The sequence below is a fragment of the Sphingomonas oleivorans genome (assembly GCF_003050615.1).
Taxonomy (GTDB): Bacteria; Pseudomonadota; Alphaproteobacteria; order Sphingomonadales; family Sphingomonadaceae; genus Sphingomonas_H; species Sphingomonas_H oleivorans.
The window spans coordinates 113699-224163 of sequence record NZ_NWBU01000009.1 but is presented as its reverse complement, the minus strand read 5'-3'; the positions used below and the strand labels follow the sequence as shown (position 1 = coordinate 224163).

The following is a 110465-nucleotide window of genomic DNA, read 5'->3' as shown; positions in this document are numbered from 1 at the left end:
ACTTCAAGCCGACAACGGGCCTGCCGCTGACCATCTATGGCCAGATGCTGTATTTCAGCGATCGCTTCGCTTCGGCAAGCGACATCGATGTGACGGTCTTTCCCAGCTATACCGAGTTCGACATCGGCGCGCTCGTCAACTTCACCGAAGGGCTGACAGGGCAGGTCCATGTCAACAATCTCACCAACGCGGTTTCGCTGACCGAGGGCGGGACGATCGGCATCGACAACCGCACGACCGACGGCACGCGCAATTTCGGCGTTGGCCGGCCGCTCTTCGGTCGAATAATACGGGCAAGCCTCACCTATCGGTTCTGACATGGCCAGGCCGGGGGCGCTTCACCGCTCCCGGCCGCACAAAGGCACAGGTTTCGCCTATATCAATCCATCGACCGGGAACCGGCATTTCGGCAGGCGGAAGGGCCGAGATGCCGCATCTCCTCGCGGTGCGCGACACCCGCTTGACAAAATCCTCCGCTCGATTATTTAGCAAGCATACTAACTAATAAATACGCGGACATGTATCGCACCCGCAATCTGGTTGCCCGGCTGTTTCGCCTGCCGCGCCTCTACCGCCGTCATATGGATCGATCGCTGACGCCGCTCGGCCTGTCGCAGGCGACGGCCTTGCCGGTGATGCTGCTCGGGCGGCTGGGCGACGGTACGCGACCGGGCGTGCTGGCGGACGAGCTCGGAGTGGAGGGCCCGTCGCTGGCCCGCATTCTCGATCAACTCGTCCGCAGCGGCCTGATCGAACGCCATCCCGATCCGACCGACGGCCGCGCCAAGACGCTTCATCTCACCGCCGCCGGCCGCGCGCTGGCGGAACAGGCCGAAATGATCATGGCCGTCATTCGCGAGAAGCTGTTCGCCGGCATAGCCGACGAGGATATCGACACGACCATCCGCGTCCTGACGCGGATGGAGGAGGCGCTGAACGCCGCCGACATGACGCCGCTCGGCCAATAAGCCATGCCCGCCGCGCTGCGCCATGGCATCTTCTCGCTCAATTGCTTCGCGGCGGCGATGCTGGCGCTGTACGTGTCGCTCGGCCTTGGCCTCGATCGGCCCTATTGGGCGATGATCACCGTCTATATCACCAGCCAGCCGCTCGCCGGCGCGCTGCGTTCCAAGGCGCTGTACCGGCTGCTCGGCACGCTGCTCGGCGCGGCCGCATCGCTGACGCTGGTGCCTGCGCTGATCAATGTACCCGCGCTGCTCAGCCTCGCGCTTGCCGCCTGGCTTGGCCTGTGCCTGTTCGTGGCGCTGCTCGATCGCACGCCGCGATCCTATCTGTTCATGCTCGCGGGCTATTCGGCGATGCTGATCGCCTTCCCCCAGGTGGAGCAGCCGCAGGGGCTGTTCGACACCGCCATATTACGCGTGCAGGAAATCGCGATCGGCGTGGTGTCGGCTGCGCTCGTCCACACCATCGTCTTTCCGCAAAGCGTGATGGTGGTGCTTGCCGATCGGGTGCGCGGGGTGCTCGCCGATGCCAATTGCTGGATCGCCGACTCGCTGTCCGGGCGGCAGCATCCGCGCATCGCCGCCGAACGGCGGAAATTCGCTGCGGACGCGACCGAAATCCACCTGATGGCGACGCATCTGCCGTTCGACACCGCCAATCTGCGCCCGCGCCGCCGCCTGCTGGTAGCACTTCAGGATCAGCTCGTCCGGCTGCTGCCGCTGACGACGGCGGTGGAGGATCGGCTCCAGGCGCTGGGCGGGCCCGATGCGCTGCCCGAGCCGGCAGCGCTGCTGCTCGCCGATGCCGCCGCCTGGGCGGGCGATGCCGACCGGCCCAATGAAGAGGCGGTGTCGCTCGCTGCGCGCGCGGCGCGCCTCGTCGAGGCGCTGGAGGCCGATGCCGCCGCCCGGCCCGAAGGCGCATCCTGGTCCGATCTGCTGCTGATGAGCCTGTTCACCCGGCTCGGCGAAATGATCGGGACGCATGCCCGCGCCCGCGCGCTGGCGGCGCATGTCGACGATCCCGGCCGGCCGGCGGACGAGACGCTTGCCAGCCTGCCGGAAAGCGCGGACCGGCAATTGCATCGCGATCCCGGAATGGCCTTGCTGTCGGCGATGAGCGCTGCCGCCGGTGTGCTCGTCTGCTGCGCCTTCTGGATCGCCACCGCCTGGCCGGAAGGCGCCATCGCCGCAATGTTCGCGGGCGTGCTGGGTTCGCTCTTCGCCGGGCTCGACGATCCGACGCCCCATCAGAACAAATTCTTCCTGATGACGCTCCTCTCCATCCCGCTCGCGGCATTCTATCTGTTCGCGGTCATGCCGCACATCGACGGCTTCGCAATGCTCGCGTTGGTGCTGGCGCCGGTGCTGCTGCCGTTCGGCATGCTGCTCGCGCTCCCGGCACAGATGATGACCGCGCTGCCGATGTTCATCGGCTTCCTCGGCGCGCTCGCCATCGGCCCGGCCTATGCCGGCCAATTTGAAAGCTTCCTGAACATCAATTTCGCCCAGGCGATCGGCGTGCTGGTGGCGCTCGTCATGACGCGGCTCGTCCGCGTCGTCGGCGCGGCGGGCGCGGCGCGGCGGCTGGTGCGCGCCACCGATCGGGCGCTGATCGCCATCGCCCAGCGGCGCGACCGTACCGACCTGGCCGGCTGGACGAGCCGCATGATCGACACGACCGGCCTGCTCGCGCCGCGCCTCGCGGCGGCAGGCGGAGCGCCCGATCTGGCGACGGTCGATCCGCTGCGCGACCTGCGGCTGGGCGTCACGCTGCTCCAGCTTCGCATGCTGATCCCCATCGCCGGCGCCACGCTGGCGCATCTGCTGGACGGCATTGCGCGCCATCTCGCCGGACGGCTGGCGCCCGGCCGGCCGCAGCAAATCTCCGATCCCGCGCTGCTTGCCATGCTCGACGAAGCAATCGGCCATGTCGCCGGACTCGCGTCGCGCGCGCGCCGCGACGGCCTCGTCGCGCTCACCGGCCTCAGGCGCAATCTCTTCCCCGATGCCCCCGCCTATCGGGCGATGCCGAAAGGTGCAGGCTGATGGCCGAGATCGACTTTTTCGGCGTCTATGTGAACACGCTGTTCGTGGCGGCGATACTCGCCTTCCTGCTCGGCCGCGTGGGCCAATGGCTGCTCGCGCGATGCGGCGTCTACCGCTTCGTCTGGCATCGCGGCCTGTTCGATATCGCACTGTTCGTGATCCTCTGGGGGCAGATCGCCGTGCTCCTCATCTTCCACATATCGGGCTGATCCATGTCGCCGACCTTGCTCCGGATTCTTCGTGTCCTGATGACGCTCACCGCCGTCCTCGCCGCCATCGTCGTGGGGCGCGCCGTGTGGATCGCCTATGAGGTCGAGCCCTGGACGCGCGACGGCCGCGTCAGCGCGGAAGTGGCGCAGATCGCCGCCGACGTGACCGGGCCCGTGGTGCGCGTCGCGGTCCGGGACGACCAGTTCGTCCATAAGGGCGACCTGCTGTTCGAGGTCGATCCCGAACGCTTCCGCCTCGCCGTCATCCGCGCCCAGGCGGACATCGCCCGTGCCCGCGCCGAGCTGGCGCAGGTCCGCCGCGAGATCCGCCGCAGCATCGGCCTGGGCGATCTGGTAGCCGCCGAGGATACCGAGCGGCTGCGCGCCAAGGCCGAGCAGATCGAGGCCGATCTCGCCATCGCGCGCAATGCGCTGGACGTCGCCCGGCTCAATCTGGCGCGCTGCCGGGTTCGCGCGACCGTCACCGGCCGGGTCGCGAATCTCGTGCTCCGGCCGGGCGACTATGCCACCGCCGGGCATCCCGTGCTCGCGCTGATCGATGCGCAGACGATTCATATCGTCGGCTATTTCGAGGAGCCGAAGATCGCGCGCATCCATATGGGCGATCCCGTGCGCGTGAAGCTGATGGGCGAGAAGCGGCCGATCATCGGCCATGTTCAGAGCATCGCCGGCGGCATCGAGGATCGCGAGCGCGCCGAGGGCGAGTCGCTCCTCGCCAACGTCAATCCCACCTTCAGCTGGGTCCGGCTGGCACAGCGCATCCCCGTGCGCATCGCCATCGACCGGACCCCGCCCGGCATGCGGCTGATCGCCGGGCGGACCGCAACCGTGGAAGTGCTGCCCGGAAAGACGCAGTCATGATCCGCAACGGGATCGTGGCGGGCGCTGCGGCGCTGCTGCTCGCCGGATGCGGCACGGTCGGCCCCGACTATCACGGCCCCGCGAGCGCACTCCCAAAGAGCTCCAAGGCGACCGGCGCGTTCGTCAGCGCCGAACATGTGCCCGTCACCGATGCGCCCCTGCCGCCCGACTGGTGGCGCCTCTATCAGGACGCCACGCTCGACCGGCTGATCAGCGAGGCGCTCGCCGCCAATAGCGATCTGCGCGTCGCCGCCGCCAATATCCGCCGTGCCGAAGCCGCCCATTTAGGCATTGAGGACGAACGCCGCGTTCAGACCAGCGTTCAGGGCGGCCCCGCTTACATCAAGCCCTCCGCGATCGAGGAGGTGATGCCGGGCGAGCCGATCCCCAACGTCTCCATCTATTCCGCGACTGCCGGCATCTCCTATCAGGTCGATCTGTTCGGCCAGATCGAGCGCGCCATCGCTGCCTCCAGCGCCGAGACCGAGGCGGCGCGCGCCGCCTATGACGCGACGCGCGTGACGATCGTGGCGGACGTCACCCGCGCCTATCTGGACGCCTGCTCCGCCGGCCGCGAAATCGCGATTGCCGAACGCTCGATCGAGCTGCAGCGCCGCAGCACCGAGCTGACCGAACGGCTCGTCCGGGGCGGACGCGGCTCCTCGCTCGACGCCACCCGCTCGCGCGCGCAGGAGAAGCAGATATTGGCGACCCTGCCTGCGCTTGCCGGGCGGCGGCGGATCGCGGCCTTCCGCCTCGCGGTGCTGACAGGCAAGCCGCCCGCCGACTTCGCGCCCGAGGTCGATCGCTGCGCGGCCGAGCCGCGCCTGTCCCGCCCGATCCCGGTGGGGGACGGTGCTGCGCTCCTCAAGCGCCGGCCGGATATTCGCGCCGCCGAGCGCCGGCTGGCCGCCGCCGTCATGCGCATCGGCGTCGCCACCGCCGATCTCTATCCCCATATCTCCTTCGGCGCCTCGGCCGGATCGGTCGGCTTCCTCGAAAATCCGCTCAGCGCCGATTCCTTCAAATTCTCGATCGGCCCGCTCATCAGCTGGGAATTTCCCAATCGCGACCGTGCCCGCGCGCGGATCGCCGGGGCGGAAGCCGAAAGCGACGCAGCACTTGCCCGCTTCGACGGCGCGGTGCTGACCGCGCTGGACGAGACCGAGCGCGCGCTCAGCATCTATGGCCATGATCTGGAGGAACGCGCCGCGACGCTCGCCGCGCGGGACGAGGCGGCGCGCGCGGCGGCGGATGCCGATCGGCTGTTCCGCGCCGGGCGGACCGGCTTTCTCACCGCGCTCGACGCGCAGCGCACCGCGATCGCCGCCGATCAGCAACTCGCCGCGATCGATACGCGCATCGCGCGCGATCAGGTCGCGATCTTCCTCGCGCTCGGCGGCGGATGGGAGGCGACGAACGCGCCCTGAGCTGTGCGCTGCGCGGCGGGCCCGCATGACGATATTCCACAAGGGAGGGGACGATGATCGATCATCAACGGATCAGGAATGCCGCGCTGCGCGCGAAGGTGATGAGCGCCGAGGAGGCGGCGCTGCTCATCCCCTGCGGCAGCACGGTCGGCATGAGCGGCTTTACCGGATCGGGCTATCCCAAGGCGGTGCCGCTCGCGCTCGCCGCGCGGATCGAGGCGGAGCGCGCCGCCGGCAATCCCTTCCGGCTGAAAGTCTGGACGGGCGCCTCCACCGGGCCGGAGCTGGATGGCGCGCTCGCCCGGGCGGACGGCATCGAATTCCGCCTGCCCTATAATAGCGACCCGATCGCGCGCGAGCGGATCAACAAGGGCGAGATGGAATATCTCGACATGCATCTGAGCCAGGTCGCGCCCCTCGCATGGCAAGGTTTTCTGGGCCCGCTCGACACCGCCGTGATCGAGATTTCCGGCATCCGGCCCGATGGCGCGCTCATCCCCTCCTCCTCGGTCGGCAACAACAAGACATGGCTCGATCGCGCGGGTCAGCTGATCCTCGAGGTCAATAGCTGGCAGAATCCGGCGCTCGAGGGGATGCACGACATTTATTACGGCACCGCGCTTCCCCCCGATCGCCGGCCGATCCCGCTCGTCCGCCCCGATGATCGTATCGGCGAGGCCGCCTTCCGCTGCGATCCCGACAAGATCGTCGCGATCGTCGAGACGCACGCCCCCGATCGCAACGCACCCTTCGCCGCGCCGGACGCCGCCGCGCGCGCGATTGCGGGCCATCTGCTCGAATTTTTCCGGCATGAGGTGGCGAAGGGTCGGCTGCCCGCCTCGCTTCTCCCCTTGCAATCGGGCGTCGGCAATGTCGCCAATGCCGTCCTGTCCGGTCTGCTCGACGGCCCCTTCGAGAATATGACCGCCTATACCGAGGTGATCCAGGACGGGATGCTCGATCTCCTCGCCAGCGGCAAGCTCCGCATGGCGTCCGCGACCGCCTTCTCGCTGAGCCCGGAGGCCGCCGCCGCGCTCAACGCGCGCATGGCCGATTTCCGGAACAAGATGATCCTCCGTCCGCAGGAGATCAGCAACCATCCCGAGCTGATCCGCCGCCTCGGCTGCATCGCGATGAACGGGCTGATCGAGGCCGACATATATGGCAATGTCAATTCGACGCAGGTGATGGGATCGCGCATCCAGAATGGCATAGGCGGATCGGGCGATTTCGCGCGCAACGCCTATCTTTCCATCTTCATGACGCCGTCCACCGCGAAGAATGGCGCCATCTCCGCGATCGTGCCTTTCGCCTCGCATGTCGATCATATCACGCAGGACGTGCAGGTGATCGTCACCGAACAGGGGCTGGCCGATCTGCGCGGCCTCTCGCCCAAGCAGCGCGCGACGCTCATCATCGAAAATTGCGCGCATCCGGACTATCGCCCCGCGCTCGCCGATTATTTCCGCCGCGCGCGCCAAGGCTCCTATGGCCAGCAATCGCCCCTGCTGCTGGACGACGCGCTTTCCTGGCACCGGCGCTTCATCGAGACCGGATCGATGCGCGTTTCCTAGCGCACATAGACGCGCCGGCCGTCGCGATCGATATAATAGCGGTTGCCGTCGCGATCCCGATAATATTTGCGCTTGTCGGCGGTGATCGCGCCGACCGCGGCGCCGCCCAGCGCGCCGACCGCGGCACCTTCACCGATGCCAATGTCCGGCGCGACCACGCCGACCGCGGCGCCGCCCGCGCCGCCGATCGCCGCACCGCGCGCGGCGCCGCGAAGCGTGGGATCCTCGATCGACGAACAGGCGCCGAGCGCCAGTCCGGCCGTCACCAGGGAGGATAGAAGATATTTTCCGTGCATGGCTCGTCTCTGAAGCTGGGCAACGGCCGCAAGGCCGCGCCACGAAAATGACCCATGCTAAGGAAAACGATCCGGCGCGCCTTTCGTTCTGCCGTCCCCTCGGGACCGCTCAGACGATCGGATGAAGCGAGGAAAGGCACCCCGTAAAAACCACCCGAGTTATTTTTTGCCGCCTTCGCTGCGATATTGCGCAGCAATATTACGTTTCCACGTCCGGCCTGCTGGACAGAAGCTTGGCCGAGGGGCTAGTCCGCGCATATGATCGCTCTTCCCCAATTGCGCGTTGCCCGGCCGACGGACGATCTCGAAGCCGTCATCCGATTCTATCGCGACGGGCCGGGGCTGGAGGAGCTGTCCCGCTTCGAAAATCCGGACGGATATCGGATCCTGCTCCAAAATGCCGCCTGGCCCACCTGATCGAAACCCAAAACCAGCACCGAATGATCCCGCCCCTTGCCGATGCCCGCCAGCCGGGCGAAAGGGCGAGTAACGGAGGCACATAAATGACGACTAGAACTTCCAGTGCCGCACTTCTTCTCTATGGCGCGACGGGCGATCTTGCGCAGCGCATGCTGCTGCCCTCGCTGTTCGGGCTGGACGCGGACGGGCTGCTGCCCGCCGATTTCCGCATCATCGGCACGGCGCGCAGCGATATGGACGATGCCGGCTTCCGCGAACATGCCGCCGATGCGCTCAAGCGTTTCATCGATTCCGATCGGCTGACCAAGGATGCCGTCGCGCGCTTCCTGGCGCGGCTGAGCTATGTCACCGCCGACGTCTCCGATCCGGCGGGCTTCACGCGCCTCGCCGAGGCGGTGCCCGACAAGGGCGAGCTTTCGATCTTCCTGTCGACCGCACCCTCGCTGTTCGCGGCGACGATCGCGGGGATGGACGCGGCCGGCCTTGCGGGGCCGGACGTGCGCCTCGCGCTCGAAAAGCCGCTCGGCCATGATCTCGCCTCCTCGCGCCAGATCAACGATGCGGTGAAGTCGGTCTTCCCCGAGGAGCGGACCTTCCGCATCGACCATTATCTCGGCAAGGAGACGGTGCAGAATCTGCTCGCGCTGCGCTTCGGCAATGCGCTGTTCGAGCCGATGTGGAACGCGCAGGGGATCGAGCATGTCCAGATCACCGTCGCCGAGACGGTCGGGCTGGAAGGGCGCATCGCCTATTTCGACGGCTCGGGCAGCCTGCGCGACATGGTGCAGAACCATATGCTCCAGCTGCTCGCGCTGGTCGCGATGGAGCCGCCGTCGCAGTTCGACGCCGCCGCCGTGCGTGACGAGAAGGTCAAGGTGCTGCGCTCGCTGCGCAAGATCGGCCCGGCCGATGCCGCGCGGCACAGCGTGATCGGCCAATATGGCCCGGGTGCCGTGGGCGGCGCCCCGGTGCGCGGCTATGCCGACGAGCTCGGCCATGCCTCCGATACGGAGACGTTCGTGGCGCTCAAGGCGCATGTCGACAATTGGCGCTGGAAGGACGTGCCCTTCTATCTGCGCACCGGCAAAAGGCTTCCCGCCCGTCAGTCGGAAATCGTGATCCAGTTCAAGCCGGTGCCGCATTCGATCTTCGCCACCGGCGGCGCCGTGCTGCGCCCCAACAAGCTGGTGATCCGCCTCCAGCCGGAGGAGAATATCCGCCTTCTGATGATGGCCAAGCAGCCCGGGCTCGATCGCGAGGGCATCCGCCTGCGCGAAATCCCGCTCGATCTCAGCATGGCCAATGCCTTTGCCGATGTGCGCCGGCGCATCGCCTATGAACGGCTGCTGCTCGATCTCATCGAGGGCGATCCCACCTTGTTCGTCCGGCGCGACGAGGTGGAGGCGCAATGGGAATGGATCGACGCGATCCGCCAGGGCTGGGAAGCCAATTGCATGACGCCCAAGCCCTATGCAGCGGGCACATGGGGGCCCTCCGCCGCGATCGCTCTCACCGAACGGGATGGGGTGAGCTGGCATGACTGATATCGTCTGGGCGGCGCATGCCGATGCCGAGGCCGTTGCCGATCGCATCGCCTCGGTCCTGTCCCGCCCCGGGCCGCGATCGATCGCGGTGCCCGGCGGACGCACGCCGATTCCGATCTTCGATCTGCTGCGCCGCCAGCCGCTCCCCTGGGGCAAGGCGACGGTGACGCTCACCGACGACCGGATCGTGCCGCACGATCATCCGGCAAGCAATTTCGGCCTTCTGTCCCAGGCGCTCGATGCGACGCCCGCCCATCTCGTTCCGCTGAGCGAGGGCATGGCTCTCTCCCGCTTCGATCTGGTCTGGCTCGGCATGGGGGCGGATGGGCATATCGCCTCGATCTTCCCAGGCTCGAACCTGCCGGAAAGCCCCGCCACCGTGCTGCGCACCCTGCCCGATCCGCTGCCCCCCGAAGCGCCGTTCGAGCGTCTGACGCTCAGCCAGTCGGCGCTGCTCGATACCGACGAGCTGATCCTCGTCCTGCGCGGCGCGGACAAGCGCGCAGTGCTCGAAGCCGCCATCGCCGGCGAGAATGATCTGCCGATCGCCCGGCTGATCCGCGCCGCTACCTCCCCGATCACAATCTTCTGGAGCCGGACATGAGCTTGCACCCTGCCGTAGAAGAGATCACCGCGCGGATCGTCGAACGGTCCCGCCCGACGCGCGCCGCCTATCTCGATCTCATCGCCCGCGAACGCGATTCGGGCGTCGATCGGCCGCTTCTGAGCTGCGGCAATCTCGCCCATGGCTTCGCCGCGGCGGGCGAGGACAAGGCCGCCATCCGCGGCGGCAAGGCGATGAACATCGGCATCGTCACCGCCTATAATGACATGCTCTCCGCGCATCAGCCCTATGGTCGCTATCCCGACCAGATGAAGCTCTATGCGCGCGAGGTGGGCGCCACCGCGCAGGTGGCGGGCGGCGTGCCGGCGATGTGCGACGGCGTGACGCAGGGCCAGCGCGGCATGGAGCTGTCGCTGTTCAGCCGCGACACCATCGCGCTCTCGACTGTCGTCGCGCTCAGCCATGGCATGTTCGAGGGCGCGGCACTGCTCGGCATCTGCGACAAGATCGTGCCCGGCCTGCTGATCGGCGCGCTGCGCTTCGGCCATCTGCCGACGATCCTGGTGCCTGCCGGTCCCATGCCCTCAGGCCTCGCCAACAAGGAGAAGCAGCGCGTCCGCCAGCTTTATGCCGAGGGCAAGGTCGGCCGCGCCGAGCTGCTCGAAGCGGAAGCCGCCTCCTATCATGGCGCGGGCACCTGCACCTTCTATGGCACGGCCAATAGCAACCAGATGATGATGGAGGTGATGGGCCTCCACATTCCGGGCGCCGCCTTCGTCAATCCGGGCACCAAGCTGCGCCAGGAGCTGACCCGCGCCGCGGTCCACCGCATCTCCGAAATCGGCTGGGACGGGAATGACTATCGTCCGCTGGGGCTCTGCGTCGATGAAAAGGCGATCGTCAACGCCGCCGTCGGCCTGCTCGCCACGGGCGGTTCGACCAACCATGCCATCCACCTGCCCGCGATCGCGCGCGCGGCCGGCATCGTCATCGACTGGGAGGATCTGGACAAGCTTTCGGCCGCCGTGCCGCTGATCGCGCGCGTCTATCCCAACGGATCGGGCGACGTGAACCATTTCCAGGCAGCCGGCGGCATGGCCTATGCCATCGCCACGCTGCTCGATGCGGGCCTGCTCCATCGCGACATCATGACGGTCGGCGGGCAGGATCTCGCCGATTATGCGCGCGAGCCCCGGCTCCAGGACGATATTCTGGTCTGGGAGGACGCGCCCGCCGCCTCGCTCGACGAGACGATGCTGCGCCCCGCGAGCAACCCCTTCCAACCGGACGGCGGCATGCGTCTCGTCCAGGGCAATCTCGGCCGCGCCGTGTTCAAGACGAGCGCGGTCGATCCGTCCCGCTGGACGATCGAGGCGCCCGCGCGCGTCTTCTCCGATCAGGATGACGTGCTGAAGGCCTATAAGGCCGGCGAGCTGGAGCGCGACGTGGTGGTGGTCGTCCGCTTCCAGGGGCCGCGCGCTAATGGCATGCCCGAGCTGCACAAGCTCACCCCGCCCTTGGGCGTGCTGCAGGACAAGGGCTTCCGCGTCGCGCTGGTGACCGACGGACGCATGTCGGGCGCGTCGGGCAAGGTGCCGGCCGCGATCCATCTCAGCCCCGAAGCGCTTGGCGGCGGCCCCGTCGCCAAGCTGCGCGACGGCGATATCGTCCGGCTTTCGGCCGAACATGGCACGCTCGACGCGCTGGTCGACGCCGCCGAATGGGCCGCGCGCGAGGACGCCTCCGCGCCGCCGCCCGCTTCGGGCACCGGCCGCGAGCTTTTCGCCTTCATGCGCCATGGCGCGGACGAGGCGGAAAAGGGCGCGTCCGCCATGCTCGCGGCAGCAGGGCTCTGACGATGGCGGAGATCGTCACGGTCGATATCGGCGGCACCCATGCCCGCTTCGCCATCGCCGAGGTGGAGGATGGGCGCGTCCTGTCGCTCGGGCCCGAAACCACGCTCAAGACGGCCGAACATGGCAGCTTCCGCCTAGCCTGGGAGACCTTCGCCATGCAGGTCGCCCGCGAACAGGGCCGGCCGCTGCCGCGCGCGGCGGGCATCGCCATCGCCTGCCCGGTGGGCGGCGAGGTGCTCAAGCTCACCAACAATCCCTGGATCATCCGCCCCGCGCTGATCCCCGAGCGGCTGGGCGTGGACAGCTACACGCTGGTCAATGATTTCGGCGCGGTCGGCCATGCCGTGGCGCAGGTCGGGCCCGAACATCTGCGCCATCTGTGCGGGCCGGATATCCCTCTGCCGCCCGAAGGCGTCACCACCATCGTCGGCCCCGGCACGGGCCTCGGCGTGGGGCAATTGCTGCGTCGGCGGGAGCAGAGCTTCGTCATCGAGACGGAGGGCGGCCATATCGATTTCGCGCCGCTCGACGCGATCGACGACGCGATCCTCGTCCGCCTGCGCGCGCGCTATCGCCGCGTCTCGGTCGAACGCATCGTCTCCGGCCCGGGGCTCATCAGCATCTATGAGGCCTTGGCCTCGATCGAAGGCCGGCCGATCCAGCCGCTCGACGACAAGAGCCTGTGGACGGCGGCGCTCGAGGGCAGCGACAGTCTCGCGGCAGCGGCGCTCGACCGCTTCTGCCAGAGCCTCGGCGCAGTGGCGGGCGATCTCGCTCTGGCGCAGGGCGGCACCAGCGTCGTCATTGCCGGCGGGCTCGGCCTGCGCCTTGCCGGGCAACTGCCCAATTCGGGCTTCCGCCAGCGCTTCGTCGCGAAGGGGCGGTTCGAATCGCGCATGGCCAAGCTGCCCGTCAAACTCATCACCCATCCCCAGCCCGGCCTGTTCGGCGCGGCTGCCGCCTATGCCCAGGAGCATACTCAATGACCGATATCGATGCCGTGATGACGCTCGCCCCCGTGATCCCCGTGCTGGTGATCGACGATGTGGCGCATGCCCGGCCGATCGCCGAGGCGCTGGTCGCGGGCGGCCTGCCCGTGCTCGAAGTCACGCTGCGCACCGCCGCGGCGCTCGACGTGATCCGTGAGATGAGCCAGGTCGAAGGCGCGGTGGTGGGTGCCGGCACGGTGCTCAACGCCGCCGATCTCGATGCGGCCATCGGCGCGGGTGCGCGCTTCATCGTCTCGCCCGGCCTCACCGAGCCGCTCGGCCGCGCCGCTATCGATCGCGGCATTCCCTTCCTGCCCGGCATCGCCAATGCGGGCGATATCATGCGCGGTCTCGATCTCGGCCTCACCCGCTTCAAATTCTTCCCAGCGGAAGCAGCCGGCGGAATCAAGGCATTGAAATCGCTGGCGGCGCCTTTCCATCAGGTCCGCTTCTGCCCCACCGGCGGCATCACCCAGGCGACCGCGCCCGATTGGCTCGCCATCGGTGCCGTGCGCTGCGTCGGCGGCAGCTGGCTCGTCCCCGCCGGCGCGCCCGACACCGACGCGATAACCGCCGCCGCCAAGGCCGCCTCCGCGCTCGCCAAGGCCTGAACCAAGGCTCGTTACCCCCTCACAGGGGGGTAACGAGCCAACTCATCCGCGATAGGCCGGCAGCGCCAGTCCCCGCCCGATCGCCAGCGCCCTCAGGCCGAACCCGGCCAGCGCGCCCACCGCCGCCGCGATCTGCGGCGCCACGCCCAGCTCGCCGAGCCCGACATAGGCCACCGCCGCCAGCGCCGCCGCCGTCACATAGATTTCCGGTCTCAGCAGGATCGACGGCTCGCCCGCCAGAACGTCGCGGATGATCCCGCCCATACAGGCCGTCACCACGCCCATCCCGGCCGCCGGCAGCGGCGATATGCCGAAGGCCAGCGCCTTGGCCGCCCCATAGACGGCATAGACGGCAAGGCCTACCGCATCGAACCAATCGAGCGCCTTGGGTCGCCACCAGCGCCGCGGCGTCATCCATACGGCGAGCCCCGCGATCAGGCAGGCCGCCAGCGCCCGGCTGTCCTGCATCCAGAAGACCGGCGCCCCGATCAGCAGATCGCGCACCGTGCCGCCGCCCGTGGCCGTCACCACCGCGAAGAAGAGGAAGGTCACGATCGTCTGCCGCGCCCGCGCCGCCGCCAACGCGCCCGATGCCGCGAACATCGCGATCCCAGCCAGGTCGAGCCAGGCCAGCAGCGCCGGCACGATCCTCATCTGCTCCACCCCTATCATCCGGCCCCCATTCCACCACGCGGCTGATCAGCGGCAGCACAGATAGCCGCCTGCCCGACAGTGGAAAATGGATGATATGCGCCGGATGGCAGGCGTCACATGTGGATAGGCTTGCCCTGCACCGCCATCGCGGCTTCCTTGAGCGCTTCCGAATGGGTCGGATGCGCATGGCAGGTATAGGCGATGTCCTCGGACGTGGCGCCGAATTCCATCGCCTGCGCCGCCTGCGCGATCATCGTGCCGGCGACGGAGGAGATGATATGGACGCCCAGAACGCGGTCCGTCTTCGCGTCGGCGATCACCTTCACGAAACCGTCCGTGTCATGGTTCGCCTTGGCGCGGCTGTTGGCAAGGAAGGGGAATTTGCCGACCTTGACCTCGCCCTTCGCCTTCGCCTGCTCCTCGGTCAGGCCGACGCCGGCAATCTCCGGACGGGTGTAGACGACGCTCGGGATCACCTCATGATTCACGATGCCGGTCAGGCCCGCAATATTCTCGGCGACCGCGACGCCCTCATCCTCCGCCTTGTGCGCGAGCATGGGGCCCGGGACCACGTCTCCGATCGCCCAGATGCCGGGGACCTTAGTGGCGAAATCATGATCGATCTCGATCTGGCCGCGATTATTGGTGTCGAGCCCCGCCTTCTCCAGGCCCAACCTGTCCGTATTGGGGCGACGGCCGATCGAGACGAGCACCACGTCCGCCTCGATCGTCTGCGCCGCGCCACCTGCCGCGGGCTCGATCGTGATGATCGCGCCCTTGCCGTTGCGCTCCACCTTCGTCACCTTGGTCGAGGTCTTGATGTCGAAGCCCTGCTTCTTGAAGAGCTTGGCTGCTTCCTTGCGGACGTCGCCATCCATACCCGGCAGTATCTGGTCGACATATTCGACGACCGTGACCTTGGCACCCAGCCGCCGCCAGACCGAGCCCAGCTCGAGCCCGATCACGCCGCCGCCGATCACGACCAGATGCCCCGGCACCTGCGGTAGTTCGAGCGCGCTGGTGGAATCGACCACCACTTCATGGTCGATCTCGACGCCCGGCAGCGGCGTCACCGAGGAGCCCGTGGCGATCACGATATTCTTCGCCCGCACAAGGCGTCCAGCGACATCGACCGTATCGGCCGAGACGAAGGTCGCATGCCCCTTCAGCCATTCGACCTTATTCTTCTTGAAGAGGAATTCGACGCCGCCGGTAAGCCCCTTCACCGCATCGATGCGCGAGCCATGCATCACATCGAGATCGAGCGCCGCGCCATCGATCTTCACGCCGAACTTCGCGAGCGCACCCGTATGCGCCTCCTCGAACAATTCGGAGGCATGGAGCAGCGCCTTGGACGGGATGCAGCCGACATTGAGGCAGGTGCCGCCGAGCGTCGCGCGACTTTCGGCGCAGGCGGTCTTGAGCCCGAGCTGCGCGGCGCGGATCGCCGCGACATAACCGCCGGGACCGGCACCGATGACGAGGACGTCGAAGTCGTAATCAGCCATTTCAGCCTTCCTCTTGCGTCATCCCGGCGGACATCGCGCTCCCATCCCTTCGGAGCGAATTCTACGCCGCAGGAAACCCCGGCTTCGGGTTCCCGTCAAAGCAGATTTTGACGGGAGGCCCGCGCCGGGGCGACATGTCACAAAAAATCAGAGATCGATCAGCAGGCGGGTCGGATCCTCGATCGCATTCTTGAGCGCGACGAGGAAGGTGACGGCCTCGCGGCCATCGATCAGGCGATGGTCGTAGCTGAGCGCGAGATACATCATCGGCCGCGCGACGATCTGCCCCTTCACCACCACCGGGCGCTCCTCGATGCGATGGAGACCGAGCACGGCGGACTGCGGCGGATTGATGATCGGCGTGGACAGCAGCGATCCGAATACACCACCGTTGGAGATGGTGATCGTACCGCCCTTCATCTCCTCCATCTTGAGCGTGCCTTCGCGCGCGCGCTTGCCGAAATCGCCGATCGTCTTCTCGATCTCGGCGACCGACTTGTCCTGCGCATCACGGATCACCGGCACGACCAGGCCGTTGGGCGCGGAGACGGCGACCGAAACGTCGACATAGTCGTGATAGACGATGTCCTCGCCCTCGATCTTGGCATTGACCGCCGGCACGTCGCGCGCGGCAAGCACGGCAGCCTTCACGAAGAAGCCCATGAAGCCCAGGCGGACACCATGCTTCTTCTCGAACAGATCCTTATATTTGGTGCGCGCCTCGATCACCGCCGTCATGTCGACGTCGTTGAAGGTGGTTAGCATCGCGGCGGTGTTCTGCGCTTCCTTGAGCCGGGTCGCGACCGTCTTGCGCAGGCGCGTCATCTTGACGCGTTCCTCCTTGCGGGCGGGCGCGGCCGCCGGAGCAGCCGGAACCGGCGCCGGCGCCGGCGCGACCTTCGCCTCGGCCTGTCCACTCTTGGCGGCGAGCAGCACATCATCCTTGGTCAGGCGGCCATCCTTACCCGTGCCCCGGATCTTGGACGGATCGACGCCATATTCGAGCACCGCGCGGCGCACCGAGGGCGAAAGCGTCTGCGCCTCGCCCGCCACGACCGCCTCCTCGACGGGGGCGGCGGCGCGCTCCGGCGCGGCAGCGGCCTCGGCCTTGCCCACCGCGGTGCGATCCTCGACCGCGGGCGTCGCACTGGTGGCAGCGGCCTTGCCCGCCTCGATCCGCGCGATCACCGCGCCGACATTCACCGTATCGCCCTCGGCCGCGACCAGCTCGCCGATCACGCCATCGACCGGCGAAGGCACATCGACCGCAACCTTGTCCGTCTCCAGGCTGGCGATCGGCTCGTCCGCCTTCACCGCCTCACCCGGCTGCTTCAGCCATTGGCCGAGCGTCGCTTCCGTGATCGATTCGCCGAGCGTCGGCACCACCACATCGGTCGCCATTGTCACTTGTCCTCTACTTCGTGGCCGAGCGCCTGGGCGACGAGCGCCGCCTGCTGCACGGCATGATTTCTGGCGAGACCGGTGGCCGTCGCCGCCGAGGCCTTGCGGCCGGCATAGATTGCGCGGGCGGGCTTTGCCCCCACGCTCTTCAAGACTTCCTCGATCAGCGGCTCGACGAAGAACCAGGCGCCATTATTGCGCGGCTCTTCCTGCGCCCAGACCACCGTTTCGAGATTGGGCCAGCGCTGGACCAGCTCCGCGATCGCATCCGCCGGGAAGGGATAGATCTGCTCCAGCCGGACGATCGCCGTATTGGCATCGCCCGCCGCGTCGCGCGCCTCGGCGAGGTCGTAATAGACCTTGCCCGAGCAGAGCACGAGCCGCTTCACATCCGCATCGGCCGGCGCCTTGGGATCCCACAGCACGCGATGGAAGCTGCTGTCACCGATGAAATCGTCGATCGACGACACCGCCAGCTTGTGCCGCAGCAGCGACTTGGGCGTCATGATCACCAGCGGCTTGCGGAACTTGCGGACCATCTGGCGACGCAGGATGTGGAAATAATTGGCCGGCGTCGTGCAGTTGGCGACCTGCATATTATCTTCGGCGCAGAGCTGAAGATAACGTTCGAGCCGCGCCGAGCTATGCTCGGGCCCCTGCCCTTCATAGCCATGGGGGAGCAGCATCACGAGGCCGTTGACGCGCAGCCACTTCGCCTCGCCGGCGGCGATGAACTGATCGATCATCACCTGCGCGCCATTGGCGAAATCGCCGAACTGCGCCTCCCACAGTACCAGCGTGTTGGGCGCCTGGCTGGCATAGCCATATTCAAAGCCGAGCACGCCGAATTCGGAGAGCGGGCTGTCCAGCACCTGGAATTTGCGGTCGAGCGCCGAAAGCGGGATATATTTATGCCCGTCCTTCTGATCGACCCAGACGGCGTGACGCTGGCTGAACGTGCCGCGGCCCGAATCCTGGCCGGACAGACGGACGCCATAACCTTCCTGAAGCAGCGAGCCGAAGGCGAGCGCCTCGGCGGTCGCCCAGTCGAAACCCTGGCCCGAAGCGAACATCTGCTTCTTGGCCTCGAGGATGCGGGCGAGCGTCTTGTGGATCGTCAGCCCCTCGGGAACCGTGGTGAGCTGCTTCGCCAGCAGGTCGACCTGCTCCGCCTTGATGCCCGTGACGGCCGAACGCCGCTCGGTGATCGCCTCGCGCGGCGCCGCGAAGCCGGTCCAGTCGCCCTCGAACCAGTCGGCCTTGTTGACCTTGTAGCTCTTGGCGCTCTCGAACTCCGCCTCCAGCTTGGCGATGAATTCGCTTTGCGTGCGGTCGACCCACTCCTGATCGATCACGCCCTCGGCGATCAGCCGGTCGCCATAGATTTTCGATACCGGCGGATGCGCCTTGATCGCGTCATACATCAGCGGCTGGGTGAAGCCCGGCTCGTCGCTCTCATTATGGCCGAAGCGACGATAGCACCACATGTCGATGACGACGTCGCGCTTGAACGTCTGACGGAAATCGGTCGCCAGCTTGCAGGCGAAGGTCACCGCTTCCGGATCGTCGCCATTCACATGCAGGATCGGCGCCTGCACCATCTTCGCGATATCCGACGGATAGGGCGAGGAGCGCGCGAATTGCGGCGAGGTGGTGAAGCCCACCTGATTGTTGATCACGAAATGGACCGTGCCGCCGGTGGAATAGCCGGCGAGGCCGGAGAAGCCGAAACATTCCATGATGATGCCCTGGCCGGCAAAGGCCGCGTCGCCATGGAGCAAGATGGGCAGCACCTTCTCGCGCTTCAGATCGTCGAGCTTGGTCTGCTTCGCGCGGGCCTTGCCGAGCACGACCGGATCGACCGCTTCGAGATGGCTGGGATTGGGTGCCAGCGACATATGCACCTTCACGCCATCGAACTCGCGATCGGTGGAGGTGCCGAGATGATATTTGACGTCGCCCGAACCGCCGACATCCTCGGGATTGGCGGAGCCGCCGGCGAACTCGCTGAAGAGCGCGCGATAGGGCTTGGCCATGACATTGGTGAGCACGTTCAGCCGGCCGCGATGGGCCATGCCGATCACCATCTCGCTGATCCCGGAAAGGCCGCCATATTTTATGACGGCTTCGAGCGCGGGGATCATCGACTCGCCGCCATCGAGGCCGAAGCGCTTCGTGCCGACATATTTGCGGCCGAGGAACTTCTCCCACTGCTCGGCTTCGATCACCTTGTTGAGAATCGCCTTCTTGCCCTCGGGCGTGAAGTGGATCTCCTTGTCGCGACCCTCCATCCGGGCCTGCAGGAAACGGCGCTCCTCGACATCGCCGATATGCATATATTCGAGGCCGACATGGCCGCAATAATTGGCGCGAAGCACCTTCAGCAGCTCGCGCACCGTCGCCGTCTCGAAGCCGAGCGTGCCGCCGAGATAGATGGGCCGATCCATATCGGCTTCGGTGAAGCCGTGAAATTCGGGCGTCAGGTCGCCCGGCGTCTCGCGGCGGGCCAGGCCCAGCGGATCGAGATTGGCGAGGAGATGACCGCGCACGCGATAGGTGCGGATCAGCATCTGCGCCCGGATCGAATCCCCCGCGGCGCGGGCGATCGCATCAGCCGAAGGCGCTGCGGGCGCCACGGCGGCGGCAGGAGCAGGAGCGACGGCGGGCTTGGCGCCCTTGGCCGGCTTGGGCTCGACCGCCATCTGCGTGGGATCAAGCCCCGCGGTCAGCGCATCCGTGTCCGACAGCGGCCAATTGGGGCGGGCCCAGCTCGGCCCCGAAACCGTCGTTTCCAATCCGGCGAAATAGCCTCGCCAATCACCATCGACGCTCTGTGGATCGGCGCGGTATCGCTGGTACAACGCCTCTACAAATGAAGGACTTACACCCTCGAGCCCATCGAAGCCGATACCCTCGATACCCATTTTTCCATCCTTGCCATTCCGCCGCACTCAGCGTCCAGGCCACCCACCGACCCGGACGTGATGCGGCGGTGCTTCCCAATCAACCCTTGAGCACCTCCGCGAGGGTCGTGCCGAGTTCCGAGGGGCTCGCCGCCACCCGGATTCCCGCCTCTTCCATCGCCGCAATCTTGTCCTCGGCGCCGCCCTGGCCACCGGAAACGATCGCACCGGCATGACCCATGCGCCGCCCCGGGGGCGCCGTGCGGCCCGCGATGAAGCCGGCCATCGGCTTCTTGCGGCCACGCTTCGCCTCATCCTTCAGGAACTGCGCCGCTTCCTCCTCGGCCGAGCCGCCGATCTCGCCGATCATGATGATCGACTTGGTATCATCGTCCGCAAGGAAGAGCTCGAGCACGTCGATGAAGTTGGTGCCGTTGACCGGATCGCCACCGATGCCGACCGCCGTGGTCTGGCCGAGGCCGATCGCGGTGGTCTGGAACACCGCCTCATAGGTAAGCGTACCTGAACGGGAGACAACACCGACCGATCCCTTGGAGAAGATCGAGCCCGGCATGATGCCGATCTTGCATTCACCCGGCGTGAGGACGCCCGGGCAGTTCGGACCGATCAGGCGCGACTTGGAACCGGACAAAGCCCGCTTGACGCGCACCATGTCGAGCACCGGAATGCCCTCGGTGATCGCCACGATCAGCGGCACCTCGGCGTCGATCGCCTCAAGGATCGAGTCGGCCGCGAAGGGCGGCGGAACATAGATTACGGAAGCGTCGGCGCCCGTGACCTTCACCGCTTCCTTGACGGTGTCGAAGACGGGAACGCCGATATGCGTCGTACCGCCCTTGCCCGGGGTGACGCCGCCGACGACCTTGGTGCCATAGGCCAGCGCCTGTTCGGAGTGGAAGGTACCCTGGCTGCCGGTGATGCCCTGGGTGATGACCTTGGTGTTCGCGTTGACGAGGATCGACATGGATTTCAGATGCCTTCTTGATCTGGTGAGGCGAGCGGAAGGAGCGGATCAGCCCAGCGAGCTGTCGATCCCCTTGCACGCGACCAGCAGTTCCTTGACCGCGTCGACCGAGACCTGGAAATTCACCTTGGCCTGATCGTTGAGCGCGATCTCGACGATCCGCTCGACACCGCCGGCACCGATCACGACGGGCACGCCGACATAAAGGCCGTCGACGCCATATTTGCCATCGAGATAGGCGGCGCAGGGCAGAACCCGCTTCTTGTCCTTCAGATAGGCTTCGGCCATCTCGATCGCGCTGGTGGCCGGTGCATAATAAGCCGAGCCCGTCTTGAGCAGCGCCACGATCTCGCCGCCGCCCGAGCGGGTGCGCTGCACGATCGCGTCGATCTTCTCCTGGGTCGACCAGCCCATCTTGACCAGATCGGGGATCGGAATGCCCGCGACGGTCGAATATTCCACGACCGGCACCATCGTGTCGCCATGACCGCCCAGCACGAAGGCGGTGACGTCCTGCACCGACACATCGAATTCCTCGGCGAGGAAATGGCGGAAGCGCGCCGAGTCGAGCACGCCTGCCATGCCCACCACCTTATTGTGCGGCAGGCCCGAAAATTCGCGCAGCGCCCAGACCATGGCGTCGAGCGGATTGGTGATGCAGATCACGAAGGCGTCGGGGGCGTTGGCGGCGATGCCCTCGCCGACGGCCTTCATCACCTTGAGATTGATGCCGAGCAGATCGTCGCGGCTCATGCCCGGCTTGCGGGGCACGCCGGCGGTGACGATAATCACGTCCGCACCCGCAATATCGGCATAGTCGTTGGTGCCCTTCAGCCGGGCATCGAAGCCTTCGACAGGGCCGGACTGGGCGAGATCGAGCGCCTTGCCCTGGGGAACGCCTTCGACGACGTCGAACAGGACAATGTCGCCCAATTCCTTGATTGCTGCCAGATGGGCGAGCGTGCCGCCGATATTGCCTGCGCCGATGAGCGCGATCTTCTTACGAGCCATCTAGTGCCCCCGTTTAGCCATCCTCTTGAGTGACGCGGCAGCACGGCAGCGCACCGCCACGAACGACGCGTCCGCTTAGACCCATGAACCCCCCGGGGCAACCGCTCGCATGCGCCCCAGCGACAAGTTTTTCGCAGTCGCGAGGAAAGCGGCAAAAATGGCTGTCACGCCCTGCCATGGCCGGCGGCGAGATAGTCTTCCGACTGCATCTCCATGAGGCGCGAAACGGTGCGCTCGAACTCGAACGCGCCATCGCCCGACGGGTAGAGCGCCTCGGGCTCGGCATCCGCCGTGGCGAGAAGCTTCACCTTATGCTCGTATAAGGCGTCGATCAGCACCTTGAATCGCGCCGCCTCATTGCGCCTGTCCGGCCCCATGATCGGAATAGCGACAATGATTACAGTATGATAATGGCGCGCGATGGCGAGATAATCGGCCGCGCCGCGCGGCTCCCCGCACAGCCGCTTGAAGGAGAAGACGGCAACGCCCTTGAGCGCCTTGGGAACGTGCAGCATCCGCCCGCCCGGCACCTTGATATCCTCCGAGGGCACATTGGCCCGATCCTCCGGCGGATAGTCGGTCAGGCGGAAAAAGGCATGCCGCACCGCAGCGGTCGCCACCGGGCCGATCGGCACATGCCAGGTCGGATGCCCCCCGAGTCTCGCGAGGCGATAGTCGGTCGGGCCGTTCAGCGGCAGGACATCGAGTCGCCGCTCGATCAACGCGATGAAGGGCAGGAAATGCTCGCGATTGAGCCCGTCCTTATAGAGGTCCGCGGGCGGCCGGTTGGATGTGGTGACGACCGTGACGCCCGCATTCATCAGGCCGGTGAACAGCCGGCTGAGGATCATCGCATCGGCGCTGTTGTTGACGACCATCTCGTCGAAGCAGAGCAATTCCGCCTCGCCGGCGATCACGGCGACGACCGCGGCGATCGGATCGCCCTTCTCCTTCGCCCGCTCGGCACGAAGCCGGTCATGCACCTCGATCATGAATTCGTGGAAATGGACGCGGCGCTTGGGCGAAATGGAGACGCAGCCGAAGAACAGGTCCATCAGCATCGATTTGCCGCGCCCGACCCCGCCCCACATATAGAGGCCGCGCGGGCGCGGCGGCGCCTTGCCCGCCAGACGGGCGAGGAAGCTTTGCTTCACCGGCGCGGCCAGTTCCGCGGCGAGGCGGTCGAGTCGTTCGACCGTGGCGCGCTGATCGGGGTCCGGCCGGAGCTCGCCTGCCTCGATCAACCGGTCGTAGCGCGCAATGACGTCCGTCATCCGCGCGCCTTGCGCAGCGTGCCGGAGAAAGCGGCGACCGCTTCCCCCTCTTGCTCGACCAGCCCGCGCAGGAAGATCATCCGGCCCGTCTCCCGCAGCAACTCGACCACAAGCTCGATCGGCGGCCCGATCGAGACGGTGCGCAGAAACTGGGTCGCGCTGTCGACGGTGACGCCGCCCAGCCCGCCCGAGATGCCGAGCGCTATCGTCGCGATGAAATAGGATTGATCGATCGCGGCGAGCAGAAAGCCGCCATGCACCGTGCCGTTGAGATTGCGCTGGCCATCATGCGTGTCGAGCCGCATGCGCACGCTGCGGTCGCCTTCGATGCGAAGCCGGATATCCCCGAAAATATCGGCGAATCCCGTGCCGTCGCTTGCGGGCCGGACAAGCCAGCCCGCATTCTCGGCATCCGGGACGAACCCGTATCGACTGTCCGTCACGCTGCCCGGGCGCCCGTCAGAGCTGGCGCTCCACCACCATCTTCTTCACTTCCGCGATCGCGCGCGCCGGGGACAGCCCCTTGGGACAGACGTTCGAGCAGTTCATGATCGTGTGGCAGCGATAGAGGCGGAACGGATCCTCGAGCTCGTCGAGCCGCTCGCCCGTAAATTCGTCGCGGCTGTCGGCGAGCCAGCGATAGGCCTGGAGCAGGATCGCCGGCCCCAGAAACTTGTCGCTGTTCCACCAATAGCTCGGGCAGGAGGTCGAGCAGCAGGCACAGAGGATGCACTCGTAAAGCCCGTCGAGCTTGGCGCGATCCTCCGGCGACTGGAGCCGCTCCTTGCCCGAAGGCGTGGGCGTCACCGTCTTCAGCCAGGGCTGGATCGAGGCATATTGCGCATAGAAATGCGTAAAATCGGGCACGAGATCCTTGATCACGTCCATGTGCGGCAGCGGCGTGATCCGCACCTCGCCTTTGCAATCCTCGATCGCGGTGGTGCAGGCGAGGCCATTCCTGCCATCGATGTTCATCGAGCAGGAGCCGCAAATCCCCTCGCGACAGGAGCGGCGGAAGGTGAGCGACGGATCCTGCTCGCTCTTTATCTTGATGAGGGCATCCAGCACCATCGGGCCGGTCTCGTCGAGATCGAGCTCGAACGTGTCGTAGCGCGGATTCTCGCCCGAGTCGGGATCGTAACGATAGACCTTGAACGTCTTGACGCTCTTCGCGTCCGGCGCAGCCTTGTGAACCTTGCCCTGCTTCCGGATCTTCGAGTTCTTCGGGAGTGCGAATTCGGCCATCGCTGTGCTTTTCCTCGTGGTTGCGATCCCGATAGCGCCAAATTCCACAGGGTGAAAGGCCGTGGATCGCCCGAGAGGCCGTCCGTCCTCAATCTGTCGCCGAAGCCATCTACGCTCGGCCTGCCGCACGGCCGTTCCGGCGGCGAGTTCAGAGTTCCAAAGGCGAGCAGATGCGCGGCCGAGTCCTGATTTACGTTCATGATCTGCGATCCAGCGGCGTGGTGCGCAACGCACTTTCGATCGCGGCCCGGCTGGCACTGTCGCACGATGTGCTCCTCCTGTCGGGCCATGGCGCAGGCCTCTTCTCGGGCGAGCTCGCACAGGCACGCTTCCGGCATGAAACGCTCTGCACGGCGGAACGGCCCGCGCCCGGCCTATGGGAAACCGCCTGGCGCCTCCGCCGGACAATCCTTGCCGAACGGCCGGACGCGATCCTTTCCGCCGGCAATCGCGGGCATTTCGCGCCCTGGCTTGCGAGCCTCGGCATTCCCGGCCTCCGCCGGGCCTATCGAATCAGCAACGCGATCGATCGCGACGGCGATGGAACATCCTTCATCCGGCGCATGAAGGCCGGGCTGATCGCGAATCAGGCGGACAGGCTACTGCTGGTGGGCACAGCGACGGGAAGATCACCGGTCTTCGCGCCCACGCTTGCCGACGGCCGGGCGATCATCGTTCCAAACGGCGTCGATCCTGTTCGGGCCCGTGCGCTCGGAACCGCTCCTTCGCCGCATCCCTGGCTCGACGCGGACATTCCGGTGATCCTGTCGATCGGGCGGCTGCACGCGCAAAAGGATTTCCCGACGCTGATCCGGGCGGCGGCGGCGGTCAACCGGCAGAGGCCGATCCGGCTGGTCATCCTCGGGGGCGGCAGCGCATCGCTTGCCGCGGGGCTCCGGGAAATTGCCGCCGAGGAGGGGCTGGCCGAGTCGCTCCTGCTCGCGGGCGAGACGAACAATGTGTTCGCCTGGCTCGCCCGCGCCTCGGCATTCGCGCTCAGCTCGCGCTGGGAAGGCTCGTCGATGGCCCTGCTCGAGGCGATGGCGCTGAACCTGCCCCTGGTCGTCAGCCGCTCGGCGGGCGACGCGGCGACCGTGCTGCGCAACGGGCGGGACGGCATGCTCGCGCCGGCTGGCGATGTGGACGCCTTCGCCGCGGCCATCCTCCGCCAGATCTCCGCCGATGCGATCCGCCCCGGCGACCGGATCGAAGCCTATGGCCTCGAACGCTCGCTCGCGCTGTCGGCGGCAGCCATCGCCGAACTGGCCGAGGCCAAGTCCGCCGAACGCCGCCGCCGGCCGATCAGTACACCCGCGCCTTCGGCTTGATATAGTCGATATCGTCGGTGAGCGTGTAATCGTGCACCGGCCGATAATCGATCGAGACCGAGCCTTTATCGAACCAGCTGATGGTATGCTTCATCCAGTTCGCATCGTCGCGGTTCGGGAAATCCTCATGCATGTGCGCGCCGCGGCTTTCCTTGCGGTTCGCGGCCGAATGCATGGTGACGACCGCCTGCGGCAGCATGTTGTCGAGCTCGAGCGTCTCGATCAGGTCGGTGTTCCAGATCAGCGACCGATCGGTGACGCCCACATCCTCGAGACGCGTATAGACGCGGTCGATCTTCTCGATGCCCTCGCCCAGCGTCTTGGCCGTGCGGAAGACGGCGCAGTCGGCCTGCATCGTCCGCTGCATCTCCAGGCGGATCTCCGCCGTGGGCGAGCCGCCCTTGGCATGACGATAACGATCGAGGCGGGTGAGCGCGGCCTCGTCCGCCGCAGCCACGACGGGCCGGTGCTTGGTGCCGGGCTGGATAATCTCGGCGATGCGATGGCCGGCGGCGCGGCCGAACACGACGAGGTCGATCAGCGAATTGGAGCCGAGGCGGTTCGCGCCATGGACCGAGACGCAGGCCGCCTCGCCCACCGCGAACAGGCCGGGGACGACCGTGTCCGGATTGCCGTCCTTCAGCGTCACCACCTCGCCATGATAGTTGGTCGGGATGCCGCCCATATTATAGTGGACGGTCGGCGTGACGGGCAGCGGCTGGCGCGTGAGATCGACGCCCGCGAAGATCTTGCCCGTCTCGGTGATGCCCGGCAGCCGCTCGGCCAGCACCTTCGCATCGATATGATCGAGGTGCAGGTAGATATGGTCCTTGTTCTTGCCGACGCCGCGCCCTTCGCGAATCTCCATCGCCATCGAACGCGAGACGACGTCGCGCGAGGCGAGATCCTTGGCGGACGGGGCATAGCGCTCCATGAAGCGCTCGCCTTCGCTATTGGTGAGATAGCCGCCCTCGCCACGCGCGCCCTCGGTGATGAGCACGCCCGCGCCATAGATGCCGGTCGGGTGGAACTGGACGAATTCCATGTCTTGCAGCGGCAGCCCTGCGCGCAGCACCATGCCGCCGCCGTCGCCGGTGCAGGTATGCGCCGAGGTGGCGGAGAAATAGCAGCGACCATAGCCGCCCGTGGCGAGCACGGTCGCATGGCTGCGGAAGCGGTGGATCGTGCCGTCTTCCATGCACATGGCGATCACGCCACGGCATTCGCCGCCTTCCATGATCAGATCGAGCGCGAAATATTCGACGAAGAAGTCGGCGTCATATTTCAGGCTCTGCTGATAGAGCGCATGAAGCATGGCATGGCCGGTGCGGTCGGCGGCGGCGCAGGTGCGCTGCGCGGCCGGGCCCTGGCCCATATTCTGCATCATGCCGCCGAAGGGACGCTGATAGATCTTGCCTTCATTCGTGCGGCTGAACGGCACGCCGGCATGTTCCAGCTCATAGACGGCGGCGGGCGCCTCGCGGCACAGATATTCGATCGCGTCCTGATCGCCCAGCCAGTCCGACCCCTTGACGGTGTCGTACATATGCCAGGTCCAATGATCCGGCCCCATATTGCCGAGCGAGGCGGCAATGCCGCCCTGCGCCGCCACCGTGTGCGAACGCGTGGGGAACACCTTGGTGATGCAGGCGGTCTTGAGGCCGCTTTCGGCGATGCCCATCGTGGCGCGCAGGCCCGATCCGCCCGCGCCGACGACGACGGCATCATAGATATGATCGATGATCTTATAAGCCTCGGCCATCAGGCGGGCACTCCCCCGAACGCGATCTTGAGGATCGAGAAGATCGCCAGCGCGCCGCCGCCGATCGCATAGAAATTGAGCAGGATCAGGCCGAGTATCTTCGTCTGGTCATGCTGATAATCCTCCAGCACGACCTGCAGCCCCAGCCGGAAATGCCAGAATGTGTTGATCACCATCAGGATCAGCAGCACCGCGTTGAGCGGCGAGGCGAGCCACAGATAGACGACCTTATGATCCATCAGCGGCAGCCGAAGGAGCGATACGACGAACCACAGGACGAGCAGGAGATTGCCCGCCGCGGTGACGCGCTGAAGCCACCAGTGATGCGCGCCCGACTTGGCCGAACCAAGCCCGCGGACGCGGCCGATGCCCGTTCCCGTACCCATCAGTGCCTCGCGATGATCGGCGCCCAGACGAGCGCGGTGACGACGGTCGATCCGACCATGGTGGCGATCGCCCAGGCCCGGTTGGTCTTGAGCTCATAGCCCGCGCCCGTATCGAGCAGCAGGTGGCGGATGCCCGAGAACATATGCTGGAAGAAGGACCAGCTCAGCCCGATCGCGACGATCCAGCCGATCGGCGAGGTCGCGACCTTGAGGAAGGTGGCATAGGCTTCAGGGCCGCTCGCAAGTGCGACCAGCCACCAGACGAAGCCGATGCCGCCAATGATCGCCAGCGCGGAACCCGTGGCACGATGCAAGATGGAAACCGCCATATGCGGCCCCCATTTCCAGATCGTCAGATGCGGTGACAGCGGCCGCCCCGGATTGCGCGACATGGATCCTCCCGTTCGTCTAACGCCCGTCCTTTAGCCGAACATGCTCATGTTGCAACTGCTGGCGGCACGGAATGCGGCAGCTAACGACATGTTTACCACCCCGCTTTATCCCACGTCAGAATGGCGGACAAAGGGTTAGTCGCGATGATGATGATGGGCTCGCAGTTGCAACCGGGAGAAGTCTCGCTCGACGAGAGCGAAATCGCCCTGCGCCTGTCCGCCTATAATGGCGACGGACGGCTGCGGCAGGATCTCGCGCGCCTGTGGGATCGGGCCGGGTCCGTGGTGATGGAGGCGACGCGCGCCTTTCTGCGGCCGTCGCCCGACGACCATCATCCCTCGCCGATCGGCGCGACCTCGCGGCGTTTCGGCGAGACGGTCGAGCGGCTCGTACGGACGATGTTCGAACAGCCGATCGACGCCGCCTGGATCCAGGCGATCGCGCATCACGGCACGATCATCGCGGAAGAGGGCGTAGCACTTCCGCTCGTCACCGATCTGATCGCGCGTCACTGGTCTGCCGTCCATCGGCGGATCGCGGCGCGTTTTGGGGATGACGCCGCATTCGTGACCTTTGCCGGCGAGCTGCTGTTCCGCCTCCTCGCGGTGGAGCTCGAGATCATCAATGCCCAGCTCGGCGCGATCGGCCGGCTGGAGACGACGCTCGCCCGCGTCGTCGAAAGCAATGCCTTCCGCAGCGATATTTCGGAGATCCTCACCGAAACGCTGCAGGATTCGAAGAAATTGCGCAGCCATACGGGTGACGTTTCCTCCTCCGCGCGCGGCATGCTGGGCAAGGCGTCCGAAGTGGCCGCCGCCGCCGAACAGTCCGCCGTGGCGATGCGCGAGGCGGCGCGGACCGCCGCCGGGCTGATCCGGGCGATCGAGGAGGCACGCGGCGAGGTCGAAGTCGCCGCCGGCATCGCGACTCGCGCTACGGACCAGTCGGCCAAGGCGGTCGCCATATCGCAGGCGCTGTCCGGCCATGCCCAGGCGATCGAGTCGATCCTCGGCCTGATCCGCGACATTGCCGGCCAGACCAACCTGCTCGCGCTCAACGCCACGATCGAGGCGGCGCGCGCAGGCGATGCCGGGCGCGGCTTCGCCGTGGTGGCGCAGGAAGTGAAGAGCCTCGCCAACCAGACGGCGCGCGCAACCGACGATATTGCCGCCAAGATCCTCGCCATCCAGGCCGCGACCCGCCAGACGGTGGACGCCAATGGCTCGATTCGCGACACGGTGGGCGAGGTGCAGACCTCCGCCCAGCGCATCCGCGAGGCGATGGAAATACAGGCGCAGACGGTGACGATGATCACCGCCGCGGTCGACGAGACGGCGCTGGCGGCGGATTCCATGTCCTCCACCATCGCCGCCATTCGCAGCGAGACGGAGAATGTCGCCGGCGACATCGATCAGTTGAGCGCACGCTTCCGCGCCGTCGACACGCAATTGTCGCGGCTGGAGACGACCACCAGCGAATTCGTCTCGCGCATCGCCGCCTGAGAGGCCCTTCCCTGATGCGCCCCGGCCGCCTATCGGCGGGCGCATGACCACCCATATTCTCGTTACCGGCTCCAGCCGGGGCATCGGCCGCGCCGTGATGCAGGCCTTCCGGGATCGCGACGTCCACCTCGTCGGCCATGCCAGCCGCGCGTCGGACAAGACCGCAATCGCCGCCGACCTGTCGCGCGAAGGGGCTGCGGCGGAGCTGTGGGAACAGGCGCTCGATCGGCTCGACGGCCGCATCGACGCGATCGTCAATAATGCCGGCATCTTCGAGGCCGCACCGCTCGACATGGCCGATGCCGAATGGTCGGCCGCCTGGGAGCGGACGATGCGGATCAATCTCACCGCCTCGGCCGAGCTTTGCCGGCTGGCGGTGCGCCATTTCCGGGAGCAAGCACGCGGCGGCCGGATCATCAACATCGCCAGCCGCGCCGCCTATCGCGGCGACAGCCCCGCCCATTGGCATTATGCCGCGTCCAAGGCGGGCATGGTGGCGATGACCAAGACGATCGCGCGCGGCCACGCGGCGGAGAATATCCTCGCCTTCGCGGTCTGCCCCGGCTTCACCATGACCGGCATGGCCGAGGATTATCTCGCCAGCCGGGGCGGCGACAGGCTGCTTGCGGACATCCCGCTCGGCCGCGTCGCCATGCCTGAGGAGGTGGCCGAAACCGTCCGCTTCCTCGCCCTGGAAGCGCCGCCGTCCATGACGGGCGCGGTGATCGACGTGAATGGAGCAAGCTATGTCCGATAGCGGCAATCTGCCGGACTGGACGCCGCAGGCGAGCCAGAGCTGGAAACTTACCCTGCCCTGCAACAAGGAGGAGGCCGAGGCACTTTCCGGCCATGTCGCCGCGTTCGACGATATGGACGCGCCGCCCGTGCTGATGACCAGCGAGCCCGATCCGGCCAGGCCCGACGATTGGCAACTCGACGCCTATTTCGAGGGCGAGCCCGATCCGGCGACGATCGCGCTGATCCGCGAGCTGGTGCCCAGCGCGCGTGGGATCGAGGCGCTGATCGAGCCCGTCGAGGATGCCGACTGGGTGACGATCAGCCAGAACTGGCTGGAGCCGATCCGCGCCGGACGCTTCTTCGTCCATACCGCCGCCCATGCCGATGCCGTTCCCGCCGAGACGGTCGCCTTCCATATCGAGGCGGGCCGCGCCTTCGGCACGGGGCATCATGAGACGACCACGGGCTGCCTGCTGATGCTCGACCGGCTGGCCGAGGACGGCGCGATCTTCGCCAATATCGCCGATATCGGCACGGGCACGGGTCTGCTCGCCTTCGCCGCCCGCGCGCTCTGGCCACAGGCACGGATCATCGCGTCCGACATCGACCCCGTCTCGATCGATGTGAGCGAGGAAAATGCCGTGGCGAACGGCATTCCGACCGGCGAAGGCCCCGATCACCTCGAACTGATCGTGGCGCCCGGCGTGGAGCATGAGCGGCTGCAAGCACGCGCGCCCTACGACCTGCTGATCGCGAACATCCTTGCCGGTCCGCTGATCGATCTGGCCCCGTCCTTTTGCGCCGCTGTCGCGCCGGGCGGATCGGTGATCCTGGCGGGGCTGCTGGATCATCAGGCCGATGCGGTGATCGCCGCCTATGCGGACGAAGGCCTCCTGCCCGCCGACCGCATCGACCGCGGCGATTGGCCCACGCTCCGCTTGAAGAAACAGAGCTGAGAGCCCGAACGGCCGAGGCGACAAACGCCTCGGCCGCGAAGCGCCGCTTTGCCTTAAAAGGCCGCGGAGATCGAGAAGACCACCGTCGCGTCGGCGATCGACTCGGTGCCGCCCTTGCTGAAGTTCGGCAGCAGATAGGCCGACTCGCTGCGCGAGATGTCGGTATCGACATAAGAGACGCCGACCGTCAGATTCTTATAGACGGCCCAGTCCGCGCCCGCCGACCAATCGAAATATTCGCCCGTCGGCGCGACGCTGGTGCCGTTCGGGCCCAGGCCGGGATTGCCGTCCGAATAGCCCGCATGCGCCTTCAGCGTGATGGGCAGGTTCGGGATGGCCGCCGCCGCATCGCCGGAGATATAGAGATTATCCTCTTTCTGGCCCCGGCTGTTGGGCGCGTTGGACACGTTGGCGAGGGCGAATTGCTTCGGCGCATAGGCCACGCCCGCGGTAAGCGTCGCCGGGCCCACCGTGTGGCTCAGCTTGGCATAAAGCTCGGCGAAATCGGTTTCGTTGGCGCCGCCCGGATACATGTACCAGAGCAGGCCGACATCGATCGCGCTGCCATCGTTGATCGGCATCTTGAAGCCGCCGAATAGGTCGAGCTCCATGTTCGATCCGCCGAACGTGCCCCAGCCGGAGAGATTGGACCCCCATGTGCCCACATAAAAGCCGCTCTCGTGCGAAATGGTGAGGCCGCCCTGAACCGCCATTTCCTCGTCGCTCTGGGAAACGCCGCGGAAGCGATAATCAGACACGAGAGCAACACTACCGCTGATCGTGATCGGGCTGGACGCCTCTTCCTGCGCAAAGGCAGGCGCCGCCATCGCCGCAGCTATGACCGACAGGAAAAGAGCACAGGAATTCTTGCGCATAGAGAAATCCCCCCTCGTGGTTACTGGCCCAGTTCCGCCCTGCGCAAAAAGGACCGGATCTCTTTTCCCCGACAAGCGGACGGACCCGATGACCTTCCTGCAGCTATTTTTATTGCAGAATTACAATGCACCGCACAACTTACCCAAATCAGAAAAAATGCTTTCACGCATCGACTGTTGCTTGACAGCAACAAGATAAGATCAGTTCAGTTACTTTTCACGCAATATAGTCGGCATGATTGGGAATTTATACGTAAGTAAAACGTCTTAGCCCGCGCGCCAGATCATCGATCAGATCTGCCGGATCTTCCAGGCCGATATGCAGCCGCACAAGCAGCCCTTCCCCCTGCCAGCGCCGGGCGGTGCGGATACGCGCCGGATCGACAGGAAGCGCCAGGCTCTCGAAACCGCCCCATGAAAAGCCGATGCCGAAAAGCTCCAGTCCATCGATCAGCCGCGCGCGCGCCGCATCGTCGCCGCCCTTGAGCATGAAGGCGAACAGGCCCGAGGCGCCCGCAAAGTCCCGCGCCCAATATTCATGGCCGGGGCATCCGGGCAGCGCGGGATGAAGCACGCGCGCGACCTCGGGCTGCTCGGCGAGCCATTGGGCCACCGCGATCGAGCCCTCGCCATGCGCCTTCAGCCGCACGCCCAGCGTACGCAATCCGCGGCTGCCGAGAAAGGCATCGTCGGGGCTGATGCATTGACCGAGCAGATGGGTATAGCGGCGCAGCGCCTCGAAATGGCCGGGCGCCGCTGTCACCGATCCGAGCATCGCGTCGGAATGGCCGACGACATATTTGGTGCAGGCGAGAATCGAGAGATCGACGCCATGACCGATCGCGGGGAAGAGGAGCGGCGTCGCCCATGTATTGTCGAGCAGGGTGACGATGCCGCGCGCCTTTGCCGCCGCGCAGATGGCAGGCACATCCTGCACCTCGAAGGTCAGGCTGCCCGGGCTTTCGAGGAACACCGCCTTGGTCGCATCGGTGAACAGATCGGCGATGCCGGCGCCGATCAGCGGATCATAATAGCGCGTCTTGATGCCGAGCGGCGCGAGCATTGCGTCGCAAAAGGCGCGCGTCGGCTCATAGGCGCTGTCGACCATCAATAATTCGTCGCCGGGCGAGAGGACGGAGAGCAGCGCGGTCGTGACCGCCGCCACGCCCGAGGGATAGAGCATCGTGCCCGCAGCGCCCGGCTCGAGCTCGGTCAGCGCATCGGCGAGCGCCCACTGGGTCGGCCCGCCGCGTCGGCCATAATAGAGCCGGTCATTGGGCGAGCGGACGGCCGCGCGCAGATCGGCGACGCTGTCGAACAATATGGTGGAGGCGCGCCAGACGGGCGGGCTGACGATGCCGGCGGTCCATTCCTTGCGGCGGCCGGCGGTGACGAGACGGGTGGCGGGGCGGTCGGCGGGCGAATGTGTCATACACATTCCTTGCACCGAACATCCCCGCCGGGAAAGACGGGAGCGAAAAGCCTCAGGCCAGCGCCTTCTCGGTCCCCGCATCCGCGCCCCATTCGCTCCAAGAGCCGTCGTAGAGCGCGACATCCTTCTTGCCGAGCAGCGCCGCACCGAACAGCAGCACGGCCGCCGTGATCCCCGATCCGCAAGTCGTGACCAGCGGCCGGGACAGATCGACGCCCGCTTCCTCGAACACGCCGCGCAGTTCCTCGCCGCGCTTCCATGTCCCGTCCGTGTGGAACAGCCGGTCATAGGGCAGGTTGACGCTACCCGGGATATGGCCGGGGGCAACGCCGGGGCGCGGATCGGATTCCTGCCCCGAGAAGCGCGCCGCCGAGCGGGCATCGACAACCTGCTCGGCCCCGCTGCGCAGATTGGCCTTCATCTGATCGAGCGTGCGGATGGTGGCGCTGTCCTTCCAGACGGTGAAGTGGCGGTGGCGCAACGTCTCCTTGCCGCTGGCGAGCGGCCGTCCCTCGGCCTTCCACTTGTACAGCCCGCCATCGAGGATCGCCACATCATGCGCGCCGAACAGCTTGAACATCCACCAGGCGCGCGCCGAGGTGTGATGCGGGCTATTGTCGTAAAGGACGATGCGGCTGCCATCGCCGAGCCCCAGCGCCTGCATGCGGCTGGCGAACTTCTCGGCGGGCGGCAAGGTCGAGGGGAGCGCCGAGTCGCTGTCCACCAGCCCGCCCAGATCCATGAACACCGCGCCCGGAATATGCTCCGCCTCATATTCCGCCCGCGCGTCACGCTCGGGCGACAAGGCGAAATAGCTGGCATCGACCACCCGAAGATCGGGCGTGCCCATTTCGCCGGAAAGCCATTCGGTGGTGACCAGTAATTCCATGACTTGCATCCTTCCACAACGATCACAGGCGCGCCGAACAAGCGGAACCGAAAAGCGTTCCGAAAACGGCCGCGCTTGCCTTTGCCTGGGGAGGAGGAAGCAGCGAAACTGATATGCCTTATCTTAATCATTTGCGGAGCTTGCGTCGAGCCCCCTATTGGCGATCGCTCGCCCTTGGTTGCGCGGTGCCGCGGCGCACCCTAGATCGTGGAGCCATGAGCCCCATCCATCTCGGCCAGACATCGGCCCTGCCCCAGACGCCCGAAGCGGCGATCCTCGATTATGTCCCCAATCCGCGCCCCGGCCGCCCTTATCTGGTGCGCTTCACCGCACCCGAATTCACCTCGCTCTGCCCGGTGACGGGCCAGCCCGATTTCGCCCATCTGGTGATCGACTATGCGCCGGGCGAAACGATCGTCGAATCGAAGTCGCTCAAGCTGTTCCTCGGTTCCTTCCGCAATCATGCCGCCTTCCACGAGGATTGCACGGTCGGCATAGGCGAGCGGCTGACAAGCGAGATGAAGCCGCTCTGGCTGCGCATCGGCGGCTATTGGTATCCGCGCGGCGGGATACCGATCGACGTATTCTGGCAATCGGGCCCCGTGCCGGAGGGGCTGTGGCTGCCCGATCAGGGCGTGCCGAGCTATAGGGGGAGAGGATGATGCGCCTGCTGGCCGCCCTGTTGACCACGGCCCTGATCGCGACGCCCGTGGCGGCGCAGCAGCCGAAGCCGAAACCCAATCCGTTCAGCGACCGGCTGGAGAAGCTGGACGATATTCCCCGCCGCGCGACGCTGCGCCGGGCGATCCTCGACTCGGGTCAATATTGCAACCGGGTCGATGCCGCCGGCCGGCAGCAGGACTACAAGAATCTGGTGATGTGGACCGCGCGCTGCGGTCGCGGCGGCGATTATGCGCTGTTCATCGGGCCGGACGCGTCGGTGCAGGTGCGGCGCTGCCCCGAGCTCAAGACGCTGGGCCTGCCCGAATGCAGGCCCCGCAAATAGCGTTCAGACCAGCTTGATCTCGCGCAGCCGCTGCCAGAGATACTGATCCGCCGTGATCGGCTCCGGATAGAGGTTCGGCCGCTCTGCATCGATGCAGGAAGGCAGCGTCTCGATCAGGAAATCGGGGCGGAAATGCAGGAAGAAGGGCATCGAATAGCGCGAGAAGCCGCGCCGTTCGGGCGGCGGGTTCATCACCCGGTGCGTAGTGGAGCGCAGCACATTGTTGGTGAGCCGCTGCAGCATGTCGCCGACATTGACGACCAGCTCGCCCTCGCGCGGCGCGACCGCCAGCCACTCGCCATTGCGGTCGAGAAGCTGGAGCCCCGCTTCCTCGGCGCCGAGCAGCAGCGTGATGGTGTTGATATCCTCATGCGCACCGGCGCGGATGCCGGGAGCGTCGGGCGAGACCGGAGGATAATGGAGCAGGCGCAGCACGCTGTTGCCATCCGCCACCGTATCGTCGAACCAGTCGGGCGCGAGGCCGAGATGGCGCGCGATCGCGGAAAGCAGCCGCTCGCCCGTATCCTCGAACGCCGCGAACAGAGCGAGCTGCGTCTCGCGGAAATCGGCACTCTCGTCTGGCCAGAGATTGGGCTGCATATATTGGGCGAAGCGATGCCCTTCGGGCAGCTCGCGGCCGACATGCCAAAATTCCTTCAGATCGACATGGGTCGCATCCTTGGCGGTCTCGATCCCGAAAGGCGTGTAGCCGCGCGCACCGCCGGTGCCGGGCACATGATAGCGCCGCTTCACCTCGTCCGGCAGCGCGAAGAAGGCCCGCGCGGCGGCATCGGCGCGGGCGATCAGCGCGGAATCGATGCCATGGTCGGAAACAACGGCGAAGCCGAACCGCTCGAAAGAGGTGCCGAGCGCATGAGCGAAACCTTCCGGGTCACGCGCCTCCCCGGCGAGCGAGACGGAGGCGATCGTGGCGGGTTCTGCGGTGATGGTCATGCGCGCCTTCTAGCGCGCCGCCGTAACGGCGCAAAGCGGGAGGATCGCGCTCAGCGCGCCTTGAAAAGCCCGCCGAGCAGCCCGCGCAGCAGCTCGCTGCCGACCCGGCCGGCAATCTGGCGCCCGATCGAGGAGGCAGCCGAGCGCGCGGCGGAGTGGATCATCTTCTCCGTCATGCTGGGCTTGGCCGCCTCGCGCGCGGCGGCGGCGCGGGCACGCTCCTCGGCGCGAGCCTGGGCGGCAGCGGCACGCGCGGCCTCGCGCTCGGCAGCCGCACGCTGGCGCGCATCGAGCTGGGCCTGGCGCGCGGCGGCCTTGGCCTCCTCCGCCTGTGCCTTGGCCGCTTCCGCCTCGAGACGCGCCTGCTCGGCGGCGGCCTTCGCATCGCCCGCCTTGGCCGCGAGCATTTCCTGCGCCGACTCGCGATTGACGAGCGCATCATATTTGCCCTCGAGCGGCGAGAGCGAACGCAGCATCGCACGCTCCTTCTCCGTCAACGGCCCGACGCGCGAGGAAGGCGCGCGGATCAGCGTGCGCTCGACCGGCGAGGGCGCGCCATCGGGCTGGAGCAGCGAAACGAGCGCCTCGCCCACCCTGAGCTCGGTGATCGCGGTGGCGACGTCGAGGCCGGGGCTCGCGCGGAACGTCTCCGCCGCGGCGCGGATCGCCTTCTGGTCGCGCGGCGTGAAGGCGCGCAGCGCATGCTGGATGCGGTTGCCGAGCTGTCCCGCCACATCCTCCGGCACGTCGATCGGATTCTGGGTGATGAAATAGACGCCGACGCCCTTGGAACGGATCAGGCGCACCACTTGCTCGATCTTGTCGTTGAGCGCCTTGGGCGCGTCGTCGAACAGCAGATGCGCCTCGTCGAAGAAGAAGACGAGCTTGGGCTTGTCCGGATCTCCGACCTCGGGAAGCGTCTCGAACAGTTCGGACAGCAGCCAGAGGAGGAAGGTGGCGTAAAGCTTCGGCGCGGCCATCAGCCGGTCGGCGGCGAGGATGTTGATGCGTCCCCGCCCCTGTTCGTCGAGGCCCAGAAAATCATGGATGTCGAGCGCGGGCTCGCCGAAGAAGCGGTCCCCGCCCTGTCCTTCGAGCTGGAGCAGCTGGCGCTGGATCGCGCCGACGCTGGCGCGGGTGACATTGCCGTAGCGGGCGGAAAGATCGGCGGCATTTTCGGCCGTCCAGGCAAGCATCGCCTGAAGATCGGCCAGATCGAGGAGCAGCATTCCCTGCTCATCTGCCGCGCGGAAGGCGATCGAGAGCACGCCTTCCTGCACCTCGTTCAACCCCATCAGCCGGCCGAGCAGCAGCGGCCCCATCTCGCTGATGGTGGTGCGGATCGGATGGCCTTGCTCGCCGAACAGATCCCAGAAGACGACCGGATTGTCGGCATAGGACCAGCCCGTATCGCCAATCTCGGCAGCGCGCGCGGCAAGCGTGGCATGGATCGAGGCGGTGGGCGATCCGGCCATGGCGAGGCCGGCGAGATCGCCTTTCACATCCGCGACGAAGACGGGCACGCCCGCGCGCGAAAAGCCTTCGGCAATGCCCTGGAGCGTGACCGTCTTGCCCGTGCCGGTCGCACCCGCGATCAACCCATGGCGATTGGCACGGCGCATGTTGAGGATCTGGCGGCTGCCCGTCGATCCGGCGCCGATGAAGATGCCCGGCGCGTCGGTCATGCCCATCCCCTTTATTCTACAGACGCCCTGTCCCGGAAATCGATCGTCCGTCCCGTAGATGGCGGACCGGCGTCGCCCACGTCGCTCGCGACCCTCCCGTCACCGGCGGGAGGGTCGCAAGGTCGCCATCAATTCTGGCGCAGGTCAACCCCGACATAGAGCGCCGGCGAATTGCCCCGCTGGACGAGCAGGAGCACCGTCTTCTGCCCGGCACGGCGCGCGGCGTCGATCGCGGCGGCGGCTTCCTGCGTGGTCGCGACGGGACGCTGGGCAATGGCGATGATCACGTCGCGCGGCTGGAGGCCCTTGGCGGCTGCATCGCTCGACGGATCGACCGCCGCGATGGCGACACCGCGGGTATTGGGCGGCAGGCGAAGCTGGCGCGCAATCTCCGGCGTGACCGTCTGGAGCGACAGGCCGATCGCGGCCCGGGCCGATTGCGGCGCGGCTTCGCTGCCCTGGCCGGACGACGGCCCTTCGCCAAACTCCTCCTCGGCCGTCGCCGCGAGCTGCTCCTCGGGCGGACGTTCGGCGACGATGACCGTCACCGTCTGGCGCTTGCCATCGCGGATCAGCTCGACCGGCACGCGCGAGCCGATCGGCGCATTGGCGACGATGTAGGAGAGCGTATTGTCCGGCGAGACATCGCGATCATTGACCTTCACGATCACATCGCCCTGGCGGATGCCGGCACGCGCGGCGGGCTGACCCGGCTCGACGCGGCTGACGATCTCGCCCCGATCCTTGGGCAGGCCCAGCGAAGCGGCGATGTCCTCCGTCATCGGCTGGATGCCGACGCCCAGATAGCCGCGGCGCACGCGGCCGCCCTTCATCAGCGCGTCGATGACGGGCTTGGCCTCTTCCGCCGGAATGGCGAAGCCGATGCCGACATTGCCGCCGGTGGGCGAGAAGATGGCGGTGTTGATGCCGACGACATTGCCGTTCAGATCGAACATCGGGCCGCCCGAATTGCCCTGGTTGATCGCTGCATCCGTCTGGATGTAGCGATCATAGGCGCCGCCCTGGTTGATCGAGCGGTGGATCGCCGAGACGATGCCCGCCGTGACCGTGCCGCCGAGCGCGAAGGGGTTTCCGATCGCCACCACCCAGTCGCCGACGCGGGTGCGCGTGGAATCGCCGAACTGGACGAAGGGCAGGTCGCGCGCCTCGATCTTCAGCACCGCCAGATCCGACTGCGCATCCTTGCCGATCACGCGCGCCGTATATTCCTTGCGATCCGGCAGCGTCACCTTGATCGAGGAGACGGTGGCATTGCCCGCCGAGGTGGGACCGCCCGAGATCACATGATTGTTGGTGACGATATAGCCATCGGGCGAAATGATGAAGCCCGAGCCAAGCGACTGGGCCTCACGCGTGATCGGCCGGCCGTCCGGCGAGGAGCCGCCACCGCCGCCGAAACGGCGGAAGAAATCATCGAGGGGCGTGCCCGCGAAGGGATTTTGCTGCTGCACCTCGACACGCTGCGTGGTCGAGATGTTGACGACGGCAGGCTGGAGACGGGCGGCGAGGTCCGCGAAGCTCATCGGCGCGCCGACGCGCGGCGGGGCGGCATTGATCGCCCCCGGCGCATTCTGCGCGATCTGCGCCGCGACGGGCTGCTGGAGCGTCATTGTGGCAGTCGCACCACCAGCGAGCAGAGCCGCGGTGATGGCATAGGCGTAACGCACGATAGCAAACCTCCTCGACATTCAATCCGCCCGGCCGGGCCGTGCAGGGGCGGAAAATTCCGGATACGAGTCTGAACGTTTATTGAACGGCATCGGGCCCGGTGCGGCCGATCAGGGCCGCCGCCCCTTGAATTCCCTCATATATTCATTGTCCGGCGAGAGGATCACCGAGGCCGAACCGCGCGGCTGATCGTCATCCGTGCCGAAGGTGGTGCGATAGGACTGCATCGCCCGGTAGAAATTGTAGAAATCCGCATCCTTGCCAAAGCTTTCGGCATAGACGCGCGCGGCTTCCGCATCGGCATCCGCACGGATCACCTGCGCCTCGCGCATGCCCTGCGCGCGGATCGTCAGCGCTTCCTGCTGGCGCGCGGTGCGCATCCGCTGATAGGCGCTGTCGAGCGGCGTACCGTCGGGCAGGTCGGCGCGCTTGATCCGCACGTCGACGATCTCCGCGCCATATTGGCGAGCGACGCGATTAAGCCCGGCCTGGATATTGTCCATCACCTGCCCCCGCTCGGGGCTCAGCAGCGCGACGAAGGGCCGCTTGCCAAGCTCGTTGCGCAGCGCCGAGCCAAGGATCGGGCGCAGCGCCTCCGCCACGCGCCGCTCGCTGCCCGCCGCAATATACATGCGCAGCGGGTTGACGATGCGGTAGCGCGCATAGGCGTCCACCTCGAGCCGGAGCTGATCGGTCGACAGCACCGACTGGCGCTCCATGTCGAAATCGAGCACGCGCTTGTCGATCCAGACGATATTGTCGACGAAAGGGATGCGCGCGACCAGGCCGGCGCCGGTGCGGCCGAAGTCCTGATTGGGCTGGTAGGGGTTGTAGACGCGCCTCGGCTCGCCCAGCCGCACGATCAGCGCCTGCTTGGTTTCGGGCACGACCACGAACACGCTGGACATGATGATGATGGCAATCACCGCCAGCACGGCCCAGGCGATCGGATGGCGGCTGATCTGGCTCGCGGCGCTCATCGCGGCTGGCTCCCGCGCTGAAGCTGCCCCAGCGGCAGATAGGGGGTCACGCCCGGCGCCTCCACCACGGTCTTGTCGGTCTTGGCCAGGACTTTCTCCATCGTCTCATAATACATGCGCTTGCGGGTCACGTCGGGCGCGAGGCGATATTCGGCATAGACGCGGTCGAACGCCGCCGCCTCGCCGGCCGCCTTCTCGCGCAGCTGCTGCGCATAGGCGCGCGCGCCGTTCAGATAGGATTGCGCCTCCTGCTGCGCGGCGGACACTTCCTTGAAGGCATCGTTCACCGCCTGGGGCGGATCGGCCTGCTTGATGGCGATGCCCTGGATGGTGACGCCGGCGCGATAGCCGTCAAGTATCTCCTGCATGCGGCTGGCGACGCGGGCCTCGATCTGGCTGCGCTGCGGGCCGATCGCATCGTCCAGCGTGACGCGCGCGATTTCGGCGCGCATCGCGCTTTCCGCCACCTCGCCGACCGTATCGTCCGGATCGGCCAGTTCGTAGAGATAGAGTTCGGGATCGCGGATGTTCCAGCGCACCGAATAAGCGAGATCGATGATGTTCTGATCGCCCGTCAGCATCAGATTCTGCGAATTGGGCGCGGTCGATCCGATATCCTTGGTGCGGATATCCTCGACCGCGACGGTCGCCACCCGGTCGATCGGCGCGGGGAAGGACAGGCTGATGCCCGGATTCAGCACGCCGGCGAACCGGCCGAGCCGGGTGATCACGCCGCGCTCGCCCGGCTCGATCCGGTGGACGCTGGTGAATAGCAGCCAGAGCAGCGCGAAGGCCGCGACGAACCAGAACCAGATCGGCTTGCCATTGCCCTGCGGGAAGCCACCGCCAAACCTGTCGCGCCCGCGCCGCAGCAGCTCGTCGAGCGCACTGGGGCCGAGATTGGGCTTGCCGCCCGACGGCCGCCGGCGCGGCGGCTGGTTCCACGGATTACGGGGCCCAAGCCCGCCGCCTTCGCCGCCCGACCCGCCATTCTGACCACCGCGGCCGCCCCAGGGGCCGCCCTCGTTCAACATGGCCTGGCCATCGGCATCCTGTCCGGAAATACTATTCATGCGGGTCATTATAGGAAGGGCCGTCGGGAAAAACAGTGCCCTTTGCCCGGCGAACCGCCTATGGCACCGCGCATGAGCAGCAAGGACCCTCTTTCGGCCGCCCTCGATCGCATCGCCGACCCTTCCGGTGGAGCGGGCCTGATCGCCTCGGGCCGCGCCGCCCCGCCCCGCCTGGCGGACGGCACGGCCGACGTGATCCTGGATGTGACGGGCCTCGACGATGCCGAGCGGGCCGCGCTCGAAACGCAGGTGAAGGCGGAACTCGGCCGCGTGCCGGGCGTGTCGCGCGTGCGCGTTGCGCTCACCGCTGCCAAGCGTGAACGCAGGCTGATCGCGGTCGGCAGCGGCAAGGGCGGGGTCGGCAAATCGACGCTCGCCGCGAATCTTGCGGTGGCGCTTGCCCGGAGCGGTTTCAAGGTAGGGCTGGTCGATGCCGATATTTACGGTCCCTCCCAGCCCCGGCTGATGCATGCCGAAGAGGCAAAGCCGGTCGCGGTGGACAAGCAGCTCGTGCCGGTCGAGACCGATTATGGCGTGCCGATGCTCTCCATGGGCCAGCTCGTGCCCAGCGGACAGGCGATCGCCTGGCGCGGGCCGATGGCGGCGAGCGCTTTGGGCCAGCTCGTCGATGCGCGCTGGGACGATGCGGAGATATTGATCCTCGATCTTCCGCCCGGCACCGGCGACGTGCAGCTCAGCATGATCCAGAAGCACCGCCCGGCCGGCGCCCTGATCGTCTCCACGCCGCAGGATCTGGCGCTGATGGACGCGACGCGCGCGATCGACCTGTTCAACAAGGCGAACGTGCCCGTGATCGGGCTGGTCGAGAATATGGCCGGCTATATCTGCCCGCATTGCGGGGAGGCGTCCGATCCGTTCGGCACAGGCGGCGCGGAGGCGGCGGCGCAGGGGCTGGGCCTCCCCTTTCTCGGCCGGGTGCCGCTGGCGATCGGCATCCGCACCGCATCCGACGCCGGCACCCCGCCCGCCGCCGGAGAGGGGCCCGAGGCCGAGCCCTTCCGCGCGATCGCGACGCGGATCGCAGCCTGGTTGAACCCGTCGCCGCCCGGCGGGTTCTGATCCGCGACTGCCCCGGACAGGGAGTAGATCATGCCGCTCACCACCGATGCCGAGATCGCCACGCTGCTGAACGAGACGCGGACCATCGCACTGGTCGGCCTGTCGGACCGGCCCGACCGGCCGAGCTACAGGGTGATGAAGTTCCTGCAGGATCATGGCTATCGCGTGCTGCCGGTGAATCCGCAGATAACGGGAGAGCATGTCCATGGCGAATATGTCTGGCGCGAGCTTTCGCAGATCGGGGAGCCGATCGACCTGGTCGACATCTTCCGTCGGCCCGAAGCCGCCGGCGAGGCGGTGGATCAGGCGATCGAAGCGGGCACCAGGGCGGTGTGGATGCAACTCGGCGTCGTCAACGAGGCGGCCGCCGCGCGCGCCGAGGCGGCGGGCCTCAAGGTGGTGATGGATCGCTGCCCGGCGATCGACATACCCCGTCTGGGACTGGCGAAGATCGGCTGAGGCGGCGCGCGCCGCCGCGCCTGCATGCCGGGCGGCCGCTTTCCCGTTCGTTGGCGGGGCGCACCGATTGCGCATCGCCCGCCCGACCCCATATGCGTCGCCGAAATCAGATCGGGGATAGAATGAGCGAGGATAAGATAGGCTGGCACGGCACGACAATCCTGTCGGTGCGGCGCGGCGGCAAGGTGGTGGTGGCCGGCGACGGGCAGGTTTCGCTCGGCAATACGGTGATCAAGCCCAATGCGCGCAAGGTGCGCCGCCTGGGCGACGGGCAGGTGGTGGGCGGCTTTGCGGGCGCCACGGCGGATGCCTTCACCCTGTTCGAGCGGCTGGAGGCGAAGCTGGAACGGCATAGCGGCCATCTGATGCGCGCCGCGGTCGAGCTCGCGAAGGATTGGCGGACGGACAAATATCTCCGCAACCTGGAGGCGATGATGATCGTGGCCGACAAGGAGACGACGCTGATCCTGACCGGCAATGGCGATGTGCTGGAGCCCGAAGCCGGCATCGCCGCGATCGGATCGGGCGGCAATTTCGCGCTCTCCGCCGCCCGCGCGCTGGTGGACTATGAAGAGGATGCCGAGACGATCTGCCGCAAGGCGATGGGCATCGCCGCCGATGTCTGCGTCTTCACCAATGGCAATCTAACGGTCGAGACGCTGGACAGCCTTTCTTGATATTCATCGGCCCCGCAAGGGATCGATGCCTTCCTTGTCGCGTCCGGCGGAGACAGTCCCCCTGCCTCACCGGACCGATCACCAAAGAGTTTCGAGAATGAACGACGCCCTTACTCCCAAAGCCATCGTCGCGGCGCTCGACGCGCATATCGTCGGCCAGGATGACGCCAAGCGCGCGGTCGCCGTGGCGCTGCGCAATCGCTGGCGGCGCCAGCATCTGCCCGACGGGCTGCGCGACGAGGTGTCGCCCAAGAATATCCTGATGATCGGGCCCACCGGCTGCGGCAAGACGGAGATCAGCCGGCGGCTGGCGAGGCTCGCCGACGCGCCCTTCGTCAAGGTGGAGGCGACCAAGTTCACCGAGGTCGGCTATGTCGGCCGCGACGTGGAGCAGATCGCGCGCGATCTGGTCGAGGAAGCCGTGCGGCTCGAAAAGGAACGCCGCCGCAATGCAGTGAAGGACAAGGCGGAGGAAGCAGCCCTCGCCCGGCTGCTCGACGCACTCGTCGGCAAGGATGCGAGCGAGGCGACCCGCGCCTCCTTCGTCCAGCGCTTCCGCGACGGCCATCTTGACGACAAGGAGATCGAGCTGGAGCTGGAGGATGCGGGCGGCATGCCGCTGGAAATCCCCGGCATGGGCGGCCAGGTCGGCATGATCAATCTCAGCGACATGATGGGCAAGGCGTTCGGCCATGCCCGCACCAAGCGCCGCCGCCTGCCGGTACGCGCCGCCTGGGCCAAGCTGGTCGACGAGGAGGCGGACAAGCGGCTCGACCAGGATGAGGTGAACCGCGCGGCCTTGGCCGATGCCGAGGCGAACGGCATCGTCTTCCTCGACGAGATCGACAAGATCGCCGTTTCCGACGTGCGTGGCGGATCGGTCAGCCGCGAGGGCGTGCAGCGCGATCTGCTGCCGCTGATCGAGGGCACGACCGTCGCCACCAAATATGGTCCGATGAAGACGGACCATATCCTCTTCATCGCCTCCGGTGCCTTCCATGTCGCCAAGCCGTCCGATCTGTTGCCCGAGCTTCAGGGCCGCCTGCCCATCCGCGTCGAGCTGAAGGCGCTGACCGAGGCGGATTTCGTGCGCATTCTCTCCTCCACCCGCGCCTCGCTCACCGAGCAATATCGCGCGTTGATCGGCACGGAAGGTGTGGAAATCGGCTTCACCGACGACGGCATCGCCGCCATCGCCCGCATCGCGGCGGAGGTGAACGGCCAGATCGAGAATATCGGCGCGCGGCGGCTCTCGACGGTGATGGAAAAGCTGCTCGAAGAAGTGAGCTTCGACGCGGAGGATCGGAAGGGCAGCGCGCTGACGATCAACGCGGCCTATGTGGAGCAGCAGCTCGCGGCGATCGCGCGCAACACCGATCTCAGCAAATATGTGCTCTGAATCTCTTCGTCATGCCGGCGCAAGCCGGCATGACGAAGGATAAGGGCATTAGCGGCTACCGAACTTCTTCACCGCATTCTTGTGCGCGCCGGGCGCGCCCTTGGGGCGGCTGAAGCGGCGCTTGGGGGCGCCATCCGGGCGAGCGGCACCACGCTCGCCATCGTGCCGGCGCGGACCACGATCGCCGCGCGGCGCCTCGGGGGCCTGGACAGCGGGCTTTGGCAGCTTCGCTTTTTCCGCGAGGAAATTCTCCGGCAGCGGCTGGATTGCCAGCTTCACCCGGGTGAGCTTCTCGATCTGGCGGAGATAGGCCCGCTCGTCGTCCGCCACGAAGGCGATGGCGATGCCCGTGGCACCCGCGCGCGCGGTGCGGCCGATGCGGTGGACATATTGTTCGGCGACGTTGGGCAGCTCGAAATTGAACACATGGCTGACCCCGCCCACATCGATGCCACGCGCGGCGATATCGGTGGCGACGAGAATCTTGATCTCGCCCTTGCGGAACAGGCCCAGCGCGCGCTCACGCTGCGGCTGGCTCTTATTGCCATGGATCGCCTCGGCGCCGATGCCGGCAGCCTTGAGATGCTTCACCACGCGATCCGCGCCATGCTTGGTGCGGGTGAAGACGAGCGCGCGATCGATCGGCTCGGATCGGATGCGCAGGGTGAGCAGCGCCTGCTTCTCCGTCTGGTTGACGAAGGTCGCGAACTGCTCGACCCGCTCGGCCGTAGTGGACTGGGGTGCCACCGAAACCTTGACCGGATCGGTCAGGAAGCGATCGCCCAGATCCGCGATCGCCTTGGGCATCGTGGCCGAGAAGAACAGGCTCTGGCGCTTCTTGGGCAGGAGCTGGTCGATCCGCTTCAGCGCATGGATGAAGCCGAGGTCGAGCATCTGGTCCGCCTCGTCGAGCACGAAGATCTCGACATATTTCAGGCTGAGCGCGCGCTGGTCGATCAGGTCGAGCAGGCGGCCGGGGGTGGCGACGAGGATGTCGACACCCGCCTGGAGCTGGCGGACCTGCCGGTTGATCGGCACGCCGCCGAACACGGTCGCGACCGACAAGCGCAGGAACTTGCCATAAGCGACGAAGCTCTCAGCGATCTGGCTGGCGAGCTCGCGCGTCGGCGAGAGCACGAGCATGCGGCAGCCCTGCGGCGGACGATGCTTGAGATTATCCGCAAGGCGATGGAGCGAGGGCAGCGCGAAGGCCGCCGTCTTGCCCGTGCCCGTCTGCGCGATGCCGCACAGATCGCGGCCGTCGAGCAGCGGCGGGATCGACTGGATCTGGATCGGCGTGGGCTGATCATAGCCCTTGGCGGCAAGCGCCTTCTGGATCGGTTCGAGAAGGCCGAGCTGCGAGAATTTGGTCAAGTGATTATGCTTTCGATCAGGCGCATGCGCCCCCAACCCGAAAAGGGGGCGGCGCAGCGGGTTCATCTGACGACCCGCGTGAAAAGGGAAGCCTGGGGCTTGGGCGTCGCGAGGGGGGAGCACGACCGGCATTTTGGAAGGGCCGGGAGATCACGCTGCTCCTCACCAATGCCCGGCGGACCAGGCATCGACACTGTCTCCCTATGCTGCATCGCGGCCGAAATGGCAAGATGGCTTGGCCGAGCCCATTCGGCCCGCTAGCCTGCCGGCGGAATGATGGGGGGACATATGATCCGGACGATCCTTGCGGCGGCCCTGATGGCATCGGCAGCACTTCCGGCGCAGGCGGCGCTGAGCGGGGCGGAAGCGAAGATGGCGGCGACGGTGGATGCCGAGACCGGCAGGTCGATCGGGCTGCTTGAGAAGCTCGTTACCACCAATAGCGGCACGCTGAATCTGGAAGGCGTTGAAAAAGTTGGAGAAATGATGCGCGCCGAATTGGCGCCGCTCGGCTTCGACGTGCAATGGCTGCCGATGAAAGAGGCCGGCCGCGCGGGGCATATCGTCGCCACGCACAAGGGCGACGGCAAGGGCAAGCGGATGCTGGTGATCGGCCATCTCGATACGGTGTTCGAGCCGGAGTCACCCTTCCAGAGCTTCACCCGCAATGGCGACATCGTCACCGGGCCCGGCGTCAACGACATGAAGGGCGGGCTGGTCGTGATCGTCTCCGCGCTGCGCGCGATGCAGGCGGCAGGCACGCTCAAGAAGGCCGATATCGTCGTGATGCTGACCGGCGACGAGGAACGGCCGGGATCGCCGCTCGACAAGGTGCGCGCAGACCTGATCGCGGCGGGCAAATGGGCCGATGCCGCGCTCGATTTCGAGACGCTGGCGCGCGAAAATGGCCGCGACATGGGATCGATCGCGCGGCGCTCCGCTTCCTCCTGGATGCTCAGGACCACCGGCAAACCGGGCCATTCGAGCGGCATATTCAGCAAGAATGCGGGCGACGGCGCAATCTACGAGATGGCGCGCATCCTCGCCGCCTTCCGCACCGAACTGCCCGAGCCCAATCTGACCTTCAATGTCGGCCTGCTGGCGGGCGGCACGACTGCGGGCACCGATGCGAAAGGCGTCACCGCGACCGCGAGCGGCAAGACCAATGTGATCCCCGGCCTCGCCGAGGCGCGCGGCGACCTGCGCACGCTTTCCGACGAGCAGACCGAGCGGGTGCGCGCCAAGATGCTGGCGATCGTCGCGCGCCATCTGCCGGGCACGGGCGCGGAGCTGACCTTCGCGGGCGACGGCTATCCGCCGATGGCGCCGACCGAAGGCAGCCGCGCGCTGCTGGGGCAGCTCAACGGCGTCAATCGCGATCTGGGCCTGCCGGAGATGGCGGCACTCGATCCGCTCAAGCGCGGCGCGGGCGACATCGGCTTCGTCGCGCGCGACGTCGACGGGCTGGTGGGCCTAGGCATGGCGGGCGAAGGTTCGCATGCGCCGGGCGAGACGGCGGACCTCAAGAGCCTGACCGTGCAGGCCAAGCGCGCGGCGATATTGATGACGCGGCTGAGCCGGGAGACGCGGGGACGCTGAGGCAGGCGCCCCCTTCACATCGTCGCGCTCAGGGCGAGCGCGGTCGGGTGAAAGCCGCGCGGGGGAAAGGGTTACGCCTCTTCCGCTGCGCCCTGCGGACGGATCGCGGCTTCGAGCCAGTCGGGCAGAAGCACGCCTTCCTCGGCCTTCAGCGCCTCGATCCGGCGATGCTCCACCGCGAGGCCGAGATCGGGATAATAGATGCGCGCGGCATCGCCCGGATCGGCCTCGACCCGCCGCACGACGAGGCGGCGATTGACCTTGCTGCGATAGTTCATCCGCGCGGTATTTTCCTGGCCGACATAGCAGCCCTTGGTGAAGCTGACGCCGCCCAGCTCGCGCGCATTGCATTCGAGCCACAGCGTCTTGTCCGACCCCAGCTCGGCCACGCCTTCGGGAACGCCCAGCGACAGCCGGTGCACGCGCCAGCCCTCGGCCGGCGCGCCGGGGGCCGCCAGCCAGCGGCGGCCGAGCGCGGCAAGGCGCGGATCCTCCGCCCCTTCCCCGCCCGATGGCGCCCAATGGACGGCCAGCTTCTCCTCGCGCGCGATCGTGATCGGGCGGCGCAGCCGGTACATGGTCAGGCGCCGCGCGAGCGCATCGGCCTGATCCGCCTCGCAATCGATCAATATATCGTCGCCATCCGCCCAGAGGAGGAAATCGAACAGCGCCTTGCCCTGCGCCGTCAGCAACCCCGCCCATTTGGGCGCGCCTTCGCGGACGGTGGACAGGTCCTGCGTGACGAGGCCTTGCAGGAAGCCGCGCACATCCTCGCCCGAAACACGCAGCAGGGCACGATCGATCAGGGTGGTTCCGCTCATGCCGAACAGGTAGGGAGCGGCATCGAGAAAGGAAAGCGCGATGGCGAACTACGATCTGATCCTGAAGAATGGCACCGTCTGGACACCGGGCGGCCCGGTGGAGGCCGATATCGGCGTGCGCGACGGCAGGATCGCTGCCATTGGCGCATCGGGCGATGCGGGCGAGACGATCGACTGCGCAGGGCTGACCATCCTTCCGGGCGTGATCGACAGCCAGGTGCATTTCCGCGAGCCGGGGCTGGAGGCCAAGGAGGATCTGGAAAGCGGCAGCCGCGCCGCCGTGCTGGGCGGCGTGACGGCCGTGTTCGAAATGCCCAACACCAAGCCCAATACCGACAGCGAGGAGGCCGTGCGCGACAAGCTCGCCCGCGCCAAGGGGCGGATGTGGTGCGATCATGCCTTCTATGTCGGCGCGACCTCCGCCAATGCCGAGCGGCTGGCGGAGCTGGAGCGGCTGCCCGGCACGGCGGGCGTCAAGATCTTCATGGGCGCATCGACGGGCGACCTGCTCGTCTCCGAGGATACGGAGCTGGCGCGCGTGCTGGCGTCCGGCCACCGCCGCGTCGCCATCCATGCCGAGGATGAGGCGCGGATGCAGGCGCGGCTCAATGAACGGATCGAGGGCGATCCCGCATCGCATCCGGTGTGGCGCGACGATGAGAGCGCGCTGCTCGCCACACGCCGCATCCTGAGGCTTGCGCGCGAGGCCAAGCGCCGCATCCATATATTGCACGTGACGACGCCGGCCGAGCTGGAGCTGATCGCCGAACATAAGGACATCGCCACCTGCGAGGTGACGCCGCAGCATCTGACCCTGGCGGGCGAGGAGGCCTATCCCCGGCTCGGCAGCTATGCGCAGATGAACCCGCCGATCCGCTCCGCCGCGCATCGCGAGGGCTTATGGCACTGGCTGAACCAGGGCGTGCCCGACGTGCTGGGATCGGACCATGCGCCGCATCTGAAGGAGGAGAAAGCGAAACCCTATCCCGCCTCGCCGAGCGGCATGCCGGGCGTGCAGACGCTGCTGCCGCTGATGCTCGATCATGTCGCCAAGGGGCGGCTGACGCTCCAGCGGCTGGTGGAGCTTACCTCGGCCGGGCCGCAGCGCGTGTTCGGCCTGACCGCCAAGGGGCGGATCGCGGCGGGCTATGATGCGGATTTCTCGATCGTCGACCTGAAGGCGCAATGGACGGTGGAGGAAAGCTGGCTCGCATCCAAATGCGGCTGGTCCCCCTTCACGGGCATGGCGCTGACCGGAAAGCCCGTCGGCACGATCATCCGCGGCCGGCGCGTGATGTGGGAAGCCACGCTCGCCAACCAGGCGGAAGGCCAGCCGCTGCGGTTCGACCCGCTGCTGTGGGGATAGGGCCGATCCGGGTGGACGGGCCGGGGAACGGCCAATATAGGGCGGCGCCATGGATTTCCCTTCCACGCCGCCCGCGACGCGATCGGAGCGTCCCGGTCCGCTCCCCCTCCTGATCTTCGGATCGCGCTGGCTGCAGCTGCCGCTCTATCTGGGCCTGATCGTCGCCCAGGGCGTCTATATGTTCCTGTTCCTCAAGGAATTATGGCACCTGGTGCTGCATGCGCGCGACTTTGGCGAGCAGCAGATCATGCTGGTGGTGCTCGGCCTGATCGACGTGGTGATGATCTCCAACCTGCTCGTGATGGTGATCGTCGGCGGCTATGAGACATTCGTCTCGCGGCTGCGGCTGGAGAACCATCCCGATCAGCCGGAATGGCTGAGCCACGTCAATGCGGGCGTGCTCAAGGTGAAGCTCGCAATGGCGATCATCGGCATTTCGTCGATCCATCTGCTGCGCACCTTCATCGAGGCGGGCAATATCGGCACCGCCACGGCGCGCGTCGTCACCACCGGCGTGATGTGGCAGACGGCGATCCATCTCGTCTTCATCATTTCGGCGATCGGCATCGCCTATGTCGACCGCCTGTCGCAGCAGCGGCATTAATCCCTCTGGAAAGCTATAACGATGACCGACACGCCTCCCGACCGCCTCTCGATCGATCCCAAGAGCCCCTATTTCGACGCGGAAGCGCTGCGCCGCGGCGTCGGCATCCGCTTCAAGGGCGTCGAGAAGACCAATATCGAGGAATATTGCGTGAGCGAGAGCTGGGTGCGGATGGCCGTCGGCAATTCGCGCGATCGCCATGGCAATCCGATGACGATGAAGCTTTCCGGTCCCGTCGAGCCCTATTTCCGCGGTCCGACGCCCGACGACGCGGGCGCCGAATCCGCCGACTGAGCTTTTCGAGCGATCATATCGGAGGCGGATCGTCTCCCGATGCGTTAGGCTGTCCTACCCGCCCGAAAGGGCGAAGAGGACAGGACGAACGCTATCATGGAATCCGAAACGCCCGAGACCGAAGCCGAACTGACCGGGGCCAGCCCACGCCGGCGGCCCCGCCAGCAGCCGCTGGAAATAAGCGGGCGGCGCTTGAGCCCCGCCACGCTGATGATGGGCCATGGCTATGATCCGATGCTGTCCGAAGGATCGCTGAAGCCGCCCATCTTCCTCACCTCCACCTTCGTCTTCGAAAGTGCTGCAGCCGGCAAGCGCCATTTCGAAGGCGTCACCGGCAAACGGCCGGGCGGCGCGGAAGGGCTGATCTATTCGCGCTTCAACGGCCCCAATCAGGAAATATTGGAGGATCGGCTCGGCATATGGGAGGATGCGGAGGACGCGCTCAGCTTCTCCTCCGGCATGGCGGCGATCGCGACCGTGATGCTGGCGCTCGTCAGGCCGGGCGACACGATCGTCCATTCCGCGCCGCTTTATGCCGCGACCGAGACGCTGATCGGCAAGATACTCGGCCGCTTCGGGATCAACTGGCTCGATTTCCCGGCGGGCGCGACGCGCGCACAGATAGACGAGGTGCTGGAACGTGCGCGCAAGGCGGGGCGGGTGGCAATGGTCTATCTCGAAAGCCCGGCCAATCCCACCAATGCGCTGGTCGATATCGAGGCGGTGACGGCGGCGCGCGACGCGCTGTTCGCCGAGGAGACCGAAAAGCCGCCGATCGTGATCGACAACACCTTCCTGGGGCCGCTCTGGCAGCAGCCATTGAAGCATGGCGCGGACATGGTGCTCTATTCGCTCACCAAATATGCGGGCGGGCATAGCGATCTGGTGGCGGGCGGCGCGGTCGGGTCGAAAGCGGTGATCGATCCGGTGCGCGCGATGCGCAACACGATCGGCACGATCACCGATCCGCATTCGGCCTGGATGCTGCTCCGCAGCCTCGAGACGCTGGAGCTGCGCATGACGCGAGCGGGCGAGAATGCGGCGAAGGTCTGCGCCTTTCTGCGCGATCATCCCAAGGTGGAACGGATCGGCTATCTCGGCTTCCTGGAGGAAGGCAGCCGGCAGGCGGATATTTATCGCCGCCACTGCACGGGCGCGGGATCGACCTTCTCGCTCTACCTCAAGGGCGGCGAGGCGGAGGCGTTCGATTTCCTCGACCGGCTGCGCATCGCCAAGCTGGCGGTGAGCCTAGGCGGCACCGAGACGCTCGCCAGCCATCCGGCGGGGATGACGCATCTTTCCGTGCCCGACGAACGCAAGAAGGCGCTCGATATCGGCGACAATCTGGTGCGCATCTCGATCGGCGTGGAAAATGCCGACGACCTGATCGCGGATTTCGATCAGGCATTGCGATAGGCCCCTCTCCCAACCCTCTCCCCGGTGGGGAGAGGGCTTTTGCTCAGAGGCCCCAGTTGACCAGCGGCCAGCCACGTTCGCCGGCGAGGCGGCGAAGCCGGGCGCTGGCATTGACCGCGAAGGGCTCGTCCGCCCATTCGAGCACGGGTGCGTCCGAGACATGATCGGAATAGAAGCGGATGCGCGCGGCGCCGCGCTCTATCCCCTGTGCTGCGAGCCAGGCCTCGATCATGCGCAGCTTGGCGGGGCCGTAGCAATTTTCGCCATCGACCTTCGCCCGGATGCGATCGTCGAGCCCGTAGAGGCTGTTCGTGGCGATGACATCGTCGAAGCCGAGCTTCGCGGCGATCGCCTCGACATAGAGGCGGTAGGAGGCGGTGGCGAGCACCAGCCGGCGGCCGGCGGCGCGATCCTCTTCGATCTGCGTCAGCGCGCCGGGATGGATGTTCGTCTTCCAGATCAGCTCGGCGAAGGCGGCGGTGACGGGCCGGAGCGCGGCGGCGGGGAGATGATCGCCGAGCAGCAGCGAATGGTTGATCTCCTTCAGCCGCTTGCGATCGATCAGCTTCGCCGCATAGGCGACCATCGCGCCGAAGGCGGCGGGTGCCAGCAGCAGCCGCCAGGGCGCGAGCCGGCGCGCGGCATGGAGCAGGAAGGGCGTATAGGTTCCGGTCCGCGTGATCGTGCGGTCCATGTCGTAGATGGCGAGGTCCGTCATGGGCCCCGTCCCTAAAGCGCGCGGCGCCGATTCCGAAATGCTTTCGAACGGCTCCGCGCAGGGATGCTTGCCGCACCGATTTTTCTGGGCCACTGTCCGCCCGCATGAGCGAACGGGCCGACTTCATCCTCGACGACGGGCAGGATCGGCGCACGCTGCGCTTCACCGGCGCGCTGACGCTCGCCCGGATCGGCGACCTGCCGGCGCGGCTCGACGCGCTCGATCCCCTGCCCGACCGGATCGACCTGAGCGGGGTCGAGCGGATGGACACGATCGGCGCCTGGCTGGTCCACCGGCTCGCCCAGCATGAGGCGGAGGTGACGGGCGCGGATCCGGACCAGGCGCATCTGCTCGAACAGGTTTCCGCGGCGGACAAGCCGCTCAAGATCAGGCCGGATACGCGTCCGCCCTTCCTGCGCGTGATGGACGAAATCGGCGCGGCGACCCTCCAGGCGGGGCGCACGCTGATCGGCCTGATCGGTTTCTTCGGCCTGACCGTCATCACCGGATGGCGGCTGATCCGCGAGCCGCGGCGATTCCGCTTCAACGCGATCGTGCGGCAGTTCGAGGTGGTGGGCGTCGAGGCGCTGGCGATCATCGGGCTGATGAGCTTCCTGATCGGCATCGTCATCGCCCAGCAGGGCGCGGTGCAGCTCCGCCAGTTCGGCGCGGAGGTGTTCGCGATCAACCTGATCGGGCGGATCACGCTGCGCGAGCTGGGCGTGCTGATGACCGCGATCATGGTAGCGGGCCGATCGGGATCGGCCTTCGCGGCACAGATCGGATCGATGCGGCTGGCCGAGGAGGTGGATGCGATGCGCACCATCGGCGTCTCGCCGATGGAAGCGCTGGTGCTGCCGCGCGTGATCGCGGGGACGGTGCTGATGCCGCTGCTCGGCTTCTATGCCTCGATCGTGGCGATGATCGGCGGCGGCATATTCTGCTGGCTCTCGCTCGACATCCCGCCCGTCACCTTCGTCCAGCGCATCCGCGAGGTGGTGCCGATGACGGACCTGTGGGTGGGGCTGATCAAAGCGCCCGTATTCGGCGTGATCATCGCCATGTCCGGCTGCTTTCAGGGCATGCAGGTGAAGGGCAATGCCGAGGAGGTGGGCCTGCGCACGACGGCGGCGGTGGTGCAGGCGATCTTCCTCGTGATCGTGCTCGACGCGGTCTTCGCGGTCTTCTTCAGCTCGATCGGATGGATATGAGCGAGAAAGGCGCCATCATCCGCATCCGTGGCCTGAAGAACAGCTTCGGCGACCAGATCGTCCATGACGGGCTCGACCTCGATGTCAGGCGCGGCGAGATATTGGGCGTGGTAGGTGGATCGGGCACGGGCAAGTCGGTGCTGATGCGATCGATCGTCGGCCTCCAGCAGCCGGTCGCGGGCACGATAGAGGTGTTCGGCGAGCCGATCGCGGGCCGCAGCGAGGAGGAAGCGCAGGATATGCGCCGGCGCTGGGGCGTGCTGTTCCAGGGCGGCGCGCTCTTCTCGACGCTGACGGTCGCCGAAAATGTGCAGGTGCCGCTGCGCGAATTTTATGGCGATCTCGACGATCGGCTGCTCGACGAGATCGCGGCCTATAAGGTGGCGATGAGCGGGCTGCCGGCGGAAGCCGGGCCCAAATATCCATCCGAGCTTTCGGGCGGCATGCGCAAGCGCGCCGGCCTCGCCCGCGCGCTCGCACTTGATCCTGAACTGCTGTTCCTCGACGAACCAACGGCTGGTCTCGACCCGATCGGGGCCGCCAATTTCGACGAGCTGACCGAAAGTCTGAAGAAGACGCTGGGGCTCACCGTGTTCCTCATCACGCATGATCTGGACACGCTCTACGCCATTTGCGACCGCGTCGCCGTGCTGGCCGACAAGCGGGTGATCGCGGTCGGAACGATCCCGGAATTGCTGGCGTTGGACCATCCGTGGATCCAGGAATATTTCAACGGGCCGCGCGGGCGGGTTGCCGCCGACGCGACGAAGCGCCATTCGGGCAACGGGCGCGACGCGGATCGGCCCATGACGGAATTGGGGGCATAGGGGACTGATGGAAAACCGATCCAACCATGTCCTGGTGGGCGGGGTGGTGCTGGCGCTCCTGGTGATCGCGCTGGCCTTCATCGTCTGGCTCGCGGGCTTCCACGGCACCGACGACAAGCAATATGACATCTTCTTCAAGACATCGGTCGAGGGATTGTCCAAGGGATCGAGCGTGACCTTCGCCGGCGTGCCGGTGGGCAAGGTCGACGAGATTGCGCTGATGCCCGAAAAGCCGGAATTCGTGCGCGTGCGCATCAGCGTGAAGAAGGATACGCCGATCCTGCAGGGCACCACCGCGACGATCGCGGGCGTGGGTTTCACGGGCGTGTCGCAGATCAATCTGGAAGGCGCGGTGCGCGGTGCGCCGCCGATCACCCAGCCGGGCGAACATGGCGTGCCGACGATCCCGACCAAGCCGGGCGCATTGGGCGAACTGCTCAACAGCGCGCCGGAACTGCTCGAACGGCTTTCCACCCTGACCGAGCGGCTGGCCGACACGGTTTCGCCCCAGAACCAGCGTTCGATCACCGGCATCCTCACCAATCTTGACCGGCTGAGCGGATCGCTCGCGGATCGCGGGCCGGAAATCGCCGCGACGCTCGCCGAGACGCGCATCGCCGTGCGGCAGGCGGGCATCGCCGCCGAACAGATCGGCAAGCTCGCGGCGACAACCAATGGCGTGCTCGATGCCGATGTGCGGCCGGTGCTGACCAATCTCAACCGGACGGTGATATCCGCGCAGCGCAGCATGGAGACGCTGGACGCCGCGATCAACGACGCGCGCCCCGGATTGCAGGCATTTTCCGCCCGCACCGCGCCGGAACTGGGCCAGCTCGTCCGCGACCTGAGCGAAATGTCCGAGGCGCTGACCGCCGTCGCCGGCCGCTTCGATCGCGGCGGCGCGGGCGCCGTGCTCGGCGGCAGCAAACTTCCGGATTACGAGCCGAAGAAATGACCATGCACCAGCGCCGTCCGCTCCTCTCCCTCCTCCCCATTCTCCTGGGCCTGCCGCTCGCGGCCTGCATCAGCCTCGGCGAGAAGCCGCCCAGGACGCTGCTGACGTTGAACGCGGCCTCGCCGGTCGCGGTGGGCACGAGCCATAGCGTACAGAATGGCAGCGTGGTGGCCGTACTGGTGCCGACCGTACCGCAGGCGCTCATGACGCAGCGCGTGCCCGTGCGGACCGGAAACAATTCGGTGGCCTATCTCAAGGACGCGCTCTGGGTGGAACAGCCCTCCCGCCTGTTCCGTGCGCTGCTTGCCGAGACGATCGCCGCGCGGACGGGCCGGATCGTGCCGGATCTGCGCCTCGCCTCCTTCGCGCCCGATACGCGGCTGACGGGACGGCTGCTCAATTTCGGCCTCGACGCGCCATCGTCCAATGTGATCGTGACCTATGACGCGATGCTCCTGCGCAGCGGCTCCAGCGAGACGCGCCGTTTCGAGGCGCGCGTGCCGGTGGCCGACCATGATCCGGAAACGGTCGCGACGGCGCTCAACCAGGCGGCCAATCAGGTGGCGGCTGAAGTTTCGGACTGGCTGGGGCGATAGGACAGCCCGCCTGGATTGAATCGCCGCGCTCGGGCTGAGCTGTCGAAACCTGCATTGAGCGCGTCGGGAGGACGCGCTTTATCGGACAGGTTTCTTCGCCCTACGCCAGGCTCTTCGACACCTGCTCGAAGACGTCGCGCGACAGATCGGGCGCGGCCAGCACCCGTTCCAGCTCGGCGCGCATCCGGGCGGCGCGGGTGGCGTCGAAGCGGCGCCAGCGGCCGAGCGGAGGCACGAGCTTCGCCGCCGTTTGCGGATTGAGACGATCGACGCGCAGCACCATGTCCGCCAGGAAGCGATAGCCGCGCCCGGCCAGGTCGTGGAACGCGCGCTGATTGGCCGCGAAGGCGCCGACCAGCGAGCGCAGCCGGTTCGGATTGGCGATGGTGAAATCGGGATGCGCCGCCAGCCGCTCGACCTGCTCCACCGTATCGTCGCGGGTGGAGAGCGCCTGGGTGGTGAACCATTTGTCGAGCACCAGCGCATCGCCGCGATAACGTTCGTAGAAGGCGGCGAGCGCCTTCTCCCGCTCGGGCGACATGCTGTTGGCAAGCACGCCGAGCGCGCCCTGCCGATCCGTCATATTGTCCGCCTGCCCGAACTGATCGAAGGCGAGTGCCGGTGCGTCCGCAGCGCCGCTCGCCGCGATATAGCCGAGCGACACGGTACGCAGGCGGCGCGCGCCCTTCGCGGTCGGCGAATATTCGTAGCGATTGGCGGCGTTCGCGGCATAGGCTTCCCGCCAGTCGGTGAGCAGGCTGCGGCCGAGATCCGTCCGAAGCGCCTCGCGCGCGCGATGGATCGCATCGGGATCGACCAGCGGCATCTGATCCCCGATGAAGCTTTCGGACGGCAGCAGCACCGCTTCCGCCACGAAGGCGGCATCGAGCGCGGGATCGGCGAGCGTATCGCGCACCGCCTGGATCACCGGCGCATGATCGGCCGAGCCATGCGCGATGCGCGCCACCAGCGTATCGAGCATGAGCTGCTGCATCGCCTCATAACGGGCGAAGGGATCGTCGTCATGCGCCGACAGGAAGGCGAGATCGTCGGCCGTGCGGTTGGTCTCCACGATCACCGGCGCCGAAAAGCCGCGATTGATCGACAGGATGGGCCGCTCGCTTATGCCCTCGAACAATATCTCATGCTTCTCGTCGTCGAGCAGGACGAGTTGCTCGCCGCCGAATATCTCGCCCGAACGCTCGCCGAACAGCGCGATGCGCAGCGGGATCGGCATCGCCAGCTTCTCCGGTTGCCCCGGCGTCGCGGGCACGGTCTGCTCCAGCTCCAGCCGGGCGCGCCCGCCGGGCGCGTCGTGGGAGAGCGACGCCTTCACCCGCGGCGTGCCCGCCTGCGAATACCAGCGACGGAAATCGGTGAGATCCTCGCCGCTCGCATCCTCCATCGCGCGGACGAAATCCTCGCAGGTGGCAGCGGTGCCGTCATGCCGCTCGAAATAAAGGTCGCTGCCCTGACGGAACCGCTCCGCACCCAGCATGGTGCGGAGCATGCGGATCACCTCCGCGCCCTTATTGTAGACGGTGGCGGTGTAGAAGTTCGAAATCTCGATATAGCTTTCGGGCCGGATCGGATGGGCGAGCGGACCGGCATCCTCCGGAAACTGGGCGGCGCGCAGGCAGCGCACATCCTCGATCCGCTTGACCGCGGCCGATCCCTGATCGGCGGAGAAGCACTGATCACGAAAGACGGTGAACCCCTCCTTCAGCGATAACTGGAACCAATCCCGGCAGGTGACGCGGTTGCCCGACCAATTGTGGAAATATTCATGCGCGACGACGCCGGCGACCGCATCGAAATCGGCATCCGTCGCCGTTTCGGGATCGGCGAGGATGTAGCGCGAATTGAAGATGTTGAGGCCCTTATTCTCCATCGCACCGAAATTGAAATCGGAAACGGCGACGATGTTGAACATGGCCAGATCATATTCGCGGCCATAGACATGTTCGTCCCACGCCATCGACGCCTTGAGCGCGGCCATGGCATGATCCGTCTTGGGAAGATCGGCCTCGCGCACCCAGATCGCCAGATCCACCTCGCGGCCCGAGCGGGTGGTGAAATTGGCCCGATTGGCGACGAGATCGCCCGCCACCAGCGCGAAGAGATAGCAGGGCTTGAGGAAGGGATCGCGCCATTCGGCCCAGTGGCGGCCATCGCCAAGCTCGCCCGCGCCCACCGGATCGCCATTGGCGAGCAGGATCGGATAGCGCGTGCGATCCGCCTCCATCCGCACCGTATAGCGGCTGAGCACGTCCGGCCGGTCGGGGAAGAAGGTGATACGACGGAATCCTTCCGCCTCGCATTGGGTACAGAGCAGCCCGCCCGAAGCATAAAGGCCCATGAGCTGGCTGTTCGCCTCGGGCGCGATCTCCACCTCGGTTTCGACGATATGCGTATCGCCCGGCAGGTCGATCAGCAGCGCGCCGCCGTCGAGCCGCCAGGAATCGGCGAGCGGCGCACCATCGACCAGCACCGAGAGCGGCACCAGCCCGTCGCCGTCGAGCCGCAGCGGATGCGCATGCTCGCCGTTGCGCTGCACCTCCAGCCGGGCACGTACCCGCGTCGCCGCCGGATCGAGCGCGAAATCGAGCGCGATATCGGGCACCAGCCATTCGGGCGGCCGATAATCCTCCCGATGGATAACGGGCGGCGGAGCGACGGTGGACGAGATATCGGGCATTTGCAGTATCTACGTGCGCGGCGATGCCGTTACAATGGATGGATGCCCCATATGCTCATCCTCGGCCTCGGTTATGCGGCCGGTCGCATCGCATCCCGGCTCGAGGCAGAGGGCTGGTGGGTGAGCGCGACGCGGCGGAGCGCGGAAGGGGGAGCTATCGCTTTCGACGACCGCAACGCCGTCCATGCCGCGATCGCATCGGCGACGCATATATTGTCCTCCGTGCCGCCCGAGGGGGAGAGCGATCCGGTGCTCGCCGCTTATGGCCCGGCGCTGGCGGCGGCGCCGGCACGCTGGATCGGCTATCTTTCCTCCACCGGCGTCTATGGCGATGTGGCAGGCGCCTGGGTGGACGAGGCGAGCCCGACCGGGGGCGGACGGCGCGGGGCGCGTGCCGCGGCCGATCGCGCCTGGGCGGCGCTCCACCCGCAAGCGCGCATCTTCCGCCTGCCGGGCATTTATGGCCCCGGCCGATCGGCGCTGGAGCGGGTGGCACAGGGCCGGGCGCACCGCATCGACCTGCCCGGCCAAATATTCAGCCGCATCCATGTCGACGACATTGCAGGTGGCGTGCTGGCGAGCATCGCGCGCGGACCGGCGGGCATCTACAATCTGGCGGACGATCTGCCGGCGCATCAGAATCGCGTGATCGAATATGGCTGCGACCTTCTCGGCAAACCCTGGCCGCCACTCCTCCCGCTCGACAAGGCAGGGCTGTCGCCCGCGGCGCGCGCCTTCTATGCGGAGAACCGACGGGTGGCGAACGGCAAGGCGAAGCGGCTGCTCGGCTGGCGGCCGCTCTATCCCGATTATCGCGCCGGGCTGCGTGCGCTGATCGGCTGAGCCGGCGCGTTCACAGTGCGGCGATCGCGTCCGCCAGCAGGGCCACATCCGCTTCGCTCTGGTGCCAGCTCGTCACCAGCCGCGCCTCGCCCGGCCCCCAATCGTAGAAATCGAAGCCCTTGCCACGCAGCGCCGCCGCCGCCTCCGGCGTCACGCGCAGGAAGATCTCGTTTGCCTGGACGGGATGGATCAGCCGCGCGCCCGCCGCCGCCGCGAGCCGCGACGCGGCCGCATTGGCTGCGCGGCCATTGGCGATCCACAGATCCTCCTCCAGCATCGCCAATAGCTGGGCTGCGAGATAGCGGCCCTTGGAAAGAAGATGGCCGGCGCGCTTGCGGCGATAGCGCGCCGCGCGCGCCAGCTCGGGATCGAAGAAGATCAGCGCCTCGGCGGACATGCCGCCATTTTTGACGAAGCCGAAACTCAGCACGTCCACGCCCGCGCGCCATGTCAGTTCCGCCGGGTCGCAGCCGAGATGCGCGACGGCATTGGCGAAACGCGCGCCGTCCATATGGAAGCCCAAGCCCCGTGCCTTGGCGAAGTCGCCAAGTGCCGCCACCTCGTCGGGCGCATAGACCAGCCCATATTCGGTGGCGTTGGTGATCGACAGCGCGTGCGGCTGCACCCGATGGACATCGTCGGCAATAGCATCGGCAACCGCGCGGACGCCCTCGGGGCTGAGCTTCGCCCCCTCCCCCTCGGCGAGCAGCAGCTTGGCGCCATGGGTGAAGAATTCGGGCGCGCCGCATTCGTCATTCTGGATATGCGCATCGCGATGCGTGATGACGCCGCCATAAGGCGGGCAGAGCGCGGCGAGCGCGAGCGCGTTGGCCGCCGTTCCGGTCGCGACCCACAAGGCCGCCACATCGCGCCCGAACAGATCGGAAAAGGCCGAATCGAGCGCCGCGCTCAGCGCATCGCCATCATAAGCGGCATCGACGCCATTGGCGGCGAGGATCGCGTCGATCACGCGCGGATGGACGGGGGCGGCATTGTCGGAGAAGAAGCGCATGGCGCCGTTCTTGGGCGGCAGCCGGCCATGCGTCAATCATCGCCCGCGCCCCTTCCCACACTCATTCCATGACCATCAACTGCGACGGATAGGGTGCCGCGAGCGGCAGCACATCGGCCATGTCGGCCGTCATCCAACGCTCATGATCCTCTTCATGAAGGATGACCGGCATGGCCTTGGGGTGGACCGCCCCGACCAGCGGATTGGGCTCGCAGGTCAGAAAGGCATAGGCCCCGCCGCCTTCGAACGGCCGCCAGAGCCCGGCAAAGGCGAAGATCGGGCGATCGACCAGGCGGAACCAGCGCGCGACCTTATGGCCCTTCTCCCCCTCCCATTCGCAAAATTCGCCGACCGGCACGAGGCAGCGCCGATCCGGCCGGGAAAGCGCCGTCCGCCAGAAGGGGCTGGCGAGATTGCGGACATTGGTGACGGGCCGGTTGCCGGACGGCGGCGGGAAGCCCCAGGACATGATGTCGAGCAGCCGCTCGCCGCCCTCGCGCCGGACGACATAGGCGAGCCGCTTGGGGAACAACTCCGGATCGGGCAGGCGATCATATTCGGGAACGACCGTGACGTCGAAGGCGTCGGCAAGCTCCACCCGATCGGTCGTCACGCGATAACGGTTGCACATGGCCCGCAGCCTAGCGGCTCGGCGCGGGCGATCCTTATCCTCGGTTGGGGTGGCGCCCGCTTTCCCGATTCGCCCATTTGGCGAGTGCTGAAGGGGAAAGCGCCCTATCGACGAGATGGCGCTTTCGCTTGCGCCTGGCCGGATTTGCAGATGCTGGTGCTGCCGGTGAGGATTGAACTCACGACCTCAGCCTTACCAAGGATGCGCTCTACCACTGAGCTACGGCAGCATCGCCAGCATGATCCGCGAAGCGGACCCCGCTCTTTTCGAGCGGTGGTGCGGCGCTATGGAGAAAGTGCCGCGGCACGTCAAGGCGGCTTGCGCGCTCCTGGCCGATCGTTTTACGCGCTCCCCATGACCGACCAAGCCGAGGAACGCGCCCGCCGCCTGGCCGAGGCGCTCCGCGAAAATCTGAAGCGTCGCAAGGCTCAGGCGCGCGAGGCGGCGGCTAAGCCCGCCGCGCCGGAGCCTTCAGCGCCGCCTCGATCGCAGCCTTGACCGCGGGATCGTCCGGCGTCGTCTTGGTGCCGAAGGCCGCGATCAGCCGGCCGTCACGGCCGATCAGATATTTGTGGAAATTCCATTTGGGCGTGTTGTCCGGTCCCAGCTTCGCCGCTGCCCAGCGATAGATTGGCAGCGCATTCGGCCCAACCACGTCCGATTTCTCCGCCATGGGGAAGCGGATGCCGAAGGTTGCCTTGCAGAAGCCGGCAATTTCCTTGTTGGTCGCCAGTTCCTGCCCGGCGAAATCACCGGACGGCACGCCGAGCACGGTGAAGCCCTTGGGCGCATAGTCGCTATGGACCTTCTGCAGCGCCTCATATTGAGGCGTGAAGCCGCATTTGCTGGCGGTGTTGACGAGCAGCACCACCTTGCCGCGGAATTTGTTCATCGGCAGCGGCGCGCCGTCGATCGCGACCAGCCGGAAATCGAAGGCATTGAGCTTCGCGGCCTCGGCCGCCGCCATGGGCGGGGTCGGCGGCACATCGAACTTGGCATAGGCCACCGCACCGGCGCCTGCCACGGCAAGCGCGGCCGCTGCGATCAATAACCCCTTCTTCCCCATTTTCATGCTCCCTCAAGCGGCCGGCAGGCCCCCTCCAGCCAATCGCGCACATCCAGCGGCACGAGCGGGCCGATCAGATCGGCCACCTTCGCATGATAGGCGTCGACCCAGGCCCGCTCGCCCGAGTCGAGCAGCGTGACGTCGATCAGATTCCGATCGATCGGCGCGAAGGTCAATGTCTCGAAGCCGAACACCCGCTTCTCGGCGCCGGCCACGTCGCGCGGTTCGACCAGCACGAGATTCTCGATGCGGATGCCATAGTCGCCCGACTTGTAATAGCCGGGCTCGTTGGAGAGGATCATGCCGGCGCGCAACGGCTCGTCCCCGCCGGCATAGCCGCTGCCGACCGGCGCGATGCGCTGCGGCCCTTCATGCACCGACAGGAAGGCGCCGACGCCATGGCCGGTGCCATGGGCATAATCGAGCCCGGCGGCCCAGAGATATTGGCGCGCGAGCGTATCGAGCTGGCTGCCGCGCGTCCCTTCCGGGAAAAGCGCGCGGGCGAGCGCGATATGGCCCTTGAGCACGCGGGTGAAGCGATCCTTCATCTCCGCCGTCGGCGTGCCGACGATGATGGTACGCGTCACGTCGGTCGTGCCGTCCTGATATTGGCCGCCCGAATCGACCAGATAGATGGAATCGATCTCGATCCGCCGGTCGCTCTGCGCGCTCACCCGATAATGGGGAATGGCCGCATTGGGCCCGGCCGCCGAGATGGTGTCGAAGGACAGATCGCGCAGCAGGCCATTCTCCTCGCGGAACGCGAGCAGCTTCGCGGCGGCGGAAAGCTCGGTGAGGCCACCCTTCGGCGCCTCGATCGAAAGCCAGTGGAGGAAGCGGGTGAGCGCGGCACCATCGCGTGCCTGGGCGGCGCGATGGCCGGCGATTTCGGTCTCGTTCTTCACCGCCTTGGACAGCACGGCGGGATCGCGTGCCTCGAAGATGGTGGCACCGGCAGCATCCAGCGCCTCGAAGATCGCGGCAACCGCCCGTTCCGGATCGGCAACGACGCACTTGCCCGATAGCTGGCCAAGCGCCGGCTGGAAGGCCGCGCGATCATGGATGCGCACCGCATTGCCGAGATGCTGGCGCACCTCGTCGTCCAGCTTGTCGGGTGCGACGAACAGGTCCGCCGTGGCATCGGCATGGACCAGCGCATAAGCGAGCGCGACGGGCGTGCGATCGACGTCCGCGCCCCGGATATTGAGCGCCCAGGCGATCGAATCGAGCGCGGAAAGGACGGCGACATCCGCGCCATGCGCATCGAGCCAGTCGGCTATCTCCTGCCGCTTGATGGAGGAAGGCTTGCCGGCGAGCGCATCCGGCTGGACGAGCAGCCGCGCGTCGGACGGGCGGGGCTGATCCGGCCAGATGGCGTCCACCGGATTGGTCTCCACCGCCACCAGCTCGGCCCCCTTGGCGGCGAGCGCGGCGCGCGCGGCGGCGACCCAGCCGCGCGTATGCAGCCAGGGATCATAGCCGATCCGCGCATCCGCGCCGGCATGTTCCCGGAGCCATTGGGCAATGCTCGTCTGCGGCACCGACTGATAGCTCCAATGCGCGCCATCGACCTGCTCGCGCACCTGCAGCGTATAGCGGCCGTCGACGAAGATGGCGGCTTCGGCCGGCAGCACCACCGCCGATCCGGCCGAGCCCTGAAAACCGGTGAGCCAGGCGAGGCGCTGGGCATAGGCGCCGACATATTCGCTCATATGCTCGTCGGTGAGCGGCACGACGAATCCGTCGAGCCGGCGGCGCGCCAGTTCCTCGCGAAGCGCCTTCAAACGGTCTTCATAGGTGGACATCGTGTCCCGTCCTTCTATCTCTGAACGGCGAAGATAGGCGCGGGCGCTGCGCCACGCCAGCAGGAGCTTTGTTCCTCCCTACCCCCACGCCCCTTCGCGCTTTCCTGTCTCTTGCCGTCCGAGGTCGCCTTGTCCGAGCCAGCCATTTCCCAGCCCGCACCGTCCCAGCCGGCCGAAACCCTGCCGCCTCCGCCCGTCGCCGCGCGCAAGCCGCACAGCTATACGCGCCACGGCATCACCGTGGAGGATCCCTGGTTCTGGCTGAAGGATCCGGGCTATCCCAAGGTCGAGGACAAGGAGGTGCTCGACTATCTCAACGCCGAAAACGCCTATTTCGAAGCGGCGATGAAGCCGCGCGAGGCGCTGGTCGACACGCTGTTCGAGGAATTGAAGGGCCGGCTGAAGCAGGACGACGCCAGCGTGCCGCAGAAGGATGGCGCCTGGGTCTACTGGTGGGCTTTCAAGCCGGGCGACCAATATCGCCGCTGGTATCGCAGACCCGTCACGGGCGGCGCGGAACAGATCATCATCGACGAGCCGACGCTGGCCGAGGGCAAGGAATATTTCCGGCTGGGCACGGCGGAAGTGAGCCCCGACGGTCGGCTGCTCGCTTATTCGACCGACGATAATGGCTCCGAACGCTTCACCATCCATGTCCGCGACCTGATGACGGGCGAGCTGCTGCCGGATGCCATCCCCGGCACGCTGGGCGGCATCGCCTGGAGCGCGGATTCGAAGAGCTTCGCTTATGGGCTGGTGAACGCCAACTGGCGGATCGACACGGCCAAGCTGCATGTCGTGGGCAGCGATCCGACGGAGGACCCCATACTCTATCATGAGCTGGACGAGGGATTCCGCATCGATGTGGGGCTCACCCATTCGCGCCGCTTCATCATGCTGGCGACGGGCGACCATGTGACGAGCGAGGTGCGGCTGATCCCCGCATCCGACCCTACCGCCGATCCGATCCTCGTCTCGCCGCGCAAGGCCGGGCGGCAATATGAGGTGGAGGAGCATGAGGGCATGCTCCTCATCCGCACCAACGACACGCATGTGAACTTCCGCATCGCGGCGGCACCGCTCGAGCGGCCCGACGCCTGGACCGAGCTGGTCGCGCCGTCCGACCGCTTCTACATTCGCGGGCTCACCACCTTCCACGACTTCTATGTCGTGCAGGGGCGCGATGCGGGGCTCGATCAGGTGGAGCTCAGGCCCTATGGCGAGGGCATCGCGACGCGCATCGCCTTCCCCGAGGCGAGCTATGCCGCGAGCCTCGGCAACAATCCCGAATATGCCGTCGCGAAGCTGCGCCTCGCCTATCAGTCGATGGTGACGCCACCGACCGTCTATGATTATGATCTGGCGACGGGCACGCTGACGACCCTGAAGGTGCAGGAGATACCGAGCGGCTATGATCCGTCGCGCTACGCCACCGAGCGGCTGACGATCAGCGCGCGGGACGGGACGCAGATCCCTGTCTCGATCGTCTATGCCAAGGATTTCCCGAAGGACGGATCGGGCCCGCTCCACCTTTATGGCTATGGCGCCTATGGCATCGCCATGTCGCCTTCCTTCTCGACGAGCCGGCTGTCGCTCGTCGATCGCGGCTTCGCTTATGCCATCGCCCATATCAGGGGCGGCGACGATCTGGGCTATCAATGGTATCTGGATGGCAAGCTGGAGAAGCGCGCCAACACGTTCGACGATTTCGTCGACGTGGCGAAGGGGCTGATCGCGGCGGGCTATACCAGGCCGGGCCGGATCACCGCATCGGGCGGATCGGCGGGCGGCGAACTGATGGGCGCGATCATGAACCAGGCGCCCGAGCTGTGGGGCGCGATCGTGGCACATGTGCCCTTTGTGGACGTGCTCAACACGATGCAGGACGAAAGCCTGCCGCTGACCCCGGGCGAATGGCCCGAATGGGGCAATCCGATCAGCGACAAGGCGGCGTTCGAGCTGATCCGAAGCTACAGCCCCTATGATAATGTGGCGGCCAAGGCCTATCCGCCGCTGCTGATCACGGCCGGGCTCAACGATCCGCGCGTGACCTATTGGGAGCCCGCAAAATGGGCTGCGAAACTCCGCGCGACCAAGACCGACCGCAACATCCTGCTGCTCAAGACCAATATGGGCGCGGGCCATGGCGGCAAGTCCGGCCGGTTCGAGCATCTGCGCGAGACCGCCGAGGAACAGGCCTTCATCCTGTGGCAGCTCGGCATGGCATAACGACCTTCCCGGCGCGCGGGGGGATTCGCCTTCCGCGCCCCGATAGGCTATGAATGGCTACCGTCGCCGGGGCCCGCCTTTTCCGCAAGCAGCGACGGCCGAGAGACGATCATGCTCCCGCTTGCTGAGCAGGAGAGGCCCGATGACCGGCCATGAGGACCATATCTATTTCGCCGCGCGCGAACGGGCGGAGAAAAGGCTCGCCGAAGTGGCGACCGATCCCGCCGTGCGCCACATCCATCTCACCTTGGCATCGAGCTATCGTGAGAGGATCACCGTGCTGACCGGAAAGGCGATCGAGGCGGAACAGGAACGCTGATCGCCCGCCGGGCGACGGCCGCCGTGCGCCCCTTTTCGTTGCATTGCGGCAACGGCTGGCGCGACAGGGCGGAGTTTACGGATTTTGATCTTGTGATGATGTAACATTCCTTTTAGGCCCCGGATGAACAGGTTCGGGAGGCCTAGTCGATGAAATCAACCTGCTTTTTCGCCGCCGGCGTCGCACTCGCTGCGCTTGCCAGCCCCACCTTCGCCCAGCAGCAGCAGCAGCAGGCAGCCGGCACGGGCGACTATCATGCCGCGCCGCCGCAGGACATCGTCGTCACCGCAGCCCCCTTCGCGCGCAATGTGGCGGACATATTGTCGGGCACGTCGGTGCTGACGGGCGAGGCGCTGACGCGTACCATCCGGCCCACGATCGGCGAGACGCTGGCGAAGCTGCCCGGCGTTTCCGCCACCTCCTTCGGCCCCAACGCCTCGCGCCCGATATTGCGCGGCTTCCAGGGCGAGCGCGTGCGCATCCTCACCGACGGCATCGGCAGCTTCGACGCGTCCAACACCTCAGTCGATCATGCGGTCGTCATCAATCCGCTGACGTCCGACCGGATCGAGGTTCTGCGCGGACCGGCCTCGCTGCTCTATGGCTCCTCCGCGATCGGCGGCGTCGTCAATGTGATCGACAGCCGCATCCCGACGCATGTGCCCGACGAGCCGATCCATATCGACGCGATCGGAAGCTATGGCTCGGCGGCGAACGAACGATCGGGCAGCGGCGCGATACAGGTGCCGGTCGGCGACAAGATCGTGCTCCATGCCGATGGCAGCTATTCCAAGACGGGCGATCTCGAGACGGGCGGCCATATCCTTTCGCCCGCGCTCCGCGCGGAGGCGGCGGCGAGCGACGATCCGGAGATTGCGGCGCTCGCCGACCTCAAGGGCAAGCTGCCCAACAGCAGCGCGCGCACCTGGGAAGTGGCCGGTGGCGCGGCGCTCATCACCGAAGGCGGCAATCTGGGTTTCTCGGTCAGCCGCTATGACAGCCTTTACGCCGTGCCCATCCGCTACTCGCTCGAGCCGGGCGCGGAGGCCGAGGCGGTGCGCATCGACGTGAAGCAGACGCGCGCCGACCTGCGCGGCGAGGTGGAGACGGGCGGCGGCCTTCTCGACCGCATCCGCCTGCGCGCGGGCTTCGCCGATTACCAGCATAGCGAGCTGGAGGAGGACGGCGCGGTCGGCACCACCTTCTTCAACAAGTCGATCGAGAGCCGGCTGGAATTCGTCCAGGCCGAGCGCGGCGGCTGGCGCGGCGCGTTCGGCGGGCAGCTCTTCATCCGTGATTTCGACGTGATCGGCGAGGAAGCCTTCGTGCCGCGCAACGAGACGCTTCAGGCTGGCCTGTTCACGCTGCAGAGCTTCGACATCGGCGCGCTGAGGGCGGAGCTTGGCGGGCGTTACGAGCATAGCAAGGTTTCCGCCGACGCCAGCGAGCAGATCGGCAATCCGGATATCAGCCGCAGCTTCGACGCCTTTTCGGGATCGGCGGGCGCAAGCCTGGCGGTGGCGCCGGGCCTGCGCCTCGGCCTCAACGTCTCGCGCACCGAACGCGCGCCGTCCGCGGAGGAGCTGTTCGCCAATGGCCCGCATGCCGGCACCCAGTCGTTCGAACTCGGCAATCCCGGCTTTTCCAAGGAAAAGAGCTGGGGCGTGGAAGGCACGCTGCGGTTCGCCGGCGACGGCTATAATCTCGCCCTTTCCGGCTATCATAGCTGGTTCAGCGACTATATTTACGATGCCCAGATGCCGCAGGCAGTGTGCGAGGCGGCGGTGGCGCCCGGCCGCGAGATCGACCTGCCCTGCTTCCAATATAATCAGGCCGATGCGCGCTATTATGGCTTCGAGGCGGAGGCTTCGGCGCGCGTGGCGCAGATCGGCGGCTATGCGATCAATCTCGACGGCGTGGCCGATTATGTCCATGCGAAGATCAACTCGGTCGGCCCCGCGCCGCGCATCCCGCCGCTGCGCCTGCTGGGCGGGATCGAGGCGCAGGGCGACATGGCGCAGGGCCGGATCGAGCTCGAGCATGTCTTCGAGCAGGATCGCGTCACCAGCTTCGAAACGCCGACGGGCGGCTATACGATGGTGAACGCCTCCGTCTCGCTCAAGCCCTTCGGCCCGAACAATGGCAGCAGCCTGATCCTCTCGGCGAACAATATCTTCGACGTGGTGGCCCGCCGCCATGCGAGCTTTCTGAAGGACCATGCCCCGCTCGCCGGTCGCGACCTGCGCGTGACGGCGCGTTTCGCCTTCTAGGAGGACTGACGGGAAGCGTCAGCGCGCAAGCCAGCGCGCTGCCGCCTCCGGCGTCGCCTTGTCCCGATCGCGATCGACCATGTAATTGGCTTCGCGCATCCGATCGACCGGGATCGACCCGACCAGGGGCTTGAGCGCCCCCACGAAACGCGCGTCGCGTGCGCGGCGCGGGGAGACGAGCAGCAGCGCGTCATAGGCGGGCACCGCTCCTTTCGGATCGGCCAGCACGGTGAGCCTGTCGGCGGCGATCCGCCCGTCCGAGGAGAAAGCCGAGATCACGTCCGCCTGCCCCGACCGCAGCGCGCGATACATGAAGGTGGGGCTGTAGGCGCGGGTCTCCCGAAAATTCAGCTCATAGGCGCGGCGGATGCCCGCCCATTCGGGACGATCGAGAAATTCGAGATCCGCGCCCAGCAGCAGCCGGGGCGCGGCACGCGCCAGATCGCCGATCGATGCGATGCCGAGCCGCGCCGCCGCATCGCGCCGCATCGCCAGCACATAGGCATTTTCGAAGCCGAGCGAACCCACCAGCCCCGTCCCCGGCCCGGCGGCCATCCAGCGCGCAATTTCGGCATTCATGAGCCCATGCGGGACGACATCGCTGCGGCCCATCGGCCCCGTCCAAAGCGTGCCCGAATAATCGACATAGACGTCGATATCCCCGCCCGCGAGCGCGCGGAAGGCAACCGCCGATCCCAGCCCCTCGCGATAGCGGACCGCATAGCCGGCGCGTTCCAGCCGATCGGCGATCAGCCGGGCCAATATATATTGTTCGGAGAAATTCTTGGCGCCGACAGTGACGCTCTCCCGCGCGGGCGCGAGCGTAAAGGCAAGCGCGCCGCCGAGCGCGAGGAGCAGCGGCGCCAGCCCTGCCACGATCCGACCGCGCCTGCCCCTGGCGATACCCGATTCGACCAGCGCGAGCAGGGCATCGACCGCAAGCGCCAGCCCCGCCGCCGCGATGCAGCCGGCGAGCACCAGCACCCAATTTTCCGTCTGGAGCCCGGCGAATATGGGATTGCCGAGGCTCGGCTGGCCGACCGTGGTCGAAAGCGTCGCAGCGCCGATCGTCCAGACGGCAGCAGTGCGGATGCCCGCCATCATCACGGGTGCGGCGAGCGGCGCCTCGACCAGCCACAGACGCTGGCGAAGCGTCATGCCCACGCCATCGGCCGCCTCCAGCACTGCCGGATCAATGCTGCGCAGCCCCGCGACCATGTTGCGCAATATCGGCAGCAGCGCATAGAGGGCGAGCGCCAGCAGCGAGGGCAGGAAGCCCAGCGCGGGGATGGCGCCGCCCACCAGCGACGAGAGCGCGAGCAGCAGCGGGTAGAAGAGCGCCAGCAGCGCGAGGCCGGGTATCGTCTGGATCAGGCTCGCCGCACCAAGCGCGACACGGCCCAGGTGCGGCCGCCGCGACGCCGCGACGCCGAGCGGCAATCCGACGAGCAATGCGAGGCCCAGCGCCGCGCCGGACAGCAGGAGATGGCTCGCCACCAACGGCGGGAGCGCAACCAGCGCCGCGATCATGCCCCCAGCGCCCGCAGCCGATCCGTCTGCCGCCGGGGCACGGCGACGAGTTCGGCAGCCTCCGCCCCCGCCTCGCCCGACAGCATCGCGCGCGGACTGGCATCGGCCACAATCTGCCCCCGCGCCATCACCAGCACGCGATCCGCGAGCAGCAGCGCTTCGGCCATGTCATGCGTCACCAGGATCGTGGTGAGGCCCAGCCGCTCGTGCAGCGCGCGCATGGAAGCACCGATCCGGTCGCGCGTCAGCGGATCGAGCGCGCCGAACGGCTCGTCCATCAGCATCAGCCCCGGCTGCCCGGCAAGCGCGCGCGCCACGCCGACGCGCTGCTGCTCGCCTCCCGAAAGCGCATGCGGACGGCGCATGGCATAGTCTACCGGCAGGCCGACCAGATCGAGCAGCGCCGCCACATCCGCGTCGTCCTTCCCGCCGATGCGCGGGATGATCGCGACATTCTCGGCCACGCTCATATGCGGGAAGAGGCCGATATTCTGGAAGACATAGCCGATGCCCCGGCGCAGCATGGCGGGATCGGCAGCGGAAATATCCCGTCCCGCGATGCGGACGGTGCCGCTGTCGGGCTCGACCAGCCGGTTGATCATGCGCAGCAGCGTCGACTTGCCCGATCCCGACGCACCGACCAACGCAACGAAACTGCCGGCGGCGATCTCCAGCGACACGCCGTCCACCGCAGCCTGACCGCCGAAGCGCCGGGTGACGGCATCCAGGCTGACCGCCGGGCCACTCATTCGATCAGCGCGTCGATCGCCTGCGCCATGCTGATGTCGCGCGACGAAAGGCCGCCCGCCTCATGCGTCGTCAGCATGATATCCACCCGGTTCCAGACATTTGTCCATTCGGGATGATGATCCGCCTTCTCCGCCAGCAGCGCCACGCGCGTCATGAAGGCGAAGGCTTCCGAAAAATCGGCGAAGGTGAAGCGGCGCGTGATCGCGTCGCGCGCCTCGTCAAAATCCCAGTCGGGCAGGCCATCCAGCGCGTCGGCCCGTTCGGCCTCGTCCAGCGGCTCGATCGTCATTCCATCCTCTCCCTCATGCTGGCGCGACGCGGCATCCCCGCTTATGTCGCTTGGCCATGACGACAGGTCAAACCTTCGCGCCCGACGCGGACCGGATCGAGGCGCTGGCACGCGACGCGATCGCGCGGCTGCCCCAGCAGTTCCGCCGCTATCTCGACACTGTGGTCCTGCGCGTCGAGGATTTCGCGGATGAGGAGACGCTGGCCGAGCTCGGCATCGACAATCCGTTCGAGCTTTCCGGCCTCTATACGGGCCGGCCGATCGGCGAGAAATCCATCACCGAATCGGGTGCCTTGCCGGACATGATCCATCTCTATCGCCGCGCGCTGCTCGACGAATGGGTGGAGACGGGCGTCAGCCTGGAGGCGCTGGTCGCCCATGTGCTGATCCATGAAGTGGGCCATCATTTCGGCCTTTCGGACGCGGACATGCACGCGCTGGAGCAGGCCGCCGGATGAGGAGCCCGGCGGGGCTGAGCTTCGAGGCCATATCCTGCCTGCGCGGGAACCGGCTGCTGTTCGAGGATCTGAGCTTCGCGCTCGGGCCCGGCGCCGCGCTGATGATCCGGGGGCCGAACGGCGCGGGCAAATCGAGCCTGCTCAGGATCGCAGGCGGCCTGCTTGCGCCCGCCGCCGGCCGGGTGGTGCGATCGGGCGACATGGCCTTCACAAGCGAGGCGGCGGCGCTGGACGAACGGCTGCCGCTGGCGGACGCGCTCCATTTTTGGGCGCGGATCGATGGGCGCGGCCGGAACGATGTCGACCGGGGGCTGGAGGCAATGGGGCTTGGGCCGCTCGATCAGGTGCCCGTCAGGATGCTTTCCACCGGGCAGCGCAGGCGCGCGGCCCTGGCACGGGTGATCGCGGGCAAGGCAGCGATCTGGCTGCTCGACGAGCCCGCCAACGGGCTCGATACGGCCTCGCTCGACCGGCTCGCCGCTGCGATGACGGCGCACCGGGCGGAGGGTGGCATCGTGCTTGCCGCGAGCCATCAGCCGCTCGGGCTGGATGATCCGCAGGAGCTGGCGCTGTGAGGGCGCTCGCACTGATCGTGCGGCGCGATCTGGCGCTGAGCTTCGCCGGCGGCGGGGCGATGATGCCGCTGATCTTCTTCCTGCTGGTGGCGACGCTCTTCCCCTTCGCGGTGGGGCCGGACGCGGCGCTGCTCGGCCGGGTGGGCGGCGGCGCCTTGTGGATGGCGGCGCTGCTGGCAGCACTTCTGCCCGTCGACCGGCTGATCGAGCCGGACGCGCGCGCGGGGATTCTCGATCAATATGTGGTGCGCGGGATCAGCGACGAGGCGGTGGCGGGCGCCAAGATCCTCGCCCATTGGCTGGGCTTCGGCCCGCCGCTGATGCTGGCGGCGCTGCCGGCGGCAGCATTGCTCAAGCTCGACGGAGCGACGGTCATGCGACTCGAAGCGGGGCTCGCGCTCGGCACGCCGGGGCTGGCCGCGCTCGCGGTCGCGACCAGCGCGCTGACGGCGGGCCTGCGCGGCGCGGGTGCGCTGGCAGGGCTGGTGATGCTGCCGCTCGCCGTGCCGCTCCTCATCTTCGGCGCGGGCGGGCTCGGCGTTCAGGGCCATGGCGCGCTCAAGCTGCTCGCCGCAAGCTCGCTGCTGCTGCTCGCGGGTGCGCCCTTCGCGGCGGGCGCCGCGCTGCGGGCGGGGCGGGATTAATCGCCACCCGACCGCGCTCAGCCTGAACGCGGCTGATTTGGAAAAGGCCCTAGTCCCGCACCCAGCGGGCGAAAATGGCGGTGGGGAGGAGGAGGCCGCGCGCTTCCTCGCGCACCGCCATCTCGCCGACCTCGACCCGACCGCCGAGCCCGGCCATCGCCTGATTCAAAAGCTCGCCGATCGCCAGCGCCGACATGCGGACCGCATAGACCGTCAGCACGAGGAATTTGGAGCGTTCGTCGAGCAGCTTGCGGCAATCGGCGATCAGGCTAGGCAGGCTTTCCTCCAACCGCCACACCTCGCCCGTCGGCCCGCGCCCGAATTTGGGCGGATCGAGAAAGATGCCGTCATAGCGCCGCCCGCGCCGCACCTCGCGCGCCGCGAATTTGGCGGCATCGTCGATAATCCAGCGGATCGGCCGGTCCGCGAGATCGGCGAGCAGCGCATTGGCGCGGCCGCCCTCGACCGATTTCTTGGACGCATCGACATGCACCATCTCGGCGCCCTTGGCCGCAAGCGCCAAGGTGCCGACGCCGGTATAGCCGAACAGGTTGAGGACCTGATCACCCTCCCCCGTGCGCTCGCGCATCCAGGCCCATTGCGGCGCCATGTCGGGGAAGAAAGCGAGATGGCGGAAAGGCGTGCACATCGCCGTGAAGCGCACATCCTCCCATTTCAATGGCCAGCCGCCGCGCGGCACATCGCGCGACAAATGCCATTTGCCGCCGCCTTCATCGTCCGAAGCCGCGATGAAATCGCCATCGGCCGACCAGTTGGGATCGGCCGGCGCCCACATCGCCTGCGGTTCGGGACGGATGAAGCGGAAACGGCCATAGCGCTCCAGCTTGCGGCCATGGCCCGAATCGACCAGCCCATAATCGGCCCAGGGTTCGGCAACGAGCGTGAGGAGGTTCATGCGACCTTCGCGAGCCTTCCGCCCACCGTCGCCAGCGCCTCGCCGCCCGCCAGCGCCGCGGCCCCGGCGGCGCGCGCATGGGCGACCGTGACCGATTCGATCGCCGCCACCGTCTCGGCCACGGGCACGATGCGGCCATGGACCTGGATCTGGCGCGCAAGATGGTCGCAGCGCGATCCGACCGCCTCCAGCCCCATCAGCAGCCCCGCCTTGGCCTGCGCCTTGGCGCGCGCCAGCTCCGCCTCATCGAGCGTCTCGGCCGTCTCGGCGAGGATGCGGCGGGCAAGCGCCAGCGCTTCTCCCGCCTGCGCGCGCGTGGCGGCGCAATAGACGCCGAACAGCCCGGTTTCGGCATAAGGCTGCGTCCAGGCATAGATGGAATAGGCAAGCCCGCGCTGCTCGCGCACCTGCTGGAACAGACGCGAGGACATGCCCCCACCCGCCGCGCTGGCGAAGAGCGACAGGGCATGAAGATCGCGATGCGCCTGCCCCACGCCGGGATGCGCGAGCGCCACATGAAGCTGGTCGAAGCGGCGCCGGTCATGATGCGCGCCGCCCGCGAAGACGGCCGAGGCATGCGGCGGTGGGGCACCCGCCGCCATGTCGCCGAAGCGCGCCTCGGCTAGCTTGAGGAGCTGATCCTCGTCCACCTTGCCTGCGGCGGCGATCACCAGCGCATCGGGGTGATATTGCGTCCTGAGCCACTCGCCCAGCGCCTCCGCGTCGATCGCGGCGATGCTCTCCTCCGTGCCCAGCACGGGAAGACCGAGCGGCTGATCGGGGAAGGCGGCGGCCTGGAGATGATCGAAGATGATGTCGTCGGGCGTATCGCGCGCCTCGCCCAGCTCGGCCAGCACGACGCCCTTCTCGCGCTCCAGCTCGTCCGCGTCGAAATGCGGCGCGCGGACGAGATCGGCGATCACCTCGAGCCCGAGCGGCAGATCCTCCGCCAGCATGCGCGCGTGAAAGACGGTATGGTCGCGCGCCGTCCAGGCGTTGAGCGAGCCGCCGGCATCCTCGATCGTCTCGGCGATGGCGCGCGCATCGCGCGTGCCCGCGCCCTTGAACACCATATGCTCGACCATATGGGCAAGGCCGGCGAGCCCCGCCGGCTCGGACCGCGCGCCGACATCGGCATAGAGGCCGACCGCGAGCGTCTCGACCCCCGTCATCGGCTCGACGGCGATGGTGATGCCGTTCGCCAGCCGGTGGAGGCGCGCGGTCATGCCGGTGCCACGCTCCGCTCCGCGACATGGGCCTTGATCGCCTCCAGCGTCGCCGGCAGCGTGGTGTAGCGCTCCTCGCGCTCGAACAGGCCGCCGACACGTGCCGGAAGCGAAGGCCGCTGCCCGGTGGCGCGTTCCACCGCATCGCTGAACTTCGCCGGATGCGCCGTCGCCAGCGTCACCACCGGAATCTCGCGCGGCAGATCGGCGCTGCGCGCAGCAGCCAGGCCGATCGCCGTATGCGGATCGATGATCTCGCCCGCTTCCTGGCAGGCCCAGCGCATCGCCAGCGCCATGCCGTCCGCATCGATGCGCGCGCTGTCGAAGATCGCGGCCGCCTCCTGGCGCATGGCGGCGGGAATGGCGAGCGCGCGGGTCGCCTCGAAGCCGCGCATCGCCTCGGCCAGCGCGGCGCCATCGCGGCCGTGAAGATCGAACAGCAGCCGCTCGAAATTGGAGCTCACCTGAATGTCCATCGAGGGGGCGGCGGTCGGCGTCACGATACCCGTCGAATAGTCGCCCGCCGAAAGCGCGCGATGGAGGATGTCGTTGACGTTGGTGGCGACGATCAGCCGGGCGACCGGCAGGCCCATGCGCGCGGCGACATAGCCCGCGAACACATCGCCGAAATTGCCCGTCGGCACGGAGAAGGCGACCGCCCGATCGGGCGCGCCGAGCCGGACGGCAGCGTAGAAATAATAGACGATCTGAGCCATCAGCCGCGCCCAGTTGATCGAATTGACCGCCGACAACGTATAGCGTTGCGTAAATTCGCGATCGGCGAAGGCCGCCTTCACCAGCGCCTGCGCATCATCGAAGCTGCCCTCGATCGCGATATTATGGACGTTGGGCGCGAGCACGGTCGTCATCTGCCGCCGCTGCACGTCGGACACACGACCGAGCGGGTGGAGCATGAAGATGTCGACCTTCTCGCGGCCGGCCAGCGCGTCGATCGCAGCCGATCCGGTGTCGCCACTGGTGGCGCCGATCACCGTCAGATGCGTGTCGCGACATTTAAGGAAGCGCTCGAACAGCAGACCGAGCAGTTGCAGCGCCACATCCTTGAAGGCGAGCGTCGGCCCATGGAACAGCTCGAGCAGGAAATGGCGCGCGTCGAGCTGGACGAGCGGCGTGACCGCGGCATGGCTGAAGCGACCATAAGCGGCCTCGCAAAGATCGCGCAGTTCCTCATCCGAGAGCGATCCCGCGACGAAGGGCCGCATCACCGCGACCGCCGTATCGACATAGGAGAGACCGGCGAGCGCGCGGATGTCTTCCGCCGTGAAGCTGGGCCAGACTTCGGGCACATAGAGCCCTCCGTCCGCGGCAAGCCCCGTCAGGGTGACGTCTTCAAAGTCGAGCGTGGGGGCCTGCCCCCTCGTGCTGATGTAGCGCATGGTGGCGGCGGCTTAGCGCCGGCGCCCGGTCGCGGCAACTTTTTAGGGCTTAGGCTCCCGGCCGCGACGGCTGAACGCAAGGCCGGAGATTATCAGCGCCACACCCGCGAACAGGAACCATTGCACCGCATAGGCGCGATGATTGTTGGGAATCTGCTCCGGCGAAGGCAGAGCGGAGGGCTCCAGCCCCGGCGCGGCGCGGTCCGAGACGAGCAGGATCACATGCTCGCGATCCGATTCGATCACGCCCGTGACCCGCCCGCCGCGCCAGCTCTTGGGCGGATCGGCGCTTTTCGACCAGCCCATGTCGACATTGAGGCCGGGTCCCTCCGCACCCCCGGTGCGGCACGCGGCGATATGGCGCCAGCCCGATTCGCCCGCGCGGTTGCGCCCCGCCCGCGCCGTCCAGCCCGTCGGCTGGAGGCAGAAGCCGCCCGCGCGGCGGAAGAGCAGGCTGCCGTCGGTCGGCGGCACGGCGGGCCAGGCCATAGGCGGCAGGCGCGATGCCTGCGCATAGCGTGCCAACAGCCCTTCCTTCCACTCGGCACGACGCAACTGCCAGAGGCCGAGCCCGATCATCAGCAGGACGGCCAGCGCCACGACGATCATGGGGATGAGGGGGATGCGCTTCATGGCCGATCGACGATCCGTCCCTCGCGCGCGGCGTTGCGATATTCGAGCGCGATGAGCGCCCCCTTGCTCAGCCGCATCGCCCCGACCACCGCGGCGATGGTGAGCGGCACCCAGAGCAGGAGATGAAGCCAGAAAGGCGGATGGACCGTCCGCTCGAAGAGAATCGCGATCGCCGAGATCAGCGCGCCGAGGATCAGTGTAAGGAAGGCGGCCGGCCCGTCACCCACATTGAAGCTTGAGAAATCGAGGCCGCAGACACGGCAGCGCGGCGCGAAGCGGACAGCGCCCAGGAACAGGCCCGGCGCGCCGCAGCGGGGGCAGAGCCCCCGGAGGCCGGCCTGGATCGGGGAGGGCGCGACGGGATCGTTCATGGAATCATCGCGCCGCGCGCACCAGGGCGCGTCAGCCGTGGACCGGCGCGCCCCAGCCACCCCAGACATAGATGGAGACGAACAGGAACAGCCATACGACATCGACGAAATGCCAGTACCAGGCCGCCGCCTCGAAGCCGAAATGCTGCTTGGGCGTGAAATCGCCGCGATAGGCACGGATCAGGCAGACGGTGAGGAAGATGGTGCCGATGATCACATGGAAGCCGTGAAAGCCGGTCGCCATGAAGAAGGCGGCGCCATAGTTCAGCCCTTTGAAGGCGAAGGGCGCATGGGCATATTCATAGGCCTGGATCGACGAGAAGATCAGGCCGAGCGCGATGGTGCACCACAGGCCCTTCTGCATCCCGTCGCGATCGCCATGCAGCAGCGCATGATGCGCCCAGGTGACGGTGGTGCCCGAGCAGAGCAGGATCAGCGTGTTGAGCAGCGGCAGATGGAAGGGATCGATCACCTCGACGCCCTTGGGCGGCCAGACGCCGCCGACCGCCTCGACGGTCGAGGGGAAGAGCGCGAAATCGAACCAGGCCCAGAACCAGCCGACGAAGAACATCACCTCGGAGGCGATGAACAGGATCATGCCGTAGCGCAGATGGAGCTGCACCACCGGCGTATGCTCGCCGGCATTGGCCTCGCGGATCACATCGGCCCACCAGCAGAACATGGTGCCGAGAACGCCTGCAAGGCCGAGGAAGAACAGCCAGCTTCCGGCGGGATGACTGTGCATCCACATGACCGCGCCGACCGCCAGGACGAGCGCCGCGATCGAGCCGATGAACGGCCAGGGGCTCGGCGGCAGGATATGATAATCGTGGCTCTTCGCTCCGGCCATGTCCGCCCTTCCCCTCATTCTTCCGCTTGTCGTTCTGCCTAATTCTTAATCCTTGCCCTTGCCGGAATCCACCGGGAAGAAAGTGTAGGACAGGGTGATCTCGCTGATGCCCTTCGCGTCCGGATCGTCGAGCAGCCTGGGATCGACATAATAGATTACAGGCATGCGCACCGTCTCGCCCGGCCGCAGCGTCTGCTCGGTGAAGCAGAAGCATTGGATCTTGGTGAAATATTGCCCGGCCTGATCGGGCGTGACGTTGAAGCTCGCCGTGCCCGTGATCGGCTTGTCGGAAAGATTGGTCGCGGTGAAGAAGGCCATTTCCCGCGCGCCGACGGCGACGCGATCGACATGTTTTTCCGGCTGGAAGCGCCAGGCGAGCGCGGGCGCGACATTGGCGTCGAAACGGACGTCCAGCATCTTGCCGACCACCGCGCCGGGCGCTTCCGCGCCGATGGCCTTCTGCGTCGTGCCGTTGAGGCCCGTCACCTGGCAGAAGAGGCGATAGAGCGGCACGCTGGCATAGCCGAGCCCCAGCATCGCCAGTGCGATCAGCAGCGCCGCGAGCCCGATGCGACGATTCTTCCGGGCAAGCGCGGCGGCGGCGGTCATGACATTTTCGCGATCGAAATGGCGTAGAAGAGGATCACGAGCGCGCCGAGGATCAGCGCGGTGACGACCGCGCGCGCATGCTGGCGGCGGCGGACCTCCTTCATATCGGGATCCTCAATCACAGCCCGAGCAGCCTGTCGACGACGAGCGCGCCGAACAGGGCGAAGAGATAGAGGATCGAGAAGGCGAACAGCCGCCGTTCGGGCCGCATCTTCGCCTGATCCGTCTCGCGGCTGAGCGCGACCTGGCCCGCCAGCAGCAGGAAGAAGCCGGTCAGCCCCGTCGCGACGACGCCATAGACATAGCCGGCAAGGCCGAGCGGCCAGGGCGCCACCGCCACCCCCGCCATCGGCAGGCTGTACAGGAACACTTGGTTGCGCGTCGTGCGCGTGCCGGCGACGACCGGCAGCATCGGCACGCCCGCCGCCGCATAATCGGTGCGGATGAACAGCGACAGCGCCCAGAAATGGGGCGGCGTCCAGAAGAAGATGAGCGCGAACAGCAGCGCCGGCAGCGGATCGACCGTGCCCGTCGCCGCCGCCCAGCCGATCAGCGGCGGAAAGGCGCCCGCGGCGCCGCCGATGACGATATTCTGCGGCGTGCGGCGCTTCAGCCACACCGTATAGACCAGCACGTAGAAGAGGATGGAGGCCGTCAGGATCGCGGCCGCCAGCAGATTGACCGCAAGCCCCATCAGCAGAACGGAAAAGACCGCAAGGCCGACGCCGAAATGGAGGGCCGAGGAGCGCTCCATCCGGCCGGCGGGAAGCGGGCGGCCGGCGGTGCGCTTCATCAGCGCATCCAGATCCGCCTCATACCATTGGTTGAGCGCGCCGGAGGCCCCCGCGCCGAGCGCGATGCAAAGGATCGCGGTAAAGCCGATCACCGGATGGATCGGGGCGGGCGCGGCCAGCATGCCGCACAGGCCGGTGAAGACGACGAGCGTCATCACCCTGGGCTTGGTGAGCGCGAGAAAGTCGCGCCATTCGGCCGGCATGGCGGCGGCGGCGGTGGGAAGCGGACTGGTGGCCATGTTCATCTTGCTTTTGCGGCTCTCACCCCGGCCGCGGCGGGGGTGAAAGGGCAGCTTAGTCGATCCTCGGCAATTGTTCGAACTGGTGGAAGGGCGGCGGGCTGGGCAGCGTCCATTCGAGCGTCGTCGCGCCCTCGCCCCACGGATTGGCTGCGGCCTTCCGGCCGGCGACGAGCGAGACGATGACGTTCACGAAGAAGACGAGCATGCCCAGCAGCATCACGCCATAGCCGATCGACGCGAAATGATTCCAGTAGGAATAGGCATCCGGATAATCGGGATAGCGGCGCGGCATGCCCTGCAGGCCCAGGAAATGCATCGGGAAGAACAGCATGTTCACGCCGGCGAAGAACAGCCAGAAATGGAGCTGGCCGAGCAATTCGCTGTAATTCTTGCCCGACATCTTCGGGAACCAGTAATAGAAACCCGCGAACAGCGCGAACACCGCGCCGAGCGACAGAACATAATGGAAGTGCGCGATGACATAATAAGTGTCGTGCACATAATTATCGATGCCGCCATTGGCGAGCACGACGCCCGTGACGCCGCCGACCGTGAACATGAACACGAAGCCGAGCGCCCAGACCATCGGCGTCCTGAACGACAGCGAACCGCCCCACATCGTTGCGATCCAGGAGAAGATCTTGATGCCGGTCGGCACCGCGATCACCATCGTCGCCGCGGTGAAATACATTTTGGTGTTCACGCTGAGGCCGGTCGTGAACATGTGGTGCGCCCACACGATGAAGCCGACCACGCCGATCGCGACCATCGCATAGGCCATGCCGAGATAGCCGAATACCGGCTTGCGGCTGAAGGTGGCGATGATGTGGCTGATCATGCCGAAGCCCGGCAGGATCATGATATAAACTTCCGGATGGCCGAAGAACCAGAAGAGATGCTGGTAGAGGATCGGATCGCCGCCGCCCGAAGCATCGAAGAAGGTCGTGCCGAAATTGCGATCCGTCAGCAGCATCGTGATCGCCGCCGCGAGCACCGGAAGCGCCAGCAGCAGCAGGAAGGAGGTAACGAGCATCGACCAGGCGAAGAGCGGCATCTTGTGCAGCGTCATGCCCGGCGCGCGCATGTTGAGGATGGTGGTGATGAAGTTGATCGCGCCCAGGATCGACGACGCGCCCGCAATGTGCAGCGCGAGTATGCCGAGATCGACCGCGGGCCCCGCCGAGCCGCTCGTCGAGAGCGGCGCATAGACCGTCCAGCCGGTGCCCGCGCCGGGCCCCGTGCCGCCCGACACGAAGGTCGAGCTCAAGAGCAGGATGAAGGCCGGGACGAGCAGCCAGAAGCTGATATTGTTCATCCGCGGAAAGGCCATGTCCGGCGCGCCGATCATGATCGGCACGAAATAATTGCCGAAGCCGCCGACCATCGCGGGCATCACCATGAAGAAGACCATGATGAGGCCATGCGCGGTGATGAGCACGTTCCACAGATGGAGCGCCGTGTCGAAATTGTCCGTGCCCGCCCAGAGCGGCAGATATTGGATGCCCGGCGCGGCGAGCTCGAGGCGCATCAGGCCCGATATCGCGCCGCCGACGATACCGGCGAAGATCGCGAAGATCAGATAGAGTATGCCGATATCCTTGTGGTTCGTGGACATGAACCAGCGCTGGAAGAAGCCCGGCAGATGTTCGGCATGATGCCCATGCCCATGATCCTCATAGAGCTGGAAAGGGGCGGCGGTCGCGGTCGTGTCGGTCATGGCTGCGGGGCCTCAGCTCGCGGTGGCGCCCTGCGCCGGGGCGGCGGCAGGAACGGTCTCGTTGGCGGCGGGTGCTGCGGGTGCCGCGCCCTTCATCGTGCCGCCCTTGGAGGCGACCCAAGCGGCGAAACGCGCGGGCGGCACCACCTCGACGGCGATCGGCATATAAGCGTGGCGTGCGCCGCACAGTTCCGAGCATTGGCCATAATAGACGCCCGGGCGATCGACCTTGAACCAGGTCTCGTTCAGGCGGCCGGGAACCGCGTCCATCTTGGCCCAGAAGGCGGGAACGGCGAAGCTGTGGATCACATCGTTCGAGGTGACGATCAGCTTCACGACCGCGCCGGCGGGCACCACCATCCGCTCGTCCACCGCGAGCAGGCGGGGGCCGTCCGCGTCGGTGCGGGCGCGCTGGCCGGCGGGGATCTCATCCTTCTCCCTGAGCATGTTGGAGACGATCTCGAAATCGCCATTGTCCGGATATTGATAGGTCCAGTACCACTGGTTGCCGATCACCTTCACGGTGAGGTCCGCCCTGGGCGCGGCATATTGCTTCGCGAGGAGCTGGATCGAGGGCACCGCGATCACGACCAGGATGACCACCGGCGCGAGCGTCCACATCACCTCGATGAAGGTGTTGTGCGAGGTTCCGGACGGAAGCGGGTTCACCTTGGCGCGATAGCGGAAGACGGCATAGAGCAGCAGCAGCAGGACGAACAGCGAGATGACCGTGATGATCGGCATCAGCACGGCATTGTGCATCCACCGCGCATCGGCGCCGACCTCGGTGAACTGCGGCTGGAGCGTGATGGCACCGGGGACCGGCTGGCCGATTCCGGCCTCGGGCGCGGCATGGGCGAAGGCGGGCGCGGCCGGAGTCGCGGGCACCGCGGCCGGAGCGGCGGCGGGCGGGGCCGCTTCCTGCACCACGGGAGCAGGCACGGGCGCCTGGGCCAGCGTCGGAACGGCCGCCATAATGGCGCCTGCCAACGCCATTATCGCCACTATCGGTTTCAGCGTCGTCATCCTTACCCCCGCAAGCGCCCCGGCGGGTGCCCTTCAAATATTCGGGCCGGCCGGACCGCGATTATCTTTTGGCATAGCTCAAAGGGTTCTCAACACCGGATCGCGCCGAATTGCAAGCGGTTGAAGCCGCGTCACGAGCGGCCTATCTGGCGCATGTCCGATGAAATGGGGGTATGAATGATGACCGACGAGGAGGTGCTGGCCGAATTCCGCACCGCGGATGCGCTTCTCGAAGGCCATTTCATCCTCTCGTCCGGCCTGCGCAGCCCGCGTTACCTGCAATGCGCGCGCGTGCTGATGAACCCGGCGCGCGCCGGGCGGCTGGCCGAGGAATTGGCCCGGAGGATTCCCGACAAGGTAAAAATTCGCCTCGGCGCGGTCGTCTCGCCCGCCATGGGCGGCGTGATCGCCGGGCATGAGATGGGGCGTGCGCTGGGGCTCGACGCGATGTTCGTCGAGCGGCCCGACGGCACCTTCGGCCTGCGCCGCGGCTTTTCGCTCTATCCGGGGCAGAAGGTGCTGCTGATGGAGGATGTCGTCACCACCGGCCTGTCCTCGCGCGAGGCGATCGCGGCGGTGACGGCGGCGGGCGGCGAGGTGATCGCGGCGGCGGCGCTGGTCGATCGTTCGGGCGGCAAGGCCGATCTGGGCGTGCCCTTCTATCCGCTGATCCGGATCGACGTGCCGACCTACCAGCCGGATGCGCTTCCGCCCGAGCTGGCGGCGATTCCCGCCGTAAAGCCCGGAAGCCGGGTCGTGGCGGGATGAACGCACCTTGCTGAACCGCCACCTCCGCCTGGGGGTCAATATCGATCATGTCGCCACCATCCGCAACGCGCGCGGCGGCGACCATCCCGATCCGCTGCGCGCGGCGCTCGCCGCCGCCGAGGCCGGCGCCGATGGCATCACCGCCCATCTGCGCGAGGATCGCCGCCACATCACTGACGAGGATATCGCACGGCTTGAGGATTCGCTGGCGATCCCGCTCAATCTGGAAATGGCGGCGACCGAGGAGATGCTGGCGATCGCGCTCCGCCACCGGCCGCACGCCGCCTGCATCGTGCCCGAGCGGCGCGAGGAGCGGACGACCGAAGGCGGGCTCGACGCGGCCGGCCAGCATGCGCATCTGGCGCCCTTCGTCGCCCGGCTGGGCGATGCGGGGATCCGCGTCAGCCTGTTCATCGAGCCCGATCCCCGCCAGATCGAGGCAGCGCTGAAGCTGGGCGCGCCGGTGGTGGAATTCCACACGGGCGCCTATGCACATGCCGAGGGCGAGGCGCGCGCGCAGGAGCTGCGCCGCATCGCCGATGCCGCGGCTCTCGCCGCCAAAAATGGGATAGAGGCGCATGCCGGCCATGGCCTGACCTTCGCCAATGTGACGGCGATCGCCGCCATTCCCCAAATAGCGGAGCTCAATATCGGCCATTTCCTGATCGGCGAGGCGATCTTCACCGGCCTGGACGAAAGCGTCCGCCGGATGCGCGCGCTGATGGACGCCGCTCGATGACGATCCGGCGCGCGGGAAACGGGCCGCGATGATCGTCGGCATCGGATCGGACCTGTGCAATATCGAGCGCATCCAGAATTCGCTCGACCGCTTCGGCGAGCGGTTCGTGGAACGGGTGTTCACCGATATCGAACGCGCCAAGGCTGAGCGGCGGACGCTCACCCGCGCGGCCACTTATGCCAAGCGCTTCGCCGCCAAGGAGGCTTTTTCCAAGGCGGTCGGCACAGGTTTCCGCGTCGGCGTGTTCATGAAGGATATCGGCGTGGTGAACGCGCCGTCGGGCGCGCCGACGCTGGCGCTGACCGGGGGCGCGCGGTCGAGGCTTGACGCGCTGACGCCGCCGGGCCACGCCATTGAAATACATTTGACGCTTACCGACGATCATCCCTGGGCGCAGGCGTTCGTCATTCTTTATGCGCGCCCCTGTGAGGAGAAGATCGCGTGAGCGATCGCCAGATGTCCATGTCCGCCAAAAGCATCGAGAAGAAGGGAAAGCCCGAAGGAAAAGCGGGCACGGACTGGTGGGCCGAGGCGCGGGGCATATTGTGGCTGGTGCTGGCGGTGCTCGCCTTCCACAGCTTCATCGCCAAGCCCTTCTACATCCCGTCCGAATCGATGATGCCGACGCTCATCAAGGGCGACCGGCTGGTCGTGACCAAATATCCCTATGGCTGGTCCTATGTGTCGCCTTCCTTCCACGTCCTCCCCTTCATCGAGGGTCGGCTGTTCGGACGGATGCCGGAGCGCGGCGACATCGTGATCGTCAAGCCGCCGCTCGAGGATGCGGACTATATCAAGCGCGTCATCGGCCTGCCGGGCGACCGGCTGGAGGTGCGCGGCGGCACGGTGATCCTGAACGGCGCGCCCGTGAAGCGCGTGGCCGAAGCGCCGGCGCGTATCCCGATCGACGCCAATGTACCGTGCGACTCGGCCGCCGTGATGGACCTGCAGGTGACGGACAAGGACGGCCGCCGCTATTGCGCCATGCCCCGCGTGCGCGAGACGCTGCCCAATGGCGTGAGCTTCGACACGATCGACCTTGGACCGAGCCAGACCGACGATTATCCGGAAATCACCATTCCCGCCGGCCATGTCTTCCTGATGGGCGATAATCGCGACCAGTCGGCCGACAGCCGCGTGCCTGCCGAGCTCAACGGCCTGGGCGGGCCCGTGCCGGTCGAAAATCTCGGTGGCCGCGCCGAATTCATCACCTTCTCGCTCGACGGCACGTCGAACCTGTGGAACCCGGTGAGCTGGTTCACCGCGATGCGTGGTGGCCGCGCGGGCAGCAGCCTCCATCCCGACAAGGTCGGCAGCGGAGCCCCGGCGAAATGAACGAGCGGCCCGGCGGCCATATAGAGGAACCGGGCCCGGCGGACTTTCGCGACCCGCTCACCCAGCGTGAGCTGAAGCGGGCGATCATCTGGCTCGGCACGGCGGTGGCGATCGTTGCGGCCTGGTTCCTCGCCCAGTCGATCCTGCTGATCCTCGGCGGGCTGGTCTTCGCCACAATGCTCGACGGCGGCGCGCGGCTGCTCGGCCGCGTCCTGCCGATCGGGCGGGGCTGGCGGCTGGCGATCATCTGCATCGCCTTTCTCGCCTTCATAGTCTGGATATTCTATTTCGCGGGCTATCAGCTCGCCGGCCAGGCGGAAGCGCTGCGCACCGTCATCACCGCCCAGTTCAACCGCCTGTTCGGCTGGGCGCAGTCGATCGGCCTCGTCACGCGCGGCACGGGAGCGGGCGAGATCGGCCAGCGACTGCTGGGCTCGCTCGGCCAGGTGACGGCGGCGCTGGGCAATGCGCTGGGCGCGATATCGAGCCTCGCCATGATCGTCGTGATCGGCATCTTCGTTGCGATCGAGCCGCGCCTCTATGAACGCGGCGTAGCCTGGATGCTGCCGATGGAAAGGCGGGCGGCCTTTTATGAGACCTCGGCCAAGCTCGGATGGACGATGCGCCGGCTCATGGCGGGCCGGCTGCTCGGCATGGCGGTGGAAGGCGTCGGCACCTGGATCCTCCTCGCGCTGGGCGGCGTGCCGATGGCGGCGCTGCTCGGCATTCTCACCGGCCTGCTCGCCTTCCTGCCCAATATCGGCGCGATCGTGTCAGGCGTTCTGATCGTGCTGGTCGGCTTCTCTGCCAGCGCGGAGGCGGGCTTCTGGGCGATTGCCGTCTATGTCATCGTGCAGTCGGTCGACGGTTATCTGATCGTGCCGATGGTGGCGAAGCGCTCGGTCGATCTCGCGCCCGCGCTGATATTGGGCGCGCAGCTCCTGTTTGGCGCGCTGTTCGGCATATTGGGGCTGGCGCTGGCCGATCCGATCGTCGCGATGATCAAGGTCCTGCTCGAGGAACGCTCGGGCAATGCCGCGCAAGAAGCCGGCTCCAGGGCCGCCTGATCCCTGCCGGCTCCAGGGCGTCGCCCGGAGCCTTTTCCGATCCGGCGCTCACCCCTGGGCTGTCGAAGGGCGCTGAGATTCCCGACGAGCCCGCGTAGGTTTCGATAAGCTCAGCCTGCGCGCGGCAATGCGATTAAGGTAGAGGGCCGGAGGTTCGCCCAAGAAAAAAGGGCCGGTTCGAAACCGGCCCCTTTCGGGATCACATCTGCGGCGCGGCGCCCATGCCACCCATTCCGGGCGGGGCGATGGCGAGCAGCTCGACATCGAAGATGGTGACCGCATTGGGCGGGATCACGCCGCCGCCCGCGCCGCGATCGCCATAAGCGAGCTTGGGCGGGAACCAGAAGCGGTATTTCGCGCCCTGCTTCATGAGCTGCAGCCCCTCGGTCCAGCCTGGGATCATGCCGCCGCCGACGGGAAGGACGGCCGGCCCACCCTGGCGCGAGCTCGAATCGAAGGCTTCGCCATTCACCAGCTTGCCGTCATAATTGACGAGGACGGTATCGCCGGCGCTGGGCTTGGGGCCCTGGCCTTCCTTCAGCACCTGATATTGCAGGCCCGATGCGGTGGTGACGACGCCCGAGCGCTTGCCGTTGGCGGCGAGGAACTCGGCCGCCGGCTGCGCCATCGCCACCTGCGAACGGGTGCCGAAATAGGCCGTGCCGACGCCCGCCGCGACGAGCAGGCCGACGCCGATCCAGAGCGTGGCGAGCGACCCTTTGCCGATCGGACGCAAGGGAACGGCGGTCACTTCCGACATCGGCGAATATTCCTGCTTATCAATCAGTTCCGCCATCCTGCCCCGGCCGGGGCCATGGCGCAAGGGGCGCAGGACGCGCCCCGCCGTGAAAACGGCTCAGGCCGGATCAGTGCCGGACTCAGCGGACGCCGTCGCGCTCCAGCCGCTTGCGCTCCAGCTTGCGCGCGCGGCGGATCGCGGCGGCGCGCTCGCGGGCGCGCTTCTCGGAGGGCTTCTCGTAATGACGGCGCAGCTTCATCTCGCGGTACACGCCTTCACGCTGCAGCTTCTTCTTGAGTGCGCGGAGGGCCTGGTCGACATTATTGTCGCGAACGATGATCTGCATAAACCCGTCAATCTCCAGTCGTGCGAGCGGCAGAAGGCGACCCCATATCGGGCCCCATCCATCGGATCGCGCAAATATGTGCGGCAGCGCGAAAACCGGATTTCGCGCCGTGAGCCGCCGCCCCTAGCAGCGACGCCGCGATTCTTCAAGCCCGGGCGGCCATATGCTTTCCAAGCCCGCCCCCTTTCCGCTATTCGCCGGCGGGTAATGACCCGCTTCACCGTCAATGGCCAGCCCGTCCATTATCGCATGGACGCCCGCACTCCGCTGCTCTGGGCGCTGCGCGACGCATCCAACCTCACCGGCACCAAATATGGCTGCGGCGCGGGGCAATGCGGCGCCTGCACCGTGCATATAGACGGCGCGCCCGCCCGCGCCTGCCAGGTAACGATCGGATCGATCGAGGGCGCCTTCGTCACCACCATCGAGGCCTTGTCGCGCGACCGCAGCCATCCCGTGCAGCAGGCCTGGGTGGCGGAAAATGTGCCGCAATGCGGCTATTGCCAGTCGGGCATGATCATGGCGGCGGCCGCGCTGATCGAGAAGAATCCCGATCCGTCCGACGAGGAGATCGACCAGGCGATCACCAATATCTGTCGCTGCGGCACTTATCCGCGCATCCGCCGCGCGATTCGCCGCGCAGCGCAGGCCATGCGGCAGGATAGTGGGATCGATGCCGCGCCGCCGCCCGGAATCGATCCCGCCGACGCCGCGCGCGCCGTGCCCGCGCTAGCCCCGCCGGCGGGAAAGCTTTCGGATCGCTGAAGAATGGGTTCAGCCCTATTTCACCCCTTAGGGCGCAAAGCGGCACCGACGGCGGCGATCGTGCCGCCCCGCATGAGGTGCATTTTCATGGTGAGGACCCTTACCGCCCTGCTGCTCGCCGCGACGGCCGCGATCCCGACCGTCGCCTCGGCGCAGACTCCCTCCCCCCGGCCGGAACATGATCGCCGCGACCGGGATTGGCGCGAGGAGCAGCGCGACGACCGCCGCGACTGGAATGAGGATCGCGGACAGGAACGTCGCGACTGGCGCGAGGATCGACACGACGAACGTGGCGACTGGCAGGAGAATCAGCGCGATTGGGAGGACGACCGGCGCGAGGATCGCCAGGACTGGCGGGACGATCGTCGCGAGGGACGTGATTGGCGCGATGACCGGCGCTGGGACCGCGACTGGCGCAATGATCGCCGCTATGACTGGCAGCGCTGGCGCGAGCGCAACCGGCCGCTCTATCGCGCGCCGCGTTATTATCCCCCGCGCGGCTATGACCATGGCTATCGCCGCTGGGTGCCGGGCCATCGCATCCCGCGCTATTATTATGGCCGGCCCTATTGGATCGTCGATCCCTGGCAATATCGCCTGCCGCCGGCTTATGGCCGCTATCGCTGGGTGCGCTACCATGACGATGTGATGCTGGTGGACATCACCGACGGCATCATCCGCGACATCATCCATTCCTTCTTCTGGTAGCCTCGCACGGGGCACCATCGCCGATCGGGCCCGGAGCCGCCGCTCCGGGCCCTTTTTCGTTTCAGCACATGTCAAAGCTGAAATCCGTCGCCGCCTTCCCGCCTTAAGCCTGTCGGCATGATGACAGGCCGGTTCCCACGCCATTCAGGGCGATTCGACTAGAAGAAAGGAGTCGACCTACCAAGGAGCTGGTCATGCGTAAGCTTATCCTTTTCGGCCTGATGGCCGCCACCGCCATCCCCTCCCTCGCCCATGCACAGACGCGCGAACTGCATGAGGATCGGCGCGACATCCGCCAGGAGCAGCGCGACGTGGATCGCGCGATCCGCTACGGCGCGCCGCCCCATGTGGTCCGCGAGGAACAGCGCGACGTGCGCAGGGCCGAGCGCGAATATCGCGAGGATTGGCGCGACTATCGCCGCAGCCATCGCGAGGTCTATCGACGTCCTGCCTATGCCGGTCCGCGCGGCTATAGCTATCGCCGGGTCGTGGTCGGCCATCGCTTCGCGCCGGTCTATTATGCGCCGCGCTATGTGATCGCCGATCCCCGGCGTTATCGCCTGCCCCACCCCGTCGGCGCCAATCGCTGGGTGCGCTACGGCAATGACGCGGTGCTGGTGGACGCCCGCACCGGCCGCGTGCGCGCGGTCCATTACGGCTTCTTCTGGTAGGAAGAAGCCTAATCCAGCCGGCCGAAGGGCAGCAGCTCGCGCGCGAGCGCGGCGGCTGCCTTGCCGTCATGGGCGCGCAGCGCGGGCAGCAGGGCGGCCGCGTTGCGCTTCATCAGCCGGTCGAGCGGGGTCGGCGCCGGGGCCGTCGCGGCGGCCTCGGCGAGCCGGCGGGCGCGGGCGACATCGTCCTTGTCCGCGCGGATGCGCATCAGGCTGGCGACGCCAGGAAAGAAGGCGCGATCGCCGCCCAGCGCCACCGCCCGGTCGAGCGCCGCCAGTCCCTCCCCCTCGCGCGCGCCGATCGCCATGCGCGCAAGCATCCCGCCAAGCTGATCGATCGCGTCGAGATGCCAGCCGGCAATCGCCACCTGCGCCTCGGCATCGCGCGGATCGGCGGCGGCCAGCGCCTCGAACATGCGATGCGACGTCTTCGCATCACCCCGGTTGCGCGTGAGCTTGGCGCGATAGCCGATCCCGATCGCGCGCTGGAGCTGCGCCTCCCGATCACGGGGATTGGCGGCGAGGATCGCATCGGCCGCCTCGATCGCGCGACCGACCTCCGCCAGCGCCGCCTTCCGGTCGCTCGTCTGGAATGCCGCCGCCATCAGAATCTCGCGCGGCTTGGCGGCCAAAACGGGCGTCGCCGCCAGCATCGCCGCCACCGCCACGCCCGCTATTTCCCGGCGCATCACTCCCGTCTCCCCGGAACCTCTTCCGCGCGATCAGCGCACGACTACTGTCCCGGTTCCGGGGGGGCCGGGTCAAGCCAGCGCTTCGGCGATCAGGCGGCGGGTGTTGGCAATGCCATAGACTTTGATGAAGCTGCCCATGCGCGGCCCCTGCGAACTGCCGAGCAGCGTTTCGTAGAGCGCCTTGAACCAGTCGCGCAGATTTTCGAATTGGGCGCGCTTGCCGGCCTCATAGACCTCATTCTGGATCGTCTCGGCATCCGCATCCTCGGGCAGCGCCGCCAGCTGCGCGTCGAGATCGGCAAGCGCCCCGGCCTCGCGCGCATCGGGCGCGCGGCGCTGGAGCGTCGGCGCGATGAAATCGCGATGATAGGCGACGGCATGGCCGATCAGCCCATCGAGCGCCGGATAGGTCACCGGATTAGCATCGGGCAGATAGTTGCGCAGATAGCCCCAGATGATGTCGCGATCCGCCTCGCCCAGCACGCCGACAAGGTTGAGCAGCAGGCCGAAGCCGATCGGCAGCGCCTCCTCCGGCACATCGCCATTGTGGATATGGTGGACGGGATTGCCGAGCTTCTTGTCCAGCTCCTGCCCCGGCCAAGCCTGGCGGAACTGCCAATATTCGTCGATCGCGCGCGGGATCACGCCCATATGGAGCTGCTTGGCGCGCTTGGGCTCGCGATAGATGTAGAAGGCCAGGCTCTCCTGCGGGCCATAGGTCAGCCATTGCTCGAGGCTGAGTCCATTGCCCTTGGACTTGGAGATCTTCTCGCCCTTCTCGTCGAGGAACATCTCGTAATTGAAGCCCTCGGGCGGCTTGGCGCCGAGCACGCGGGCGATCTTGGAGGACTGGACCACCGAATCGATCAGATCCTTGCCCGCCATCTCATAATCGACACCGAGCGCGGTCCAGCGCATCGCCCAATCGACCTTCCACTGGAGCTTGGCGCCGCCCGACAGGATGGAGACGATCATCTCCTCCCCGTCATTGGGATCGGTGTAGCGCACGATACCCTGATCGACATCGACCACCTGGAGCGGCACCTGCAGCACCACACCCGTCTTGGGATCGACCGGCAGCACGGGCGAATAGGTCGCCTGCCGCTCCTGGCGCAGCGTCGGCAGCATCACGTCCATGATCGCATCATAGCGTGCGAGGACCAGCTTCAGCGTCTCGTCGAACCGGCCCGCGCGATAGAGTTCGGTCGCCGAAAGAAATTCATATTCGAAGCCGTAACGATCGAGGAATTCGCGCAGCATCGCATTATTGTGGTGCGCGAACGACTCGAACTTGCCGAACGGGTCCGGAATCGCCGTGAGGGGCCTGCCGAGATGCTCAGCCAGCATCGCCTGATTGGGGACATTGTCCGGCACCTTGCGCAGCCCGTCCATATCGTCGCTGAAGGCGATCAGCCGCGTCGGAATGTCGGACAGCGTTTCGAAGGCATGGCGCACCATGGTGGTGCGCAGCACCTCGTTGAACGTGCCGATATGCGGCAGGCCCGACGGGCCATAGCCCGTTTCGAACAGCACATGGCCCTTGTCCGGCGCGCCGTCCGGATAGCGCTTGAGCAGCTTGCGCGCCTCCTCATAGGGCCAGGCCTTGGACGCGAGCGCCGTGGCCCGAAGCTCGGGAAAGCGCAGAACAGGATCGTTTGCCATTTGTTCTTTCATCTTCTAGCGAATCCGGGTGGCCTTACCCGCAAAGACCGAGCGACTTGAAGCCCCGATGCGCGCGATCCGCCTCATCGAGCCCGCGACCGGCCCCTATGACGAGAGGGTCCGCTATGTCGCGCGGCCCGGATTGCGCGCGCTGCCCGCCGGATCGGCAGCGGCGCTGGGCTTTGCCGTACCGCAGCTGATCGTGCTCGCCTTCTTCCTCTGGGTGCTATGGTCGCCCGAAGCCTCGACGGGGCGCAATCTCGCCTTCAGCCTGTCGATGACGGTGGCGCTGCTCGCGGTCGGCGCGGGCGTGATCTGGCTGCTCGTCCGCCGCAACCTGCCGCTTCTCCTCGGCATCGTCCGCGCGCCCTTCATCCGGCTGACCGTCACCGACCGGCGCGTGCTGTGGAGCCTGCCCTGGACGCCCGAGCCGCTGATGGAGATTGAGGCCGCCCGCATCCGCGGCGGCATAGTGGGCGAGCTTGACGCCCAGGGGCGCGGCAATGCCGTGATCCTGCTCAATCCGGGCGACTATGCCGGCGATTTCGACGGCAATATCCATCTCGATCGGCTGCCCGACGCCGCTGCCTTCGTCGATGCGCTGCGGCTGCTCGCATGACGATGCTGCCCTGGCCCGCGCTGCACGCCACGCATGGCGGCATCTGGATCGCGCAAGCCGATGGCGCGGTGCGCGCGGTGGGTCGCGGCGAGGCGATCGCGATCGCCGCCGAGACGCCGATGATCCTGCTCAACGCGCCCGTCATCGCCACGCGGCTGGGCTATGGCGAGCTTTCGGGGCTCGACCTGCTCGAACTTTACGCCTTCCTTCACCCCGCCCGCTTCGCCGTGCCGACGCCTGCCGGCATGGCGCGCGCGCTGGGCCTCACCCCGCCCGAAAGCGATGCGAAGGCCGCCCCGCTGCTGCGCGAGCTTGCGGCGGCACTGCTCGCGCGGATCGAGGATCCCGATTGGCCCGAACGCGAAGGCGCGTGGAGCGGCGCGCAGGCGCTCCTCCGCCTGCGCTGGCCCTGGGCCTCCGCCGTCGCCGACCGGATCGAGAAGCCCGAGCGCGCCGAACGCTGGCTCTTCTCCCGACTGCCCGAATGGCAGGAGATGCCGCCCCGGCCGCAGCCGCGCCCCGTGCAGCTCGGCGAGGCGGAGACGCTCGACCGGTTGTCGCGCCTCGTCGGGAAGGGCGCGGAGCCACGCGAGGGGCAGCGCGCCTATGCCGCCGCCGCCGCACGCGCCTTCGATCCGCGCACCGCCGAGGGCCGGCCGCACATGCTGCTCGCCGAAGCGGGCACCGGCATCGGCAAGACGCTGGGCTATCTCGCCCCCGCCTCGCTCTGGTCCGAAAATGCCGACGGGCCGGTGTGGATCTCCACCTATACCAAGGCGCTGCAACGCCAGCTCGACCGGGAAAGCGCGCGCATCTTCCCCGATCCGGCGCTCAGGCGGGAGAAGGTGGTCGTCCGCAAGGGGCGCGAAAATTATCTCTGCCTGCTCAATCTGGAAGATGCGCTGCAGGGCGGCTTCCAGGGCCGCGCGGCGATATTGGCGCAGCTCGTCGCACGCTGGGCAGCCTATAGCCGCGATGGCGACATGGTGGGGGGCGACCTGCCCGGCTGGCTGCCGACGCTGTTCCGCCGCGCAGGCTCGACCGCGCTCACCGACCGGCGCGGTGAATGCGTCTATGCCGGCTGCCCCCATTATCGCAAATGCTTCATCGAGCGCTCCGCCCGCGCCGCCGAGGGGGCGGACATCGTCATCGGCAATCATGCGCTGGTGATGATTCTCGCCCAGCGCCGGCGCGAGGAAGGAAGCCCGCTTTCCCGCCTCGTCTTCGACGAGGGCCATCATCTGTTCGACGCCGCCGATTCGACCTTCTCGGCCGCGCTCACCGGGCAGGAGGCGATCGAGCTGCGCCGCTGGATCATCGGCCCCGAATCGCGCGCGCGCGGGCGCCGCCGGGGGCTGGCCGCGCGGCTGTCCGATGTTGCCTCCTATGACGAGGAAGGGGCGCTCGCGATCGAAGCCGCCTGCATCGCCGCCAGCCAGCTTCCCGCGGACGGCTGGCTCGGCCGGCTGGCGGAGGATCTGCCGCTCGGCCCCGTCGAACGGCTGCTCACGGCAGTGCGCGGCACCGTCTATGCGCGCGCCCGGGCGGCGGACGCCGGCTATGGGCTGGAGACGGAGGCCGCCAATCTCGATGCTCCGCTGATCGAGGCGGCGGCGCCCGCCGCGCAGGCGCTGGAGGATCTGATCCGTCCGCTCGCCCGGCTGCGCCAGCGGCTCGAGACGGTGATCGAGGATGCGCCCGACTGGCTGGACGCGCAGGCCCGCGCACGGATCGAAGGCGCGCTGGCGGGGCTCACGCATCGCGGCCAGTTGCTCGGCGCCTGGGTGGCGCTGCTCGGCCGGATCGGCGGGCCGGTCGATCCCGATTTCGTCGACTGGCTGGCGGTCGATCGGGTCGAGGGGCGCGAATATGATGTCGGCCTCCACCGCCACTGGCTCGACCCTACCCGCCCGCTCGCGGAAACGGTGCTGAAGCCCGCCCATGGCCTGATCGTCACTTCGGCCACGCTGCGCGGCGGCGAGGAGTGGGACGCGGCCGAGGCGCTCACCGGCGCGGTCCATCTCGATCATGCCCCCGCCCGCTTCGCTGCGCCCAGCCCGTTCGACTATCCTTCGCGCGCGGAGGTGCTGATCGTCACCGACTTGAAGCGCGGCGACATGGCCGCGCTCGCCGGCGCCTATGCCCGGCTGATCGCGGCGGCGGGCGGCGGCACGCTGGGCCTGTTCACCGCGATCCAGCGGTTGAAGGCGGTGCATGCGCGCATCGCCGATCGCCTCGCGCGCGACGGGCTGCCGCTCTATGCCCAGCATGTCGATCCGATCGACACGGGCACGCTGGTCGATATCTTCCGCGATGATCCCCGCGCCTCGCTCCTCGGCACGGATGCGCTGCGCGACGGGGTGGACGTGCCCGGATCGTCGCTGCGCATGGTGGTGATGGAGGGCGTGCCCTGGCCCCGGCCCACCGTGCTCCATGCCGCGCGCCGCGCGGCCGGCGGCGGATCGGCGCATGACGATCGAGTGGTCCGCGCACGGCTCGCCCAGGCGTTCGGCCGGCTGATCCGCCGCGCGGACGATCGGGGCATGTTCGTGCTGCTCGCCGCCGCCACGCCTTCGCGCCTGCTCGATGCCTTTCCGCCCGGCGTGCCCGTCCACCGGCTGACGCTCGACGAAGCCGTGCGGCGGGTTACGTCACGTCTTTCCTCTGACGCATCTTTGGGGCATCAGGCGAGCACGGACATCCTTTCGGAGAAGGCATGAAACGGCTCGCGCTGCTCCGCCACGCCAAGTCGGGATGGGATGATCCGGTCGCGCGCGATTTCGATCGCCCGCTGAACGCGAAGGGCAAGCGCGCGGCGCAGACGATGGGCCGCTATATGCGCGACCATGGCCTGCATTATGATCGGGTCACGGCATCCCCCGCCATCCGGGTGGTGGAGACGCTCGATCAAATGGCGATCGGCCTGGGCGAGACGCTCGCGCCGAGCTGGGATCGGCGCGCCTATCTCGCCTCCGCAACGACCCTGCTCGATCTGGTGCAGGAGGCGCCGGACGTGGCGAACAGCCTGCTGCTTGTCGGCCATAATCCGGGGCTGGAGGATCTTGCGCTGCTGCTCGTGCCCGATCGCGCGGGCGATGCGGTGCGCGATCGGGTGGAGCAGAAATATCCGACCGCCAGCCTCGTCGAGATCGGCTTCGACGCCGATCGCTGGAGCGACATCCGCGCGGGCGCGGGCAGGATGCTCCGCTTCATCCGCCCACGCGATCTCGATCCCGCGCTCGGCCCGGATGCCAAGGGCTAGGCCAAGTTTCGCCCAACCGCGCTCCGGCTAAGCGCCGTCAGGCGAAAAATGCCCGATCCTCGGCGAGCGCGCGTGCCAGATCGTCCCGGATCGCCCGCAATTCGGCGAACAGGCCCGGCACGGGGGTAGCGGGAGCGGCCACCGGCGACTCGGGTGGCGTTTCAGGCTCCGGTGCGGCCGGGGCAGGCTCGCCCGCATCGCCGGCGGCGAGCAACTTCTGCACGCCCTTGATCGTATAGCCTTCCTCGTTGAGCAGGCGGTTGATCCGGTGCGCGAGCGCCACGTCGGCCGGGCGATAATAGCGACGGTTGCCCGCGCGCTGGAGGGGACGCAACTCCGGAAAGCGCGTTTCCCAATAGCGCAATATATGCTGCGGCACGCCAAGTTCGGCGGCAAGCTCGCCGATCGTCCGGAACGCGCCTGCCGCCTTGTCTGTCATATCAGTCCGCTTCGATGATCCGCTCGCGCATCGCCTGCGACGCGCGGAAGGTCAGCACACGGCGCGGCGCGATCGGCACCTCCACGCCCGTCTTGGGATTGCGGCCGATCCGTTCCGCCTTGTCGCGCAGGACGAAGCTGCCGAAGCCCGAAATCTTCACATTCTCACCCGAGGCCAACGCCTCGCACATATGGCCGAGAATCTGCTCGACGAGCATTGCCGATTCAGCACGTGACAAGCCAATATCACCATGCAGCACCTCGGCAAGGTCGGCACGGGTCAAGGTCCCGGTTTGAACCATTCGTCTCCCCCATCAGACACGTGGAGGAACCATATTATCGCGCCCGAAGCCGCTTGAGAACCCGCATCAATAGCGAACTGCGGCAGCGCCCCAGGTGAAACCGCCGCCCATCGCCTCCAGCACCAGCAGGTCGCCCCGCCTGATCCGCCCGTCGCGCACCGCGACGTCGAGCGCGAGCGGCACCGAGGCCGCCGAGGTATTGGCATGAAGATCGACCGTGACGACCACCTTCTCGGGCGGCAGGCCGAGCTTGCGCGCGGTCGCCTCCAGGATGCGGCGATTGGCCTGATGCGGCACCACCCAGTCGACATCCGCCACCGACAGCCCGGCCCGGTCGAGCGCCTCGCCCAGCACCGTGGCGAGATTGACGACGGCGTGGCGGAACACCTCCTGCCCCTTCATACGCAGCTTGCCGACCGTGCCCGTGGTGGACGGGCCGCCATCGACATAGAGCAGCGAATTATGGCGGCCATCGGCGTGGAGACTGACGGACAGGACGCCGCGATCCTCGCTATCCTCGGCCTTCAGCACCACGGCGCCCGCGCCGTCGCCGAACAAGACGCAGGTGGTGCGATCCTCCCAGTCGAGGATGCGGCTGAACGTCTCGGCACCGATGACGAGCGCGACATCCGCCGATCCGGCGCGGATCATGCTTTCGGCGACCGACAGAGCGTAGAGGAAGCCCGAGCAGACCGCCTGCACGTCGAAGGCGACGCAATCGTCGATCCCGAGCGCGGTCTGCACCTTGGTGGCGGTCGAGGGGAAGGTCTGGTCGGGCGTCGCGGTCGCGAGAACGATCAGGCCCACCGCATTCGGCGCGATGCCCGCCGCATCGAGCGCCGTACGCGCGGCATCGGCGCCCAGCGTCGCGGTCGTCTCGCCCTCTCCGGCGATATGGCGGAAACGGATGCCGGTGCGCTCGACGATCCACTCGTCGGACGTGTCGACCCTTTCCGCCAGCTCCGCATTGGACATGCGGCGCTTGGGCAGCGCCGATCCGGTGCCGGCGATGACAGCCCGTCTGGTCAAGCGACCTTCTCCGACGCGCGGGTGGGGAAATTGGCGAGATCTTCGGCGATGCGGCGGCTGATATCCTCGCTCGCGAGCTTCACCGCAACGCCGATCGCATTGGCGACGCCGTCCGCCGTGGCGCCTCCATGGCTCTTCACGACAATGCCGTTGAGGCCGAGGAAGACCGCGCCATTATGATTGTTCGGATCGAGATGGACGCGCAGCAGGTGCAGCGCCGGGCGCGACAGCAGGAAGCCCGCCTTGGACCGCAGCGAGCTGGTGAAGGCGCGTTTCAGAAGGTCGGTCACGAAGCGCGCCGTGCCTTCCATCGTCTTCAATGCGATATTGCCCGAAAAGCCGTCGGTGACGACCACATCGGCCTCGCCCCGGCCGAGCCGGTCGCTTTCGATGAAGCCGTCGAAGCGCATGTGGAGATGCGGCGTCGCGCGCAGCATCGCGGCGGCGTCCTTCAGCGCGTCGGTGCCCTTCAGCTCCTCGGTGCCGATGTTGAGCAGCGAGACGCGCGGCGCCTCCACCCCCAGCACGATGCGCGCATAGGCCGCACCCATCACCGCGAACTGCACCAGATTCTGGCTGTCGCACTCGGTATTCGCGCCGAGGTCGAGCATCACCAGATCATTTTCGCCGAGCGTCGGCAGCAGGGCGGCGAGCGCGGGCCGGTCGATTCCGGCCATGGTGCGCAGCGCGAGCTTCGACATCGCCATCAGCGCGCCGGTATTGCCGGCGGAGACGGCGGCATGCGCCTCGCCCGCCTTCACGGCGGCGATGGCACGCCCCATGGAGGTGGTCTTGGCGCGGCGGATCGCCTGGCTCGGCTTGTCCTCGCCCGAAATCATATCGGGCGTGTGGACGATCTCGACATGGCCGGCGAGGCCCGGATGGCGTGCGCATTCGCCCGCCAGCACGGTTTCGTCGCCGAACAGCAGGAAGCTCAGCCCCTGATGCTTCGCCCTGGCCCGCGCGGCGGCGGCGACCATGACAGAGGGACCGCCATCGCCGCCCATCGCGTCGATTGCGATTCGCGGCGCAACAATCACCCGCAAAGCCTCCGCTGGTACGTCTTACGCCTCGACGGAAACGATCTCGCGACCGTTATAATGGCCGCAGGCGTTGCACAGATTGTGCGGGCGCTTCAGCTCGCCGCAGTTCGAGCATTCCTGAAAGGCTTCCGCCGTCAGGGCATGGTGGCTGCGACGCATGTTGCGCCGCGAGGGCGAGGTCTTTCTCTTGGGGACGGCCATGTCGGCACCTGTTCCATTCGGTCAAAAAATAAACGACGAGCTTCGCCGACAGGTCGCGTGCGGCCATATGGCCGCGGACCAGCGGCCGGGCTCGTCGCGAGCGCTAGGGCCTATAGCGATTTCGGCTCGCGTTGCAAGCGCGGAGCGGTCATGAGCGCGTCATGCACAGCATATTGGGAGAATAATACGTGCCCGCCTTCACCCCGCCCTCCGTCACGCTGATCATCGCCGCGGCGCTTGGCCTCATCAATCTGTGGCTATCCTTCCGCGTCGGCCGAGTGCGCCTTCCCTCCAAGATCGCGATTGGCGACGGCGGCAATGAAATGCTGCGCGCACGCATGCGAGCGCATGCGAATTTCAATGAATATGTCCCGATCGCACTGATTCTGATGCTGCTGATCGAGTTGCGCGTGGGCGCAGCGACCGGCCTGTGGGTGCTGGGCCTGGCGCTGGTCGTGGGCCGGCTCGTCCATCCCTTCGGCATGGAACGGCCCGTGCCAAACCCGCTGCGCGGCGGCGGCATAGCGCTGACGGGCCTGGCGAGCCTCGCGCTGGTGATCTGGGCGATCTACCTCGCCTTCACGCCGGCCCAGACCCAGATCACCTATTTCTGATTCCGATTCGCGACGGGCGGGACGAGACGCAGCTCAGCGAATCTCCCGCCCCAGCGCGCGATCGCCGACGAACGGGTTGCTCGCCCGCTCATGCGCGAAATTGGACATGGGGCCATGGCCTGGCACGAAGGCGGTCTCGCCGCCGAGCGGCCAGAGCTTCTGCGTGATCGAGGAGATCAGATCGTCGTGATTGCCGCGCGGGAAATCGGTGCGGCCGATCGATCCCTGGAAGATTACATCGCCCACCAGCGCCAGCTTCGACGGCGCATGGTAGAAGACGACATGGCCCGGCGTATGGCCGGGGCAATGGATCACGTCGAGCGTCAGATCGCCCACCGTCACCGTGTCGCCATCGACCAGCCAGCGATCGGGCTCGAACGGCTTGCCCGGAATGCCATAGGCACGGCCATCCTCGTCGAGCCGGGCGATCCAGAAACGATCCTCCTCATGCGGCCCCTCGATCGGCACGCCCAGCTCGGCAGCGAAAATGCCGGTGCCGCCGCAATGATCGATATGGCCATGAGTGACGAGCAGCTTCTCGATCGTCACCCCATGTTGCGCAGCGGCGGCCTTGAGCCGGTCGAGATCGCCGCCCGCATCGACGAAGGCGCCCTTCATCGTCCTGGTGCACCAGATGAGGGTGCAATTCTGCTGGAAGGCCGTGACCGGGATGATCGCGGCCTTGAGGGGAGGTATGCTCGTCATGGCTCAAGACATGGCGGCTGCGCGCCGCCCGATCAATCCCGCAGCAGCTCGTTGATGCCCGTCTTGGCGCGCGTCTGCGCATCGACGCGCTTGACGATCACCGCGCAATAGAGCGACGGGCCGGGCGTGCCGTCCGGCAGCGGCTTGCCCGGAAGCGTCCCCGGCACCACCACCGAATAGGCCGGCACGCGGCCCATGAACACCTCGCCCGTGGCGCGATCGATGATCTTGGTGGAGGCGCCCAGATAGACGCCCATCGAGAGCACCGCGCCCTCCTCCACGATCACGCCCTCGGCCACCTCGGCACGCGCGCCGATGAAGCAATTATCCTCGATCACGACGGGATTGGCCTGGAGCGGCTCGAGCACGCCGCCAATGCCGACGCCGCCCGACAGATGCACATTCTTGCCGATCTGCGCGCAGGAGCCGACCGTCGCCCAGCCATCGACCATCGTGCCCTCGTCCACATAGGCGCCGATATTGACGAAGCTCGGCATCAGCACGACGCCCTTGGCGATGAAGGCACCGCGCCGCGCGACCGATCCGGGCACCGCGCGGAAGCCCGCGGCGCGGAAGTGCGCCTCGCCCCAGCCGGCGAACTTGCTCGGCACCTTGTCCCACCAATTGGCGTCGCCCGGCCCTTCGATGATCGCATTGTCGTTCAGGCGGAAGGAGAGCAGAACCGCCTTTTTGAGCCACTGGTTGACGGTCCAGGCGCCATCCACCTTCTCGGCGACGCGCAGCGTGCCCGCGTCGAGCCCGGCCAGCGCCTGCTCCACCGCGTCGCGCACCTCGCCCTTCGTCGCGAAGCTCAGGCCCTCGCGCGCGTCCCACGCCGCCTCGATCACGCCTGCCAGATCAGCGCTCATTCGTCATGTCCCCCAAAATATCATGCAGCCATTCGCCGACATCGGCGATCTCATAATCGATGAAGTCCGGCGGCGATCCGTCGTCGACCTGCTCGGACCCGTTGTTCACCCACACCGTCGTCATGCCCAGCGCCTTGGCAGGCTTCAGGTTGCGCGCCATATCCTCGACGAACAGCGCGGTCCGCGGATTCACGTCCAGCGCGGCGCACATGCGCGCATAGCTCGAAGGATGGGGCTTCGGCTGATAGGCGCAGGCATGGATGTCGTGGATCGCCTCGAAGCTTTCGGACAGGCCGACGCGGGCGAGGACGCGGCGCGCATAGGGTTCGTCGCCATTGGTGAAGATCAGCTTGCGGCCGGGCAGCCGCGCGATCGCATCGACCAGCCGGCGATCCTCCTCCAGCACATCCATCTCGATATCATGCACGTCCGCCAGAAATTCGTGCGGATCGATGTCATGCACCGTCATCAGGCCGGAAAGTGTGGTGCCATGCTCGTGGAAATAGCGCTTCTGGATCGCGCGGGCCTCATTCCAGTCGGTGCCGGTCAGCCGCGCGACATAGGCCGTCATCCGCGCGTCGATCAGACCGAACAGGTCGCACGACGCCGGATAGAGCGTATTGTCCAGATCGAAGATCCAGGTATCGACATGGGCGAGCGCGGGAAGCATTGCGCGCCTGCTAGTCGCCGCCGCGCGGCGGGGCAAGCATCGTCAGACCGTGAAGCTCTCGCCGCAGCCGCAACTGCCCTTGGCGTTGGGATTGTCGAAGACGAAGCCGGCGGTGAAATCATCCTCCACCCAGTTCATCGTCGATCCGATCAGATAGAGGATCGAGCCCGCATCGACATAGAAATCGCCGCCGGGGGTCGCGATCTTCTCGTCCATCGGATCGGGCGCGGTGACATAGTCGACCGAATAGGCCAGCCCCGAGCAGCCACGGCGCGGCGTGGAAAGCTTCACGCCAACCGCGCCTTCCGGAGCATTCGTCATAAGCGTCGCGATACGCTCCTCGGCCGAGGGCGTGAGGATCAGCGCAGCAGGGCGAACGCGGGTAGCAGTAGCCACTTTTCTTCCTTCCTCGACCTTACAACATTCCAAGTTCGAGCTTGGCGTCGTCGGACATTTTCTGCGGGTCCCATGGCGGATCCCAGACGAGATTCACCTCGGCCGATCCGACCCCCGGCACCGCGCCGACGCGCAATTCCACCTCGCCCGGCATCGATTCGGCAACGGGACAATGGGGCGTCGTCAGCGTCATCGTCACCACCACATGGCCGTCGCTCGTGACGTCGACGCCATAGATCAGGCCCAGATCATAAATGTTCACCGGGATCTCGGGATCATAGATCTCGCGCAGCGCCTCGATCACGCCCTCGTATAGATCGCCACCCGGCTCGCCTTTGGCCGGCGCGGATGGCTTCTGGGCGAGGAAGCCTTCGAGATAGTCGCGCGGGCGCTCGGCGGGCGCCGCCTCCTCCGCCTGGTCCACGCGGGCACGGGGCGGCGGCGGCGGGGCCGCGTCCATCTCCTCGACGACGATCTTGCGCTCTTCGTTCATTCCCTCATCCATCAGGCGAATATCCGTGTCACCCGCTCGATGCCGCGGATCAGCGCCGCCACATCTTGCTCCCCATTATAGACGCCGAAGCTCGCCCGTGCGGTGGCGGGCACGCCGAGATGGTCCATCAGCGGCTGGGCGCAATGATGCCCGGCGCGGATGGCGACCCGCTCCTCGTCCAATATGGTGCCGATATCGTGGGGATGAACCCCCTCGATCGCGAAGCTGACGATGCCCGCAGAATCTTCCGGGCCGAACAGTTTGACGCTGTTGATCGACGCCAGCGCCTCGCGCGCCATGCCGACCAGCGCGGCCTCATGCGTGTGGATCGCATCGAGGCCGATCGCCTCGACATAATCGATCGCGGCATGGAGGCCGAGGCTGCCGACGATATGCGGCGTGCCCGCCTCGAAACGCGCGGGCGGCGGGGCATAAGTGGTGCGCTCGAACGTCACCCGGTCGATCATCGCGCCCCCGCCCTGCCATGGCGGCATGGCATCGAGTATCTCGGGCCGCGCCCAGAGCGCGCCGATGCCGGTCGGGCCATAAAGCTTGTGGCCGGAGAAGACATAGAAGTCGCAATCGAGCGCGGCGACATCGACCTTGAGACGCGGCACCGCCTGGCAGCCGTCCAGCAACAATTTCGCGCCCACCCCATGCGCGATCGTAGCGGCGCGGCGCGCGTCGAGGATAGAACCCAGCACATTGGAGACATGCGCGAGCGCCACCAGCCTGTGCCGGGGCGTCAGCATCTCCGCCATGCGGTCGAGATCGATCCGGCCATCTTCGGTCAGCGGCGCGACGTCGATCTCTATGCCTGCGCGGTCGCGCAGCAACTGCCAGGGCACGATATTGCTGTGATGCTCCAGCCGGCTCAGCATGATCCGGTCACCGGGCTTGAGCAGGCTGCCCCAGCTTTGCGCGACGAGGTTGATCGCCTCGGTCGCGCCCCGCACGAACACGATCTCGTCGGCCGATCCCGCATTGAGGAAGCGCGCCACGCGGCGACGCGCGGCTTCATAGGCAAGCGTCATGTCCGCCGAGCGCTGATAGACGCCGCGATGGACGGTAGCATAGGTCTCGCCATAAGCCGCCGCGATCGCATCGAGCACGGGCTTGGGCTTCTGCGCGGTGGCGGCGGTGTCGAGATAGGCCCAGCCCTCGGGGATGGCCGGGAAATCCGCGACCAGATCGAGCGGGCGGGCGTCGGCAACAATGGTCATGCGGCAGCCCCCAGCCATGTATCCGCGTCGCGCAGGAAGGCGTCGTGCACCGCCTCCTCGCCGATCCGCTCCAGCGCGTCGGCGACGAAGGCGCGGGTGAGCAGCGCCTTAGCCTCGACCGGCGGCACGCCGCGCGATTCGAGATAGAAGAGCGCGCGCGCATCGAGCTCGCCGACGGTCGCGCCATGCGCGCATTTCACATCGTCGGCGAAAATCTCCAGCTCGGGCTTGAGATTGATCGTCGCAGCGCGCTTGAGAAGCAGGCCGCGCAGCGATTGCTCACCATCCGTCTTCTGCGCGCCGCGCGCCACCTCGACGCGTGCGGCGAGGCTCGCCGTGGCGCGATCGTCGGCAACCGCGCGCCAGATCTGCCGGCTGGTGCCGCCTTCGGCCGCATGGCGGACGACCACCGCCGCATCGTGCCGCTGCGTGCCGCGCGCGAGCAGCGCACCGCCGAACTCGGCATAGGCGCCATGGCCGGCGAGCAATATCTCCGCATCGATCCGCGTGCCCGCGGCGCCTGCGCCCAGGATAGTGGTGACGAGGCTGCCGCCGTTCAGAATCTCGCTTTCCTCACGGATCGAGCCGAAGCCCGTATCCTGCATCAGGCGGATAGCGCGCATCAGCCGCGCCTCGGGGCCGATGGCGATCGCGGTCAGCCGGTTGGTCCAGCCATCGCCCACGAAAGTCTCGACGATGCTCGCCTGCGCGCCCTCGCCCAGCCGGATATAGCCGGGAACATGATTGGCGCCGCCGGTCGCGACATGGACGATCTCGATCAGGCCGGACGCCGCGACATTGGACGCAAGATCGAGCGTCCAGCCCTCGCCCGTCGCGAGCCGGCCAAGCGGATGGCCGCTCTGTGCCGCCACCGAGCCGACGATAAGGTCGCCGGGCTCGCTCAGCGCGTTGTCCAGCCGGCCGTCGACGAACAGCAGGCGAGGCCCGTCGCCGATCCACAGATCGCTGGTATCGATCACGCCGCCCTGCGGCTCGGCCTCGGCCAGCGCGGGCAGGCCCGACAGGTCGGACCAGCGCCACGCCTCCTCGCGCGTCGATGGGAGGGTGAGATTCACGCCGCTATCGCTCCATAGCCCTCGCGTTCCAGCTCATGCGCCAGCTCCGGCCCGCCCGAACGGACGATGCGGCCGGCGGCGAGCACATGGACGAAATCGGGCCGGACATAATCGAGCAGCCGCTGATAATGGGTGATGAGCAGCACCGCCTTGTCGGGCGTGCGCATGATGCGGTTGATCCCCTCGCCCACCGTGCGCAGCGCATCGATGTCGAGGCCCGAATCGGTCTCGTCGAGAATGGCAAGCTTGGGATCGATGATCCCCATCTGCACCATCTCGTTGCGCTTCTTCTCGCCGCCCGAAAAGCCGACATTCACGGGCCGCTTGAGCATGTCCATCGACAGGCCGAGCGCATCCGCCTGCGTGCGCGCGAGCTTCAGGAACTCGGCGCCCGAAAGCTCCTCCTCGCCGCGCTGGCGGCGCTGCGCGTTGAGCGCGGTACGCAGGAACTGGACGTTGGAGACGCCCGGAATCTCGACCGGATATTGGAAACCCAGGAACAGGCCCGCCGCCGCGCGCTCATGCGGCTCCATCGCCAGCAGATCCTCGCCGTTGAACGTCACCGCGCCGCCCGTCACCTCATAGCCGGGCCGTCCGCCCAGCACATAAGCGAGCGTCGACTTGCCCGCGCCATTGGGCCCCATGATCGCATGGATCTCGCCCGCATTCAGCGCGAGCGTCAGCCCCTTGAGGATCGGCTTGCCATCGACTTCGGCGTGGAGGTCTTCAATCCTGAGCATCATTCTTCCCGACCGTCACCCCTGCGCAGGCAGGGGCCTATTTCTCTATTCACGAACGCCACCGCGCGTTGCGGCAAATATGAGCCCCGGAGGGGCGACGCATTAATTAACCGACCGACCCTTCCAGGCTGATGCCCAGCAGCTTCTGCGCCTCGACCGCAAACTCCATCGGCAGCTGCTGCAGCACTTCCTTGGCGAAGCCGTTGACGATCAGCGCCACCGCCTGCTCCTGATCGAGCCCGCGCGCCATGGCGTAGAAGAGCTGATCGTCGCTGATCTTGGAGGTAGTCGCCTCATGCTCGATCGTGGCGCTGGGGTTCTTCACCTCGATATAGGGCACGGTGTGCGCGCCGCATTGATCGCCCAGCAGCAGCGAGTCGCACTGGGTGAAGTTGCGCACATTCTCCGCCGTCGGCCCGACGCGGACGAGACCGCGATAGGTGTTGTTCGAGCGTCCCGCGCTGATGCCCTTGGACACGATCGTCGATCGGCTGCCCTTGCCGAGATGGATCATCTTGGTGCCGGTATCGGCCTGCTGGCGGTTATTGGTGACGGCGACCGAATAAAATTCGCCGACGCTATTCTCGCCCGCCAGCACGCAGCTCGGATATTTCCAGGTGATGGCGGAACCCGTCTCCACCTGCGTCCAGCTCACCTTCGAATTGCGTCCCTGGCACAGCGCGCGCTTGGTGACGAAATTATAGATGCCGCCACGCCCCTGCTCGTCGCCGGGATACCAATTCTGCACGGTCGAATATTTGATCTCGGCATCGTCGAGCGCAACCAGCTCGACCACAGCGGCATGAAGCTGGTTCTCGTCGCGCTGCGGCGCGGTGCAGCCTTCGAGATAGCTGACATAGCTGCCCTTGTCGGCGACGATCAGCGTGCGCTCGAACTGGCCGGTATTGGCCGCGTTGATACGGAAATAGGTGGAAAGCTCCATCGGGCAGCGCACGCCTTCGGGCACGTAGACGAAGGTGCCGTCGGAAAAGACCGCCGAATTGAGCGCCGCGAAATAATTGTCCTGGGTGGGCACCACCTTGCCCAGCCACTTCTTCACCAGATCGGGATATTCGCGGATCGCTTCCGAGATGGAGAGGAAGATGACGCCCGCCTTCTTCAGCTCCTCGCGGAAGGTGGTCGCGACCGAGACCGAGTCGAACACCGCGTCGACCGCCACCTTGCGCGCGCCTTCCACCCCGGCGAGCACCTTCTGCTCCTCGATCGGGATACCCAGCTTCTCATAGGTGCGGCGGATTTCGGGATCGAGCTCATCGAGCGAGGCGAGCGTCGGCTTCGCCTTGGGCGCGGCATAATAATAAGCGTCCTGATAGTCGATCGGCGGCACGTCGAGCTTCGCCCAATCGGGGCTCTGCATCGTCTGCCACAGGCGATAGGCCTTCAGCCGCCATTCGAGCATCCATTCGGGCTCGCCTTTCTTGGCGGAGATGAAGCGGACGATATCCTCGTTCAGCCCCTTGGGCGCGAATTCCTGCTCAATCTCGGAGGTGAAGCCCCATTTATATTTGGCCGCCTCCTCGGCCGCTTCGAAGGCTTCCCGGTTCCGCACATCGGTCATGCGACTTCTCCCGCCAATGTCGCGAGACTTACCCCGCCAAGCGCGCCCTTGACGGCGCTGTTCACTGCCGACCAGTGCGGCTTCACGCGGCAATCATGTTCCAGCCCGCAATCATGCCGGCCATTTTCGACACAGGCCGTCATCGCGATCGGCCCTTCCACCGCCTCGATGATCTCGGCAAGCGTGATGAGGCCGGGATCGCGGGCGAGCGCGAAGCCGCCGCCCGTGCCGCGCGCGGAGCTCAACAGTCCCGCCGCCGCCAGCCGGCCCATCAGCTTCTGCGCGGTCGGCAGCGGCACGCCCGTCTCCTCGGACAGCGACGCCGCCGACAGCCGCTCGGCGCAACCATGGCGTGCGGCGGCGGACATCATCACCACGGCATAATCGGTAAGGCTCGACAGGCGCATTATCTTCAATCGGATTGAATTGATCCGATTGGCAGATGGCCTTTCGGGCGCGCGAGGTCAAGGCCGTTTCTCCCTCTCCTCGGGGGAGAGGGCCGGGGTGAGGGGATCGGGCAAGCGGGCTCTATGCCCGATTGCCCGATTTATCGGCAAAATCCCCTCATCCTCCACCGCTTCACGGCGGGCCCCTCCCTCTCTCCCGAGGGGAGAGGGGTGATTACTTCCCCGCTGCGATCCAGGCGTCGACGCGGTCCTCCAGCATGTCGAGCGGCAGCGGCCCGCTCTTCAGCACCAGATCATGGAAGGCGCGGACATCATATTTGGGGCCGAGCTCGCGCTCCGCCTTCGCCCTCAGCTCGCTGATCTTGAGGCGGCCGATCATGTAAGCTGTCGCCTGCCCCGGATAGACGATGTAGCGCTCGATCGCCTTGACGATCCCGCCCGGCGCGTCGGCGGAATTGTCCTCGACATATTTGATCGCCTGTTCGCGGGTCCAGCGCTTGTGATGAATGCCGGTATCGACGACCAGCCGGATCGCGCGATGCAGTTCGAGCTGGAGCCGCCCGAAATCGCGATAGGGATCGGTGTAGAGCCCCATATCCTTGGCGAGCTTCTCCGAATAGAGGCCCCAGCCCTCGGTATAGGCGGTGAAGCCGCCGAAGCGGCGGAAGGGCGGCACATCCTTGAGCTCGGTCTGGATCGTGCGCTGGAGATGATGGCCCGGAATGCCCTCATGATAGAAGAGCGCCTCCACCTCGTAGAGCGGCATGTCCTTCATGTCATAGAGGTTCACATAATAAGTGCCGGGGCGCGATCCGTCCGGCGTCGGGCCCTGATAGAAGGCCTTGCCCGCGGATTTCTCGCGGAAGGGCTCGACCGGCTTCACCACCATCGGCGCCTGCGGCAGCACGCCGAACCATAAAGGCAGCTTCGCCGTCATGGCTGCCTTGGCCTTCTCCGTCTCGGCCAGATAGACGTCGCGGCCCGCCTGGTCG

At 66.9% G+C, this 110465-nt stretch carries 113 protein-coding genes and 1 tRNA gene (2 of these 114 running past the window's edge); 51 read left to right on the top strand and 63 right to left on the bottom strand.

The annotated features are described in order from the left end of the window. The 7 genes from CLG96_RS10900 to CLG96_RS10870 form a co-directional block, all read left to right on the top strand. Nucleotides 1-317, top strand: the 3' portion of a protein-coding gene (locus tag CLG96_RS10900; protein WP_279330653.1) for a TonB-dependent receptor. Its footprint begins 2368 nt before the window's first position; 317 of the gene's 2685 nt are visible here — the last part of the coding sequence; the start codon falls outside the window, past its left edge; it ends in the stop codon at nucleotides 315-317. A 201-nt stretch (nucleotides 318-518) separates the two neighbouring features. After that, nucleotides 519-968 carry a MarR family winged helix-turn-helix transcriptional regulator gene (locus tag CLG96_RS10895; protein WP_107967904.1) on the top strand — a complete coding sequence of 150 codons (450 nt, stop codon included), beginning with the start codon at nucleotides 519-521 and terminating at the stop codon, nucleotides 966-968. 3 nt (nucleotides 969-971) lie between these two features. Next, the gene (locus CLG96_RS10890) at nucleotides 972-3014 is read left to right on the top strand and encodes an FUSC family protein (RefSeq protein WP_107967903.1); all 2043 of its coding nucleotides are present in this window, start codon (nucleotides 972-974) and stop codon (nucleotides 3012-3014) included. Beyond that, on the top strand, nucleotides 3014-3223 hold the full coding sequence (locus tag CLG96_RS10885; protein ID WP_207796662.1) for a DUF1656 domain-containing protein: 210 nt from the start codon (nucleotides 3014-3016) through the stop codon (nucleotides 3221-3223). The genes CLG96_RS10890 and CLG96_RS10885 overlap by 1 nt, the downstream gene beginning before the upstream one ends. Before the next feature lie 3 nt (nucleotides 3224-3226). Beyond that, nucleotides 3227-4105, top strand: a complete 879-nt coding sequence (locus CLG96_RS10880; protein ID WP_107967901.1) for an efflux RND transporter periplasmic adaptor subunit — start codon at nucleotides 3227-3229, stop codon at nucleotides 4103-4105. Beyond that, nucleotides 4102-5535 (top strand): efflux transporter outer membrane subunit, encoded by a 1434-nt coding sequence (locus tag CLG96_RS10875; RefSeq protein WP_107967900.1) that lies wholly within the window; start codon nucleotides 4102-4104, stop codon nucleotides 5533-5535. Before CLG96_RS10880 ends, CLG96_RS10875 begins: the two co-directional genes overlap by 4 nt. A gap of 53 nt (nucleotides 5536-5588) precedes the next feature. Next, nucleotides 5589-7109: an acetyl-CoA hydrolase/transferase family protein gene (locus tag CLG96_RS10870; RefSeq protein ID WP_107967899.1), complete on the top strand. Its 1521-nt coding sequence runs from the start codon at nucleotides 5589-5591 to the stop codon at nucleotides 7107-7109. Here the strand turns inward: CLG96_RS10870 and CLG96_RS10865 are convergent. Further along, nucleotides 7106-7405, bottom strand: a complete 300-nt coding sequence (locus CLG96_RS10865) for a hypothetical protein (RefSeq protein WP_107967898.1) — start codon at nucleotides 7403-7405, stop codon at nucleotides 7106-7108. The genes CLG96_RS10870 and CLG96_RS10865 overlap by 4 nt on opposite strands. 258 nt (nucleotides 7406-7663) lie before the next feature. Here CLG96_RS10865 and CLG96_RS10860 point away from each other — a divergent pair, with 258 nt between their 5' ends. The 6 genes from CLG96_RS10860 to eda all read left to right on the top strand — a co-directional run bounded on the left by CLG96_RS10860 (nucleotide 7664) and on the right by eda (nucleotide 13390). Further along, a complete protein-coding gene (locus CLG96_RS10860) occupies nucleotides 7664-7822 on the top strand; it encodes a VOC family protein (protein WP_207796661.1) in 159 nt (52 codons plus the stop codon). A gap of 86 nt (nucleotides 7823-7908) precedes the next feature. Then, nucleotides 7909-9369 (top strand): glucose-6-phosphate dehydrogenase, encoded by a 1461-nt coding sequence (zwf, locus tag CLG96_RS10855; protein WP_107967897.1) that lies wholly within the window; start codon nucleotides 7909-7911, stop codon nucleotides 9367-9369. After that, nucleotides 9362-9973, top strand: coding sequence for a 6-phosphogluconolactonase (locus CLG96_RS10850; RefSeq protein WP_107967896.1), 612 nt, complete (start codon nucleotides 9362-9364; stop codon nucleotides 9971-9973). The genes zwf and CLG96_RS10850 overlap by 8 nt, the downstream gene beginning before the upstream one ends. Continuing rightward, entirely contained in the window at nucleotides 9970-11790 is a 1821-nt protein-coding gene (gene edd / locus CLG96_RS10845) for a phosphogluconate dehydratase (RefSeq protein WP_107967895.1), read from the top strand. The genes CLG96_RS10850 and edd overlap by 4 nt, the downstream gene beginning before the upstream one ends. A 2-nt stretch (nucleotides 11791-11792) precedes the next feature. Continuing rightward, nucleotides 11793-12776: a glucokinase gene (locus CLG96_RS10840; protein ID WP_107967894.1), complete on the top strand. Its 984-nt coding sequence runs from the start codon at nucleotides 11793-11795 to the stop codon at nucleotides 12774-12776. Continuing rightward, nucleotides 12773-13390, top strand: a complete 618-nt coding sequence (gene eda, locus CLG96_RS10835; protein WP_107967893.1) for a bifunctional 4-hydroxy-2-oxoglutarate aldolase/2-dehydro-3-deoxy-phosphogluconate aldolase — start codon at nucleotides 12773-12775, stop codon at nucleotides 13388-13390. The genes CLG96_RS10840 and eda overlap by 4 nt, the downstream gene beginning before the upstream one ends. 42 nt (nucleotides 13391-13432) lie before the next feature. On the opposite strand, the gene CLG96_RS10830 is transcribed toward eda, so the two are convergent. From CLG96_RS10830 to CLG96_RS10790, 9 genes are all read right to left on the bottom strand, one after another. Then, complete coding sequence (locus CLG96_RS10830; protein WP_243395734.1) at nucleotides 13433-14044, bottom strand: trimeric intracellular cation channel family protein; 612 nt, start codon at nucleotides 14042-14044, stop codon at nucleotides 13433-13435. 113 nt (nucleotides 14045-14157) lie between these two features. After that, complete coding sequence (gene lpdA, locus CLG96_RS10825; RefSeq protein WP_107967891.1) at nucleotides 14158-15552, bottom strand: dihydrolipoyl dehydrogenase; 1395 nt, start codon at nucleotides 15550-15552, stop codon at nucleotides 14158-14160. A 147-nt stretch (nucleotides 15553-15699) separates the two neighbouring features. Then, a complete protein-coding gene (odhB, locus tag CLG96_RS10820) occupies nucleotides 15700-16953 on the bottom strand; it encodes a 2-oxoglutarate dehydrogenase complex dihydrolipoyllysine-residue succinyltransferase (protein ID WP_107967890.1) in 1254 nt (417 codons plus the stop codon). 2 nt (nucleotides 16954-16955) lie between these two features. Beyond that, the gene (locus CLG96_RS10815) at nucleotides 16956-19877 is read right to left on the bottom strand and encodes a 2-oxoglutarate dehydrogenase E1 component (protein ID WP_107967889.1); all 2922 of its coding nucleotides are present in this window, start codon (nucleotides 19875-19877) and stop codon (nucleotides 16956-16958) included. Nucleotides 19878-19956: 79 nt separating this feature from the next. Then, nucleotides 19957-20841 carry a succinate--CoA ligase subunit alpha gene (gene sucD / locus CLG96_RS10810; protein ID WP_107967888.1) on the bottom strand — a complete coding sequence of 295 codons (885 nt, stop codon included), beginning with the start codon at nucleotides 20839-20841 and terminating at the stop codon, nucleotides 19957-19959. 48 nt (nucleotides 20842-20889) lie between these two features. Then, nucleotides 20890-21852 carry a malate dehydrogenase gene (gene mdh / locus CLG96_RS10805; RefSeq protein WP_107967887.1) on the bottom strand — a complete coding sequence of 321 codons (963 nt, stop codon included), beginning with the start codon at nucleotides 21850-21852 and terminating at the stop codon, nucleotides 20890-20892. Between the two features lie 164 nt (nucleotides 21853-22016). Next, nucleotides 22017-23126 carry a cell division protein ZapE gene (gene zapE, locus CLG96_RS10800; RefSeq protein WP_107967886.1) on the bottom strand — a complete coding sequence of 370 codons (1110 nt, stop codon included), beginning with the start codon at nucleotides 23124-23126 and terminating at the stop codon, nucleotides 22017-22019. Next, on the bottom strand, nucleotides 23123-23569 hold the full coding sequence (locus CLG96_RS10795; RefSeq protein ID WP_107967885.1) for a PaaI family thioesterase: 447 nt from the start codon (nucleotides 23567-23569) through the stop codon (nucleotides 23123-23125). Before CLG96_RS10795 ends, zapE begins: the two co-directional genes overlap by 4 nt. Nucleotides 23570-23585: 16 nt before the next feature. Further along, the gene (locus tag CLG96_RS10790) at nucleotides 23586-24371 is read right to left on the bottom strand and encodes a succinate dehydrogenase iron-sulfur subunit (protein ID WP_107967884.1); all 786 of its coding nucleotides are present in this window, start codon (nucleotides 24369-24371) and stop codon (nucleotides 23586-23588) included. Nucleotides 24372-24541: 170 nt separating this feature from the next. On the opposite strand from CLG96_RS10790, the gene CLG96_RS10785 reads away from it, so the two are divergent. Beyond that, nucleotides 24542-25699 carry a glycosyltransferase gene (locus CLG96_RS10785; RefSeq protein ID WP_107967883.1) on the top strand — a complete coding sequence of 386 codons (1158 nt, stop codon included), beginning with the start codon at nucleotides 24542-24544 and terminating at the stop codon, nucleotides 25697-25699. On the opposite strand, the gene sdhA is transcribed toward CLG96_RS10785, so the two are convergent. The 3 genes from sdhA to sdhC are packed head-to-tail and all read right to left on the bottom strand — an operon-like array spanning nucleotide 25674 to nucleotide 28239. After that, nucleotides 25674-27461: a succinate dehydrogenase flavoprotein subunit gene (gene sdhA, locus CLG96_RS10780; protein WP_107967882.1), complete on the bottom strand. Its 1788-nt coding sequence runs from the start codon at nucleotides 27459-27461 to the stop codon at nucleotides 25674-25676. The two genes, CLG96_RS10785 and sdhA, sit on opposite strands and share 26 nt — an antisense overlap. Beyond that, nucleotides 27461-27847 (bottom strand): succinate dehydrogenase, hydrophobic membrane anchor protein, encoded by a 387-nt coding sequence (gene sdhD / locus CLG96_RS10775; protein WP_107967881.1) that lies wholly within the window; start codon nucleotides 27845-27847, stop codon nucleotides 27461-27463. The genes sdhA and sdhD overlap by 1 nt, the downstream gene beginning before the upstream one ends. Continuing rightward, complete coding sequence (sdhC, locus tag CLG96_RS10770; protein ID WP_107967880.1) at nucleotides 27847-28239, bottom strand: succinate dehydrogenase, cytochrome b556 subunit; 393 nt, start codon at nucleotides 28237-28239, stop codon at nucleotides 27847-27849. The genes sdhD and sdhC overlap by 1 nt, the downstream gene beginning before the upstream one ends. A gap of 144 nt (nucleotides 28240-28383) precedes the next feature. Here sdhC and CLG96_RS10765 point away from each other — a divergent pair, with 144 nt between their 5' ends. From CLG96_RS10765 to CLG96_RS10755, 3 genes are read left to right on the top strand one after another with little or no spacing between them, the layout of a single operon-like run. After that, nucleotides 28384-29742 (top strand): methyl-accepting chemotaxis protein, encoded by a 1359-nt coding sequence (locus CLG96_RS10765; protein WP_107967879.1) that lies wholly within the window; start codon nucleotides 28384-28386, stop codon nucleotides 29740-29742. 43 nt (nucleotides 29743-29785) lie between these two features. Next, complete coding sequence (locus CLG96_RS10760) at nucleotides 29786-30499, top strand: SDR family NAD(P)-dependent oxidoreductase (protein ID WP_107967878.1); 714 nt, start codon at nucleotides 29786-29788, stop codon at nucleotides 30497-30499. Then, entirely contained in the window at nucleotides 30489-31436 is a 948-nt protein-coding gene (locus tag CLG96_RS10755) for a 50S ribosomal protein L11 methyltransferase (RefSeq protein ID WP_107967877.1), read from the top strand. The genes CLG96_RS10760 and CLG96_RS10755 overlap by 11 nt, the downstream gene beginning before the upstream one ends. Nucleotides 31437-31489: 53 nt before the next feature. On the opposite strand, the gene CLG96_RS10750 is transcribed toward CLG96_RS10755, so the two are convergent. The 3 genes from CLG96_RS10750 to sseA form a co-directional block, all read right to left on the bottom strand. Then, nucleotides 31490-32311, bottom strand: coding sequence for a TorF family putative porin (locus CLG96_RS10750; RefSeq protein ID WP_107967876.1), 822 nt, complete (start codon nucleotides 32309-32311; stop codon nucleotides 31490-31492). A gap of 247 nt (nucleotides 32312-32558) precedes the next feature. After that, complete coding sequence (gene metC / locus CLG96_RS10745) at nucleotides 32559-33743, bottom strand: cystathionine beta-lyase (RefSeq protein WP_107967875.1); 1185 nt, start codon at nucleotides 33741-33743, stop codon at nucleotides 32559-32561. Between the two features lie 52 nt (nucleotides 33744-33795). Further along, entirely contained in the window at nucleotides 33796-34632 is an 837-nt protein-coding gene (gene sseA, locus CLG96_RS10740) for a 3-mercaptopyruvate sulfurtransferase (RefSeq protein ID WP_107967874.1), read from the bottom strand. Between the two features lie 215 nt (nucleotides 34633-34847). Between sseA and queF the strand changes: the two genes are divergently transcribed. Both queF and CLG96_RS10730 read left to right on the top strand, forming a co-directional pair. Further along, nucleotides 34848-35294 (top strand): preQ(1) synthase, encoded by a 447-nt coding sequence (gene queF, locus CLG96_RS10735; RefSeq protein ID WP_107967873.1) that lies wholly within the window; start codon nucleotides 34848-34850, stop codon nucleotides 35292-35294. Next, nucleotides 35291-35638 (top strand): hypothetical protein, encoded by a 348-nt coding sequence (locus CLG96_RS10730; RefSeq protein ID WP_243395733.1) that lies wholly within the window; start codon nucleotides 35291-35293, stop codon nucleotides 35636-35638. The genes queF and CLG96_RS10730 overlap by 4 nt, the downstream gene beginning before the upstream one ends. 3 nt (nucleotides 35639-35641) lie before the next feature. On the opposite strand, the gene CLG96_RS10725 is transcribed toward CLG96_RS10730, so the two are convergent. The 5 genes from CLG96_RS10725 to hflK form a co-directional block, all read right to left on the bottom strand. Then, nucleotides 35642-36592: an isopenicillin N synthase family dioxygenase gene (locus CLG96_RS10725; protein ID WP_207796660.1), complete on the bottom strand. Its 951-nt coding sequence runs from the start codon at nucleotides 36590-36592 to the stop codon at nucleotides 35642-35644. Nucleotides 36593-36642: 50 nt separating this feature from the next. After that, nucleotides 36643-38277, bottom strand: a complete 1635-nt coding sequence (locus CLG96_RS10720; RefSeq protein ID WP_107968097.1) for a helicase HerA-like domain-containing protein — start codon at nucleotides 38275-38277, stop codon at nucleotides 36643-36645. Between the two features lie 128 nt (nucleotides 38278-38405). Then, complete coding sequence (locus CLG96_RS10715; protein WP_107967872.1) at nucleotides 38406-39965, bottom strand: Do family serine endopeptidase; 1560 nt, start codon at nucleotides 39963-39965, stop codon at nucleotides 38406-38408. Nucleotides 39966-40076: 111 nt separating this feature from the next. Beyond that, nucleotides 40077-40946: a protease modulator HflC gene (gene hflC / locus CLG96_RS10710; protein ID WP_107967871.1), complete on the bottom strand. Its 870-nt coding sequence runs from the start codon at nucleotides 40944-40946 to the stop codon at nucleotides 40077-40079. Further along, nucleotides 40943-42019: an FtsH protease activity modulator HflK gene (hflK, locus tag CLG96_RS10705; RefSeq protein ID WP_107967870.1), complete on the bottom strand. Its 1077-nt coding sequence runs from the start codon at nucleotides 42017-42019 to the stop codon at nucleotides 40943-40945. The genes hflC and hflK overlap by 4 nt, the downstream gene beginning before the upstream one ends. A 72-nt stretch (nucleotides 42020-42091) precedes the next feature. Here hflK and CLG96_RS10700 point away from each other — a divergent pair, with 72 nt between their 5' ends. From CLG96_RS10700 to hslU, 4 genes are all read left to right on the top strand, one after another. Next, nucleotides 42092-43099, top strand: a complete 1008-nt coding sequence (locus CLG96_RS10700) for an Mrp/NBP35 family ATP-binding protein (protein WP_107967869.1) — start codon at nucleotides 42092-42094, stop codon at nucleotides 43097-43099. A 30-nt stretch (nucleotides 43100-43129) separates the two neighbouring features. Continuing rightward, complete coding sequence (locus tag CLG96_RS10695) at nucleotides 43130-43558, top strand: CoA-binding protein (protein ID WP_107967868.1); 429 nt, start codon at nucleotides 43130-43132, stop codon at nucleotides 43556-43558. A 122-nt stretch (nucleotides 43559-43680) separates the two neighbouring features. Then, nucleotides 43681-44235, top strand: a complete 555-nt coding sequence (gene hslV / locus CLG96_RS10690; RefSeq protein WP_107967867.1) for an ATP-dependent protease subunit HslV — start codon at nucleotides 43681-43683, stop codon at nucleotides 44233-44235. 97 nt (nucleotides 44236-44332) lie between these two features. Continuing rightward, on the top strand, nucleotides 44333-45634 hold the full coding sequence (gene hslU / locus CLG96_RS10685) for an ATP-dependent protease ATPase subunit HslU (RefSeq protein WP_107967866.1): 1302 nt from the start codon (nucleotides 44333-44335) through the stop codon (nucleotides 45632-45634). Nucleotides 45635-45682: 48 nt separating this feature from the next. Here hslU and CLG96_RS10680 read toward each other — a convergent pair whose 3' ends face one another. Further along, entirely contained in the window at nucleotides 45683-47008 is a 1326-nt protein-coding gene (locus tag CLG96_RS10680; protein WP_243395732.1) for a DEAD/DEAH box helicase, read from the bottom strand. Nucleotides 47009-47296: 288 nt separating this feature from the next. Here CLG96_RS10680 and CLG96_RS10675 point away from each other — a divergent pair, with 288 nt between their 5' ends. Further along, nucleotides 47297-48607, top strand: coding sequence for a M20/M25/M40 family metallo-hydrolase (locus tag CLG96_RS10675; RefSeq protein ID WP_107967864.1), 1311 nt, complete (start codon nucleotides 47297-47299; stop codon nucleotides 48605-48607). 71 nt (nucleotides 48608-48678) lie between these two features. On the opposite strand, the gene ygfZ is transcribed toward CLG96_RS10675, so the two are convergent. After that, the gene (gene ygfZ / locus CLG96_RS10670; RefSeq protein WP_107967863.1) at nucleotides 48679-49428 is read right to left on the bottom strand and encodes a CAF17-like 4Fe-4S cluster assembly/insertion protein YgfZ; all 750 of its coding nucleotides are present in this window, start codon (nucleotides 49426-49428) and stop codon (nucleotides 48679-48681) included. 40 nt (nucleotides 49429-49468) lie between these two features. Here ygfZ and CLG96_RS10665 point away from each other — a divergent pair, with 40 nt between their 5' ends. The 4 genes from CLG96_RS10665 (at nucleotide 49469) to CLG96_RS10650 (ending at nucleotide 53108) form a co-directional block, all read left to right on the top strand. Further along, nucleotides 49469-50794 (top strand): dihydroorotase, encoded by a 1326-nt coding sequence (locus tag CLG96_RS10665; RefSeq protein WP_107967862.1) that lies wholly within the window; start codon nucleotides 49469-49471, stop codon nucleotides 50792-50794. A 49-nt stretch (nucleotides 50795-50843) separates the two neighbouring features. Next, the gene (locus tag CLG96_RS10660) at nucleotides 50844-51398 is read left to right on the top strand and encodes a TIGR00645 family protein (protein WP_107967861.1); all 555 of its coding nucleotides are present in this window, start codon (nucleotides 50844-50846) and stop codon (nucleotides 51396-51398) included. A 21-nt stretch (nucleotides 51399-51419) separates the two neighbouring features. Beyond that, nucleotides 51420-51692 (top strand): DUF3297 family protein, encoded by a 273-nt coding sequence (locus CLG96_RS10655; RefSeq protein ID WP_107967860.1) that lies wholly within the window; start codon nucleotides 51420-51422, stop codon nucleotides 51690-51692. Nucleotides 51693-51788: 96 nt separating this feature from the next. Further along, a complete protein-coding gene (locus tag CLG96_RS10650) occupies nucleotides 51789-53108 on the top strand; it encodes a cystathionine gamma-synthase family protein (protein WP_107967859.1) in 1320 nt (439 codons plus the stop codon). Nucleotides 53109-53151: 43 nt separating this feature from the next. On the opposite strand, the gene CLG96_RS10645 is transcribed toward CLG96_RS10650, so the two are convergent. After that, nucleotides 53152-53826 carry an HAD family hydrolase gene (locus CLG96_RS10645; RefSeq protein WP_107967858.1) on the bottom strand — a complete coding sequence of 225 codons (675 nt, stop codon included), beginning with the start codon at nucleotides 53824-53826 and terminating at the stop codon, nucleotides 53152-53154. A 104-nt stretch (nucleotides 53827-53930) separates the two neighbouring features. Here CLG96_RS10645 and CLG96_RS10640 point away from each other — a divergent pair, with 104 nt between their 5' ends. From CLG96_RS10640 to CLG96_RS10625, 4 genes are read left to right on the top strand one after another with little or no spacing between them, the layout of a single operon-like run. After that, nucleotides 53931-55037, top strand: coding sequence for an ABC transporter permease (locus tag CLG96_RS10640; RefSeq protein ID WP_107967857.1), 1107 nt, complete (start codon nucleotides 53931-53933; stop codon nucleotides 55035-55037). Beyond that, entirely contained in the window at nucleotides 55034-55864 is an 831-nt protein-coding gene (locus CLG96_RS10635; RefSeq protein ID WP_165799620.1) for an ABC transporter ATP-binding protein, read from the top strand. Before CLG96_RS10640 ends, CLG96_RS10635 begins: the two co-directional genes overlap by 4 nt. A 7-nt stretch (nucleotides 55865-55871) precedes the next feature. Further along, a complete protein-coding gene (locus CLG96_RS10630; RefSeq protein WP_107967855.1) occupies nucleotides 55872-56819 on the top strand; it encodes an MlaD family protein in 948 nt (315 codons plus the stop codon). Continuing rightward, nucleotides 56816-57415, top strand: coding sequence for an ABC-type transport auxiliary lipoprotein family protein (locus tag CLG96_RS10625; protein WP_243395731.1), 600 nt, complete (start codon nucleotides 56816-56818; stop codon nucleotides 57413-57415). The genes CLG96_RS10630 and CLG96_RS10625 overlap by 4 nt, the downstream gene beginning before the upstream one ends. 100 nt (nucleotides 57416-57515) lie before the next feature. On the opposite strand, the gene pepN is transcribed toward CLG96_RS10625, so the two are convergent. Beyond that, nucleotides 57516-60113, bottom strand: a complete 2598-nt coding sequence (gene pepN, locus CLG96_RS10620; RefSeq protein ID WP_107967853.1) for an aminopeptidase N — start codon at nucleotides 60111-60113, stop codon at nucleotides 57516-57518. A 42-nt stretch (nucleotides 60114-60155) separates the two neighbouring features. Between pepN and CLG96_RS10615 the strand changes: the two genes are divergently transcribed. Next, the gene (locus tag CLG96_RS10615; protein ID WP_107967852.1) at nucleotides 60156-60956 is read left to right on the top strand and encodes a Rossmann-fold NAD(P)-binding domain-containing protein; all 801 of its coding nucleotides are present in this window, start codon (nucleotides 60156-60158) and stop codon (nucleotides 60954-60956) included. Nucleotides 60957-60966: 10 nt separating this feature from the next. Here CLG96_RS10615 and CLG96_RS10610 read toward each other — a convergent pair whose 3' ends face one another. The 5 genes from CLG96_RS10610 to CLG96_RS10590 all read right to left on the bottom strand — a co-directional run bounded on the left by CLG96_RS10610 (nucleotide 60967) and on the right by CLG96_RS10590 (nucleotide 65470). Further along, complete coding sequence (locus tag CLG96_RS10610) at nucleotides 60967-61968, bottom strand: threonine aldolase family protein (protein WP_107968096.1); 1002 nt, start codon at nucleotides 61966-61968, stop codon at nucleotides 60967-60969. 61 nt (nucleotides 61969-62029) lie between these two features. Continuing rightward, nucleotides 62030-62599 (bottom strand): SOS response-associated peptidase, encoded by a 570-nt coding sequence (locus CLG96_RS10605; RefSeq protein WP_107967851.1) that lies wholly within the window; start codon nucleotides 62597-62599, stop codon nucleotides 62030-62032. 154 nt (nucleotides 62600-62753) lie between these two features. Next, nucleotides 62754-62828 (bottom strand) — tRNA-Thr (locus CLG96_RS10600). Nucleotides 62829-63047: 219 nt separating this feature from the next. After that, nucleotides 63048-63665 carry a glutathione peroxidase gene (locus CLG96_RS10595; protein WP_107968094.1) on the bottom strand — a complete coding sequence of 206 codons (618 nt, stop codon included), beginning with the start codon at nucleotides 63663-63665 and terminating at the stop codon, nucleotides 63048-63050. A gap of 2 nt (nucleotides 63666-63667) precedes the next feature. Then, complete coding sequence (locus tag CLG96_RS10590; protein WP_107967850.1) at nucleotides 63668-65470, bottom strand: aminopeptidase P family protein; 1803 nt, start codon at nucleotides 65468-65470, stop codon at nucleotides 63668-63670. 129 nt (nucleotides 65471-65599) lie between these two features. Between CLG96_RS10590 and CLG96_RS10585 the strand changes: the two genes are divergently transcribed. From CLG96_RS10585 to CLG96_RS10580, 3 genes are all read left to right on the top strand, one after another. Then, entirely contained in the window at nucleotides 65600-67699 is a 2100-nt protein-coding gene (locus CLG96_RS10585) for a S9 family peptidase (protein ID WP_423828196.1), read from the top strand. Nucleotides 67700-67841: 142 nt separating this feature from the next. Further along, nucleotides 67842-68018, top strand: a complete 177-nt coding sequence (locus CLG96_RS18755; RefSeq protein ID WP_165799619.1) for a hypothetical protein — start codon at nucleotides 67842-67844, stop codon at nucleotides 68016-68018. 149 nt (nucleotides 68019-68167) lie between these two features. Beyond that, nucleotides 68168-70288: a TonB-dependent receptor gene (locus CLG96_RS10580; RefSeq protein ID WP_107967849.1), complete on the top strand. Its 2121-nt coding sequence runs from the start codon at nucleotides 68168-68170 to the stop codon at nucleotides 70286-70288. Between the two features lie 18 nt (nucleotides 70289-70306). On the opposite strand, the gene CLG96_RS10575 is transcribed toward CLG96_RS10580, so the two are convergent. Genes CLG96_RS10575 through CLG96_RS10565 form a run of 3 tightly spaced genes read right to left on the bottom strand, consistent with a single transcriptional unit; the run spans nucleotide 70307 to nucleotide 72857 of the window. Next, nucleotides 70307-71818, bottom strand: a complete 1512-nt coding sequence (locus tag CLG96_RS10575) for an ABC transporter permease/substrate-binding protein (RefSeq protein WP_107967848.1) — start codon at nucleotides 71816-71818, stop codon at nucleotides 70307-70309. Further along, nucleotides 71815-72567 (bottom strand): ATP-binding cassette domain-containing protein, encoded by a 753-nt coding sequence (locus CLG96_RS10570; protein WP_107967847.1) that lies wholly within the window; start codon nucleotides 72565-72567, stop codon nucleotides 71815-71817. Before CLG96_RS10570 ends, CLG96_RS10575 begins: the two co-directional genes overlap by 4 nt. After that, nucleotides 72564-72857: a 4a-hydroxytetrahydrobiopterin dehydratase gene (locus tag CLG96_RS10565; RefSeq protein ID WP_107967846.1), complete on the bottom strand. Its 294-nt coding sequence runs from the start codon at nucleotides 72855-72857 to the stop codon at nucleotides 72564-72566. The genes CLG96_RS10570 and CLG96_RS10565 overlap by 4 nt, the downstream gene beginning before the upstream one ends. 56 nt (nucleotides 72858-72913) lie before the next feature. Between CLG96_RS10565 and CLG96_RS10560 the strand changes: the two genes are divergently transcribed. From CLG96_RS10560 to CLG96_RS10550, 3 genes are read left to right on the top strand one after another with little or no spacing between them, the layout of a single operon-like run. Further along, nucleotides 72914-73315 (top strand): metallopeptidase family protein, encoded by a 402-nt coding sequence (locus CLG96_RS10560; protein ID WP_107967845.1) that lies wholly within the window; start codon nucleotides 72914-72916, stop codon nucleotides 73313-73315. Then, on the top strand, nucleotides 73312-73890 hold the full coding sequence (gene ccmA, locus CLG96_RS10555; protein WP_107967844.1) for a heme ABC exporter ATP-binding protein CcmA: 579 nt from the start codon (nucleotides 73312-73314) through the stop codon (nucleotides 73888-73890). The genes CLG96_RS10560 and ccmA overlap by 4 nt, the downstream gene beginning before the upstream one ends. After that, nucleotides 73887-74534: a heme exporter protein CcmB gene (locus CLG96_RS10550; RefSeq protein WP_107967843.1), complete on the top strand. Its 648-nt coding sequence runs from the start codon at nucleotides 73887-73889 to the stop codon at nucleotides 74532-74534. The genes ccmA and CLG96_RS10550 overlap by 4 nt, the downstream gene beginning before the upstream one ends. A gap of 49 nt (nucleotides 74535-74583) precedes the next feature. Here CLG96_RS10550 and CLG96_RS10545 read toward each other — a convergent pair whose 3' ends face one another. The 10 genes from CLG96_RS10545 to coxB all read right to left on the bottom strand — a co-directional run bounded on the left by CLG96_RS10545 (nucleotide 74584) and on the right by coxB (nucleotide 84315). Continuing rightward, nucleotides 74584-75450 carry a class I SAM-dependent methyltransferase gene (locus CLG96_RS10545; protein WP_107967842.1) on the bottom strand — a complete coding sequence of 289 codons (867 nt, stop codon included), beginning with the start codon at nucleotides 75448-75450 and terminating at the stop codon, nucleotides 74584-74586. After that, nucleotides 75447-76676: a M16 family metallopeptidase gene (locus CLG96_RS10540; RefSeq protein WP_107967841.1), complete on the bottom strand. Its 1230-nt coding sequence runs from the start codon at nucleotides 76674-76676 to the stop codon at nucleotides 75447-75449. Before CLG96_RS10540 ends, CLG96_RS10545 begins: the two co-directional genes overlap by 4 nt. Then, on the bottom strand, nucleotides 76673-78073 hold the full coding sequence (gene thrC, locus CLG96_RS10535) for a threonine synthase (protein ID WP_107967840.1): 1401 nt from the start codon (nucleotides 78071-78073) through the stop codon (nucleotides 76673-76675). The genes CLG96_RS10540 and thrC overlap by 4 nt, the downstream gene beginning before the upstream one ends. A gap of 42 nt (nucleotides 78074-78115) precedes the next feature. Then, nucleotides 78116-78706 (bottom strand): SURF1 family protein, encoded by a 591-nt coding sequence (locus CLG96_RS10530; protein ID WP_107967839.1) that lies wholly within the window; start codon nucleotides 78704-78706, stop codon nucleotides 78116-78118. After that, nucleotides 78703-79077 (bottom strand): DUF983 domain-containing protein, encoded by a 375-nt coding sequence (locus CLG96_RS10525; protein ID WP_107967838.1) that lies wholly within the window; start codon nucleotides 79075-79077, stop codon nucleotides 78703-78705. Before CLG96_RS10525 ends, CLG96_RS10530 begins: the two co-directional genes overlap by 4 nt. 31 nt (nucleotides 79078-79108) lie before the next feature. Then, entirely contained in the window at nucleotides 79109-79927 is an 819-nt protein-coding gene (locus CLG96_RS10520) for a cytochrome c oxidase subunit 3 (protein ID WP_107967837.1), read from the bottom strand. Nucleotides 79928-79972: 45 nt separating this feature from the next. After that, on the bottom strand, nucleotides 79973-80536 hold the full coding sequence (locus tag CLG96_RS10515) for a cytochrome c oxidase assembly protein (protein WP_107967836.1): 564 nt from the start codon (nucleotides 80534-80536) through the stop codon (nucleotides 79973-79975). Between the two features lie 118 nt (nucleotides 80537-80654). Beyond that, nucleotides 80655-81575, bottom strand: coding sequence for a heme o synthase (locus CLG96_RS10510; protein ID WP_107967835.1), 921 nt, complete (start codon nucleotides 81573-81575; stop codon nucleotides 80655-80657). A 49-nt stretch (nucleotides 81576-81624) separates the two neighbouring features. After that, nucleotides 81625-83289 carry a cytochrome c oxidase subunit I gene (ctaD, locus tag CLG96_RS10505; protein WP_107967834.1) on the bottom strand — a complete coding sequence of 555 codons (1665 nt, stop codon included), beginning with the start codon at nucleotides 83287-83289 and terminating at the stop codon, nucleotides 81625-81627. A 12-nt stretch (nucleotides 83290-83301) separates the two neighbouring features. Further along, complete coding sequence (gene coxB / locus CLG96_RS10500; RefSeq protein ID WP_107967833.1) at nucleotides 83302-84315, bottom strand: cytochrome c oxidase subunit II; 1014 nt, start codon at nucleotides 84313-84315, stop codon at nucleotides 83302-83304. Nucleotides 84316-84495: 180 nt separating this feature from the next. Between coxB and pyrE the strand changes: the two genes are divergently transcribed. The 5 genes from pyrE to CLG96_RS10475 are packed head-to-tail and all read left to right on the top strand — an operon-like array spanning nucleotide 84496 to nucleotide 88224. Continuing rightward, nucleotides 84496-85083 carry an orotate phosphoribosyltransferase gene (pyrE, locus tag CLG96_RS10495; RefSeq protein WP_107968090.1) on the top strand — a complete coding sequence of 196 codons (588 nt, stop codon included), beginning with the start codon at nucleotides 84496-84498 and terminating at the stop codon, nucleotides 85081-85083. Between the two features lie 10 nt (nucleotides 85084-85093). After that, nucleotides 85094-85822: a pyridoxine 5'-phosphate synthase gene (locus CLG96_RS10490; protein WP_107968089.1), complete on the top strand. Its 729-nt coding sequence runs from the start codon at nucleotides 85094-85096 to the stop codon at nucleotides 85820-85822. Nucleotides 85823-85850: 28 nt separating this feature from the next. Next, nucleotides 85851-86267, top strand: coding sequence for a holo-ACP synthase (gene acpS / locus CLG96_RS10485; protein WP_107967832.1), 417 nt, complete (start codon nucleotides 85851-85853; stop codon nucleotides 86265-86267). A gap of 17 nt (nucleotides 86268-86284) precedes the next feature. Beyond that, nucleotides 86285-87157, top strand: coding sequence for a signal peptidase I (lepB, locus tag CLG96_RS10480; RefSeq protein ID WP_243395747.1), 873 nt, complete (start codon nucleotides 86285-86287; stop codon nucleotides 87155-87157). Beyond that, nucleotides 87154-88224, top strand: a complete 1071-nt coding sequence (locus tag CLG96_RS10475; RefSeq protein WP_107967831.1) for an AI-2E family transporter — start codon at nucleotides 87154-87156, stop codon at nucleotides 88222-88224. Before lepB ends, CLG96_RS10475 begins: the two co-directional genes overlap by 4 nt. A gap of 199 nt (nucleotides 88225-88423) precedes the next feature. Here CLG96_RS10475 and CLG96_RS10470 read toward each other — a convergent pair whose 3' ends face one another. Together CLG96_RS10470 and rpsU are read right to left on the bottom strand one after the other, a co-directional pair. Further along, nucleotides 88424-88984 (bottom strand): FKBP-type peptidyl-prolyl cis-trans isomerase, encoded by a 561-nt coding sequence (locus CLG96_RS10470; RefSeq protein WP_107968085.1) that lies wholly within the window; start codon nucleotides 88982-88984, stop codon nucleotides 88424-88426. 118 nt (nucleotides 88985-89102) lie between these two features. Then, on the bottom strand, nucleotides 89103-89309 hold the full coding sequence (rpsU, locus tag CLG96_RS10465) for a 30S ribosomal protein S21 (RefSeq protein ID WP_107967830.1): 207 nt from the start codon (nucleotides 89307-89309) through the stop codon (nucleotides 89103-89105). 207 nt (nucleotides 89310-89516) lie between these two features. Between rpsU and CLG96_RS10460 the strand changes: the two genes are divergently transcribed. From CLG96_RS10460 to CLG96_RS10450, 3 genes are all read left to right on the top strand, one after another. Then, nucleotides 89517-90074 carry a (2Fe-2S)-binding protein gene (locus CLG96_RS10460; RefSeq protein ID WP_107967829.1) on the top strand — a complete coding sequence of 186 codons (558 nt, stop codon included), beginning with the start codon at nucleotides 89517-89519 and terminating at the stop codon, nucleotides 90072-90074. A gap of 87 nt (nucleotides 90075-90161) precedes the next feature. Beyond that, nucleotides 90162-90782, top strand: coding sequence for an RcnB family protein (locus CLG96_RS10455; protein ID WP_107967828.1), 621 nt, complete (start codon nucleotides 90162-90164; stop codon nucleotides 90780-90782). 194 nt (nucleotides 90783-90976) lie between these two features. Further along, complete coding sequence (locus CLG96_RS10450; RefSeq protein ID WP_107967827.1) at nucleotides 90977-91453, top strand: RcnB family protein; 477 nt, start codon at nucleotides 90977-90979, stop codon at nucleotides 91451-91453. Nucleotides 91454-91461: 8 nt separating this feature from the next. Here the strand turns inward: CLG96_RS10450 and CLG96_RS10445 are convergent, their stop codons facing one another. Both CLG96_RS10445 and CLG96_RS10440 read right to left on the bottom strand, forming a co-directional pair. Continuing rightward, nucleotides 91462-92142 (bottom strand): hypothetical protein, encoded by a 681-nt coding sequence (locus CLG96_RS10445; protein ID WP_107967826.1) that lies wholly within the window; start codon nucleotides 92140-92142, stop codon nucleotides 91462-91464. Nucleotides 92143-92214: 72 nt separating this feature from the next. Further along, nucleotides 92215-93807: a lysine--tRNA ligase gene (locus CLG96_RS10440; protein ID WP_107967825.1), complete on the bottom strand. Its 1593-nt coding sequence runs from the start codon at nucleotides 93805-93807 to the stop codon at nucleotides 92215-92217. Nucleotides 93808-93874: 67 nt separating this feature from the next. On the opposite strand from CLG96_RS10440, the gene CLG96_RS10435 reads away from it, so the two are divergent. The 3 genes from CLG96_RS10435 to CLG96_RS10425 are packed head-to-tail and all read left to right on the top strand — an operon-like array spanning nucleotide 93875 to nucleotide 97688. Further along, nucleotides 93875-94426 (top strand): hypothetical protein, encoded by a 552-nt coding sequence (locus CLG96_RS10435; RefSeq protein ID WP_107967824.1) that lies wholly within the window; start codon nucleotides 93875-93877, stop codon nucleotides 94424-94426. Beyond that, nucleotides 94423-97146 (top strand): ATP-dependent DNA helicase, encoded by a 2724-nt coding sequence (locus tag CLG96_RS10430; protein ID WP_107967823.1) that lies wholly within the window; start codon nucleotides 94423-94425, stop codon nucleotides 97144-97146. Before CLG96_RS10435 ends, CLG96_RS10430 begins: the two co-directional genes overlap by 4 nt. Beyond that, a complete protein-coding gene (locus CLG96_RS10425; protein WP_107967822.1) occupies nucleotides 97143-97688 on the top strand; it encodes a SixA phosphatase family protein in 546 nt (181 codons plus the stop codon). The genes CLG96_RS10430 and CLG96_RS10425 overlap by 4 nt, the downstream gene beginning before the upstream one ends. A gap of 37 nt (nucleotides 97689-97725) precedes the next feature. On the opposite strand, the gene CLG96_RS10420 is transcribed toward CLG96_RS10425, so the two are convergent. From CLG96_RS10420 to rpmF, 5 genes are all read right to left on the bottom strand, one after another. Then, on the bottom strand, nucleotides 97726-98127 hold the full coding sequence (locus CLG96_RS10420; protein ID WP_107967821.1) for a MerR family transcriptional regulator: 402 nt from the start codon (nucleotides 98125-98127) through the stop codon (nucleotides 97726-97728). A gap of 1 nt (nucleotide 98128) precedes the next feature. Next, nucleotides 98129-98428 carry an integration host factor subunit alpha gene (locus tag CLG96_RS10415; RefSeq protein ID WP_107967820.1) on the bottom strand — a complete coding sequence of 100 codons (300 nt, stop codon included), beginning with the start codon at nucleotides 98426-98428 and terminating at the stop codon, nucleotides 98129-98131. A 66-nt stretch (nucleotides 98429-98494) separates the two neighbouring features. Further along, the gene (locus CLG96_RS10410) at nucleotides 98495-99457 is read right to left on the bottom strand and encodes a beta-ketoacyl-ACP synthase III (RefSeq protein WP_107967819.1); all 963 of its coding nucleotides are present in this window, start codon (nucleotides 99455-99457) and stop codon (nucleotides 98495-98497) included. After that, entirely contained in the window at nucleotides 99454-100464 is a 1011-nt protein-coding gene (plsX, locus tag CLG96_RS10405; protein WP_423828200.1) for a phosphate acyltransferase PlsX, read from the bottom strand. The genes CLG96_RS10410 and plsX overlap by 4 nt, the downstream gene beginning before the upstream one ends. A 57-nt stretch (nucleotides 100465-100521) precedes the next feature. Next, on the bottom strand, nucleotides 100522-100701 hold the full coding sequence (gene rpmF, locus CLG96_RS10400) for a 50S ribosomal protein L32 (protein ID WP_107967818.1): 180 nt from the start codon (nucleotides 100699-100701) through the stop codon (nucleotides 100522-100524). Between the two features lie 188 nt (nucleotides 100702-100889). On the opposite strand from rpmF, the gene CLG96_RS10395 reads away from it, so the two are divergent. Then, nucleotides 100890-101315, top strand: coding sequence for an MAPEG family protein (locus CLG96_RS10395; protein WP_107967817.1), 426 nt, complete (start codon nucleotides 100890-100892; stop codon nucleotides 101313-101315). Between the two features lie 33 nt (nucleotides 101316-101348). Here the strand turns inward: CLG96_RS10395 and CLG96_RS10390 are convergent, their stop codons facing one another. The 11 genes from CLG96_RS10390 to CLG96_RS10340 all read right to left on the bottom strand — a co-directional run. Beyond that, nucleotides 101349-102020: an MBL fold metallo-hydrolase gene (locus CLG96_RS10390; RefSeq protein WP_107967816.1), complete on the bottom strand. Its 672-nt coding sequence runs from the start codon at nucleotides 102018-102020 to the stop codon at nucleotides 101349-101351. A gap of 32 nt (nucleotides 102021-102052) precedes the next feature. Next, complete coding sequence (dapD, locus tag CLG96_RS10385) at nucleotides 102053-102889, bottom strand: 2,3,4,5-tetrahydropyridine-2,6-dicarboxylate N-succinyltransferase (protein ID WP_107967815.1); 837 nt, start codon at nucleotides 102887-102889, stop codon at nucleotides 102053-102055. Continuing rightward, complete coding sequence (locus tag CLG96_RS10380; RefSeq protein WP_107967814.1) at nucleotides 102879-103559, bottom strand: pyrimidine 5'-nucleotidase; 681 nt, start codon at nucleotides 103557-103559, stop codon at nucleotides 102879-102881. Before CLG96_RS10380 ends, dapD begins: the two co-directional genes overlap by 11 nt. Nucleotides 103560-103601: 42 nt before the next feature. Further along, nucleotides 103602-103955, bottom strand: a complete 354-nt coding sequence (locus tag CLG96_RS10375) for a HesB/IscA family protein (protein ID WP_107967813.1) — start codon at nucleotides 103953-103955, stop codon at nucleotides 103602-103604. 19 nt (nucleotides 103956-103974) lie between these two features. Further along, nucleotides 103975-104448 carry an SUF system Fe-S cluster assembly protein gene (locus tag CLG96_RS10370; RefSeq protein WP_107968081.1) on the bottom strand — a complete coding sequence of 158 codons (474 nt, stop codon included), beginning with the start codon at nucleotides 104446-104448 and terminating at the stop codon, nucleotides 103975-103977. An 11-nt stretch (nucleotides 104449-104459) separates the two neighbouring features. Further along, nucleotides 104460-105671 carry a cysteine desulfurase gene (locus CLG96_RS10365; RefSeq protein WP_107967812.1) on the bottom strand — a complete coding sequence of 404 codons (1212 nt, stop codon included), beginning with the start codon at nucleotides 105669-105671 and terminating at the stop codon, nucleotides 104460-104462. Then, nucleotides 105668-106747 (bottom strand): SufB/SufD family protein, encoded by a 1080-nt coding sequence (locus CLG96_RS10360; RefSeq protein WP_107967811.1) that lies wholly within the window; start codon nucleotides 106745-106747, stop codon nucleotides 105668-105670. The genes CLG96_RS10365 and CLG96_RS10360 overlap by 4 nt, the downstream gene beginning before the upstream one ends. Continuing rightward, nucleotides 106744-107487 carry a Fe-S cluster assembly ATPase SufC gene (gene sufC, locus CLG96_RS10355; RefSeq protein ID WP_107967810.1) on the bottom strand — a complete coding sequence of 248 codons (744 nt, stop codon included), beginning with the start codon at nucleotides 107485-107487 and terminating at the stop codon, nucleotides 106744-106746. The genes CLG96_RS10360 and sufC overlap by 4 nt, the downstream gene beginning before the upstream one ends. Nucleotides 107488-107593: 106 nt before the next feature. Then, entirely contained in the window at nucleotides 107594-109066 is a 1473-nt protein-coding gene (gene sufB / locus CLG96_RS10350; protein ID WP_107967809.1) for a Fe-S cluster assembly protein SufB, read from the bottom strand. Further along, nucleotides 109063-109473 carry an SUF system Fe-S cluster assembly regulator gene (locus CLG96_RS10345; RefSeq protein ID WP_107967808.1) on the bottom strand — a complete coding sequence of 137 codons (411 nt, stop codon included), beginning with the start codon at nucleotides 109471-109473 and terminating at the stop codon, nucleotides 109063-109065. The genes sufB and CLG96_RS10345 overlap by 4 nt, the downstream gene beginning before the upstream one ends. Nucleotides 109474-109687: 214 nt before the next feature. Beyond that, on the bottom strand, nucleotides 109688-110465 hold the final stretch of the coding sequence (locus CLG96_RS10340; RefSeq protein WP_107967807.1) for a DUF885 domain-containing protein. It continues 1055 nt past the right edge of the window; 778 of the gene's 1833 nt are visible here — the last part of the coding sequence; the start codon falls outside the window, past its right edge — the gene reads right to left on this strand; its stop codon occupies nucleotides 109688-109690.

What these genes read in the sequence shown, in the direction of transcription:
- CLG96_RS10455 (WP_107967828.1), top strand. Translation starts at nt 90,162, where the DNA reads ATGGTGAGGACCCTTACCGCCCTGCTGCTCGCCGCGACGGCCGCGATC.
- hslV (WP_107967867.1), top strand. Translation starts at nt 43,681, where the DNA reads ATGAGCGAGGATAAGATAGGCTGGCACGGCACGACAATCCTGTCGGTG.
- CLG96_RS10765 (WP_107967879.1), top strand. Translation starts at nt 28,384, where the DNA reads ATGATGATGATGGGCTCGCAGTTGCAACCGGGAGAAGTCTCGCTCGAC.
- CLG96_RS10850 (WP_107967896.1), top strand. Translation starts at nt 9,362, where the DNA reads ATGACTGATATCGTCTGGGCGGCGCATGCCGATGCCGAGGCCGTTGCC.
- CLG96_RS10445 (WP_107967826.1), bottom strand. Translation starts at nt 92,142, where the DNA reads ATGCGCCGGGAAATAGCGGGCGTGGCGGTGGCGGCGATGCTGGCGGCG.
- CLG96_RS10655 (WP_107967860.1), top strand. Translation starts at nt 51,420, where the DNA reads ATGACCGACACGCCTCCCGACCGCCTCTCGATCGATCCCAAGAGCCCC.
- CLG96_RS10665 (WP_107967862.1), top strand. Translation starts at nt 49,469, where the DNA reads ATGGCGAACTACGATCTGATCCTGAAGAATGGCACCGTCTGGACACCG.
- queF (WP_107967873.1), top strand. Translation starts at nt 34,848, where the DNA reads ATGAGCCCCATCCATCTCGGCCAGACATCGGCCCTGCCCCAGACGCCC.
- CLG96_RS10700 (WP_107967869.1), top strand. Translation starts at nt 42,092, where the DNA reads ATGAGCAGCAAGGACCCTCTTTCGGCCGCCCTCGATCGCATCGCCGAC.
- CLG96_RS10530 (WP_107967839.1), bottom strand. Translation starts at nt 78,706, where the DNA reads ATGAAGCGCATCCCCCTCATCCCCATGATCGTCGTGGCGCTGGCCGTC.
- coxB (WP_107967833.1), bottom strand. Translation starts at nt 84,315, where the DNA reads ATGACGACGCTGAAACCGATAGTGGCGATAATGGCGTTGGCAGGCGCC.
- CLG96_RS10510 (WP_107967835.1), bottom strand. Translation starts at nt 81,575, where the DNA reads ATGAACATGGCCACCAGTCCGCTTCCCACCGCCGCCGCCGCCATGCCG.
- sdhD (WP_107967881.1), bottom strand. Translation starts at nt 27,847, where the DNA reads ATGGGTACGGGAACGGGCATCGGCCGCGTCCGCGGGCTTGGTTCGGCC.
- plsX (WP_423828200.1), bottom strand. Translation starts at nt 100,464, where the DNA reads ATGGGCGGCGATGGCGGTCCCTCTGTCATGGTCGCCGCCGCCGCGCGG.
- CLG96_RS10345 (WP_107967808.1), bottom strand. Translation starts at nt 109,473, where the DNA reads ATGCGCCTGTCGAGCCTTACCGATTATGCCGTGGTGATGATGTCCGCC.
- CLG96_RS10870 (WP_107967899.1), top strand. Translation starts at nt 5,589, where the DNA reads ATGATCGATCATCAACGGATCAGGAATGCCGCGCTGCGCGCGAAGGTG.
- ygfZ (WP_107967863.1), bottom strand. Translation starts at nt 49,428, where the DNA reads ATGAGCGGAACCACCCTGATCGATCGTGCCCTGCTGCGTGTTTCGGGC.
- CLG96_RS10615 (WP_107967852.1), top strand. Translation starts at nt 60,156, where the DNA reads ATGCCCCATATGCTCATCCTCGGCCTCGGTTATGCGGCCGGTCGCATC.
- sufC (WP_107967810.1), bottom strand. Translation starts at nt 107,487, where the DNA reads ATGCTCAGGATTGAAGACCTCCACGCCGAAGTCGATGGCAAGCCGATC.
- CLG96_RS10545 (WP_107967842.1), bottom strand. Translation starts at nt 75,450, where the DNA reads ATGAACCTCCTCACGCTCGTTGCCGAACCCTGGGCCGATTATGGGCTG.
- CLG96_RS10520 (WP_107967837.1), bottom strand. Translation starts at nt 79,927, where the DNA reads ATGGCCGGAGCGAAGAGCCACGATTATCATATCCTGCCGCCGAGCCCC.
- zapE (WP_107967886.1), bottom strand. Translation starts at nt 23,126, where the DNA reads ATGACGGACGTCATTGCGCGCTACGACCGGTTGATCGAGGCAGGCGAG.
- CLG96_RS10415 (WP_107967820.1), bottom strand. Translation starts at nt 98,428, where the DNA reads ATGGTTCAAACCGGGACCTTGACCCGTGCCGACCTTGCCGAGGTGCTG.
- CLG96_RS10760 (WP_107967878.1), top strand. Translation starts at nt 29,786, where the DNA reads ATGACCACCCATATTCTCGTTACCGGCTCCAGCCGGGGCATCGGCCGC.
- CLG96_RS10790 (WP_107967884.1), bottom strand. Translation starts at nt 24,371, where the DNA reads ATGGCCGAATTCGCACTCCCGAAGAACTCGAAGATCCGGAAGCAGGGC.
- CLG96_RS10515 (WP_107967836.1), bottom strand. Translation starts at nt 80,536, where the DNA reads ATGACCGCCGCCGCCGCGCTTGCCCGGAAGAATCGTCGCATCGGGCTC.
- zwf (WP_107967897.1), top strand. Translation starts at nt 7,909, where the DNA reads ATGACGACTAGAACTTCCAGTGCCGCACTTCTTCTCTATGGCGCGACG.
- sseA (WP_107967874.1), bottom strand. Translation starts at nt 34,632, where the DNA reads ATGGAATTACTGGTCACCACCGAATGGCTTTCCGGCGAAATGGGCACG.
- CLG96_RS10720 (WP_107968097.1), bottom strand. Translation starts at nt 38,277, where the DNA reads ATGACCGACGCGCCGGGCATCTTCATCGGCGCCGGATCGACGGGCAGC.
- dapD (WP_107967815.1), bottom strand. Translation starts at nt 102,889, where the DNA reads ATGAGCGCTGATCTGGCAGGCGTGATCGAGGCGGCGTGGGACGCGCGC.
- CLG96_RS10610 (WP_107968096.1), bottom strand. Translation starts at nt 61,968, where the DNA reads ATGCGCTTCTTCTCCGACAATGCCGCCCCCGTCCATCCGCGCGTGATC.
- CLG96_RS10695 (WP_107967868.1), top strand. Translation starts at nt 43,130, where the DNA reads ATGCCGCTCACCACCGATGCCGAGATCGCCACGCTGCTGAACGAGACG.
- CLG96_RS10880 (WP_107967901.1), top strand. Translation starts at nt 3,227, where the DNA reads ATGTCGCCGACCTTGCTCCGGATTCTTCGTGTCCTGATGACGCTCACC.
- sufB (WP_107967809.1), bottom strand. Translation starts at nt 109,066, where the DNA reads ATGACCGATGTGCGGAACCGGGAAGCCTTCGAAGCGGCCGAGGAGGCG.
- CLG96_RS10425 (WP_107967822.1), top strand. Translation starts at nt 97,143, where the DNA reads ATGAAACGGCTCGCGCTGCTCCGCCACGCCAAGTCGGGATGGGATGAT.
- CLG96_RS10885 (WP_207796662.1), top strand. Translation starts at nt 3,014, where the DNA reads ATGGCCGAGATCGACTTTTTCGGCGTCTATGTGAACACGCTGTTCGTG.
- CLG96_RS10525 (WP_107967838.1), bottom strand. Translation starts at nt 79,077, where the DNA reads ATGAACGATCCCGTCGCGCCCTCCCCGATCCAGGCCGGCCTCCGGGGG.
- CLG96_RS10645 (WP_107967858.1), bottom strand. Translation starts at nt 53,826, where the DNA reads ATGACGGACCTCGCCATCTACGACATGGACCGCACGATCACGCGGACC.
- CLG96_RS10595 (WP_107968094.1), bottom strand. Translation starts at nt 63,665, where the DNA reads ATGGGGAAGAAGGGGTTATTGATCGCAGCGGCCGCGCTTGCCGTGGCA.
- CLG96_RS10540 (WP_107967841.1), bottom strand. Translation starts at nt 76,676, where the DNA reads ATGACCGCGCGCCTCCACCGGCTGGCGAACGGCATCACCATCGCCGTC.
- pyrE (WP_107968090.1), top strand. Translation starts at nt 84,496, where the DNA reads ATGACCGACGAGGAGGTGCTGGCCGAATTCCGCACCGCGGATGCGCTT.
- CLG96_RS10840 (WP_107967894.1), top strand. Translation starts at nt 11,793, where the DNA reads ATGGCGGAGATCGTCACGGTCGATATCGGCGGCACCCATGCCCGCTTC.
- CLG96_RS10890 (WP_107967903.1), top strand. Translation starts at nt 972, where the DNA reads ATGCCCGCCGCGCTGCGCCATGGCATCTTCTCGCTCAATTGCTTCGCG.
- CLG96_RS10725 (WP_207796660.1), bottom strand. Translation starts at nt 36,592, where the DNA reads ATGACCATCACCGCAGAACCCGCCACGATCGCCTCCGTCTCGCTCGCC.
- rpsU (WP_107967830.1), bottom strand. Translation starts at nt 89,309, where the DNA reads ATGCAGATCATCGTTCGCGACAATAATGTCGACCAGGCCCTCCGCGCA.
- CLG96_RS10755 (WP_107967877.1), top strand. Translation starts at nt 30,489, where the DNA reads ATGTCCGATAGCGGCAATCTGCCGGACTGGACGCCGCAGGCGAGCCAG.
- CLG96_RS10570 (WP_107967847.1), bottom strand. Translation starts at nt 72,567, where the DNA reads ATGAGTGGCCCGGCGGTCAGCCTGGATGCCGTCACCCGGCGCTTCGGC.
- eda (WP_107967893.1), top strand. Translation starts at nt 12,773, where the DNA reads ATGACCGATATCGATGCCGTGATGACGCTCGCCCCCGTGATCCCCGTG.
- hslU (WP_107967866.1), top strand. Translation starts at nt 44,333, where the DNA reads ATGAACGACGCCCTTACTCCCAAAGCCATCGTCGCGGCGCTCGACGCG.
- CLG96_RS10390 (WP_107967816.1), bottom strand. Translation starts at nt 102,020, where the DNA reads ATGACGAGCATACCTCCCCTCAAGGCCGCGATCATCCCGGTCACGGCC.
- CLG96_RS10470 (WP_107968085.1), bottom strand. Translation starts at nt 88,984, where the DNA reads ATGTCGGAAGTGACCGCCGTTCCCTTGCGTCCGATCGGCAAAGGGTCG.
- CLG96_RS10435 (WP_107967824.1), top strand. Translation starts at nt 93,875, where the DNA reads ATGCGCGCGATCCGCCTCATCGAGCCCGCGACCGGCCCCTATGACGAG.
- CLG96_RS10865 (WP_107967898.1), bottom strand. Translation starts at nt 7,405, where the DNA reads ATGCACGGAAAATATCTTCTATCCTCCCTGGTGACGGCCGGACTGGCG.
- CLG96_RS10605 (WP_107967851.1), bottom strand. Translation starts at nt 62,599, where the DNA reads ATGTGCAACCGTTATCGCGTGACGACCGATCGGGTGGAGCTTGCCGAC.
- CLG96_RS10895 (WP_107967904.1), top strand. Translation starts at nt 519, where the DNA reads ATGTATCGCACCCGCAATCTGGTTGCCCGGCTGTTTCGCCTGCCGCGC.
- CLG96_RS10370 (WP_107968081.1), bottom strand. Translation starts at nt 104,448, where the DNA reads ATGAACGAAGAGCGCAAGATCGTCGTCGAGGAGATGGACGCGGCCCCG.
- CLG96_RS10565 (WP_107967846.1), bottom strand. Translation starts at nt 72,857, where the DNA reads ATGACGATCGAGCCGCTGGACGAGGCCGAACGGGCCGACGCGCTGGAT.
- sucD (WP_107967888.1), bottom strand. Translation starts at nt 20,841, where the DNA reads ATGTCGATCCTCGTCAACGCGAACACCAAGGTCATCACCCAGGGCATC.
- CLG96_RS10575 (WP_107967848.1), bottom strand. Translation starts at nt 71,818, where the DNA reads ATGATCGCGGCGCTGGTTGCGCTCCCGCCGTTGGTGGCGAGCCATCTC.
- acpS (WP_107967832.1), top strand. Translation starts at nt 85,851, where the DNA reads ATGATCGTCGGCATCGGATCGGACCTGTGCAATATCGAGCGCATCCAG.
- CLG96_RS10625 (WP_243395731.1), top strand. Translation starts at nt 56,816, where the DNA reads ATGACCATGCACCAGCGCCGTCCGCTCCTCTCCCTCCTCCCCATTCTC.
- CLG96_RS10450 (WP_107967827.1), top strand. Translation starts at nt 90,977, where the DNA reads ATGCGTAAGCTTATCCTTTTCGGCCTGATGGCCGCCACCGCCATCCCC.
- odhB (WP_107967890.1), bottom strand. Translation starts at nt 16,953, where the DNA reads ATGGCGACCGATGTGGTGGTGCCGACGCTCGGCGAATCGATCACGGAA.
- CLG96_RS10815 (WP_107967889.1), bottom strand. Translation starts at nt 19,877, where the DNA reads ATGGGTATCGAGGGTATCGGCTTCGATGGGCTCGAGGGTGTAAGTCCT.
- lpdA (WP_107967891.1), bottom strand. Translation starts at nt 15,552, where the DNA reads ATGGCTGATTACGACTTCGACGTCCTCGTCATCGGTGCCGGTCCCGGC.
- edd (WP_107967895.1), top strand. Translation starts at nt 9,970, where the DNA reads ATGAGCTTGCACCCTGCCGTAGAAGAGATCACCGCGCGGATCGTCGAA.
- metC (WP_107967875.1), bottom strand. Translation starts at nt 33,743, where the DNA reads ATGACACATTCGCCCGCCGACCGCCCCGCCACCCGTCTCGTCACCGCC.
- CLG96_RS10785 (WP_107967883.1), top strand. Translation starts at nt 24,542, where the DNA reads ATGCGCGGCCGAGTCCTGATTTACGTTCATGATCTGCGATCCAGCGGC.
- mdh (WP_107967887.1), bottom strand. Translation starts at nt 21,852, where the DNA reads ATGGCTCGTAAGAAGATCGCGCTCATCGGCGCAGGCAATATCGGCGGC.
- CLG96_RS10475 (WP_107967831.1), top strand. Translation starts at nt 87,154, where the DNA reads ATGAACGAGCGGCCCGGCGGCCATATAGAGGAACCGGGCCCGGCGGAC.
- CLG96_RS10830 (WP_243395734.1), bottom strand. Translation starts at nt 14,044, where the DNA reads ATGAGGATCGTGCCGGCGCTGCTGGCCTGGCTCGACCTGGCTGGGATC.
- sdhC (WP_107967880.1), bottom strand. Translation starts at nt 28,239, where the DNA reads ATGTCGCGCAATCCGGGGCGGCCGCTGTCACCGCATCTGACGATCTGG.
- CLG96_RS10630 (WP_107967855.1), top strand. Translation starts at nt 55,872, where the DNA reads ATGGAAAACCGATCCAACCATGTCCTGGTGGGCGGGGTGGTGCTGGCG.
- CLG96_RS10750 (WP_107967876.1), bottom strand. Translation starts at nt 32,311, where the DNA reads ATGCGCAAGAATTCCTGTGCTCTTTTCCTGTCGGTCATAGCTGCGGCG.
- ccmA (WP_107967844.1), top strand. Translation starts at nt 73,312, where the DNA reads ATGAGGAGCCCGGCGGGGCTGAGCTTCGAGGCCATATCCTGCCTGCGC.
- CLG96_RS10430 (WP_107967823.1), top strand. Translation starts at nt 94,423, where the DNA reads ATGACGATGCTGCCCTGGCCCGCGCTGCACGCCACGCATGGCGGCATC.
- rpmF (WP_107967818.1), bottom strand. Translation starts at nt 100,701, where the DNA reads ATGGCCGTCCCCAAGAGAAAGACCTCGCCCTCGCGGCGCAACATGCGT.
- CLG96_RS10730 (WP_243395733.1), top strand. Translation starts at nt 35,291, where the DNA reads ATGATGCGCCTGCTGGCCGCCCTGTTGACCACGGCCCTGATCGCGACG.
- sdhA (WP_107967882.1), bottom strand. Translation starts at nt 27,461, where the DNA reads ATGGCCGAGGCTTATAAGATCATCGATCATATCTATGATGCCGTCGTC.
- hflK (WP_107967870.1), bottom strand. Translation starts at nt 42,019, where the DNA reads ATGAATAGTATTTCCGGACAGGATGCCGATGGCCAGGCCATGTTGAAC.
- CLG96_RS10460 (WP_107967829.1), top strand. Translation starts at nt 89,517, where the DNA reads ATGACCCGCTTCACCGTCAATGGCCAGCCCGTCCATTATCGCATGGAC.
- pepN (WP_107967853.1), bottom strand. Translation starts at nt 60,113, where the DNA reads ATGCCCGATATCTCGTCCACCGTCGCTCCGCCGCCCGTTATCCATCGG.
- CLG96_RS10675 (WP_107967864.1), top strand. Translation starts at nt 47,297, where the DNA reads ATGATCCGGACGATCCTTGCGGCGGCCCTGATGGCATCGGCAGCACTT.
- CLG96_RS10650 (WP_107967859.1), top strand. Translation starts at nt 51,789, where the DNA reads ATGGAATCCGAAACGCCCGAGACCGAAGCCGAACTGACCGGGGCCAGC.
- thrC (WP_107967840.1), bottom strand. Translation starts at nt 78,073, where the DNA reads ATGCGCTACATCAGCACGAGGGGGCAGGCCCCCACGCTCGACTTTGAA.
- CLG96_RS10580 (WP_107967849.1), top strand. Translation starts at nt 68,168, where the DNA reads ATGAAATCAACCTGCTTTTTCGCCGCCGGCGTCGCACTCGCTGCGCTT.
- hflC (WP_107967871.1), bottom strand. Translation starts at nt 40,946, where the DNA reads ATGAGCGCCGCGAGCCAGATCAGCCGCCATCCGATCGCCTGGGCCGTG.
- CLG96_RS10440 (WP_107967825.1), bottom strand. Translation starts at nt 93,807, where the DNA reads ATGGCAAACGATCCTGTTCTGCGCTTTCCCGAGCTTCGGGCCACGGCG.
- CLG96_RS10590 (WP_107967850.1), bottom strand. Translation starts at nt 65,470, where the DNA reads ATGTCCACCTATGAAGACCGTTTGAAGGCGCTTCGCGAGGAACTGGCG.
- CLG96_RS10560 (WP_107967845.1), top strand. Translation starts at nt 72,914, where the DNA reads ATGACGACAGGTCAAACCTTCGCGCCCGACGCGGACCGGATCGAGGCG.
- CLG96_RS10365 (WP_107967812.1), bottom strand. Translation starts at nt 105,671, where the DNA reads ATGACCATTGTTGCCGACGCCCGCCCGCTCGATCTGGTCGCGGATTTC.
- ctaD (WP_107967834.1), bottom strand. Translation starts at nt 83,289, where the DNA reads ATGACCGACACGACCGCGACCGCCGCCCCTTTCCAGCTCTATGAGGAT.
- CLG96_RS18755 (WP_165799619.1), top strand. Translation starts at nt 67,842, where the DNA reads ATGACCGGCCATGAGGACCATATCTATTTCGCCGCGCGCGAACGGGCG.
- CLG96_RS10860 (WP_207796661.1), top strand. Translation starts at nt 7,664, where the DNA reads ATGATCGCTCTTCCCCAATTGCGCGTTGCCCGGCCGACGGACGATCTC.
- CLG96_RS10660 (WP_107967861.1), top strand. Translation starts at nt 50,844, where the DNA reads ATGGATTTCCCTTCCACGCCGCCCGCGACGCGATCGGAGCGTCCCGGT.
- CLG96_RS10635 (WP_165799620.1), top strand. Translation starts at nt 55,034, where the DNA reads ATGAGCGAGAAAGGCGCCATCATCCGCATCCGTGGCCTGAAGAACAGC.
- CLG96_RS10875 (WP_107967900.1), top strand. Translation starts at nt 4,102, where the DNA reads ATGATCCGCAACGGGATCGTGGCGGGCGCTGCGGCGCTGCTGCTCGCC.
- CLG96_RS10380 (WP_107967814.1), bottom strand. Translation starts at nt 103,559, where the DNA reads ATGCTTCCCGCGCTCGCCCATGTCGATACCTGGATCTTCGATCTGGAC.
- CLG96_RS10640 (WP_107967857.1), top strand. Translation starts at nt 53,931, where the DNA reads ATGAGCGAACGGGCCGACTTCATCCTCGACGACGGGCAGGATCGGCGC.
- lepB (WP_243395747.1), top strand. Translation starts at nt 86,285, where the DNA reads ATGTCCGCCAAAAGCATCGAGAAGAAGGGAAAGCCCGAAGGAAAAGCG.
- CLG96_RS10420 (WP_107967821.1), bottom strand. Translation starts at nt 98,127, where the DNA reads ATGACAGACAAGGCGGCAGGCGCGTTCCGGACGATCGGCGAGCTTGCC.